At 61.1% G+C, this 87,132-nt stretch carries 72 protein-coding genes and 3 pseudogenes; 35 read left to right on the top strand and 40 right to left on the bottom strand.

The features are described 5' to 3' along the window. Window positions 1-450 precede the first annotated feature (450 nt). Entirely contained in the window at window positions 451-1,329 is an 879-nt protein-coding gene (locus tag ACP7EE_RS19425) for a LysR family transcriptional regulator (protein ID WP_426235981.1), read from the bottom strand. Between the two features lie 160 nt (window positions 1,330-1,489). Between ACP7EE_RS19425 and ampC the strand changes: the two genes are divergently transcribed. Next, complete coding sequence (gene ampC / locus ACP7EE_RS19420) at window positions 1,490-2,656, top strand: class C beta-lactamase (protein ID WP_426235979.1); 1,167 nt, start codon at window positions 1,490-1,492, stop codon at window positions 2,654-2,656. A 71-nt stretch (window positions 2,657-2,727) separates the two neighbouring features. Here the strand turns inward: ampC and ACP7EE_RS19415 are convergent, their stop codons facing one another. Beyond that, window positions 2,728-3,294 carry a DUF4174 domain-containing protein gene (locus tag ACP7EE_RS19415; RefSeq protein WP_426203768.1) on the bottom strand — a complete coding sequence of 189 codons (567 nt, stop codon included), beginning with the start codon at window positions 3,292-3,294 and terminating at the stop codon, window positions 2,728-2,730. Between the two features lie 176 nt (window positions 3,295-3,470). Here ACP7EE_RS19415 and ACP7EE_RS19410 point away from each other — a divergent pair, with 176 nt between their 5' ends. Beyond that, on the top strand, window positions 3,471-3,947 hold the full coding sequence (locus tag ACP7EE_RS19410; RefSeq protein ID WP_426235976.1) for a GNAT family N-acetyltransferase: 477 nt from the start codon (window positions 3,471-3,473) through the stop codon (window positions 3,945-3,947). Here ACP7EE_RS19410 and ACP7EE_RS19405 read toward each other — a convergent pair. The 3 genes from ACP7EE_RS19405 to ACP7EE_RS19395 all read right to left on the bottom strand — a co-directional run bounded on the left by ACP7EE_RS19405 (window position 3,929) and on the right by ACP7EE_RS19395 (window position 6,858). Continuing rightward, window positions 3,929-4,714, bottom strand: coding sequence for a sulfite exporter TauE/SafE family protein (locus ACP7EE_RS19405; protein WP_420650171.1), 786 nt, complete (start codon window positions 4,712-4,714; stop codon window positions 3,929-3,931). The genes ACP7EE_RS19410 and ACP7EE_RS19405 overlap by 19 nt on opposite strands. 99 nt (window positions 4,715-4,813) lie before the next feature. Beyond that, window positions 4,814-6,028: an MFS transporter gene (locus ACP7EE_RS19400; RefSeq protein ID WP_426235974.1), complete on the bottom strand. Its 1,215-nt coding sequence runs from the start codon at window positions 6,026-6,028 to the stop codon at window positions 4,814-4,816. 80 nt (window positions 6,029-6,108) lie between these two features. Beyond that, window positions 6,109-6,858, bottom strand: a complete 750-nt coding sequence (locus ACP7EE_RS19395; protein WP_426235972.1) for a hypothetical protein — start codon at window positions 6,856-6,858, stop codon at window positions 6,109-6,111. A 246-nt stretch (window positions 6,859-7,104) separates the two neighbouring features. Between ACP7EE_RS19395 and ACP7EE_RS19390 the strand changes: the two genes are divergently transcribed. The 3 genes from ACP7EE_RS19390 to ACP7EE_RS19380 all read left to right on the top strand — a co-directional run bounded on the left by ACP7EE_RS19390 (window position 7,105) and on the right by ACP7EE_RS19380 (window position 9,757). Then, the gene (locus ACP7EE_RS19390; RefSeq protein ID WP_426235970.1) at window positions 7,105-8,253 is read left to right on the top strand and encodes an aldose epimerase family protein; all 1,149 of its coding nucleotides are present in this window, start codon (window positions 7,105-7,107) and stop codon (window positions 8,251-8,253) included. 182 nt (window positions 8,254-8,435) lie between these two features. After that, entirely contained in the window at window positions 8,436-9,257 is an 822-nt protein-coding gene (locus ACP7EE_RS19385) for an aldo/keto reductase (protein WP_426235968.1), read from the top strand. Between the two features lie 29 nt (window positions 9,258-9,286). Beyond that, window positions 9,287-9,757, top strand: a complete 471-nt coding sequence (locus ACP7EE_RS19380; protein WP_426235966.1) for a DUF1810 domain-containing protein — start codon at window positions 9,287-9,289, stop codon at window positions 9,755-9,757. On the opposite strand, the gene ACP7EE_RS19375 is transcribed toward ACP7EE_RS19380, so the two are convergent. Further along, window positions 9,722-12,082 carry a DNA polymerase II gene (locus ACP7EE_RS19375; protein ID WP_426235964.1) on the bottom strand — a complete coding sequence of 787 codons (2,361 nt, stop codon included), beginning with the start codon at window positions 12,080-12,082 and terminating at the stop codon, window positions 9,722-9,724. The genes ACP7EE_RS19380 and ACP7EE_RS19375 overlap by 36 nt on opposite strands. A gap of 343 nt (window positions 12,083-12,425) precedes the next feature. On the opposite strand from ACP7EE_RS19375, the gene ACP7EE_RS19370 reads away from it, so the two are divergent. Continuing rightward, window positions 12,426-12,866 (top strand): CBS domain-containing protein, encoded by a 441-nt coding sequence (locus ACP7EE_RS19370; protein WP_420650178.1) that lies wholly within the window; start codon window positions 12,426-12,428, stop codon window positions 12,864-12,866. Here the strand turns inward: ACP7EE_RS19370 and ACP7EE_RS19365 are convergent, their stop codons facing one another. Then, window positions 12,867-13,490: a glutathione S-transferase gene (locus ACP7EE_RS19365; protein WP_426235962.1), complete on the bottom strand. Its 624-nt coding sequence runs from the start codon at window positions 13,488-13,490 to the stop codon at window positions 12,867-12,869. 203 nt (window positions 13,491-13,693) lie between these two features. On the opposite strand from ACP7EE_RS19365, the gene ACP7EE_RS19360 reads away from it, so the two are divergent. From ACP7EE_RS19360 to ACP7EE_RS19345, 4 genes are all read left to right on the top strand, one after another. Further along, complete coding sequence (locus tag ACP7EE_RS19360; protein ID WP_420650180.1) at window positions 13,694-14,215, top strand: DUF3455 domain-containing protein; 522 nt, start codon at window positions 13,694-13,696, stop codon at window positions 14,213-14,215. A gap of 97 nt (window positions 14,216-14,312) precedes the next feature. Then, on the top strand, window positions 14,313-14,846 hold the full coding sequence (locus ACP7EE_RS19355; RefSeq protein WP_426235960.1) for a sigma-70 family RNA polymerase sigma factor: 534 nt from the start codon (window positions 14,313-14,315) through the stop codon (window positions 14,844-14,846). Then, window positions 14,843-15,544 (top strand): anti-sigma factor, encoded by a 702-nt coding sequence (locus ACP7EE_RS19350; protein WP_426235958.1) that lies wholly within the window; start codon window positions 14,843-14,845, stop codon window positions 15,542-15,544. The genes ACP7EE_RS19355 and ACP7EE_RS19350 overlap by 4 nt, the downstream gene beginning before the upstream one ends. 113 nt (window positions 15,545-15,657) lie before the next feature. Continuing rightward, window positions 15,658-16,017, top strand: coding sequence for a hypothetical protein (locus tag ACP7EE_RS19345; protein ID WP_426235956.1), 360 nt, complete (start codon window positions 15,658-15,660; stop codon window positions 16,015-16,017). A 75-nt stretch (window positions 16,018-16,092) separates the two neighbouring features. Here the strand turns inward: ACP7EE_RS19345 and ACP7EE_RS19340 are convergent, their stop codons facing one another. After that, complete coding sequence (locus ACP7EE_RS19340; protein ID WP_426235954.1) at window positions 16,093-17,181, bottom strand: DUF1615 domain-containing protein; 1,089 nt, start codon at window positions 17,179-17,181, stop codon at window positions 16,093-16,095. A 580-nt stretch (window positions 17,182-17,761) separates the two neighbouring features. Between ACP7EE_RS19340 and ACP7EE_RS19335 the strand changes: the two genes are divergently transcribed. Genes ACP7EE_RS19335 through ACP7EE_RS19300 form a run of 8 tightly spaced genes read left to right on the top strand, consistent with a single transcriptional unit; the run spans window position 17,762 to window position 25,995 of the window. Further along, window positions 17,762-18,943, top strand: coding sequence for a Gfo/Idh/MocA family protein (locus tag ACP7EE_RS19335; RefSeq protein ID WP_426235952.1), 1,182 nt, complete (start codon window positions 17,762-17,764; stop codon window positions 18,941-18,943). A gap of 42 nt (window positions 18,944-18,985) precedes the next feature. After that, complete coding sequence (locus ACP7EE_RS19330) at window positions 18,986-20,209, top strand: sedoheptulose 7-phosphate cyclase (protein WP_426235950.1); 1,224 nt, start codon at window positions 18,986-18,988, stop codon at window positions 20,207-20,209. Window positions 20,210-20,219: 10 nt separating this feature from the next. Next, window positions 20,220-21,317, top strand: a complete 1,098-nt coding sequence (locus tag ACP7EE_RS19325; RefSeq protein ID WP_426235948.1) for an ROK family protein — start codon at window positions 20,220-20,222, stop codon at window positions 21,315-21,317. After that, window positions 21,310-22,509 carry an alcohol dehydrogenase catalytic domain-containing protein gene (locus ACP7EE_RS19320; protein ID WP_426235946.1) on the top strand — a complete coding sequence of 400 codons (1,200 nt, stop codon included), beginning with the start codon at window positions 21,310-21,312 and terminating at the stop codon, window positions 22,507-22,509. The genes ACP7EE_RS19325 and ACP7EE_RS19320 overlap by 8 nt, the downstream gene beginning before the upstream one ends. Then, window positions 22,497-23,273, top strand: coding sequence for an SDR family NAD(P)-dependent oxidoreductase (locus ACP7EE_RS19315; protein WP_426235944.1), 777 nt, complete (start codon window positions 22,497-22,499; stop codon window positions 23,271-23,273). The genes ACP7EE_RS19320 and ACP7EE_RS19315 overlap by 13 nt, the downstream gene beginning before the upstream one ends. After that, window positions 23,270-24,088 carry a sugar phosphate isomerase/epimerase family protein gene (locus ACP7EE_RS19310; protein WP_426235942.1) on the top strand — a complete coding sequence of 273 codons (819 nt, stop codon included), beginning with the start codon at window positions 23,270-23,272 and terminating at the stop codon, window positions 24,086-24,088. Before ACP7EE_RS19315 ends, ACP7EE_RS19310 begins: the two co-directional genes overlap by 4 nt. Window positions 24,089-24,121: 33 nt before the next feature. Further along, a complete protein-coding gene (locus ACP7EE_RS19305; RefSeq protein WP_426235940.1) occupies window positions 24,122-24,835 on the top strand; it encodes an HAD family hydrolase in 714 nt (237 codons plus the stop codon). A 44-nt stretch (window positions 24,836-24,879) separates the two neighbouring features. Next, window positions 24,880-25,995: an acyltransferase family protein gene (locus tag ACP7EE_RS19300; RefSeq protein ID WP_426235938.1), complete on the top strand. Its 1,116-nt coding sequence runs from the start codon at window positions 24,880-24,882 to the stop codon at window positions 25,993-25,995. Here ACP7EE_RS19300 and ACP7EE_RS19295 read toward each other — a convergent pair. Genes ACP7EE_RS19295 through ACP7EE_RS19280 form a run of 4 tightly spaced genes read right to left on the bottom strand, consistent with a single transcriptional unit; the run spans window position 25,986 to window position 29,315 of the window. Continuing rightward, window positions 25,986-26,396, bottom strand: a complete 411-nt coding sequence (locus tag ACP7EE_RS19295; RefSeq protein WP_426235936.1) for a MerR family transcriptional regulator — start codon at window positions 26,394-26,396, stop codon at window positions 25,986-25,988. The two genes, ACP7EE_RS19300 and ACP7EE_RS19295, sit on opposite strands and share 10 nt — an antisense overlap. After that, window positions 26,396-27,157, bottom strand: a complete 762-nt coding sequence (locus tag ACP7EE_RS19290; RefSeq protein WP_426235934.1) for an NUDIX hydrolase — start codon at window positions 27,155-27,157, stop codon at window positions 26,396-26,398. Before ACP7EE_RS19290 ends, ACP7EE_RS19295 begins: the two co-directional genes overlap by 1 nt. A 23-nt stretch (window positions 27,158-27,180) precedes the next feature. Further along, the gene (locus ACP7EE_RS19285) at window positions 27,181-28,389 is read right to left on the bottom strand and encodes an MFS transporter (RefSeq protein ID WP_426235932.1); all 1,209 of its coding nucleotides are present in this window, start codon (window positions 28,387-28,389) and stop codon (window positions 27,181-27,183) included. An 8-nt stretch (window positions 28,390-28,397) separates the two neighbouring features. Beyond that, a complete protein-coding gene (locus ACP7EE_RS19280) occupies window positions 28,398-29,315 on the bottom strand; it encodes an NAD-dependent epimerase/dehydratase family protein (protein ID WP_426203790.1) in 918 nt (305 codons plus the stop codon). A 200-nt stretch (window positions 29,316-29,515) separates the two neighbouring features. On the opposite strand from ACP7EE_RS19280, the gene ACP7EE_RS19275 reads away from it, so the two are divergent. Further along, window positions 29,516-30,391 carry a LysR substrate-binding domain-containing protein gene (locus ACP7EE_RS19275; protein ID WP_426203791.1) on the top strand — a complete coding sequence of 292 codons (876 nt, stop codon included), beginning with the start codon at window positions 29,516-29,518 and terminating at the stop codon, window positions 30,389-30,391. Window positions 30,392-30,479: 88 nt separating this feature from the next. After that, entirely contained in the window at window positions 30,480-32,015 is a 1,536-nt protein-coding gene (locus tag ACP7EE_RS19270; RefSeq protein ID WP_426235930.1) for an FAD-dependent monooxygenase, read from the top strand. Window positions 32,016-32,157: 142 nt separating this feature from the next. Here the strand turns inward: ACP7EE_RS19270 and hemB are convergent, their stop codons facing one another. Both hemB and ACP7EE_RS19260 read right to left on the bottom strand, forming a co-directional pair. After that, on the bottom strand, window positions 32,158-33,132 hold the full coding sequence (gene hemB / locus ACP7EE_RS19265; RefSeq protein ID WP_426235928.1) for a porphobilinogen synthase: 975 nt from the start codon (window positions 33,130-33,132) through the stop codon (window positions 32,158-32,160). A 145-nt stretch (window positions 33,133-33,277) separates the two neighbouring features. Beyond that, window positions 33,278-33,976 carry a glutathione binding-like protein gene (locus tag ACP7EE_RS19260; protein ID WP_426235926.1) on the bottom strand — a complete coding sequence of 233 codons (699 nt, stop codon included), beginning with the start codon at window positions 33,974-33,976 and terminating at the stop codon, window positions 33,278-33,280. A 323-nt stretch (window positions 33,977-34,299) separates the two neighbouring features. Here ACP7EE_RS19260 and ACP7EE_RS19255 point away from each other — a divergent pair, with 323 nt between their 5' ends. After that, the gene (locus tag ACP7EE_RS19255; protein ID WP_420650188.1) at window positions 34,300-34,974 is read left to right on the top strand and encodes a histidine phosphatase family protein; all 675 of its coding nucleotides are present in this window, start codon (window positions 34,300-34,302) and stop codon (window positions 34,972-34,974) included. Between the two features lie 133 nt (window positions 34,975-35,107). Here the strand turns inward: ACP7EE_RS19255 and mnmH are convergent, their stop codons facing one another. From mnmH to ACP7EE_RS19240, 3 genes are all read right to left on the bottom strand, one after another. Beyond that, entirely contained in the window at window positions 35,108-36,211 is a 1,104-nt protein-coding gene (mnmH, locus tag ACP7EE_RS19250; RefSeq protein ID WP_426235924.1) for a tRNA 2-selenouridine(34) synthase MnmH, read from the bottom strand. After that, complete coding sequence (gene selD / locus ACP7EE_RS19245; RefSeq protein WP_426235922.1) at window positions 36,211-37,245, bottom strand: selenide, water dikinase SelD; 1,035 nt, start codon at window positions 37,243-37,245, stop codon at window positions 36,211-36,213. The genes mnmH and selD overlap by 1 nt, the downstream gene beginning before the upstream one ends. Before the next feature lie 149 nt (window positions 37,246-37,394). Further along, window positions 37,395-47,918: an autotransporter-associated beta strand repeat-containing protein gene (locus tag ACP7EE_RS19240; protein WP_426235920.1), complete on the bottom strand. Its 10,524-nt coding sequence runs from the start codon at window positions 47,916-47,918 to the stop codon at window positions 37,395-37,397. A gap of 451 nt (window positions 47,919-48,369) precedes the next feature. Between ACP7EE_RS19240 and ACP7EE_RS19235 the strand changes: the two genes are divergently transcribed. From ACP7EE_RS19235 to ACP7EE_RS19225, 3 genes are all read left to right on the top strand, one after another. Further along, a complete protein-coding gene (locus ACP7EE_RS19235; RefSeq protein WP_426235918.1) occupies window positions 48,370-49,329 on the top strand; it encodes a nucleoside-specific channel-forming protein Tsx in 960 nt (319 codons plus the stop codon). A 174-nt stretch (window positions 49,330-49,503) separates the two neighbouring features. Then, window positions 49,504-49,731 carry a DUF6555 family protein gene (locus ACP7EE_RS19230; RefSeq protein ID WP_420651437.1) on the top strand — a complete coding sequence of 76 codons (228 nt, stop codon included), beginning with the start codon at window positions 49,504-49,506 and terminating at the stop codon, window positions 49,729-49,731. A 38-nt stretch (window positions 49,732-49,769) separates the two neighbouring features. After that, a complete protein-coding gene (locus tag ACP7EE_RS19225; RefSeq protein WP_426235916.1) occupies window positions 49,770-50,036 on the top strand; it encodes a hypothetical protein in 267 nt (88 codons plus the stop codon). A gap of 12 nt (window positions 50,037-50,048) precedes the next feature. On the opposite strand, the gene ACP7EE_RS19220 is transcribed toward ACP7EE_RS19225, so the two are convergent. The 3 genes from ACP7EE_RS19220 to ACP7EE_RS19210 all read right to left on the bottom strand — a co-directional run bounded on the left by ACP7EE_RS19220 (window position 50,049) and on the right by ACP7EE_RS19210 (window position 52,053). Continuing rightward, entirely contained in the window at window positions 50,049-50,210 is a 162-nt protein-coding gene (locus ACP7EE_RS19220) for a metallothionein (RefSeq protein WP_420650195.1), read from the bottom strand. Between the two features lie 899 nt (window positions 50,211-51,109). Further along, window positions 51,110-51,565 (bottom strand): DMT family transporter, encoded by a 456-nt coding sequence (locus ACP7EE_RS19215; protein WP_426235914.1) that lies wholly within the window; start codon window positions 51,563-51,565, stop codon window positions 51,110-51,112. Between the two features lie 2 nt (window positions 51,566-51,567). Beyond that, entirely contained in the window at window positions 51,568-52,053 is a 486-nt protein-coding gene (locus ACP7EE_RS19210) for a DMT family transporter (RefSeq protein ID WP_426235912.1), read from the bottom strand. Window positions 52,054-52,165: 112 nt separating this feature from the next. Here ACP7EE_RS19210 and ACP7EE_RS19205 point away from each other — a divergent pair, with 112 nt between their 5' ends. Further along, complete coding sequence (locus ACP7EE_RS19205) at window positions 52,166-53,101, top strand: LysR family transcriptional regulator (protein ID WP_426235910.1); 936 nt, start codon at window positions 52,166-52,168, stop codon at window positions 53,099-53,101. Between the two features lie 38 nt (window positions 53,102-53,139). On the opposite strand, the pseudogene ACP7EE_RS19200 reads toward ACP7EE_RS19205, so the two are convergent. The 3 genes and pseudogenes from ACP7EE_RS19200 to ACP7EE_RS19190 all read right to left on the bottom strand — a co-directional run. After that, window positions 53,140-53,733 (bottom strand): annotated as a pseudogene (locus tag ACP7EE_RS19200) (methyl-accepting chemotaxis protein); the annotation flags it as partial. Between the two features lie 312 nt (window positions 53,734-54,045). Further along, a pseudogene (locus ACP7EE_RS19195) lies at window positions 54,046-54,822 on the bottom strand (cache domain-containing protein); the annotation flags it as partial. 92 nt (window positions 54,823-54,914) lie between these two features. Beyond that, the gene (locus ACP7EE_RS19190) at window positions 54,915-56,231 is read right to left on the bottom strand and encodes a Na+/H+ antiporter family protein (RefSeq protein WP_426203809.1); all 1,317 of its coding nucleotides are present in this window, start codon (window positions 56,229-56,231) and stop codon (window positions 54,915-54,917) included. Window positions 56,232-56,691: 460 nt separating this feature from the next. Here ACP7EE_RS19190 and ACP7EE_RS19185 point away from each other — a divergent pair. After that, a pseudogene (locus ACP7EE_RS19185) lies at window positions 56,692-57,981 on the top strand (HAMP domain-containing protein); the annotation flags it as partial. A 102-nt stretch (window positions 57,982-58,083) separates the two neighbouring features. Next, window positions 58,084-58,839, top strand: coding sequence for a methyl-accepting chemotaxis protein (locus ACP7EE_RS19180; protein WP_420650224.1), 756 nt, complete (start codon window positions 58,084-58,086; stop codon window positions 58,837-58,839). A 197-nt stretch (window positions 58,840-59,036) separates the two neighbouring features. Here the strand turns inward: ACP7EE_RS19180 and ACP7EE_RS19175 are convergent, their stop codons facing one another. The 4 genes from ACP7EE_RS19175 to ACP7EE_RS19160 are packed head-to-tail and all read right to left on the bottom strand — an operon-like array spanning window position 59,037 to window position 61,656. Beyond that, window positions 59,037-60,350, bottom strand: a complete 1,314-nt coding sequence (locus tag ACP7EE_RS19175) for a sensor histidine kinase (protein WP_426203810.1) — start codon at window positions 60,348-60,350, stop codon at window positions 59,037-59,039. After that, window positions 60,347-61,015 carry a response regulator transcription factor gene (locus tag ACP7EE_RS19170; RefSeq protein WP_420650201.1) on the bottom strand — a complete coding sequence of 223 codons (669 nt, stop codon included), beginning with the start codon at window positions 61,013-61,015 and terminating at the stop codon, window positions 60,347-60,349. Before ACP7EE_RS19170 ends, ACP7EE_RS19175 begins: the two co-directional genes overlap by 4 nt. 3 nt (window positions 61,016-61,018) lie before the next feature. Beyond that, window positions 61,019-61,345 carry a PepSY domain-containing protein gene (locus tag ACP7EE_RS19165; protein ID WP_426235908.1) on the bottom strand — a complete coding sequence of 109 codons (327 nt, stop codon included), beginning with the start codon at window positions 61,343-61,345 and terminating at the stop codon, window positions 61,019-61,021. Then, a complete protein-coding gene (locus ACP7EE_RS19160; RefSeq protein ID WP_426203812.1) occupies window positions 61,345-61,656 on the bottom strand; it encodes a PepSY domain-containing protein in 312 nt (103 codons plus the stop codon). The genes ACP7EE_RS19165 and ACP7EE_RS19160 overlap by 1 nt, the downstream gene beginning before the upstream one ends. A gap of 156 nt (window positions 61,657-61,812) precedes the next feature. Between ACP7EE_RS19160 and ACP7EE_RS19155 the strand changes: the two genes are divergently transcribed. The 5 genes from ACP7EE_RS19155 (at window position 61,813) to ACP7EE_RS19135 (ending at window position 67,476) form a co-directional block, all read left to right on the top strand. Further along, complete coding sequence (locus tag ACP7EE_RS19155) at window positions 61,813-62,892, top strand: patatin-like phospholipase family protein (RefSeq protein WP_426235906.1); 1,080 nt, start codon at window positions 61,813-61,815, stop codon at window positions 62,890-62,892. Between the two features lie 95 nt (window positions 62,893-62,987). Beyond that, window positions 62,988-63,344, top strand: coding sequence for a 6-carboxytetrahydropterin synthase QueD (gene queD, locus ACP7EE_RS19150; RefSeq protein WP_420650205.1), 357 nt, complete (start codon window positions 62,988-62,990; stop codon window positions 63,342-63,344). Window positions 63,345-63,520: 176 nt separating this feature from the next. Further along, window positions 63,521-64,792, top strand: a complete 1,272-nt coding sequence (gene codB / locus ACP7EE_RS19145) for a cytosine permease (RefSeq protein ID WP_426235903.1) — start codon at window positions 63,521-63,523, stop codon at window positions 64,790-64,792. Between the two features lie 13 nt (window positions 64,793-64,805). Further along, complete coding sequence (gene codA, locus ACP7EE_RS19140; RefSeq protein WP_426235901.1) at window positions 64,806-66,053, top strand: cytosine deaminase; 1,248 nt, start codon at window positions 64,806-64,808, stop codon at window positions 66,051-66,053. 271 nt (window positions 66,054-66,324) lie between these two features. Then, entirely contained in the window at window positions 66,325-67,476 is a 1,152-nt protein-coding gene (locus tag ACP7EE_RS19135; protein ID WP_426235899.1) for an MFS transporter, read from the top strand. A 118-nt stretch (window positions 67,477-67,594) separates the two neighbouring features. On the opposite strand, the gene ACP7EE_RS19130 is transcribed toward ACP7EE_RS19135, so the two are convergent. From ACP7EE_RS19130 to ACP7EE_RS19105, 6 genes are all read right to left on the bottom strand, one after another. After that, window positions 67,595-70,018, bottom strand: a complete 2,424-nt coding sequence (locus tag ACP7EE_RS19130) for a TonB-dependent siderophore receptor (protein ID WP_426235897.1) — start codon at window positions 70,016-70,018, stop codon at window positions 67,595-67,597. A 98-nt stretch (window positions 70,019-70,116) separates the two neighbouring features. Further along, window positions 70,117-71,091, bottom strand: a complete 975-nt coding sequence (locus ACP7EE_RS19125) for a FecR family protein (protein ID WP_426235895.1) — start codon at window positions 71,089-71,091, stop codon at window positions 70,117-70,119. A gap of 40 nt (window positions 71,092-71,131) precedes the next feature. Further along, window positions 71,132-71,623, bottom strand: coding sequence for a sigma-70 family RNA polymerase sigma factor (locus ACP7EE_RS19120; RefSeq protein ID WP_426235893.1), 492 nt, complete (start codon window positions 71,621-71,623; stop codon window positions 71,132-71,134). A gap of 109 nt (window positions 71,624-71,732) precedes the next feature. Next, window positions 71,733-76,202: a hemagglutinin repeat-containing protein gene (locus ACP7EE_RS19115; RefSeq protein WP_426235891.1), complete on the bottom strand. Its 4,470-nt coding sequence runs from the start codon at window positions 76,200-76,202 to the stop codon at window positions 71,733-71,735. Window positions 76,203-76,310: 108 nt separating this feature from the next. Continuing rightward, entirely contained in the window at window positions 76,311-78,038 is a 1,728-nt protein-coding gene (locus ACP7EE_RS19110; protein WP_426235889.1) for a ShlB/FhaC/HecB family hemolysin secretion/activation protein, read from the bottom strand. 105 nt (window positions 78,039-78,143) lie between these two features. Continuing rightward, window positions 78,144-79,277: an MFS transporter gene (locus tag ACP7EE_RS19105; RefSeq protein WP_426235887.1), complete on the bottom strand. Its 1,134-nt coding sequence runs from the start codon at window positions 79,275-79,277 to the stop codon at window positions 78,144-78,146. Between the two features lie 99 nt (window positions 79,278-79,376). Between ACP7EE_RS19105 and ACP7EE_RS19100 the strand changes: the two genes are divergently transcribed. Then, a complete protein-coding gene (locus ACP7EE_RS19100; RefSeq protein ID WP_426235885.1) occupies window positions 79,377-80,150 on the top strand; it encodes an AraC family transcriptional regulator in 774 nt (257 codons plus the stop codon). Between the two features lie 94 nt (window positions 80,151-80,244). Here the strand turns inward: ACP7EE_RS19100 and ACP7EE_RS19095 are convergent, their stop codons facing one another. Continuing rightward, on the bottom strand, window positions 80,245-80,685 hold the full coding sequence (locus tag ACP7EE_RS19095; RefSeq protein WP_420650213.1) for a carboxymuconolactone decarboxylase family protein: 441 nt from the start codon (window positions 80,683-80,685) through the stop codon (window positions 80,245-80,247). Between the two features lie 190 nt (window positions 80,686-80,875). On the opposite strand from ACP7EE_RS19095, the gene ACP7EE_RS19090 reads away from it, so the two are divergent. Further along, window positions 80,876-81,166 (top strand): hypothetical protein, encoded by a 291-nt coding sequence (locus ACP7EE_RS19090; protein WP_426203834.1) that lies wholly within the window; start codon window positions 80,876-80,878, stop codon window positions 81,164-81,166. Window positions 81,167-81,221: 55 nt separating this feature from the next. On the opposite strand, the gene ACP7EE_RS19085 is transcribed toward ACP7EE_RS19090, so the two are convergent. The 5 genes from ACP7EE_RS19085 to ACP7EE_RS19065 form a co-directional block, all read right to left on the bottom strand. Beyond that, window positions 81,222-82,793, bottom strand: coding sequence for a sensor domain-containing diguanylate cyclase (locus ACP7EE_RS19085; RefSeq protein ID WP_426235882.1), 1,572 nt, complete (start codon window positions 82,791-82,793; stop codon window positions 81,222-81,224). A gap of 214 nt (window positions 82,794-83,007) precedes the next feature. Continuing rightward, window positions 83,008-83,529: a hypothetical protein gene (locus ACP7EE_RS19080; RefSeq protein WP_426235880.1), complete on the bottom strand. Its 522-nt coding sequence runs from the start codon at window positions 83,527-83,529 to the stop codon at window positions 83,008-83,010. Then, window positions 83,529-84,257, bottom strand: a complete 729-nt coding sequence (locus ACP7EE_RS19075) for an alpha/beta hydrolase (RefSeq protein WP_426203839.1) — start codon at window positions 84,255-84,257, stop codon at window positions 83,529-83,531. The genes ACP7EE_RS19080 and ACP7EE_RS19075 overlap by 1 nt, the downstream gene beginning before the upstream one ends. Before the next feature lie 3 nt (window positions 84,258-84,260). Next, on the bottom strand, window positions 84,261-84,758 hold the full coding sequence (locus tag ACP7EE_RS19070; RefSeq protein WP_426203841.1) for a PAAR domain-containing protein: 498 nt from the start codon (window positions 84,756-84,758) through the stop codon (window positions 84,261-84,263). Window positions 84,759-84,889: 131 nt separating this feature from the next. Then, entirely contained in the window at window positions 84,890-85,555 is a 666-nt protein-coding gene (locus ACP7EE_RS19065) for a ribonuclease T2 (RefSeq protein WP_426203843.1), read from the bottom strand. A gap of 162 nt (window positions 85,556-85,717) precedes the next feature. Between ACP7EE_RS19065 and ACP7EE_RS19060 the strand changes: the two genes are divergently transcribed. After that, the gene (locus tag ACP7EE_RS19060; protein ID WP_426203845.1) at window positions 85,718-86,200 is read left to right on the top strand and encodes a hypothetical protein; all 483 of its coding nucleotides are present in this window, start codon (window positions 85,718-85,720) and stop codon (window positions 86,198-86,200) included. Between the two features lie 6 nt (window positions 86,201-86,206). Here ACP7EE_RS19060 and ACP7EE_RS19055 read toward each other — a convergent pair whose 3' ends face one another. Continuing rightward, window positions 86,207-87,061, bottom strand: a complete 855-nt coding sequence (locus ACP7EE_RS19055; RefSeq protein WP_426235878.1) for a LysR family transcriptional regulator — start codon at window positions 87,059-87,061, stop codon at window positions 86,207-86,209. Window positions 87,062-87,132: the final 71 nt, after the last annotated feature.

Below are 87,132 nucleotides of genomic sequence, written 5' to 3'. Positions count from 1 at the left end.
AGCCGCCCCACTCAACAGGATGAGCGTTAGCTCGGCTGCGGCTTTTGATCTCAAGCGCCCGTCGGCAGGCTGAGTGGAGGGATTGATCCGGGGTGGGAGCGCAGCGACCGTTTGGCGCAGCCAAACACATCGAGAGGAGGTGCAGCGCAGCAAACCGGAGGCGATGCCCCCGGAACAATCCCGGAGCGAAGGAACCCGAGCCCCAGCGAGGGCCGAACGTCAGGGAAAAGCCTTTTGGGTTACCTTTTTGGCGTTTGAAAAAGGTGACCCGCCGTCAGGGCGGAACCCCAAGAAGCCGTTACCGCAGCAACGGATATGTACACCGCAAAAAAATCATCGCCTGCCCCGACGCCATCGCTGGCAAGCCAGCTCCCACAGGTTTTGAGTACATCCGCAACAGCATCAGCGCCTCAGAGATAGCCATCGCCAGCAGGCTGGCTCCCACAGGGTTCAGTGTTGATCCGAGGCTTGCAGCAACCAGTTTTTGAACGCCATCATCGCGGCCGATTCCGGCCGCGATTGCAACCGCGTCAACCAGTAACTGCCCGTGGTGATCTCGATCGCAAACGGCTGGCGAATCAAATCTGCCGCCAGTTGCCGGGCAAACATCAGCGGTGGCGCCAACGCAACGCCACTGCCCTGCAACGCCGCTTCCATCATCGCCAACGACGAGTCGAAGACGATGCTCTGCGGCGGCGCGGCATGGGTCGCCAGTCCTGCGGCGTGAAACCATTCCGGCCATTCATCGGTGCGATATGAACGCAACAAGCGCTGCTGAAGAAGATCTCCCGGCGTGTGCAATTGCCGAGCGATTTCCGGAACGCACAACACCGACAACGGCGCATCGAGCAAGCGGGTCGCCTCAATGCCGTGCCACGCCCCGGCGCCAAAACGAATCGCGTAATCCAGGCCCTCAGCCGCCACATCCACCCGGTTGTTGTTAGTCGACAGCCGTAAATCTATGAGCGGATGTTTCGCCTGAAAGTCCGCCAGCCTCGGCAGCAGCCAGCCAACCGCGAACGTCCCCACTGCGCCGACCGTCAACGTGTCGCGATATTGCCCGCCCGCCAGACGCTCGAGCATCTGCGCGATATGATCGAACGAAGTGGTGAGCACCGGCAGCAGGGTTTCGCCTTCACTGGTCAGCATCAGCCCACGGGGCAGGCGTTTGAACAGGGTGACATTGAGCTGCGCTTCGAGGCTTTTCACCTGATGGCTGACGGCTGCCTGCGTCACGCACAATTCCACGGCGGCGCGGGTGAAGCTTAAATGTCGGGCAGATGCTTCGAAGGCGCGCAACGCATTGAGGGGTAATTGTGGTCGGATCATGCCCAGTCCCAAATTTTTCTAATGGCTCGTGCGAGATTTCATCGTTTGCCGGCAGGCGCCGAACTGCCTAGATTGGCGGCGCTGCTCGGCAGGCCAGTGGCGAAATTGCCCGCAGTCTAGCGGGATAAGACAATCAGCACTCATGGAGAGTGGTTCATTTATGTTTCCAATTAATCTGACCAGAGTCACGTCCTACAGCGCATTTGGACTATTCCTCGGCGCCAGTGCGTGCATGGCCGCGCCGTTATCCGACGTTCAACTGCAAGCGCTGGTCAAGGATGCGGTCACACCAGTCATGCAACAACAGAACATTCCCGGCGTCGCCGTGGCGATCACCGTCGATGGCCAACCGCATTACTTTAACTACGGCGTCGCTGACCAAAGCACCGGTCAGACCGTCAGCGAAAACACCCTGTTTGAAATCGGCTCGGTGAGCAAAACCTACACCGCCACCCTCGGCGGCTACGCTCAGGCCAACGGCAATCTGGATTTTTCCGCGAAGGCGAGCAAGGTCTGGCCCGAACTGCGCGGCAGTGCGTTCGACACCATCAGCGTGCTGCAACTGGGCACCTACAGCGCTGGCGGACTGCCGCTGCAATTCCCGGATGCTGCAGATTCTTCCGACAAGATGCTCGGCTATTTCCAACAGTGGAAACCGACTTATCCGGCCGGCAGCCATCGCCAATATTCCAACCCGAGTATTGGATTGTTCGGCTATCTGGCAGCCAAAAGCCTCGGCCAGCCGTTCGATCAGGCCATGACCGAAACCCTGCTGCCGAAACTCGGGCTCAAGCACACCTTCCTTTCGGTGCCCGCGTCTGAAGAGAAGCTGTACGCCCAAGGCTATGACAAGAACAACCAAGCGGTGCGCGTCAGCCCCGGCGCACTGGATGCCGAAGCCTATGGCGTGAAGACCAGCGCCGCAGATCTGCTCAAATTTGTCGACGCCAACCTGAGCTCCGCGCCACTCGAAGCCCCCCTGCAAAAAGCCATCGCCCTCACCCACACCGGCTACTACAGCGTCGGCGACATGACCCAGGGCCTGGGCTGGGAACGCTACACCTACCCGATCAGCCTCGAGCGCCTGCTGGCCGGCAACTCGACGCCGATGGCGATGGAAGCGCACAACGTCAAATGGCTGAACCCGCCACAACCTGAACCGGCGAATGTGTTGCTGAACAAGACGGGCTCGACCGGTGGCTTCGGTGCTTATGTTGCGTTCGTGCCGGCGAAGAAGGTCGGCATCGTGATTCTCGCGAACAAGAATTACCCGAATGCCGAACGGGTGAAGATTGCGCATGGGATTTTGGCTGAGCTGACCAAGTAATCGGGCAATAAAAAATGGCGAACGCTTTAAACCGTTCGCCATTTTTTTCAACTCAGCCCCGCAGCCGCCAATCAATCATCCGGCATTTCCGGTGGCTTGCTCGGTTTGGCCGGCTTCACCGGTTTGCTGCCCTTCGCACCTTTGGCCGGCGCCGGTTCAGTCGCTGCCGGCGGCGTCACAACCGCTGCCGCAGCTTCTTTTTCAGCCATCGGCATGGCATCGATCGTGTCGAAGATTTTCTTCAGATCCACCGACTTGGCTTCATCGCCCGAAGCTGCCAGTTTGGTCTCGCCGTCCTTGCCCACCAGGAAGATTTTCGGATAAGCCCCGGCGCCGAGTTTCAGCGAACGCAGCAGCGCCATGGTGTCTTGCTGGCCCAGGTCCTTGCCGTCGAGCTGACCGGACATGCTCAGGATGGTGTAGACCTTGAGCTTGCGGTCGGCGATGCCTTGTTTGTTGGCCGGGTCCTCCAGCGACTTTTTCAGGCCGACCCAGACCGGGTCCACCGTGCTGTTGGCGATCACGATCAATGGGCGATAGTTGCCTTTGTCGACGTCCAGCGGTGAATCGTTGTCGCCAGCGAACGAGGGGCCGGCAATCGCCAGCAAGAGTGTCAGGGTCAGTGACCTGATGAGCATGCGCATCTCCTTTTGATATCCACGCTCTAATGATTGCGCATCGCGGCGATTGTTCCGGGGGTTGCCCGGCAAATGTGCGTCGCCTTGCCCAAAGCTTAGGTCAGGGCCGTCATTGCGCAACCGGGGTTGCGCGGATTAGGGTGGGCGTTCAGCCCACGAAATGGAGTTCACGCAGCATGCACATCGACTACTTGTGCGATCACCCGGAACATATCGAAGAACTGGCCGAGCTCAACTTCAAGGAGTGGGGCGAGTACAGCCCTGAAGACACGCTAGAGGCGCGAACCGAGCGCATGCGCGCGGTTTGCGGCAAAGGTGCGATTCCCAGCGTGGTCGTTGCATTGGAGGACGGCAAGTTGCTGGGCGGCGCACTGTTGATCGACAGCGACATGGAAACCCGCCCCGAGCTGACGCCGTGGATGGCCGGGGTTTACGTAAAGGCCGAGCAGCGTGGTCGCGGCATCGCCTCGCAACTGGTCAAGCGCATTGTCGCCGAAGCTGCCGCACTCGGCGTGCCGCAGTTGTACCTGTACACCGACGCGGCGCAGTCGCTGTATGCGCGACTGGGTTGGGAGGTGGTCGAAGAAGTGGACTACGAAGGATTGCCGGTGACGGTGATGAAAATGGCGCTCACTCAGAACGCCAATTTATAACCAATCAACACCAGCATCGTCGCCAGGCACGGACGCAGCACCTCATCGGAGATACGGCCGGTCAGGTGACTGCCGAGCCAGATCCCCGGCAGCGAGCCGATCAGCAGGAAGCCCAGCACGCCCCAATCCATGTTGCCCATGCTCGCATGGCCCAGACCGGCGACCAGGGTCAGCGGTACGGCGTGGGCGATTTCGGTGCCGACCAAGCGGCGGGTGGGCAGCAGCGGATAGAGGATGAACAGTGCGACAGTGCCGAGGGCGCCGGCGCCAATGGAGGTCAGGGCAACCATGGTGCCGAGGATAAGACCGGTGAGCACGGTCATGGCATTCAGGCGCGGACCGCTGGGGTTGTAGTTGCCGCCGGCACGTTTGTGGGCGAAATCCAGCAGGCGTTTCTTGAAGAAAATCGCCAGCGCCGTGGCGAACAGCACGAAGCCCAGCGCTTGCTTGATGATCGCGTTCATCGCATCTGGTGCGGTGTGCAGCGTGCTGAGGAACCACAACGTCATCGCCACCGCCGGCACGCTGCCGAGGGTCAGCCATCCGGTGATGGCCCAGTCGATGTTGTTGTTTTTGCGGTGCACCAGCACGCCACTGGATTTGGTGATGGCGGCGTACAGCAGGTCAGTGCCCACCGCCGTGGCCGGGTTGATGCCGAACCAGAGCAGGATCGGCGTCATCAACGAACCGCCGCCGACACCGGTCATGCCGACAATAAAACCCACCACCAGCCCGGCGATCACCAGGCCGAAATTTGCCAATTCCATTAAGACGTCCAGAAAAACGACAGGAAAAACTGGCCCGCAGCATAGCGATTTTTCTTATAACCTCCTATATCGATCCGATCTATCGTTATGCCTTTGCGCTCAATGCAGACGACGTCCCGGCTTGAAACTGTGATTGCTGTTGAGCCACACCGTCGCCAGCGCAATCAACGACAAGATCAGCAGCGCCCACGGAAACGACATCGCCCCGGCCCGATCCAGCAGCAACCCGCCGAACAATCCGCCGCCAGCAATCGCCACGTTCCATGAGGTGGTGAGCATTGCCTGCACCACGTCGACATGCTCACCCGCCGAGTCCGCCGCCGCGGTCAGCAACAACGTCGCCGAGCCGCCGAACGACAAGCCCCAGACCGCCATGCACACATAGATCAGCCATGGCGAGGTCGTGGTTAGCGCCAGCACCAGCGCGGTCACAGCGAACACCGCGAGGCTGATCAGCGTCAGCCAGCGCAACCAGCGATCCACCAGCATGCCGATGATCCAGATCCCCACCAGCGAACACAGACCGAACACCAGCAATACCAGATCGACGCGCTCAGCCAGCCCGGCCTGCATCAGGAACGGTGAGATATAGGTGTAGAGAATGTTGTGGCCGAGCATCCACGTCAGCACCACAAACAACACCGGGCGCACGCCGGGCATGCGCAACGCGTGCAGCAGCGGCAGGCGGTCGCTGCTGGCCTGGCCGGGGCGATCCGGCACCGCGACGACAATCCACGCGGCGAGCACCAGCGCCAGCGCGGACATGATGCCGAATGAGGCGCGCCAGCCGATCAGATGACCCAGCCAGGTGCCGGCCGGCGTGCCCAGCGACAGCGCCACCGGCGTGCCGAGCATGGCAATCGCCAGCGCCCGGCCTTGCAGATGCACCGGCACAATCCCGCGCGCATACCCGGCCATGATCCCCCACGACAGCCCCGCCGCCATCCCGGCGAGAAACCGCGAGGCCAGAGTCAGTCCGTAATGGCCGGAAAACGTGGTGATGGTGTTGAACAACAGAAACCCGCCCACCGTCATCAGCAGTACACGCTTGCGTCCCCAGCCACGCGTGGCGACGGTCAGCGGAATCGCCGCGACAATCGAGCCCAGCGCATACAGCGTCACCAATTGCCCGGCCAGCACTTCGCTGACATTCAGCCCGGCGCTGATCTGCGGCAACAGCCCGGCCGGTAGGGTTTCGGTGAGGATGGCGATGAAGCCGGTCATGGCGAACGCCAGCAGCGCGGCGTAGGGCAATTTGTCTGTGCGGGTGGCACGCTCGAGGCTGGCGAAATCGGCGCTTGCGGGGTCGGTCATGACGGGTGCAGCTCCCTTTGAGTCAATATGACGGCGGATTGTATACAAATTCCGCCGCCCGCCACTCTACCCGACCTGGCTCACTGCACCGGTAAAAAATTCAGAAACAGCAGACTTTGTGCGTAATTCAGGCCAATTCTTCGATAGCGCTCGTCGAGCATTTGCGTCAACAAATCCAGCCGCGCGACGACTTTGCCGAATTCGGTGGCGAAACTCAGGTTGCTGCCCTCCTCCGAGATTTCATTGGAGAACAGCAGCGGCTGGCCTTCCTTGTTCTGCCGCTGAGCCAGAATCCACGTGGCTTTCTCAATGTTGCGCGCGGCGTTGTTGACGAAGGTCGGGTCGATGGCATCGGTCATGTAGAACTCGGTGCGATTGCCGTGGGCAGTCACCAGCATGCTGCCGATCGCGTAGATGAACGCGCCAACACGGTCGCCGAGGAACTCCGGGCTCATGGCGTAGCTCAGCGCCGCCAGATCTTTTTTGCCACCCAATTGCGGCAAGGGTTGCTGCTGCTCGATGGCCAGGCGCACCTGTTTGACCGCTGTGTTGACGTTGAGGAACCCCGACTTGCGCAGCTCGTCTGGATTGCGCAAGTACAGTTTGCCCATCAGCCGATAGAGGCTGTCGAGATTATCGCGCATGGCCAGGGTGGCCATGCGGTCGACGCTGGTCTGCAGGAATTCCTGCGGCCGGCCCTCGCGCATCTGGTTGAAAAAATTATTGCCTTGCTGGTGGCTGCAGCCACTGAGCAACAACGTCGACAGACACGCCAGCAACAGGCACGGGCGGTAAATGAAAGCAGCGATCTGGCGGAAAACTCTCGGCATGTATGTTTGACGGACACGTTCCTGTGCGACGGGAGTCACCGCAACCTTGGCCATGGATAGAGCCAAAGATTGCGAAAAAGTGCAGTGTCGGGCGCGCACAGCCGACCTTCGGCGCATCGCCCACTGCAAATTAGTCCGACTTTATCTTTGCAATAAACCTTTAATCCGCTATAAATTTTCACTCAAGCATCAATTAGCATGACTATTTGTCGATTCTGAAAACAACAACAAAAAGGAAAGTCAACCATGCTTCAATCCCGACTCCTGCTCTCCGGCCTCGGACTGTCTCTGATGATCGCCACCCTCTCCGCGCAAGCCGCTGGCCTGACCAGCGAACACAAAGCCTTCGGCAAGACCAATGACGGCACGCCTGTCGAGCAATACATTCTGCGCAACAGCCACGGCATGCAGGCCACGGTCATCACCTACGGCGGCACCCTGCAATCGCTGCTGGTGCCGGACAAGAACGGCAAGCTCGACGACATCGTGCTCGGCTTCGACGATGTGCAGGGGTACCAGAAAGGCACCGCGTACTTCGGCGCGACCATCGGCCGCTTCGGCAATCGTCTGGCGGACGGTGCGTTCGAACTCGACGGCAAGCGCTATCAAGTGCCGCAGAACGACAAGAGCAACGCCTTGCACGGCGGCACGCAGGGTTTCGACAAGAAGGTCTGGAAAGCGCAGGAAACCAAGGACGCAGACTCGGTCGGCGTGACCCTGAGTTATCTGTCGACGGACGGTGAAATGGGTTTCCCCGGCAACTTCACTACAGAGGTCACCTATCGCCTCACCGACAACAACGAGCTGCGCATCGACTACAAGGCCAGCACCGACAAACCGACCGTGCTCAACCTGACCAACCACAGCTACTTCAACCTGGCCGGCGCCGGTAATGGCGACATCCTCAAGCAAGTCGCAACCCTGCACGCCAGCCATTACACCCCGGTCACCGCCAAACTGATTCCGACCGGCGAACTGGCCCCCGTGGCCGGCACGCCGATGGATTTCACCAAACCGACTGCCATCGGCCAGCACATCAAGGCTGATCATCCGCAGCTGAAATTTGCCGAAGAGAAACACGGTGGCTTCGATTTCAACTGGGCACTGGACGCCAAGGGTGATGCGAGCAAACTGGCGGCTGAAGTCAGCGATCCACATTCCGGACGGCATTTGCAGTTGTTCACCAGCGAGCCGGGTGTGCAGTTCTACACCAGCAACTTCCTCGACGGCACGGTCAAGGGCAAGGGCGGCAAGGTGTATCCGCACTGGGGCGCGTTCACTCTGGAGACGCAGCACTATCCGGATTCGCCGAACCAGAAAAACTTCCCGAGCACGCGCCTGGATCCTGGGCAGACCTATACCCAGAGCGTGCTGCTGAAATTCACCGCGAAATAACAAAATTAAGATCAAGAGATCGCAGCCTTCGGCAGCTCCTACAGGGGATCGCATTCCTTTGTAGGAGCTGCCGAAGGCTCGGGCCGCGATCGGACGATCTTTTGCTTTTATAAGACTCACGGAACCCACGGGCTATTTTGCTGCCCACTGAAGGTATCGACGATTTCGCAGAGGAGGATTGGATGCGTACCCTTGAACTGGCAGGCGTGCAGGTCCCGGTAATTGGTCAGGGCACTTGGCGCATGGGCGAAGACCGCTCGGCGCACAAGCGTGAAGTGGCGGCGTTGCGCAGCGGCATCGAACTGGGCATGAGCCTGATCGACACGGCGGAAATGTACGCCGAGGGCGGCGCCGAAACTGTAGTCGGCGAAGCCATCGCCGGACTGCGCGATCAAGTGTTTCTGGTGAGCAAGGTCTATCCGCACAACGCCAGTCGCACAGCTATCCCTCAGGCCTGCGAGCGCAGTTTGCGCCGGCTCGGCACCGACTACATCGACCTGTATTTATTGCATTGGCGCGGCCAGTATCCGCTGGAGGAAACCGTCGAGGCCTTTGAACGGCTGCGCGAGGACGGCAAGATCGGCCGCTGGGGCGTGTCGAATTTCGATGTCGACGACCTCGAAGAGCTCTCCAACCCGGCCTGCGCGACCAATCAGGTGCTGTACAACCTCGAAGAGCGCGGCGTCGAATTCGACCTGCTGCCGTGGTGCCAGCAGCAGCGCATGCCGCTGATGGCTTACTGTCCGATCGGCCAGGGCGGCGCGCTGCTCGCCGACCCGGTGCTAAAACAGATTGCCGCTCGTCACAACGTGACCCCGGCACAGGTGTCTCTGGCGTGGATTGTGCGTCAGGATGGGGTTATTGCGATTCCCAAAGCGGTGCGCCCGGAACACGTGCAACTCAATGCACAAGCGGCGCAATTGCAGCTGGATGCCGGGGATCTCGCGGCGCTGGAGCAGGCGTTCCCCGCGCCACAACGCAAGCAGCGGCTGGCCATGGTCTGAGCCACCGTCCGCTGTAGAGGGCTTTTCCCATGAGAAGCACTGATCCGCACGACGGCTTTAACCTGCAACGGTTCGTCCAGGCTCAGGAACCGGTGTTCGAACGCGTGCAACGCGAACTCGAAGAAGGCCACAAACGCAGCCACTGGATGTGGTTTATCTTCCCGCAGTTCGCCGGACTGGGCGGCAGCGAAATGTCGCGCCATTTCGCCATTCAATCGGCCGAGGAAACCCAGGCCTACCTGGCGCACGAACTGCTTGGCGCCCGTTTGCGCACATGCACGCGAATGGTGCTCAACGTACGCCAGCGCTCGATTGCCGAGATTTTCGGGCATCCGGATGACTTGAAATTTCACTCTTCGATGACCCTGTTCGGCCAGTTCACAGCGGCGGACAGCCCGTTCAACCAAGCGCTGGACCGGTTTTTCCACGGCATTCCGGACGACTGGACGCTGCAACTGCTGGACTCAAAACAGGCCCAGTTGCCCACCGATCAGGGTTGAAAAATCGTCGTCGACAAACGGCAGAATCGCATCCGCCACCGGTTGTAATTGCCGGGTGATGTAGTGGTCGTAGTCGATCGCCGCGCGGCGCACCTCCAGCGGCTCCGGCCCGGCCAGCGTGATCACGTAGCTGATCCAGCCGCCATTCTGATACTGGCGTGGCCGGCCCTGCTGCGCGTTGTATTCATCGGCCAGGCGCGCGGCGCGCACATGCGGTGGCACGTTGCGTTCGTAGTCATCGAGGGTGCGGCGCAGGCGCTTGCGATAAATCAAGCGTTCGTCGAACTCGCCGGCCAAGGTCTTGCGCACATAGTCGCGCACATACTCTTGATACGGCTTGCGCTGGAAAATCCGCTCGTACAACTCCTGTTGAAATTGCCGCGCCAACAGCGACCAGTCGGTACGTACGGTTTCCAGGCCTTTGTAGACCATTTCATCGCTGCCGTCGGCGCGGGTCACTAGACCGGCGTAGCGTTTTTTACTGCCCTCCTCGGCGCCACGAATGGTCGGCATCAGAAAGCGTTTGTAGTGAATTTCGAACTGCAATTCGAGCGCACTTTCCAGCCCGTACTGTTCGCGCACATGCGCGCGCCACCAGTCGTTGACGTGCTCGACCAGCGCCCGCCCGATCTGCGCCGCCTCCTCCTGATCGTGCGAGCGGCGTAGCCAGACGAAGGTCGAGTCAGTGTCGCCATAGATCACCGCGTGGCCCTGCGCTTCGATCAATTGCCGGGTACGCAGCATGATCTCGTGGCCGCGCAGGGTGATCGATGACGCCAGCCGCGTATCGAAAAACCGACAACCGCTGGAACCAAGCACGCCATAGAAAGCGTTCATGATGATCTTCAACGCTTGCGACAGCGGGGCGTTGTGCTCGCGTTTGGCGGTCTCGCGACCTTCGGCCACCCGCGCCACGATCGACGGCAGACAATGCCGGGTGCGCGAGAAGCGTGCGCCACGAAAACCCGGCACTGAGTCGGCGTCGTCCGGGTGCTGCAAACCTTCGATCAGCCCCACCGGATCGATCAGAAAGGTGCGGATGATCGACGGATACAGACTCTTGTAGTCGAGTACCAATACCGATTCGTACAGCCCCGGTTGCGAGTCCATGACGAACCCACCGGGGCTGGCTTGCGGCGGATTGGTGCCAAGGTTTGGCGCGACGAAACCTTTACGGTGCATCAGCGGCATATACAGATGGGTGAACGCCGCGACCGACCCGCCGCTGCGATCCGCCGGGAGCCCGGTGACGCTGGCGCGTTCGAGCAAGAACGTCAGCAGTTCGGTCTTGGCGAAAATCCGCGTGACCAGCTCGCAGTCCTTGAGGTTGTACTTGGCCAGCGCCGGTTTGTCCTCGGCAAACATGCGGTTGATTTCGTCCATGCGCTGGTAAGGATTGTTGATCGCTTTGCCCTCGCCGAGCAGGGTCTGGGCGACGTTCTCCAGGCTGAACGAGGGGAAGCTCCAGGTCGCCGAGCGCAGGGATTCGATGCCGTCGATGATCAGCCGCCCCGCTGCCGAGGCAAAGTAATGGTTGCGGCTGCCGTGTTCGCGCCACTGCATTTCTTCACCGCCACGGCCGAGCTTGAGCGGCACACCGAGGCGCCGCGCATGTTCGTGGAGAATCCGCAGGTCGAACTGAATGACGTTCCAGCCGATGATCGCGTCGGGGTCGTGACGGGCGAACCAGTCGTTGAGTTTCTTCAGGATCAGCGTGCGTGAGTCGCAGTATTCGAGGTCGAAGTCGACAATGCTGGCATCGCCATTCGGCGCACCAAGCATGTACACCTGACGCTCGCCGCAGCCTTCCAGCGCGATGGAATACAGGTCGCCCTGCTCGGTGGTCTCGATATCCAGCGACACCAGACGCAGTTTCGGCCGGTAGTCCGGGGCGGGTTTGAGCTGGGCGTCGAGCAGCACACCGTCGGCATCCGGGGTGCCGCTGAACCAGACGGGCGCGGTGATGAAGCGCTCCATCAGATAGCGCTCGGGCGGGCGCACGTCGGCTTCGAACACGTCAATGCTGTGACGGTTGAGCGCGGTCTCCAGACGCATCAACTGACCGTGCTGCTGGCAATACAGGCCAAGCACCGGGCGGTGCTCGAAATCCAGCAAGGCCAGCGGACGCAGTTCGACGTTTTTTTCATCTGCCAAAACGCGCTCAGCCTGCTCGCGCTGGACAGCGGGTATAAACGCCACCGACGGCTGATGTGGCAAACGCAAACGGCGCGGCCCGGCGTCGGTCGCCAGCCAGAACTCGACTTCAGTGCCAGCCGGTGTATCGCGCCAATGCCGGGTCAGGACGAAGCCCTGCTGTAAATCCACCACTGCGACCTCAGGAATTGAATCAGACCGGCATTCTACGCGGCATCGTCCGCTACAGGCCTCACTGATTGCCCCATCACCTGTGGCGAGGGAGCTTGCTCCCGCTCGGCTGCGAAGCAGTCGCAAAACCAGCCAATGCGGTGTGTCAGGCTTAACTGATTGTCTGAGTTTGGGCCTGCTTCGCAGTCCAGCGGGAGCAAGCTCCCTCGCCACAAAGGTTGAGTTGACTGGAATTATTTCGTGGAATGACGTTTTTTGCGTGCTATCTGCCGTTTTGCGCCCTTGCTCTACGGGCCAGCGTCTACGATGCTTGGATAACAACGACAACACCTGAGTAATCACCATGAAAACCGTCGCCCAACTGCTCAAGCTCAAAGATCAGAAAAATCAGGAAGTGCACCAGATCAAACCCGATCACATGGTGCTCGAAGCCTTGATGAAAATGGCCGAGAAGAATGTCGGCGCCTTGCTGGTGGTGGAAGACGACCAGGTCGTGGGGATCATCAGCGAGCGCGACTACGCGCGCAAACTGGTGCTGCATGGCCGCTCATCGGTTGGCACGCCGGTGCGCGACATCATGGTGGCCAACGTGATCACCGTGGACACGCACCAGACCGTCGACACCTGTCTGGGGATCATGTCCGACAAGCGTCTGCGCCACTTGCCTGTGGTGGAGAACGGTAAGCTGATCGGCCTGCTGTCGATTGGTGACCTGGTAAAAGAGGCCATCGCGGAACAGGCCGAGTTGATCAAACAGCTGGAGCAGTACATTCGCGGCGATTGATCACTCGGGCCAATGCCGCGCAAAGACCGGCGCCAGCACCGGGTGGCGGTCGATGCGCTGCAACCACGTAGAAAATCCCGGGCGGCTCTGGCGCAGGTGTTCGCGGGTGCCGGCCCAGCGCGTGACCACCGCCGCCAACACATCCAGCGCGCCCGGCGTCTCGTCGTCGAGGTACAGCTCGGCGGAGAATTGGTCGGCGAACACTTCCCAACTCCAGTGCAAACGCTCGCGGGCGCCCGTCATCAGATTCTGCCGCGTGGCTTCATCCGGCATCACCAGCCAGCGCTCGGGATAATCGATGACGCCGATTGCGCTGTAGCAATTGCTGACGATGAACACCAGCCCGCGAATCGCCTGATCACGTTCGGCAGGCTCGCTCGGTAACAGACCGGAATCTGGAAAGGTCAGCCCAAGGTGAATCAGGATCGCCGCGCTTTCGGTCAGTGCATTGCCATCGGGCAGTTGCAAGGTCGGGATCTGCTTGAGCGGATTGAGCCTGGCCAATGCTTCGGCCGCCTCGCCGCTGGCCTCGACGTCGATGAAGCGGTAAGCGATCTGGCACAGTTCCAGCGCGGCCTCGATAGCCGCCGCGCCTGAATTGCGATGTCCGTAGAGCTGATACATAACCCCTCCTCAATCCCGACAGGCATCTTTAGTAGCCCTATTTATAGCTGGTGTATCGGATTTGGCACGCTATGCGCGTTCCTGCGCAGGCTCGCGCCAGATTTTATTTTTCGGGCAGTGCATCCAAACGCGTCCGTCACGGGTAGTCCTTGTAACAGCCCGATTCGGCTGTCAGCGGTTTACCCCCATTCGGAGAAACACTGATGAACACCACCCAACTGATTTGCCTCGCCGGTCTGTTCGCCGCCACTTCAACTGCATTCGCGCAAACCGCTCTGCCGGAGAGCATCAAAGTGCCGGACGGGCACAAGGTCGCGATGGAAACCACCGGGGTCGGCGAGATCACTTACGAATGCCGTGACAAGGCCAACGCTGCCGGGCAGACCGAGTGGGTGTTTGTCGGTCCGAAAGCCGTGCTCAATGATCGCAGCGGCAAACAGGTCGGCACCTACTTCGGCCCACCAGCCACCTGGCAGGCCAAGGACGGTTCGAAAGTCACCGGCACGCAATTGGCGGTAGCGCCGTCGAGTCCGGGCAACCTGCCCTATCAACTGGTCAAGGCCAACCCGGCTGAAGGCAAAGGCGCGATGAGCGGCGTCAGCTACATCCAGCGTGTGGCGCTCAAGGGCGGCGTCGCGCCGGGCAGCGAATGCACGGCGGCGAACAAGGGCAAGCAGGAAGTGGTGAAGTATCAGGCTGACTACATTTTCTGGGCGGCGAACTGAGTTTCGCGCAGCGAGAATGAGCTGTGGGAGCAGATCTGCTCCCACAGTTGCACTGGGATGTCTGGATGTTTTGCCGATGTTTGCTAGATTGCAGGACATGTCTTTACCCGAATCCGCCTTTGACTACGAAGCCCGTTTGGCCGCCTGCGCGCGTGGCGAGCGTCAGGCCCTGCGCGATTTGTATGTGCAGGAGAGCCCGCGCCTGCTTGGCGTGGCCCGGCGCCTGGTGCGCGACACGGCGCTGGCCGAGGACGTTGTGCATGACGCATTTATCAAGATCTGGGCTGGTGCGGCGGGGTTTGATCCGGCAAGAGGTTCAGCACGCGGCTGGATGTTTACCGTGACCCGGCATCTGGCGCTGAATGTGTTGCGCAATCACAGTCGCGAAACGCCGCTGCTCGACGATGATGAAGCCATGGACATCGACGATGCATTCGACGCGCAAGCCCATTCGGCGCGCATCCACCACTGCCTGGAACAACTCGATCCGCAACGCCGGCGCTGCATCCTGCACGCCTACGTCGACGGCTACAGCCACGGGCAGATCGCCCAACGCCTCGACACGCCGCTGGGCACCGTCAAAGCCTGGATCAAACGCAGCCTGAATGCGTTGCGGGAGTGCATGGGATGACCATCGAATCGGCGCAGGATCGTGATGAACTGGCCAGCGAGTATGTGCTCGGCACGCTGCCCACCGAGCAACGCGCAGAGGTGCAAAAACGCCTGCCCAATGAGCCCGAGTTGCGTGCGGCGGTGGATGCCTGGGAGCGGCGTCTGCTGGAGCTGACTGATCTGGCGCCGGCGCAGCAACCGTCGGCGCAGTTGTGGCAGCGGATTGAACGCAGTGTCGAACGGCTCACGCACAAGGCGCCGCTGGCCGAGAACACTTCGTGGTGGAATCTACTGCCGCTGTGGCGCGGTTTGAGTGCTGCCGGGCTGGCGGCGACCTTGCTGCTTGGTGCAGTCCTGCTGACGCAGACCCCGCCGAAACCGAGTTTTCTGGTGGTGCTGGTGGCGCCACAGGACAAGGCGCCGGGCTGGGTGATTCAGGCGAGCAATTCGCGTGAGATTCAGTTGATTCCGCTGGGGGTGGTCGAAGTGCCGGCGGATAAAGCACTGGAATTCTGGACCAAGGCTGATGGCTGGCAAGGGCCGGTGTCGCTCGGGCTGGTGAAACCGGGGCAAGCGCTGTCGGTGCCGCTGGACAAGTTGCCGCCGCTGCAACCGAACCAGTTGTTCGAGCTGACGCTGGAAGGCGCCAACGGTTCGCCGATCGGCAAACCGACCGGGCCGATTCAGGCCATCGGGCGGGCGGTTAAGGTGTTGTGAGCAATCATCATCGGCGTCGATGTTCACCATCACGTCAATGAAGTTCTCATAAAAAATCCCGGGCGTAACATCTGCTCCATACCAACCAATAAACACCCCCGGAGCAAACAATCATGAAACGCCAAATCCTTCTCAGCATCGCTTTCTCGGTTTTCGCACTGAACGCTTTTGCCGCCCCGACTCACAGCATGATCGCCGCCGATGGCTCGGATCGCCTGCACGGCCAAACCGTTGCTGCCGACGGCTCGGATCGCCTGCAAGGCAACACCGTTGCCGCTGATGGCTCGGATCGTCTGCAAGGCAACACCGTCGCTGCTGATGGCTCGGACCGTCTGCAAGGCAACACCATCGCCGCCGACGGCTCGGATCGTCTGCAAGGCAACACCGTTGCCGCTGATGGCTCGGATCGTCTGCAAGGCAACACCGTTGCCGAAGGTGGTTCGGATCGTCTGATCGAACGTCGCGCGGTCTGAATGAATGGCTGTACCGCAGCAACCCAGAAAAAACCCGGCTCATCCCAGCCGGTTTTTTTTATGCGTTTTTTTCAGTCAGCCCTTGGCCATGCAGCGCCGATAGCGCTCGTCCACGCGTTTGGCAAACCACGCGGTGGTCAGTTTGCGGGTGATTTTCGGGCTTTGCAGCACGATCCCCGGCAGCACTGCTCGCGGCAGCGTCTTGCCTTCGGCCTTCTCGGCTAACTCGAACACCCGCTGATAGAGTCTGGTTTCTTCGAATTCCAGCGTCTTGCCCTTCTCCAGTTGATCGCGAATCACCGGATTGCGCATGCCCAATGACTTGCCGAGGGTGCGCACCGCCAGTTCGGTGGTGCCGGGCATGATCGCGTCATAGCGAATCAAGTCGCCATCCAGCGCCAGTGGAATGCCCGACGCGCGGCTGACGGCATTCTGAAACGCCGCATTGCGGCTGGCGTACCAACCGGCGTTGAAGTCGGCGAAGCGATACAGCGGCTCACGATAGCTCACCGGATAACCGAGCAAATGCGCGATGCCGAAATACATGCCACCGCGTCGGCTGAACACTTCGCGGCGAATCGTGCCATCCACCGGGTACGGATAATCCTTGGCGTGCTGCTCGGCGAATTCGATGCTGACCTGCATCGGCCCGCCGGTGTGCACCGGGTTGAAACCGCTGAATAGCGTGCGGCCCATCGGTACCGAGCCAATGAAGTCATCGAAAATCGCGCTGAGTTCTTTTTCGCTGCGCGCCGCGCTCAGGCGTTCGCTGTAGCTCTTGCCGTTGGGTGAGCGCACTTGCAGCGCGCCGCTGACCAGCAGGCTGGGGATGTGCACTTTAGCGGCGCGGCGGTCGATTTCGTCACGGGCAATCTTGCCCAGACCGGGCACCTGCGGATCGACCTGAAACGTCGATTCCTGCTCGGCCACGGCCAGTACCGAACACAGATTCTGCGTAGTCGGGCTGATGTCCTGCGCGGCGAACGCGGCGTAGATGTCGGTGGCCCAGCCCTGACGGTCGACGGTTTTCGCCGGCAGCAGCTTGACGATCTGCGCCTTAACCTCGGCGGGCGGGCGTGGCGCCGGTTCGTCACTGCGCTGACCGGCGCAACCGGCCAATACCAGCAATGCGGCGAGGCTGATGAGTAATCGAGGGGTGTGCATGAAGCGTCTTCCAGTCCGTTAAGCCGGGGTCACCATACGATCAATCGCCTGGCGCAGGCTAGGACTGCAATGACTCAACCCCGTTCCCCTGACATCCACAGCCCCCCTGTGGCGAAGGAGCTTGCTCCCGCTCGGCGGCGCAGCCGTCGTAAATTCAAGGTTTCGCAGAAAGACATGACCCTGCGCTTGGGCGTGGAAACCTGGTGAACAAAAAGTATTGGGAAGCAGCACAGGGTGGCTATCTAACCCAAGGCGAGCCACGGGTTGCCAAGCTCGCGGGGACCATCGACGTCTAAGCATCACGGCAAATGAACAGGCCCGGAAGCGCAGTCTGAACATTCCGGCCGTGTGATACCCACCCCGACCCACAACCACCTTCAGCCGATGGAAAACGTTACCAATCGCCAGCACTACGCGGGCAGGGCATTTTTTTCGTAAAAAACCTAAAAAACCTGTTGACCTTCACACCACTGTCAAGGGTGGTATGGCGCCGCCTGAGAACAAAGGAATGGGGGCAGCGCAGGAGCGTCTCCCCCTTTTTCAGGCATCCAGACAAGAAGTCCAATGGGAGCCAGAAACAATGCAAGCAGCAAAGCCTTTTCGTGTAGGGATGATCGGCGCCGGTTACATGGCCAAGCTGCACAGCCTGTCGATGAACAATCTGGCAGGCTACACCGAAGACCCGGCTGATCGTTTCGACCTGGCGCGAATCGTCGACACCGATGCCCGCGCGGCAGAACGTGAGGCCGCGCGCTGGGGGTGGCAAGACCACGGCACCGACTGGAAGAGTGTGACCCGTGATCCCTCGATTGATGTGGTCGACGTGGCCACCCCGAACGATTCTCACCATGAAATCTGTCTCGACGCGTTCGCTCACGGCAAACATGTCATTTGCGAAAAGCCGCTGTCAGTCAACAGCCATTTTGCCGCCGAAATGGCACGGGCGGCACACGCCTCCGGCCGGGTGCACATGGTCAACTTCACCTACCGTGCCTGGCCAGCGATTGCTCAGGCACGCGCCCTGATCAAAAGCGGCGCGCTGGGCAAGATTCGCCACTTCGAAGGGCATTTCTTCCAGGATCACAACAACGATCCGACCATTCCCCTGCACTGGCGCTTCAAAAAAGGCCCGGCCGGCGCCGGTGCCCTGGGTGATGTCGGCGCACACATCATCGACCTCGCGCGGTTCCTCGTCGGCGAAGTCGACAGCGTGGTTGCCACCACCCAGCGCTTCATCGAAAAACGCCCGCTGCCCAACGATCGTACTCAACAGGGTCAGGTTGAGGTAGATGATCTGGCGGCGGCGATGGTGCGTTTCGACAATGGCGCGACGGGCACGATCAAGGCCAGTTGGGCGTTGCCCGGCTTCAAGAACGACGTGTTCTTTGTCGTGGTTGGCGACAAGGGTGCCGTGCGTTTCAGTTGGGAGCGCAGCAACGAACTGCAATTTTTCGACGGCGCCGATCCTCAGGCCATTTCCGGCTATCGGACCATTCCGCTGGGACGCGCTCATCCGGGTGCCGAACTGTTCTGGTTCCCGGCGCTGGGCGGCGATCTGGGCGTCGGGGTAACGGCGCAGGGCATGGGCTACGGCGACGCGTTCACCCTGAGTTTCCGACACTTCATTAATGCACTGAAGACCGGCGAGTCGCCGGCACCGAATTTCGTCGACGGCCTGCGCTGCTGCGAAATCATCGATGCGATTCTGGCTTCGGCCGAAGAAGAACGCTGGGTAAAGGTTCACCGCACGATTATCGATTGATCACACCCTGCCCTCATTTCGACCCTATTCGAGTAAAGAGTTATGGATAACTTGAACACCCAAGCCACGCCACAGCGTCGTCTGCACATTGCCAGTCCGCTGCCCAAATGCTCCGACCTGACCTGGCGCATGCACGCGCGACAAGAGGTCAACTACAGCGTGTCGTTGAACACCGGTCTGCTCAAGCACACCAACGCGACCCTCGCATACGGCTGCGGCGCCAACGGCGTGCAAACGGTGCGCCGGCTGGTGGTCATCGATGCGCGGGTCAACGAATTGTATGGCGAGGAATTTCGCGCCTACTTCGAGGCCTGGAAAATTCAGGTGGTGTGGAAGGTGATGTCCGGTGATGAAGCCTTCAAGACCATGGATCACGCCATCGAAGTGGCGCAGGCCATGGCTGCGGCCAATCTGTTGCGGCGCAACGAAGTGGTGATCGGCATCGGCGGCGGCGTGCTGCTGGACGTCGTCGGATTTGCATCAAGCCTGTATCGCCGGGGCATCCCGTACATTCGCATTCCGACCACGCTGATGGGCCAGATCGACGCCGGGATCGGCATCAAGACCGGGGTCAATCACGACGATTACAAAAACCGCCTCGGCACTTACTACGCGCCGTCTTCCGCGTTCATTGATCCGTACTTCCTGCAAACCATGGATCAGCGCCACATCTCCAACGGCGTGGCGGAAATCATCAAGATGGCGCTGATCAAGGACCGTGACCTGTTCGAACTGCTGGAAGACATGTCGTCGAACCTGACGCCCAAAGCCTTCGCCTCGAATGACCCGCGGATCAAGGAAATCATGTCTCGCGCGATTGCCGGCATGCTCGCCGAACTCGAGCCCAACCTGTGGGAGGCGGAACTGGCACGCTGCGTGGATTACGGACACACCTTCAGTCCGTCGCTGGAGCTGCTGGCGGAACCGGCCTTGTTGCACGGTGAGGCGGTTGCCGTGGACATGGCGTTGTGCGTCGCCCTGGCGGCGGGTCGCGGCTTGCTCTCGGCAGCGGACGCAGAACGTGCCATCGACCTGATCGAAATCGCGGGACTGCCGGTGTCGCATCCGGTGTTCAACCTGCAATTGCTCGAGAAGGCACTGGCCGACACCATCAAGCACCGCGACGGTCTGCAGCGTATTCCGCTGTCCGACGGCATCGGTCAAACCGCCTTCGTCAACGACGTCAGCCGGGCCGATCTGGAGCAAGCCTTGCTCTGGATCGAACAACGCGGCGAGCGCCGCGCTGACCAAAGCTGCGTGGCCTGAGGACTTGCCCATGGTAACGGACACTCTGGAAAGAACGTCCCGACCCTTGGCGCAAAACGATGACGCGCACAGCGTCATCGTCTTCGACATCGGCGGCACGCATTTTCGCAGCGCACACTTCCACCCCGAACGCGGCCTGAGCCATCTGCACAGCCAGCCGGCGAGCAGCTTTCTGACGCATCCGCTGCTCAGTGCGCGTGCACTCAAGGACGCCCTGCTCGACTATCTGGTGAATGCCGCGCGAGAGTCCGGTTTGCGTCAGGCGTCGATCTCGATGGGCGCCGCGATGAACGCCCGCACCGGGCTGGTATATGGCTCCGGCCCATTATGGGGCGCCGACACCACACCGTTCGACTTGCGCAGCGAGTTGAGCACCCGCGCACCGGAAATCAGCTGGCATAGCGTGAACGATGTCACGGCGGTGCTGATCCACTACGCCAGCCTGCAGCGTCAGAGCGGGCTGCGCAAAGTGCTGCTGATCACCATCAGTTCGGGAATCGCCAGCCGCACGATCGACCTGCGCAATAACCGCATTGCGCTGGACGACGTCGGCCTGCAAGGCGAAATCGGCCACTTGCCGGTAACCTTGCCGGACACCCCGGGCGGCCCCCTCCCGCTTTCGTGTGACTGTGGCGGGAAGAACCACCTGGCGGCGTTCTCCTCGGGTCGCGGGATGAAAAACCTGCACGACGCGCTGGTCAAAAACCAGCCTTCGCGCTGGGCGTCCTCGGCCATGGCGCGGCTGATCGAGGTCGGCTGCGGCCATGAAGAAGCGCTGCAAATGGCCCTTGAGCGGCAAGACGAGTACGCCGAACACTTGCTGCATCTGGCCACCCGGCCAATTGCCGATGTGGTGCGCATGGCCTTGACGCTGGACCCGGAAATCGATCGCGTGGTGTTTGTAGGCGGGGTCAGCGTCAATCTCGAAACGCACTACCTGCGCTTGCTGGCCCGGCACTTTCAGGAGGCTGGCTTGTACCTCACCAGCCAGCGCCTGCCGCGCTATCTGATGGATCGCATCGTGGTCGCGCGCCCCGAACAGGCCGATGGTCTGGCCGGAGCCGGGCTGTTCGCGTTACAGGCCAGGGAGCATTACGTGCATGAATGACTTTGAAAATCTCACCGCCAGCCATCTGGCGATTGTCCGGGACGGACAACGGGTCAACCTTCAGCGCGTGCCGACGCCTTCTCTCGCAGCCGGCGAAATTCGTGTCGCGCCGTTGATCGCCGGTCTATGCGGCACCGACCTGCAGATCCTGCGGCGCGAGCGCGACGATCCGGCGCCGGTGATCGGCCACGAAGGCGTGGCGCGCATCCTTGAAGTCGGAGCGGGTGTTCCCGACTACCTGCGCGCAGGCATGAACGTCATCCTCAACCCGACGCATCCGGGCAATCCGCAGATGCTACTGGGGCATCAACTGGATGGGATGTTCCAGCAATCCGTGAAGATTCCCGCGGCCATCGTCGAAAGTGGGCTTGTAGTGCCGCTACCGGTGGATCTGCCGGCGCGTCTGGCGGCGCTGATCGAACCGCTGGCGTGCGTGATCCACGCCTTTGAGCTGATGTGCAAACGCAAGCCTGCCGGACCGCTGATCATTTATGGCGACGGCATCATCGGCCATCTCGCGGCCCTGCTGGCCAAGCGTTATCTGGGTGTCTGGACGCGGGTGACGATGGTGCATCACAGCAGTGCCGGCCTGCACTGGAGCGAGCGCAACCGGCTGCACTTCGACCGTCACGTGCTGTTCGACGACCTCGGCGCCGGCCTCGAACTGCCGATGCAGGATCGCCCGGTGGCGGCGCTGATCGCCACGCCACGCAGCGCCACCCTGGCCTGCCTCGAGCATGCCGTCAGCCAGGTTTCGCGTCACGGCGTGATCGATCTGATCGGTGGTTTGCCCGGCGAGTCGCGGCTGTCATCGCTACCCGGACTTGCCGATATCGCCCAGGTTCGCAGCCATAACTGCGGCGGCCTGCCGCTGGCAGGGGCGTTCACCGATGTGCTCACCCACACCGGCAAACCACTGGTGCTGTACGGCCATCGCGGCGTCGCCAGCGCCACCCTGCAAGACGCGGCACGATTGCTGGCGCAGAACCCCGGAACATTTTCGCCGCTGGTCACACACCTGCTGAGCCTGCCCGAGGCCGCCGAACTGATGCAGCGTATGGCGTGGTGTGGCGAGCGCGAAATCGACGGCGAACGCTTCCTGAAAATCGCCATCGCCGTCACACCTTGCTCGAGCCTGCTCAAGGCCGATACCTCCTTTCAACAATCTGGAAACCTGCCATGCACGGCCTGACGTCAGTTGCACCCCGCTCCAACACGATTTTTGTGATGGGCGGCTCCACCGGTATTGGCCGCGGGATTGCCCAGGCACTGCTTGCCGAAGGCCTGCAGGTGGTGGTGTTCAGCCGCTCCAATCCAGACAGCCAGCCTGGCCTCGAAAACGTGATCTGGCGACCGATCGATTTCACCGACCCGGTGCAAAGCCGTCAGCGCCTGGAAGCCGCTGTGCAAGAGTTCGGCGCCAGCCTCGATGCGGTGTTCTACAGCGCCGTCTACTACGGCCCGAAACGCGCGCCGCTGCTGCAAGTCACAGAGCAGGAATGGCGCGATCAGTTGAACGTCAACCTGCATGGCTTGTGGTTGACGCTCAATGTCACCCTGCCCGCTTTGCGTCTGCGTGCCCCGGCGCTGTTTGTCGGGGTGTCGTCGGAAGTTGTCTACAACGCCGGGCCGAACCGTTCCGGGTACGCCGCGAGCAAAGCGGCAGCGGCCAGCCTGCTTAACTCTCTGGCGCAGGAAGAAGGCGCCGACGGTGTGCGAGTAGTGCAGGTTCTGCCGGAGAAGATGGTCGATACCGCCGGGATCCGTCAGCGGCGTCCCGCGAGCTTCGACTACTCCGACTATATGACCCCGGACACCTTCGCTCGCGTCGCTCGCAGTCTCTACCACAGCCGTGGCGCGGGGTTTCATGGCGACAGCCTGGTGGTCGGTAACAACGGTGATGCGTGGCGCGTGGACGAAGCGCCTCCGGTGTCGCAGAGCCGGCACCCGGCATGATGTTCGCCGATCAGCCGAACGCCGCCGCACCGCGCATTGCCCTGGCCGATTGGCGCCTGCCGTTCACCGGGTCCCAGGCGCTGGCATTCACCGCGTGGTGCGGTTTGCGCGAAATCCAGCTCGACTTCGGTGGGCCGGGGCGCGCACCGACACTGGATAACCCGTCGATGCTGCGGGCGATCCGCGATGCCGGAGTGAGGCATGCAGTCAGCGTCCGTGCGCTGGCGTGCAATCGCATGAACGATTTGGGTTTGCACCACCCGGCACACTCGACGACGGGCGAAGAGGTGCGCACGCTGGTGTGCAAGACCCTTGATGCAGCGGCGTATCTGAATGCGCCAATGGTGTTCTTCCCGAGCTTTCGCCAAAGCCTGATTCGCGACCGCGAAACCCTCGACGCCAGCGCGCGCCTGCTCGAATGGGCCTGCACGCAAGGCGCCCAGCGCGGACTGCTGGTGGCCAGTGAAAATGATCTGGACGTCGCCAGTGCGCGGCAACTGGTGACGCAAGTCGAGCGGAGCAATTTCCGGCTGATTCTCGACAGCTGGAATCCGCTCAAGGCTGGCGTACAACCGCTCGCGCTGATTGAACAATTGCACCCGTTCCTCGCCAACCAGGTACACCTCAAGGATGGGCGTCACGATCTGGAGGCCAGTGTGCCGCTGGGGCTGGGCGATGGCGCGGTGGCCGACACCGTTGCCGCGCTCCAGCGCTTGCACACGGTTGACACCTACGTGCTGGAAAACGATTACCGCGGCGGCGACCCCGCACACCTGCAACACGATCTGGGCTGGCTACTCAATGCCCTGCACTGATATTCCCCTTCATCAAAACGAGTGTTGACACCAATGCAATTACAAACAGGTTCACTGATCTCAACCCAGGCCCTGCTGTTCGACATGGACGGCACACTGGTCGATTCGACTGCGGTGGTCGAGCGCACCTGGGGACGCTTCGCTGACCGTCACGGCCTCGATCTGGACACCGTGCTGCATGCCGCCCACGGTCGGCGTACAGCAGAAACCGTGGCCATGTTCGCCCCCGCCGGCGTCGATATCGACGCTGAAACAGCGCGCATTGTCGCCGAGGAAATCGCCGACACCGACGGCATCGTCGAGGTGCCGGGCGCGCGGCGATTTCTCGAAAGTCTGCCGGCCTCACGCTGGGCGGTGGTGACCTCGGCCAGCCGCGAGCTGGCCGTGCGTCGAATGCAGGCGGCGGGGGTGCCGATTCCGCCAATCCTCATCACCGCCGAAGACGTGGCTTCCGGCAAGCCGGCGCCTGATGGATACTTGGCGGCTGCGCGGGTATTGGGTGTCGAACCGGCGCACTGCCTGAGTTTCGAGGACGCACGCGCCGGTCTGCTATCGGCGCATGCGGCGGGAACGCGAGTCATCGCCCTGGCCACCACCCTCAAGGCCGAGGACTTGTATGACGAAGAGTGGATCGCCGATTTCCGCGCGCTCGAACTGATAGATTCGCGCCTCGGCGCCGAGGATGCCGTGCTGCATTTTTCGGTGAGGCCGAGCACCTCAAAGGCATCACGGATGACACCCGCCTGACAGCCTAAACAGTCGTATAACGGATGATGGACAGGTGAAAGGACATGCTTAAACAGGAAGTACGTGCGTTAACCGGCTTGCGCGGGATCGCGGCGGTGATGGTCATGCTTTATCACTTCAATACCGGACAGTTACTGGAGGGACGCGCTGGCAACCTTCTGGGCAACGGTTACCTGATGGTGGATCTGTTTCTGGTGCTGTCGGGATTCGTCCTGGCGCTCAATTACGGCTACCTGTTCGAACGCTCGCTCAACGCCCGGGACATTCTGCGTTTCGTCTACCGGCGTCTCTCACGCATCTACCCGTTGTACGCGGTCATGACTTTCACGGCAGCGCTGCTGGTGGCCAACTCGCTGATGGACCGCTGGCCGGGCCCACCGGTCGCGGTCAGTGCACTGATCAACCTGACAATGTTCCAGACCCTGTTCAACGTGCCGACCCTTGATACCCCCGGCTGGTCGGTGAGTGCCGAGTGGATCGCCAGTCTGTGCTTTCCGTTTATCGTGCTCGCACTGTTGCGACGCTCGTGGCCGGCGAACCTGCTGGCCATGCTCGGCGCCTGGGCCCTGTTGTCGTTGATCGCGATTTCCCCGGAACTGTTCGATGAACCCAAGCGTTCGGGGTTTCTCGATATCTGGCACTACGGTACTCCCTATCCGGTGATGCGCTGCCTCGCGGATTTCGTCATGGGGATCATGACCTACCGTGCACTGGATTTTGCCTGGATCCGCCGCTGGCTGGGCCATCCGGTGGTGGCGGGCGTGATCTGCACAGGGACCCTACTGATGATGACCTTGAAGGGCGCAGACGTACTGATTGTGGCGTGCTTCCCGCTGCTGATTCTGGCGTTGCAGTCCGGCCAGCATGCGGCGGCACGCCTGGTCGGCGCGCCACCGTTTTATCGTCTGGGGGTGATTTCGTACAGCATCTATCTGGTGCACAACCAGCTCAATTACTTCATGCATGGCCTGGCCGACAGATTGCTTCAGCACGGCCTCAGTGCTTCGATGGCGACCGCGCTGTCGATTGCCGTATTCGCGGCAATCGCCATTCTGATCGCGCGCATCACCTTCCTGCTGATTGAGCGCCCGGCCATGCGTGGCCTGCGCAATCTGCAGCGTACGCGGGCGCTGCCAGTCGCCGGCAGACCTCAGGCGTAGGCGAGACTGCCGGACTCCCACATGGAGTTCGGCAGAATCTCAGGAACATCCATCTGCCCGGTCTCCTCCAGGTATTGCTCGAGAATCGACAGCGCACGCGACTGATCTTCGATGGTGCGCTGCAGCTTGAAACGCTGATCCTTGAGCGTCGCGACAATCAGCGGACAGGGATCGAAGCGCACTGGCTGACTGATGATGCACGGCATCAGCACGCGAATGACATTGAGCGTCAGCCCAGCCTCTTGCAGTGCCTTGATGTTCTTCAGGACCGAAATGTCGTTCTGGCAGTAATCGCGATAGCCGGACGCCAGACGCATCGGCCGGATCAGCCCTTGCTCCTCGTAGTAGCGCAACATGCGCGGGCTGACACCGGATTTTTTCGACAATTCGTTGATCTTCATTACGCCATCCTTGCTTGCTGTTGACTGAGAACCGACGGGTTTGCCGTGGCGTGCGCGTTGATCGCCGCCGGCTGGCAGACGCTGAGCAGAATCGGCACCAGCGACAAGCCGTCCGTCATGCAGCCCTCGGCGATCAACTGAAAAATCTCCTCGATTGAAAACCAGCGCACCTGCAGCACCTCATGAGTGTCGAAGTGCTCACTCAGGCGCTGTACATCCTGCGCCTGAAAGATCTCGAAGCGTTGGTCGCTGCAACCGTAAGTGGGATGAAAGGCAATCAGCGGCTGCCAATCGCGGGCGGCATATCCGGTTTCTTCAAGCAGCTCGCGCTGAGCGGCCTGGAGGGTGTTTTCACCGGCATCGACACCACCCGAAGGCAAGCCCCAGACGCACTGGCCGGTCAGCATGCGGTACTGCTGAATCAGCAGAATCCGCCCCTCCTGCCGGGCCAGAATGCCCACGGCCGGACGTTCATGATGAACGCCGAAATAGTCGATGGCCTGGCCATCGGGTAACTGTACGGCGTGCCTGATCACGGAAAACCAGGGGTTTGCATGCACCACCGCTTGCCCTGTTATCCGCCACTGTGCCGACGGGTTGTATTTCGATTCATCATCCATTGATGAGTTTCCCTGCGTTTTGCGTGCGAAAGCGTGCCACCGGGCACTGCGCAGCGGCGCTACATTACTGCCATGCGACGACCCAGGCAATATGCCAGCAATGCCCATCCTTGAGCCTTTGACCTGCGCCAGGAACCGCAAGTGATTCCTGGCGCTCCAGCGACTCAGGCAGTGGCTGACGAATAGCTCAACAAACGGCGGTCGCGGCTCAGGAACATCCCCAGCACCATCACCAGCGTGACCACGGAAATGCCCGCCGCCACCAGGGTGATCGAGTTCAGCGGCATGCCGGCATCGATCACTCGGCCACCGACCCACGCACCGATCGCATTACCCAGGTTGAACGCACCGACGTTCAAGGTCGACGCGTAGTTGGCAGACTCGCCCGCCACGCGGATGATCATCGCTTGCAGGAGCATACCGACCGAAAACGACAGACACCCCCACACCGCCATGTTGATCACGGCCGGATAAACCGAGTGACTGGTCCAGTAGAAGCTGACCAGCGCCACAATCAGCGCCAGCAGGGTCAGCACCAGCGAGCGGGTGAGGCTCCAGTCGGCCAGACGGCCACCGAGCAAGCCGCCGATGGTGATGCCAACACCGCAGACCAGCAGCGCGACACTGGCAAACTTCGGTTCGACATGGGTAACGTCTTGCAGGATCGGCACGATATAGGTGAAGAACGCGAACATGCTGGCCGACGCCATCACGCTGGTCATCAGGCCGAGCCAGATGATCGGGCGTTTCATCCCTTGCAGATTGGCGCGCGTCTGTTGCTTGTTGGCACCCGCCCGTGAAGGCACCAGATACCAGACCATCACCAGCGAAATCAGACCGAGCGCGACCACACCCAAAAACGTGGTACGCCAGCCGTAGACCTGACCGACCAGCGAGCCCACCGGCACACCGAGCACGTTAGCCAGCGTCATGCCAGTGAACATCAGCGTCATCGCCCGACCTTCCTTGCCCGGCGGGGCGATACGCGATGCGAGCACCGCTGCCATGCCGATGAACGAGGCGTGGCTGAACGCGGTAAATACCCGCGCCACAATCAACGAGGTGAAGTCCGGCGCGATCATGCAGGCGACGTTGCCGATGGTGAAGATCGCCATCAGGATCAACAGCGCACGTTTTTCTTCCATCTTGCCGACCAGCATCGCCAGCAGCGGGCCACCTACCACGACACCCATGGCGTACCCCGATACCAGATAGCCGGCGGAGGGAATCGACACCCCGAGATCTGCCGACACCTGCGGCAGCAGGCCCATGATGATGAATTCGGCGGTACCGATGGCAAAAGCAGCGATGGCCAGGGCGAACAGCGGCCAGCTCATCACGCGTTCATCCTTATTGCGCAGATTTACATTCATTGCGACGCTCATTGCGAAAACCCCAGGCTATTGCTTTCACTGATCCACTTAAGGACGTCCGAGTGTTGTGGCTCCCAGCCAAAATCCCGGGCTTTCTGGCCGCAGACGCGAATGTTCGAGCCCAGACCGTATTCGGCTTCTTCCGGGTCATGAGCGCAGCATTTACTGAGGATGTATTCCATCGACACCGACTGCGTACGACCGCCGAAACCGAGCTTTTCGCTGATGGCTTGCGCCAGGTCCTTCATTGACACTTCACCGTTTTCAGCGAACAGATACGCACCGCTTTCAGCCTTATCAAGCATCAGCAGCGACAAGCTGACCAAGTCATCGATGTGCACGAATGCTGTGCGGTTCTCACCGCTGCCGACGTAGGTGCCAACCCCGTGTTCGATTGCCAGACGCGTCAACAGCGGAATCTGAATCGAATCCTTGTGCAGCCCGCGTCCTTCACCGAACACCATGGTCGGGCACACCACCAGTGTGCGCAGGCCCTGCTGACCGGCCATGCGAATTGCGTTATCGATAGCCACCCGGCCGACCTTTTCCAGACGTGGACGCGGTTGCGATTGCTCCGTCCATTGCTGGTCTGAACCCGCGCCCTCGGCACGGTCACCGATGACGCTGGTGCCGCTGTAATGAATCAGGGTCTTGCTGGTGCCGCGCAGACTCTGCAACAGCGTGGAAACCACGTAGGCGTTGTCGGAATTGGCCGCGTTGACGATCAAATCCGCCGCCAGCGCCTGTTTCTTGATGATTTCGGTGTCATACAACGTTCCCAGTACCGGGATGATGCCCAGCCGTCCCACCGCGCTGGCCTGATGCGCCGAACGCACCAGGCCAGTCACCTCATATCCACGGTCGATCAACGCCATGGCCATCGACCCACCGATGTAGCCGGTAACGCCCGTCACAAATGCTTTCAAAATGGCGACTCCTGTCGTCCTGAACCGGAAAAAATCGGGCTCGTCCCTGAGCGGTACAGCCTCCCTGATGCGCTGTCTTGTCGTCGGGTAACCGACCAACATTGCAGGCGCTGTGAAGGTTAGTGGCATAGGCATTGCGGAAAAAGTAGGTTACCGTTCCGGTCTGTGCGGCCACCGATGTCCGCAATCAAGGAAGTGTCATGCTCGAATCCGTTGCCGCGTTTTCCGTGTTTGTACAAGTCGCCGAGTTGCGCAGCTTTGTCGCCGCAGGCAGAGCCATGGGTGTATCGGCCTCAGCCATCGGTAAGCGCATTTCGCGGCTGGAAGAAAGTCTCGGAGTGCAGCTGTTTCAGCGCAGCACCCGGAGCATCGCGCTGACGCCGGAAGGTGAAAAACTGCTGGAGCGCAGCCGGAGGATTCTCGACGAAATCGAGGAAATCCAGACCGAGTTGAGCAGAGCCGCCGACCTGCCCCGAGGCCGGCTGAAGATCAGTCTGGCGCCGATCAGTGACGTGTTTCTCGATCATCTGGCGCGCTTCAACGAGCGCTATCCCGAAATCGAACTGGAACTGGACTACGCCGAGCGCAACGTTGACATCATTCAGGAGGGTTTCGACGCGGCCATCCGCGTCGGCGAGGTGGCTGACAGCAACTTGCGCGCGCACCCGATGGGCCATTTTCGCCGCTTGATCGTCGCCTCCCCTGCCTATCTCGAGCGGCACGGCATGCCCGACCGCCCGGAGCAATTGCTTGAGCACAAACTGCTGCACTATCGCTCGCCCAACTCCGGCAAGGTCGAGCCGTGGCCACTCGATGATTGTGGCGAGCTGTACTTGCCCACCGCGATTGTCTGCAACGACATCAATACCCGCATCGACTTTGCCCTCAAGGGGCTGGGCATCGCCTGCCTGCCGGACATCTCGATCCGCAAACCGCTGGCGGACGGCCGGCTGACCCCCATGTTGCTGGCGCACTCAACCAATGCCACACCGATTCATGCGCTCTGGCCCCATGCGCATCAGTACACATCGCGGCAGAAAGCCTTCATCGACTTCATCAAGTCCGCCGACTTTTGAGCAATGCTGCACTGGCGTCAGTGGCTGCGATGGACTTCACTTAAAGCTCCTCCTTTGCACCCTGCCCTGCGCTCGGGAAGTGGCCATCATGAACCGCAGCGACGTACTGATCATCGGCGCAGGCCCGACCGGACTGGTGCTGGCCCTGTGGCTGAGCAAACTGGCGATCCGCGTGCGCATCATCGATAAAACCTCCAGGCCCGGCACCACTTCGCGGGCGTTGGCAGTGCAGGCGCGCACACTGGAGTTGTACCGGCAACTGGATCTGACCGAGACCATCGTGCGCAACGGCCACCGCGTTGCTGCGGCGAATTTCTGGGTTAAAGGCAAAGCCGTGGCGCGGTTGCCGCTGGATCGCATCGGCGAAGGTCTGACGCCTTATGCCTTTCTGAAAATCTTCCCGCAGGACCAGCACGAGCAACTGCTGATCGAACGCCTCGAAGACTACGGCGTGACGGTCGAGCGCAACACTACGCTTGAGAGTTTCGAGGAACACGGCGACGGCCTTACCGCGCATTTGCGCCTGGCCGATGGCGAGCAGGAAATCTGTCAGGCGTGCTATCTCGCCGGTTGCGATGGCGCCCGTTCGATCGTGCGCAAAACGCTGGACACCGGTTTCCCCGGCGGCACTTATCAGCAGATTTTCTACGTCGCCGATGTGCAGGCCAGCGGCCCGGCGCTGAATGGCGAGCTGCATCTGGACCTGGACGAAGCGGACTTTCTCGCGGTGTTCCCGCTGGCCGGTGAAGGCCGCGCCCGCTTGATCGGCACCGTGCGCGATGAACGCGCCGCACGCGCCGAAACCCTCGAATTCTCGGATGTCAGCAGCCGTGCCATCGAGCATTTGAAAGTGCACATCGACGACGTCAACTGGTTCTCGACTTACCGCGTGCATCACCGGGTGGCCGAGCACTTTCGCAGCGGCCGCGCGTTCCTGCTCGGCGACGCGGCGCATGTGCACAGCCCCGCCGGTGGCCAAGGCATGAACACCGGCATCGGCGATGCGATCAATCTGGCGTGGAAACTTGCGGCAGTGCTCAGCGGCGCTGCCACGCCGACGCTGCTCGACAGCTACGAACCGGAACGCATCGCCTTCGCCCGGCGACTGGTGTCGACCACCGACAAAGTGTTCAGCTTCGTCACCGCCGAGGGGCGTATGGCGGATTTGCTGCGCACGCGATTGGCGCCGTTTCTGATTCCGAAAATGGCCGCGTTCGAGAGCAGCCGCGAGTTTCTGTTTCGCACCATTTCCCAAATCACCGTCAACTATCGCGGGATGACCCTGGGCGAAGGCTCGGCCGGCCACGTGCACGGTGGCGACCGTCTGCCGTGGGCGCATGATGGTGAGGGGGATAATTACGAACCGCTGCGCCAGCCGTGCTGGCAGGTGCATGTGTACGGCGACACCAGCGACGAAATGATCGCCTGGTGCAACGAACATCACCTACCGCTGCATGTGTTCGACTGGCGCCCGGCGTTCGAAGCGGCAGGACTGGGGCGCAACGGTTTTTACCTGCTGCGCCCGGATACCTATGTGGCGATCGCCGATAACAGCGCCGATCCGAAAGTGATCGAGCGCTATTTTCGCGATCACGGAATCCGGCCCTTCTTCACTTGCCCATAACTCAAAAACAACACGAAACCTGTGGGAGCTGGCTTGCCAGCGATAGCGGTGGTTCAGTCAACGGTGATATCGACTGTCCCGACCCCATCGCTGGCAAGTCGAATCGTCGCACCGCAGCTCCCACAGGGTTTCGAGGTGTTGATCAGATCCCGGCGAGGGCCAGATCCATCGCGAAGTAGGTGAAGATCAAATCCGCACCCGCACGTTTGATCGCGCCAAGGCTTTCACGCACCACGCGATCTTCATCAATCGCTCCGGCCTGCGCGCCGAACTTGATCATCGCGTACTCGCCGCTGACCTGATACGCCGCCAGCGGCAGGTTCGACGCTTCGCGGATGTCGCGGATGATGTCGAGGTAGGCGCCGGCCGGTTTGACCATCAGCGCATCCGCGCCTTCCTGCTCGTCGAGCAAGGATTCACGCAGCGCTTCGCGGCGGTTCATCGGGTTCATCTGATAGCTTTTGCGATCGCCTTTCAGCGCACTGCCACCGGCCTCACGGAACGGCCCGTACAACGCCGAAGCGAATTTGGTCGAATAGGCCATGATCGGAATCTGGGTGAAACCGGCCTCATCCAGCGCACGGCGAATCGCCCGCACCTGGCCGTCCATCGCGGCCGACGGTGCGATCACATCGGCGCCGGCACGCGCCGCTGCAACGGCCTGTTTGCCAAGGTTGATCAAGGTCAGGTCGTTGTCGACTTCATGGTTGTGCATCACGCCGCAATGGCCGTGGTCGGTGTACTCGCAGAAGCAGGTGTCGGACATCACGATCATCTCCGGCACGGCATCCTTGATGGTGCGCGACATGCGCGACACCAGACCGTTTTCACGCCAGGTGTCACTGCCGCTGGCGTCCAGATGATGTGACACGCCAAAGGTCATCACCGACTTGATCCCGGCGCGTGCATAGCGCTCGATCTCGCCCGCCAGTTTGCGTTCGGGAATACGCTGCACGCCGGGCATGCTATTGATCGGCACGAAATCGTCAATCTCTTCTTCAACGAAAATCGGCAGCACCAGATCGTTGAGCGAAAACTCGGTTTCCTGGAACAGGCTGCGCAGGCTCGCATTGCGGCGCAGACGGCGTGGACGTGCTTCGGGGAACTGACTGGACATGGATCTTCCTGAAAAACGGCGGATGAGACGAAAGTCGTAGGGGGCGCAGCTTATGCCTTGCGGGCGCGCAGGTACAAACCTGGATCAATCAATAGTGCATTACTGCCAACGCAATAATCCTCCGCGCCCACGTTTATTGCGCGGGTTATGACGGTATCGTCAATCCACGCATCACCGCCGGGCGCGCGACAAAGCGCTCGAGCACCCGGGTCACGTTAGGGAAATTGTTGATGCCGACCAGATCACCCGCTTCATAAAAACCGATCAGATTACGCACCCACGGAAAGGTCGCGATGTCGGCAATGGTGTAGCGCTCGCCCATGATCCAGTCACGGCCTTGCAGACGGGTTTCGAGTACGCCGAGCAGGCGTTTGCTTTCCTCGACGTAGCGATCACGCGGACGTTTGTCTTCGTAATCCTTGCCGGCGAACTTATTGAAGAAACCCAACTGACCGAACATCGGGCCGATGCCGCCCATCTGGAACATCAGCCACTGAATGGTTTCGTAGCGGGACGCGCCTTCCTGCGCCAGTAACTGGCCGCTTTTGTCGGCGAGATAGATCAAAATCGCGCCGGATTCGAACAACGGCAGCGGCTGATCATCCGGCCCGTGCGGATCGAGGATCGCCGGGATTTTGTTGTTCGGGTTCAGCGACAGAAACTCCGGCGACATCTGATCCTGAGTGTCGAAGCCCACGCGGTGCGCCTCGTAGGGCAGGCCGATTTCTTCGAGCATGATCGAGACTTTGACGCCGTTGGGGGTCGGCAATGAGTACAGCTGAATCCAGTCTGGGTACTGCGCCGGCCACTTCTGGGTGATCGGGAACGCGGACAGATCGGTCATGGGAAGCATCCAGTCACAAATTGAGTGCTGATCATAATGTAGGAGCTGCCGCAGGCTGCGATCTTTTGATCTTGACGCCTCGCGGCTGCTTAAAAGATCGCAGCCTGCGGCAGCGCCTACACGAACCGTAACATCCTGTCGCTATCCTGCGTTCAAGCCATCCCCGGATGCCGCTAGAGTGCCGCGCACGACCCGGATCGAACCAAATGGGCCGCAGGGCACTCAAAGGATGCGCTTCACGACAAGGAACACACCCGGTGCTGGGAGCCCGTGGTGTCAAGGTTTGTCAGCCTTAACCGAAACTGCTGAAGAACTTCTATTCAATGACGAACTTGATGAAAGTCGCCAAACGCTTCAAACATCGCGCCTACGTGGCCCTGCCCTCCCTGTTGGTGGCCAGTGCGCTGTGTTTGTCGCTCGAGTCCAGCGAAAGCCGCGCGCAAACGGCTGACGGCACGCAAACCCTGGTATTCCTGCGTCATGCGGAGAAACCCGAAGGTGGTCTGGGCCAGCTCAACTGCCAAGGTCTGAACCGTGCGATCGATCTGTCGACGCTGTTGCCGGAAAAATTCGGCAAGGCCGACTATGTGTTCGCCGCCAATCCAACGCGCAATGTCGAGGAAGGCGAGCTGGACAATTCCTACAGCTATATTCGCCCCCTGATGACCATCAGCCCCGCCGCGATCAAACTCGGGCTGCCGGTGAACATCGAGTTTTCCGCCAACGACACCAGCGACCTCGCTCGTGAATTGACCGACGACAAGTACCACAACGCAACCATCTACACGGCCTGGTCGCACGGCTATCTGCCGGAACTGATCAACAAGGTCGCGGGCAACGCGGTGGGCGGCAAGCAGAAGATCACCGAGGACTGGGAGTCGGGCGACTACGATTCGCTGTATGTACTGACATTGACCTGGCACAACGGCAAGGCCAGTTTGCAGAGTCACAGCTACAAGCAGGGACTGGATAACGGCCAGACAACTTGCCCGACCTGATCTTTGTATTGCCTGTTATGGCCTCATCGCTGGCAAGCCAGCTCCCACAGGGATTGTCGACACACTGTAATCCACTGTGGGAGCTGCGGTGCGACGATTCGACTTGCCAGCGATGAGGCCAGCAAAACCACCATCAATCTCTCCGACTCACCCGCTCCCGCAAATATTCAATAACCGCCCCCCGCTCCCCCGCAAACTCGATCCGCCCGCCTTTCTTCTCCCGCTGAAACGCATACATCGGATCGTAATACTCGCGCAGCAACCCCTCGATCCAGCTGCGATGCAGATCCACCGCCCCGCTACGCCCCTGCTCCGCCAGCGCATCTTCCATCAGAATCAACAACCGCCGATGGCGCTCGCCGCCCAGGCGTTTCTGCACATTGTTCAGGCTCGCCAACAGCCGTTCCGAGAACAGCACAAAGCCTTCTTCGCCATGCACCGCGCTGAACTCGGCAGCCAGATCGACCACGTAATCGCGCAGGATCCGCTCTACCCGATCCGCAAAACTGTCTTCCAGCCAAACCATCGGGTATTGCTGCATGCCCTGATACAGCGGCAACGGCAACGCACAACTGCCGACCACCCGGCTCTCGTCTTCCAGCACAAACTGCTCGATGCCGCTGGCACGTTTCTTCAGGAAGTCGATCGCCAGACGATTTTCGAAGTCGATGTTAGATGGCTGACCCGTGGCGCGTTTGCCGAAACTGGAGCCTCGGTGATTGGCATGTCCTTCCAGATCCACAGCGTTGCGCAATTGCACCAGCGCCTCGGTTTTGCCGGTGCCGGTCATGCCACCGAGCAACACGAAATCACACTGAGCGACCGCGTCTTGAAGGGTATCGATCAGGAAAGTACGCATGGCTTTGTAGCCACCGCCAACGCGGGGGTAGCTGATGCCGGCCTCGTCGCGCAGCCATTGCTGGGTGATCTGCGAGCGCAAGCCGCCGCGAAAGCAATACAGCAAACCATCCGGATGCGCCCGGGCAAAATCTGCCCAGGCCTGGATGCGTTCAGCCTTGACCGCGCCGGACACCAGTTGATGGCCCAACTCAATGGCTGCTTGCTGGCCGTGCTGTTTGTAGCAAGTGCCGATCCGCTGGCGTTCGCTGTCGTTCATCAGCGGCAGATTGACCACGCCGGGGAACGCGCCTTTGTGAAACTCGATCGGCGCACGTGCGTCCATCAACGGCCGGTTGTTGAGGAAGATGTCGCGGTAATCGGTGCAGTCGACGGACATTAAATCACCTCGACCGCATTGCTCTGTCGCTCAACCAGTTCGCCGATTGGCTCAAGTTTCAAACCGAGTTCGGCGGCGACCGCGAGGAATTCGGCATCGCCCTCGGGAGTCACGGCAATCAACAGGCCGCCACTGGTTTGCGGGTCGCACAGCACGCGTTTGTGCAGCTCCTGCACGCGGCCGACCTTGCTCGAATAGCTGTCGAAGTTGCGCAAGGTGCCACCGGGCACGCAACCCTGATCGAGGTAGTACTCGATGCTGGCCAGACGCGGCACGCGCTCATAAGTAATGCGCGCGGTGAGCTTGCTGCCATCGGCCATTTCCACCAGATGCCCGAGCAAGCCGAAACCGGTGACGTCGGTCATCGCCGTGACGCCGGCAAGCTTGCCGAAGCGGCTGCCGGGTTTGTTCAGCGTACACATCCAGTCGCGGGCTACGCCGACGTCGGACGGACGCAACTTGCCCTTCTTCTCCGCGGTGGTGAGGATGCCGATGCCCAGCGGCTTGGTCAGGTACAGCAGGCAACCGGCGGTGGCGGTGTCGTTGCGTTTCATGTGGCGCTTTTCCACCAGTCCGGTCACGGCCAGGCCGAAAATCGGCTCCGGCGCATCGATCGAGTGCCCGCCGGCCAAGGTAATTCCCGCTTCATCACACACCGCGCGCCCGCCGCGAATCACTTCGCGCGCCACTTCCGGCGCCAGCACATTCACTGGCCAACCGAGTATGGCAATCGCCATCAACGGATCACCGCCCATGGCGTAGATATCGCTGATCGCATTGGTCGCGGCGATCCGGCCGAAATCGTATGGATCGTCGACAATCGGCATGAAAAAGTCGGTGGTCGAAACCACTCCGCGCTCGGCATCGATCTCATACACCGCCGCGTCATCACGAGAGGCATTGCCCACCCACAGTTTCGGATCAAGATTCTGCGCCCCGCTGCCAGCCAGAATCACCTCCAGCACCTGCGGCGAAATCTTGCAGCCGCAACCGGCGCCGTGGCTGTACTGGGTCAGACGAATCGGTTCGCTCATGGGGGGCAGTCTCTGAAGGGGAATGCGGCGGATTTTAGCAGAGGCCTTGGGAAGAAATGTTTCGAGGAATTCTGATCAAAAAAAACCGCCCTTACGGGCGGTCAAGGTCCTTCGCTCCTGTATTCCGTTCCTGTTCTCCGCTCCTGTTCTCAAAAGCCGAGGCTAAAGCTGATGGTCATCGCATGGTCGTTGCTTTCGTCCGACAGTTGGCCCGAGTAGCCGATGCCGAGTTTGCCGGTCGGGCTGACCTGGAAGTCCACGCCCGCCTCGACCACTGCGCTGTCCTTGGCGATTGGCACACCTTGGGTGCTGAACGCGGCGCCGCCGTCGATGAAGCTCAGGTCGGCGTCGGGTTTGGTGTCGCCGAACGCATGCCGCCAGCCGAGCGACGCGCGCGGGGTGAATTGCCCGCCGTTGGCCAGGGTGATGACTTTGCCGGCGCGCACACCGAGGGTCGAAAAGGTGATGTCCTGATCGGCTTCGGCTTTCAGGCGCCCTACGCCGCCCTTCTCCTTGGCTTTGTCGCTGTCGTAGTTGACGTAGGCGAGACCGGCGAACGGTTCCAGCGCGATGCCGGCGGCTTCGATGGTGTAACCGACTTCGCCGAATACCTGGGCGCTACGCGCATCGTAATTGGCCTCCAGTCGATCGTTGTAGGCGCCGACGCTGACGTCGCGTTTGGTCTCGATGTCGTGCCAGCTGTAAGCCGCGCCGAGGCGCACCGCCAGTGCATCGAACTGCGAGTTGAGGTACGCCGCCAAGTGGTAGCTTTCGACCGTGGCATCCGAACGACGCTCGTGTGCATCGAGATCGCTGCGGGTGTAGCCAGCGGCCATGCCCACGCGCCATTGATCGTCGAGCTGCTTGTCGGTGCCGAGCATGAAGCCGCTCAGGTTGTGATCGAGTTGCGCGCTGTTGCTGTCGCCGTCCGACTCGCCCCATGCACCAAGTGCGCGCGCCCAGCCGACCATTTCGCCGTGGCAGCCGTTGCTGCTCAGCTGATTTTCGCTTGGCGCCAAGGCACGGCGTGGATCATCCGCGGCGCTGCACGACGGTTGACGCATACGATCATTCACCGCGTCGCGCACGTAGCGCGAATCCTCAAGCATCGCACTGGCAGTACTCGCATGAATCTCCCCGGACAGGCTGTCGAAGGCATTGCGTGCACCGGCCACGCTCAGGTTGATGATTTCATTCTGCAACCCTGCACCCGCCGCGCCGTTACGCGACAACGCCGACGCGGTATTGCTCTGGTTGCCGGTGGCAGCGACGTCGGCAAATGAGTTGCCGTTGCGACTGACCACCAGGTTCACCGCATTGGCGTCATACGCCAGCGCCGAGTCGAGGAACGCGTACTGCGGCAGATCCGCCGCGCTGAACGTTCCGACCACACCGCCGCCGGCAGTGATCAGCGAGTAGACAGTGTTGCCGGTGAATGGCGCGAGGCTGTTGACTTGCAGACCGCCGCCCAGGGTTGCCGTGCCGCCGACTGCCAATGGCGTGGCGGTTGGTGAGCTGACGGTCAGCGCCAGTACACCGTCGGAGGCATTGGTCAGGTTACCGGCGACACTCAAGGTGCCGGCCTCGGCACCCGAGGTGACCATGCCGTGGTTGACCAGCGAGCCGACGCTGCCGTTACCGCTCAACCCGGCGCCGTTGGCCACAGTGACTTGCCCGCCCAACGAAGCGCGTGCAGAACGACTGCCGACTTGCAGCACGCCTTGATCGACGGCGACGGTGCCGCTGAACGGCTGATCGCCAGTCAACAGCAAGGTGCCGGTACCGCGTTTGAGCATCGCCCCCAGACCGCGGAGCGAACCGTTGAATTGACCATTGAAGTTCTGCACGAACAACAGCGAAGCATTGTTGAGAATGTTGCCTTGCAGACTGCTGGTATTACCGACCAGCGTACCGCCACTGACCGTGGTGCCACCGCTGTAGGTGTTAGCACCGCTCAGGACCAGGGTGCCGGAGTCGAGTTTTTCGATTCCGCCAGTGCCCACGAGCGGCGCGGAAATTTCCGCAGTGCCGCCAGCATTCACCCGCACTGGCGCCAGACTGCCGTCCGGGCCGTTGACCGGGGTCAGCGTACCGCCAGCACCCGGTACCAGGCTGTAACCACTGGCGAGGAATTGCAGGCCGGTGAAGCTCTGGTTGCCGACCACCGTGACGGTGCCGCCCTGCCCGCCGAACACTGCGAACTGACCGTTCGAACCCAGCGCCTGGGTGCCGGTCGGATCGGTCCAGTTGGTACCCGGCCCCCACACGCCGCTGCCGCCACCGATGCTGCCGTCCGGATTGGTTTTGCCACCGTTCCAGAACTGCACTTCACCCGGAGCATTTTGCACCAGCAAGTTGACCTGGTTGGCAATCGCAGTTTGCAACGACAGGTTGGCCGCCGAGACCGGTAGGCTGCCGTAGACCAGGCCGTTGTCAGTCAGGCTGCCGCCGTAGCTGAACAGTTGATAGACCCCGGTGCCGAAGCCGCCGGCGTTGCTGATGTTCAGCGTGCCGTCGAGGGTCAGGTTGCCGGCGACATTGAACAGCGTGGTCGAACTTGCGGCAGAGCCGAGGCTGAAGTCCAGATTGGTGCCCGAAGACAACGCCAGCGAACCGACCGACAACGGCGTGGCCGCGCCGCCACCGAGCAGGGTCGCGCCATCGGCCAGTTGCACCGCGCCGCCGAGTTGACCGCTGCCGCCGAGTTTCGCCCCGCTGGCCACATTGACGTTGGCACTATTGAGCACGCCATTGACGTTGAGCGTACCGGCCTGCACGTCGGTGGTGCCGGTGAAGCTGTTGTTGCCGGTCAGCAGTAACGCGCCAGTGCCGGTTTTGTTCAAGGTGCCGGCGCCGGTGAGGTTGCCGGTGTAGCTGCCGTCAGTGTTTTGCGCGAAGGTCAGCGCCGCGTTGTTGACGATTGCGCCTTGCAGGCTGCTGGTATCGCCCTGCGTACTGCCGCCGTTCAGCGTGGTGCCGCCGCTGTAGGTGTTGGCGCCGCTGAGCAGCAGATCGCCCGTACCGTTTTTCAGCAGGCTGCCGTTGCCGCTGATCGCGCCGATCAGTGTGGTGTTCTGGTTACCGGCGAGGGTCAGTTGTGCACCCAGGTTGATCGCATTCGACAGTTGCAGTGCCGAGGCGCTGTCGAGGGTGCCGTTGCCGAGCACGCTGAGTGCGCCGCTGCTGATTGCGCTGTTATTGCCCAGCGTCAGCGTGCCGCCGCTGAGCTGGGTGCCGCCGCTATAAGTGTTGCTGCCGCTGAGGGTCAGATTGGCGGCGCCGGTCTTGATCAGACTGCCAGTGCCACTGACTACACCGCCGAGGGTCAAGGCGTTGGAGCCGGTGACGCTCAAGCCACCATTGAGAACCACAGCGTTGGCCAGGCTGACGGCGGCGTTGCTGTCCAGCGCAGTGCCATCGGCGGCGGTCAATACGCCAGTGCCAAGCGCCGCATTGTTGCCGACCACGATCTTGCCGCCATTCAGCGCGGTGCCGCCGCTGTAGCCGTTGGCGGCGTTCAGCACCAACGTGCCGGTGTCATATTTGCCCAGAGTGCCGGTGCCGTTAAGCGCGACGCCAATGGTCGCGGTGGCGTTCGGATCGACCCGCACCGAGGCGTTGCCCATCGAACCATTGACCAGATTCAACGAACCGGCCGTGCCGTTCTGCAAGCTGTAGCCATCGGTGACGAATTGCATGCCGGTGATGGTTTGCGCGCCGTTGACGGTGACCGTGCCCGACGTGCCCTGGAATACCGCGAAGTTATTGGTCCAGGCCTGATTGGTCGTGCCGTTGACGTCGGTCCAGTTGGTGGTGCCAGCGCCCCATGTACCGCTGCCGCCCTCCACCGAGCCGTTGGCCACCAGTTGATTGCCGTCCCAGAATTGCACGGTAACCCCCGGTGCAGTTACCAGCAGATTGATCTGATTAGCCAGTGCGGTTTGCAGTGTCAGATCGCCCGGGGTGACGCTGCCCGGTACCGTGCCGATCAGCATGCCGTTGTCGGTCAGGCCGCCGGTGTAGTTGAGCAGGCGATACACGCCGCTGCCGAAACCGCCGATATCACTGACGTTCAGAGTGCCGTCGAGGGTCAGGTTACCGCCGACATTCACCAGTGCGTTGCCACCACCCGAGACCGGTGTGCCGAGGCCGACGTCGAAATTCGAGTTGCCGTTGAACACCAGCGAGCCCACCGACAAAGTGCTGCCAGTGGCACCCGCCAGATGACCGCCATCGGCCACGTTGACCGCGCCGCTCAAGGTGCCGCTGCCGCCGAGGGTGCCGCCGCTGTTGACCAGCACGTTGGCGCTGGCCAGCGAACCGTTGACCTGCAAGGTGCCAGCGTTGACGTTGGTGTCGCCGGTCAAATCACTGATGCCGCTCAGGGTCAGAATGCCGCTGCCAAGTTTGCTCAACCCGCCGTCACCGCTGAGAATGCCGGCGAAAGTGCTGCTGGCGTTGCCGCCGCCGAGGCTCAGCGTATTGCCGGTACCGATCAGCGCGGTGCCGCTGCCGGTCAGGCTGGCGAGGCTGCCGGATGCGCCGAGGTTGAGCGCCGCACCGCTGGCGAGGCTGACGGTGGCGTTGTTGCCCAGCGCTGTACCGCTCAGGGTGGTAAGGCTGCCGGACAACACATCGAAGGTGCCGCCGAAGGTGTTGTTGCCGCTCAACGTCAGGTCGGCCAGACCGTTTTTAGTCAAGGTCCCTGCCCCGGCAATCACGCCGCCGAGGGTCAGGTTGTTGTTGCCGGCCAGTGTCAGATTGGCATTGACGTTGAGGTTGTTGGCGAGCACCAGCGGCGAGCTGTTGTCGAGGGTCGAGGCACCGGCCACGGTCACTGCGCCGGAACCCAGCGCGGCGCCGCTGCCGAGGGTCAGCGTACCGGCGTTGAGCGTAGTGCCACCGGTGAAGGTGTTGACGCCGTTGAGCGTCAGGTTCGACGCGCCGTTCTTGATCAACCCGCCCGCCCCACTGACGATACCGGCGAGGGTCAGGTCGCTGCTGCCGGTGTTGCTCAGGTTGGCGTTGAGCACCACGTTATTGCCCAGGCTCAGCCCACTGCTGCTGTCCAGCGATGAAGCGCCGGCCACGGTGAGGTTGCCCAGACCCAGTGCGGAGTTGCTGCCGACGGTCAGGGTGCCGGCATTCAGCGTGGTGCCGCCGAGGAAGTTGTTGTTGCCGCTCAGGGTCAGGCTGGCTGCGCCGTTCTTGGTCAGGCTGCCGGCGCCATTGATCGTGCCGGCAAGCGTCAGATTCGCCGTGCCGCCAATGCCGAGATTGCCCGCCAGATTGACTGCGTTGTTCACCGCCACTGCGGTGTTCGCATCGAGCGTGGTACCGCCCGCCGCGTTCAGAGTGCCGGAACCGAGCGCCGAGTTCGACGCCAGAATCAATCCGCCGGCATTCAACGCCACCGGCCCGAGGAAGGCGTTATTGCCGCCGAGGGTCAGGTTGGCTGCGCCGGTTTTGATCAAGCCACCCGTGCCGCCGATCACCCCGTTGAGGGTCAGCGCATTGCTGCCGACCACGGTCAGGTTGCCGTTTAGCGTTGCTGCGTTAGCGAGGGTCACCGCGCTGTTGCTGTCCAGTTGCGTACCGGCATTGGCAATCAGCGTGCCGCTGCCGAGCGCGGTGTTGCTGCCAACGACAATCTTGCCGCCATCCAGTTGCGTGCCGCCGCTGTAGCTGTTGGCGCCGTTGAGTACCAGGGTGCCGGTGTCGAGTTTATTGAGAATGCCGCCGCCGTCGATATTGACGCCGATGGTCGCGGTTACGCCCGGATCGACCCGCACCGCCGTAGTCCCGCCAGTGCCGTTGACAGCGGTAAGTTGCCCCGCCGTACCGTTGACCAGGTTGTAGCCATCGGTGAGAAATTGCAGGCCGGTGAACAGCTGCGTGCCGTTGACCGTCACGGTGCCCGCCGTGCCCTGGAACACCGCGAAGTCGCCGGCCCATGGCTGATTGACCAGACCGTTGGCGTCGGTCCAGTTGGTGCCGACCGCATTCCAGGTGCCGCTGCCGCCATCGACGACGCCGTTGGCAATGGTCTGGCTGCCGTCCCAGTAACGAATGTTGACGTTCGGCGCCGAGACTTGAATGTTGATCTGATTGGCCACGCCGGTCTGCACGATCAAATCGCCAAGGCCGTAGCCGACCGGCACGCTGGCGACATCCAGCCCCAGATTGGTCAGTGCACCGGTGTAGTTGAACAGGCGGTACACACCGACGCCGAAACCGCCGGCATCGGTGACGTTGAGATTACCGTTGAGCGTGAGGTTGCCGCCGACGTTCATCAGCGAGGTGGTCGACGGTGTGCCCAGCGCCACATCGACATTGCTGCCGGCCGCGAGGGTCAGCGCACCGGCCGACAGTTGATTGCCCGACGACAACGCCAGATGCCCGCCGCTGTTGACGTTGACGGCCCCGAGCGCCGAGCCGGTCCCGGTCAGCGTACCGCCGGTATTGACGTTGACCTGCGCGCTGGCCAGTGAACCGCTGAGATCCAGCGTACCGCCGTTGATTGCAGTGTTGCCGGTGATGCCGTTAATTCCGGTCAGGTTCAGGGTGCCGGTGCCGACCTTGATCAGGCCGCCGCTACCACTGAGGTCGCCGTCGAAAGTGCTGGTGCTGTTGACGCCGCCGACGGTCAGGGAATTGCTGCCGGTGAGTTGCACACTGCCGCTGCCGGTCAGTGCGCCGAGGCTGGCGTCGCTGCCCAGATTAAGCCCGGCACCCGCGCTGATGTTCACACCCGAGGTGCTACCCAGCGCATTGGTGTTAAGAGTGGTGACGCTGCCAGAGACGATGTTCAGCGCGCCAGTGAAGGTGTTGGTGCCGGCCAGAGTCAGGTCTGACAGACCGTTTTTGGTCAGGTTGCCGGCGCCGTCGATGATGCCGTTGAGGCTCAGGTCGTTGTTGCCCGCGACCGTCAGCCCGGCGTTCAAGGTAAGCGCGTTGCCGATGCCGAACGCAGCGTTGTTATCCAGTGTCGCCGCGCCGCCGACGATCAGCGCGCCACTGCCCAAGCCGTTGGCATTGCCCAGGGTCAGCGTACCGGCGTTGAGCGTGGTGCCGCCGCTGACGGTGTTGTTGCCGTTAAGCGTCAGGTTGGCCGCGCCATTCTTGATCAACTGGCCAGTGCCGCTGGTAACGCCACCGAGCGTCAGGTTTTGCGTACCGCCAACCGTCAGCGCGGCATTCAGCGCTACGCCGTTGTTCAGCGAAACCAGTGGTGAATTGCTGTCCAGCGTCGCGGCGCCGGCGACGGTCAACGCCCCACTGCCCAGCGCCGAACTGTTGCCGACAGTCAGAGTGCCGGCGTTGAGGGTGGTGCCGCCGAGGTAGTTGTTGGCGGCGTTGAGAATCAGATTCGCCGCACCGTCTTTCACCAGACTGCCAGCGCCGCTGACCAGACCGGTCAGAGTCAGATTGGCGCTGCCGCCGATATTCAGTGCACCGGCCAAGGCTACCGCGTTGTTCAGGCTTACCGCGGTGTTGGCGTCCAGCGTGGTGTTGGCTGCTGCGTTCAACGTCCCGGCACCCAGTGCGGTGTTGCTGCCCACGGTCAGTTTGCCGGTGTTCAGTGCAGTGTTACCGAAATAGGTGTTGGCGCCGTTGAGGGTCAGGTCGGCGGCGCCGTTTTTGGTCAGTCCACCGATCCCGGCGACCACGCCACCGAGGGTCAGCGTATTGGTTCCGCCGACGGTCAGGGTGCCGCCGAGGTTGAGGTTATTGGCCAGGGTTGCAGCGGTATTGGCGTCCAGTGTGGTGCCGTTGGCTGCGTTCAGCGCGCCAGTGCCCAGCGCGGTGTTGGAGCCGACGATCAGCGAACCGGCGTTCAGCGTGGTGGTGCCGGTGTTGGTGTTATTGCCATTGAGCGTCAGGCTCGACGCGCCGGTCTTGATCAGACCGTTGCCACCACTGATCACGCCGCCGAGGGTCAGCGCGTTGGCGCCGCCGGCGGTGAGGTTGGCGTTAAGGGTGATCGCATTGTTCAGTGTCAGCGCCGAACTGTTGTTGAGGGTGCTCGCCCCGGCAACAGTCAGTGCGCCAGTGCCGAGCGCCGCGCCGTTGCCGACCGTCAGGCTGCCGGCGTTCAGCGTGGTGCCGCCGCTGAAGGTGTTGGCGCCGTTGAGGGTCAGGTTGGCTGCGCCATTTTTGAGCAATTGGCTGGTGCCACTGAGCACACCGCCGAGGGTCAGGCCATTGCTGCCGCCAATGCTCAGCGCATTGTTGAGGATGACGTCGTTGTTCAGCGTCACCGCCGCGCTGCTGTCGAGCGTCGCGGCGCCGCCAACGGTGATGTTGCCACTGCCCAGCGCAGCGTTGGCGCCCGCGGTGATGGTACCCGCGTTCAGCGCGACCGCCCCGAGGAACGTGTTGGCGCCGCTGAGGATCAGGTTGGCCGCGCCATTTTTGGTCAAGCCGCCACTGCCACTGACAATGCCGCCAAGGGTCAGGTTGGCGCTGCCGCCGATGTTCAGGTTGCCGCCGAGACTGACGGCGTTGGTCAGCGCAACTGCGGTGCTGGCGTCCAGCATTGTGCCCGCGGCGGTGGTCAATGCGCCGGTGCCCAGCGCGGTGTTGGAGCCAACGATCAGCGTGCCCGTATTCAGCGCCGTACCGCCGGAGAAAGTGTTATTGCCGCTGAGGGACAGGTTCGCGGTGCCATTTTTGATCAGGTTGCCCGCACCGCTGATCACCCCGCCCAAACCTAGCGCCTGCGTACCGCCGATGGTCAGATCCGCCGCTAACGCTAAGGCGTTGGCCAAGGTGACTGCTGCAGTCGCATCCAGCGTGGTGCCGGCCGCCGCGTTCAAGGCGCCTGTGCCGAGCGCGGTGTTGCTGCCGACGAACAAGGTGCCGCCATTGAGGGCGGTGGTGCCGCTGTTGGTGTTGCTGCCGGACAGGGTCAGGTCGGCGCTGCCGGATTTTGTAATCGCGCCAGTGCCGGACAGTATGCCGCCCAGGATCAGAGCATTGCTGCCGAGCACGTTGAGGGTGCCGGTCATCCCGATGTTATTGGCGAGCGTCACGTTTGTGGTGCTGTCGAGACTGGTACCCGCGGCTGTAGTCAGCGCGCCGCTACCCAGCGAGTTGTTGTTGGTCACCAGCAAGCTGCCGGCGCTCAGGGTGGTGGTGCCGGTGTAACCGCTGTTGGCGCCGCTGAGGGTCAGGCTGCCGCTGCCGGTCTTGGTGATGCCGCTGCTGCCCGTGATCAAGCCGCCAAGGGTCAGTGCACCGGCGCCGGTGGCGGTCATCGTGCCGCCAAGGCTGATCGCGTTGCTCAGATTGATGGTGCCCGGTGCCGACAGACTGGTGGCGCCGGTGAAGTTGAGCGTGCCGGTGCTCAGCGCGAGGTTGTTGCCCAATTGCACCGTACCGCCATTGAGCGAGGTATCGCCGGTGTAGGTATTGGCCGCGCTGAGGTTCAACTGGCCGGTGCCGGTCTTGGTCAGGCCGCCGCTGCCCGACAACACGCCACTGAAGGTTGTGGCGTTGGCGCCCTGCACTGTCAGACCGCTTGCGCCAAGACTGATCAGGTTGGCGAGGTTCAAACCGGCATTACTGGCCTGCAAAATCCCGCCATTGGACGTCAGCACACCACTGCCGAACGTGGCGTTGTTGTTGAATAGCGCAACACCGCCATTGAGCGTGGTCGCGCCGCTGACCAACGGCCCCTGCAAGGTCCAGGTGCCGCTGTTGAGAGTGAGATTGTTGAAGTTGACGTAGCTGGCACTCGACGCCGTACCCGCACCGGTCGTACCGCCGCCGACGCCCAGGGTATTTTGCAGAATCAGGCTGTTGGTGCCACCGGCACCGCCATCGATCGTTCCGGTGGGGGCGAAGGTCAGGTTGATACCGATCAGGCCGCCGAGGCCGACACTGACCTGTATGCCGTCGCCAACGTTGACCGAGGAACCGGTCACTGCCGTAAAAGTGTTGGTGCTCGCCGTGCCCATCGACACACTGCCGGTGATCGAGCCGGCGTTGGTAAAGGTATTGCCCGCCGCCGAGGTTTCGAAGGCGACCCGGCCATTGATTACGCCGGTGCTGCTGTTGGTCATGTTGACTTGCGAACCACCGTAGACACCGACCACCGGCGTATCGGCCAGGGTGATCCCGCCGATCGACAGCCCGGTGGAGGTGATGGTGCCGTTGTTGATGATGCTGGTGGTGCCGGCCGCCGCGTTGTTCACGGCAACACCCAGGCCGTCGAGGCTGGTCAGGTTGAGGCCGAGCAACATGCCGGTGCCGCGAATGATGCCACTGGCGTTGTTCAGCACGCTGACGGTACTCGTCGCGCCAGTGCCGATGAACGCCCCGCCGCTCAACACCGAGACCAGACCCAGCAGCGCCGGGTCAAGGGTGCCGGAGTTATTCAGCGTGATGTTGACACCAGTGAGGTTCATCACGCGGCCGCCGAGCGTGGCGTTCATCTGCGCGCCGGCGTTGACGTTGACCGTCAACCCGTTAGTGGCGCTGTTGAAGTTGTTCAGAAACAGCGGCAGGCTCGGCACGCCGGTACAGGTCACCGTCGAGCCGATCGTGGAGCACGTGGCCAGGGCCGGAGTGCTCATCCCGCCGAACAACAGTCCGGCGACGCTCAGGTGCACAGCAAGGGAAAGTGGGGAAAAGCGCGAGACGAGGGCAACACCAAACCTTGCTTCCACGGGCAACTCCTTTCGTGGCCAATTTCATCCTTGAAGGCGTGCGTCGGCAGGCACATCAACACGCGAATCAAGCGTATGACGGTCATCAGATAACCGTCTCATTCCAGACACACGCTAGTAGACGCCCCGCGATGGGGCAGGAAAAGATGGTGTTAATACTTTGGTGCTAGAGGTCTCTGCAACGCGGGTTTCGCCCAATGAATACACGCATCTCGACACACACTGAACCCTGTGGGAGCTGGCTCGCCAGCGATAGCGGACCGTCAGAAAAACATTTGCTGGCTGACACACCGCCATCGCTGGCAAGCCAGCTCCCACAGGGAGAAATGTCAGCAGTGAGAAAACTGGTACGGGTTGTGCAAACGTTTGCGCAGCGTCAATACCGCCACTTTCGCGACTAAAACCGTACAGGCCCGCAGTGTCGGGCCTTGATCCGTAAAAAGGACTTTGAATGCACCTGTCTTCTTGCCGCCGCCCGTGGGGCGCGCGCACTTTTGCTGTTTCCTTGCTACTGGCCGGCGTTACCGGAATTCTCAGTCTCAGCGTATTGGCGCAACCCGCCGCCAAGGATGAGTCGGCCCAAGGTGAAGCCCTCAGCCCGGAGGCCAGTCCGCCGAAAAAAGGTGAGTATCTGTCGGACTGGTTCAACCAGGACCTGATGATCATCGGCAGCAAGGACATCAGCTTCGGCCCGCAACCTTCCGACGACATCTACCTCGAATATGAATACTTCGGGCGCAAGGGGCCGTTCGAGTTGTACGGCTACGTCGACATCCCGAAGATCTTCGACATTGGCAACAGCCACGACAAAGGCGTGTGGGATCACGGCTCGCCACTGTTCATGGAACACGAACCGCGGATCTCCATCGACTACCTCGCCGGCCGTAGTCTGGCCATCGGCCCGTTCAAGGAATGGTACGTAGCCTTCGACTGGATCTACGACCACGGCAGCCGCAAAGAGAACCGCGCCAACACGTTGTACAGCGGCTTCGGCACCGACATCGACACCCACTCGCGGGTCAACCTGTCGGCCAACCTGTACGGGCGCTATCAATGGGAAAACTATGGCGCGAGCAATGAATATTCGTGGGACGGCTACCGCGCCCAGCTCAAATACATCGTGCCGATCAGCAGCTTCAGCAACGGCGCGTCACTGACCTACATCGGCTTCACCAACTTCGACTTTGGCTCGGACATGCACAAGGACAACCCGGCCCGTACCGCCAACGCGACGGTGGCGACCAACGTGTTTCTGTACTCGTTCACCCATTTGCGCTTCATGCTGGTGGGACGGTATTTCCACAACGGCGGCAACTGGGAAGATGGCAGCGAGCTGAATTTCGGCGAAGGCAACTTCCGCGCGCGCTCGAATGGCTGGGGGTATTACGCGGGGGTCGGCTATCAGTTCTGAGCAATAGCCGTAACCTTTGGCCAAGGGAACGGCAGCATTCATTGGGGTTGCTGCAAGCGCAATCCCGGCCAGCCCCCAACGCTGCTGCCAACAACCGCTACCGTCGGACAATCCGACTGAATTTTCCCGGCGCAGCGCGATCCTTCTATTACCACAGGGAGGAAGATGGGCTTTATGAACAACGCAAAACTCTACGTCATCGAATACACCCTTCACGGCACGCCCAAGTCCTTCATTATCCGCTCGGACAAGATGGACAACGCCGAGGCTTGGCACTGGGCGAGCTGCGATGCCGGGGTAGGCCGAATTCCGCGATTCGGCCGGGAAAAGGTGCAAAAGACCAGCAAGCCGATGGCAGAAAAATTCGGCGTGGAAAACGTTCTCTGGCGACCGGCGAGCTAAGCTTGCGCAACAGCGGGAACGACTTCGGGGGAACATACATGACGACCAGTGCGGCGCACCTGGAATACGGCCTGGACAGCGCGTCCGGCCGCATCAGCAAAAGCGTCGAATGCCAAGTCGACTTGGAAGCCGTCGAAAACGATCCCTACTGCTTTGCATTGTTGGTGTATGCACCGTTGCCGGAAGACCTGAATCAAGCGATCACGGTGGTTGTTTTTGTCGAAGGCAGGCGACTGCAGGGCAGCGTCCGGCGCATCGAATTGCTGGACGATGACCGTCTGAAACTGGAAGTGGAGCCTGATTAGGCTCCACTTTTTTTATTTAGCATGGGCGCATTTGCAACCTTCGGTGGAACACTCTTTGCCGTCCTCGTGATGATGCGCACAAGCCTCGCAACAGAAATGCTTGCCGTGGCGAACGATGGGATGCTCGCCGAGCTTGCAGTTGCACTTTGGGCAGTCACAGGTTTTGTCGGGCATGGGACAGACTCCTTGGGTGGTGGTTGTCTGGGGCTTGCACGGTTAGCCGTGTTTACCAGTGTAGGTGCTGAGCAGCGGTGGGAGCATATCCGTTGCTGCGGTGATGGCTTATTAGGGTTCCGCCCTTACGGCGGGTCACCTTTTCCAAACGCCGAAAAGGTAACCCAAAAGGCTTTACCCTGACGTACGGCACTTCGCTGAGGCTCAGTGTTCCCTCGCTACGGCGCCCATCAGGGGCATCGCCTCCGGTTTGCTGCGCTGCACCTCCTCTCGATGAATGCGGCTGCGCCGCACGGCGCTGCGCGCCTACCCCTGATGGGCGCCTACGCTCGGCCTGCCGATGGGGCTGGAGATCAAAAGCCACATCAAAAGCCGGATCAAGAGCCCCTCACCCTAACCCTCTCCCAGAGGGAGAGGGAACTGACCGAGTGGTTTGGCAGAGGTGCGCCGACGTGAAATACCGAGCCGAACTCAGGCTATGAAAAGCACACAAATCGGCCCCCTCTCCCTCGGGGAGAGGGTTGGGGTGAGGGGTGAGGGGCAGCCCCGCCGCAAAACCAAAGCCGACCACGCCGTGCTCCTCACCACTCAACACAATGAGCGTTAGCTCGAGAGCAGCTCTTGATCTCGAGCGCCCGTCGGCAGGCTGAGTGGAGGGATTGATCCGGGGGTGGGAGCGCAGCGACCGTTTGGCGCAGCCAAACACATCGAGAGGAGGTGCAGCGCAGCAAACCGGAGGCGATGCCCCCGGATCAATCCCGGAGCGAAGGAACCCGAGCCACAGCGAGGGCCGGACGTCAGGGTAAAGCCTTTTGGGTTACCTTTTCGGCGTCTGGAAAAGGTGACTCGCCGTCAGGACGAAACCCTAAGAAGCCCTCACCGCAGCAACGGATAAACACTCAATCCGAAGAACGCACAGAACTCCGATACATAAACACCAACGCCAACCCCAAACAAACCATAGCCAAAATCCGCGATCCAGACAGCTCAATCGCCGGATTCCCCAGCCAGCCAAAATTATCAATCAACATCCCCATCCCCAACTGCCCGACAATCACCGCCACAGTCGCCACCGCCGTCCCGACCCGAGGCACCGCGCCAACCATGACAATCATATAAACCACCCCAAACAACGCGCCACTCAACTGCCACTTTGGGACATCCAACAAACTCACCGCATGCGGCGGCTCAAAAAACACAATCAACAATCCAGTAACCAGCGCACCCACGGCAAATGTCAGCAAACTACTGCGCAAAACCCCAACGGTCTCACCCAGACGCCCATTGATCGCCGCCTGCACACTCAACACCGCACCGGCCAGAACCACCACCGCCAACAAAATAACCAGACTCATGATCAACCCCGCGCAATCAAAACAAGTGCCGCGACAATCAGCAGCAGCGCCAGCCAACGCTCACCGTTGACCTTTTTACGCACCGCGCCGAACCAGCCGAAGTGGTCGATCAACACGCTCTTGCCGACCTGCCCGGAGAGAATCGCGATCATGGTCATGGCGATCCCGATGTGCGGCGTCGCCAGCGTCAGCACCACCACGTAAATCGGCCCGAGCACACCCCCGATCAACTGCCAGCGTGGCAACGTGTTCAACGCAGGTCCTTGTTGCGGGCCACTGAACAACAGCAGCAAAAACAGAATTGCCGAACCTACCCCGAAGATGCTCAAGGTCGCCCACAGATGCCCGACCTGCGCACCCAACGGCCCGAGCAACCCCGCCTCAACCGATAACCCCATGCCCGCCAGAATCACCAACGGCAGCAACAACAAACGCAATCCCGGCTTGACCATCGGCGGCGCCACACTCACTTCATCCAACGTCTGCATAACCACAACCTGATCCAGTAATCGATGGCGCGGATTATCGGCTGGTGTCGCTGTGCAATAAATGGCAGCATCCGGACAACACTTTTGCGCAACCCGCACAGCAGGATGGCCAATGCACGGCTTAAACGAACTCGGATTCAAGGCGCTACGACTGTTTGTGGCGGTGCTGGATCACGGCAGTTTTTCCGAAGTCGCACGGCGTGAGGGCGTGGCGCCCTCCTCGATTTCGCGACAGATTCAGTTGATGGAGCAGGCGCTGAACCAGCAATTGCTCTACCGCCACACTCGCGCCGTCACGCCGACTGAGGCCGGGCGCATGCTCGGTCACCATGCGCGGCTGGTGCTGGTGCAACTGGAAGAAGCCGAGCAGGCGTTGCAGGAGCAGCAAAGCGAGCCGACTGGCCTGGTACGCATCAACGCACCCGTAGTGTTCGGCCAAAGGCATCTGACACCGTGGCTCGGCCAGTTGTGCGCGCGCTATCCAAAGCTGCAACTGGACATTCAGCAGACCGACCATTACGTCGATCCGTTGCAGGAAGGCACCGACCTGTTGTTTCGCATCGGCGCGCTGCACGACTCAAGCATGCAGGCGCGGATTCTGGCGCCGCATCGCTTTCAGGTAGCGGCGAGTCCTGCCTATCTCAAACGCCACGGTACGCCGCAACATCCGGATGATCTGGCGCAGCATCAATGCCTGGCCTACAAAGGCGCGACCGGCCAGCAGCGTTGGTTCTTTCGTCGTGACGGGCAGGAGTGGACGCCTTACTCGGTTCGAGGCCCGATCACCGGCAACCACGCGGACACCCTGACTCAGGCCGCTGTGCAGGGGCTGGGGCTGGTGATGTTTCCGTCGTGGCTGATTGGCGAGGCGGTGCGTGAGGGCACGCTGGTGCCGGTGTTGAGCGAGTATCAGGTGTCGAACAGTCTGGAGCCGCAGCAGATCGCCGTGCTGTGGCCGGGGAGTCGGCGGTTGTCGGTGAAGGTGCGTACGGTGATTGATTTCTTCGTCGAATGCTTCGGCGAAATCCCCTATTGGGACAAACCATAACCCCCCTTCGGCAGCTCCTACACGGGTTGTGAAAAACATCAGATACGGAACTGCCCCACCAGTTTGCCCAACCGCTGCCCCAAGTCCGCCAAACTCCGCGAAGTCTGCGCCCCCAGCTGCGTCTCATCCGCCACGCTGTCCACCGCCACCGCAATCTGATGCACGCTGCGGTTGATCTCTTCCGCCACCGCCGTCTGCTCTTCCGCAGCCGACGCAATCTGCGCGTTCATCGAGTTGATCGTGGCGATCAACTCGGCCATCGCATCCAGCGAAGCACCGGCCTGATTGGCCTGCGCCGAAGTGCCGTCACCCGCCTCGCTCGACCGGCGCATCGCTTCGACCGCCGACTGCGTGCCCGCCTGCAAGCGATCGATCATGCCCTGAATTTCCTGAGTGCTGATCTGCGTACGACTGGCCAGCGCGCGCACTTCATCCGCCACCACCGCAAAGCCGCGCCCGGCTTCACCGGCCCGCGCTGCTTCAATCGCTGCGTTGAGCGCCAAGAGGTTGGTCTGTTCGGCAATCGAGCGGATCACCCCGAGCACGCCGACAATCGACGATACGTCCTGTTGCAAGTTGTCGAGGGACACGCCGCTGCTGCGAATGTCATCGACCAACGCATGAATCTGCTTGATGCTGCCAGCCACCACGCGTTTGGCGGTCTGGCCTTCTTCGTCGGTCTGCTGCGCCGCGACCGCAGCGTTCTGCGCGCTCTTGGCGACTTCCATGGCGGCGGCGGACATCTCGTTGATGGCCGTGGCGACTTGATCGGTTTCGTGACGTTGACGCTCCATCGCCTGATCCGAACGCTGGGCCTGATCCGACACTTGCGTTACCAGCCCGGTCAGTTGCGAGGTCATCTCGGTGATCTGCCGCACCAGGCCGTGGATCTTGTCGACGAAACGGTTGAACGAGCCGGCCAGTTCGCCGAGTTCATCCTGGCTGGTGATGGTCAGACGTCGCGTCAGATCGCCCTCGCCCGCCGCGATGTCATCGAGGTTGGCTTTCATCAGGGTCAGTGGGCGCAGAATCGCGTTGGCCAGCAGCAGCCCCGCCACCGCGATCACCAGCAGCACGATCAGCGCCACGCCGACGATGCTCAGAATCACGCCTTGCATGCGCTCTTGAATCTGCGCTTCAACCAACGCCACTTGCGCCTCGATGCCGTCGAGGTTGACCGAGGTGCCGACTGCCATGTCCCACTTCGGCAGGTATTCGGTGTAGCCGAGTTTCGGCACCAGCACTTGCGCGTTGCCCGGCAGCGCCGAGCTGTATTGCAGATAGTGGGTGCCGTCCTTCGCCACTTTCACCAGATCGCGATTGACGTAGACGCCGTTTGGATCGCGGTTGTCCTTGAAGCTTTTGCCCACACCCTCGGGATCACTGGCCTTGAACAGACGCACGGTCTCGGAGTCGTAGCCGAAGAAGTAGCCGTCCTTGCCGTACTTGATGCTCGACAGCAATTTGACCACCTGAGCGCGCGCCGCGTCATCGCCCGGGGCGGCGGCGTCGTACAGCGGTTTGATGGTGGTCATGGCCACGGCAACGTAGCTGGCCAGCGTGGCCTTGGCATCAGCGAGCAGGCGCTCGCGGGTCTGGGTGACTTCGTTGCGCGCCTGTTCCTGCAGGATGAACAGCGTGGTCAGGCTGATCACCAGCGCAAAGAGCAGCACCGGCAGGACGGCAAGGGACAGGACTTTAGCCTTGAGGCTCAGACGCATGGTGGCTCACTCTTTTGGTTTTGTCGGCGTGATTAAAGGCTTTAACGGCAAACAAAACCAAAAGTTGAGCTGATGATCTCCCCTGTGTCGGATCAGAGGACCATCGCAGCAATCCAGCCAAACACCAGCAGCGGCAGGTTGTAGTGCAGGAAGGTCGGTACCACGGTGTCCCAGATATGGTGATGCTGGCCGTCGATGTTCAGGCCGGAGGTCGGGCCGAGCGTCGAGTCCGAGGCTGGCGAACCGGCGTCGCCCAAGGCGCCCGCCGTACCGACGATGCACACAATGGCAATCGGGCTGAAGCCGAGCTGCACGCACAACGGCACGAAAATCACCGCGAGGATCGGCACCGTGGAAAACGACGAGCCGATCCCCATGGTCACCAGCAGGCCCACCAGCAACATCATCAGCGCGCCGACGGCTTTGCTGTGGTCGATCCACGCCGCCGAGGTTTCCACCAGAGTCTGCACTTCACCGGTGGCCTTGATCACTTCGCCGAAACCCGAGGAGGCGATCATGATGAAGCCGATCATCGCCATCATCTTCATGCCTTCGGTGAACAAATCATCAGTCTCGCGCCACTTGACGATGCCCGACGCCGAGAAGATCAGAAACCCGGCCAGTGCGCCGATAATCATCGAATCCAGCAACAGCTGAATAATGAACGCCGCTGCAATTGCCACACCGGCAATCATCAGGCTCATCGGGTTGTATCGCACCGCGACTTGCTCGACCTGCTCGATCTTCGCCAGATCGTAGACGCGCTTCTTGCGATAGCTGATGAAGGCAATGCCCAGCCCCACCAACATGCCCAGCGCCGGAATGCCCATGGCATGCGTGACGTTGATGCCGCTGATGTCGACGCCGCTACGGGCGACGTTGGCCAGCAGGATTTCGTTGAGGAAGATGTTGCCGAAACCCACCGGCAGGAACATGTACGGGGTGATCAGGCCGAAAGTCATCACGCAGGCGATCAAGCGCCGGTCGAGTTGCAGCTTGGTCAGGACGTATAGAAGCGGTGGCACCAGCAACGGAATGAACGCGATATGGATCGGCAGGATGTTCTGCGAGGCAATCGCCACCGCCCACAACAGGCCGATCAACACCCACTTGACGTTGCCGCCACCGTTCGCGTGCTGCCGATCAACCATCGCCAGGGCCTTGTCGGCCAAGGCATGCGCCAGGCCGGACTTGGCAATCGCCACCGCGAAAGCGCCGAGCAACGCGTAGGACAACGCCACCGTCGCCCCGCCGCCCAAGCCACTGTTGAACGCCTTGAGCGTGGCTTCGATGCCCAGCCCACCGGTCAGGCCACCGACCAGCGCGCCGACGATCAAAGCGATCACCACATGCACCCGGGACAGGCTGAGGATCAGCATGACGCCGACCGCAGCAATCACTGCATTCATTTCATTACCTCAAAAAACACTGCGGTGAGCCGTCACCGCCAGACAGAATGAGTCCGCCCGGCACTGCCCGAGGGCTGCCAGCGGGTTGCAAAGAGGGTCTTATTAGAAGGGCGCGCACTGTGCCGCAGAGTGGCCGCAGTGTCAAAGCAACTGACCGGTTTGCGATGCAACAACCGACAAAGCTCCCGGCGAATGAACGCATTCCTGTGGCGAGGGGATTTAGCGAAACGTCGCACCGCCCCGTTGGGTGGCGCAGCCGCCCCATTGATCCTCCAGTCAAACCGCATTCGCAGGATTTGCGACTGCTGCGCAGCCGAACGGGGATGAATCCCCTCGCCACAGGATTCGTGTCGGTCAGCAAGTGCGGCAATTCGCCATATTGTGTTTCAGCCATAAAGAAAGCCGAAACGCGGCCGCTACAGTGCAAAGTCTCAGATATTTATCGAATAAGGACGTCTCCATGTCACTCAGACAACTTTCCATCCAATGGAAAATCACCCTGCTCGCCGGGCTGTGCCTGGCCGGCATCGTGACCCTGCTGGTGGGTCTTTCGCTGTATCGCATGGAGCACAGCTCCGCGCTGGTGAAGGCTTCGAGCATGGAGATGCTCACCGATTCGGCGCAGGCGCGCATCGAGTCCCAAGGCGAAGTTCAGGCGCTGGGGATTCGCCAGCAGTTCATGGACGCCTATCAGTACGGGCATGGTTTCTCGCGGCAGGTGCTGTTTCTGCGTGAACAGGCCGAGAAGCGTTTCCTCGACGCCTTCGATCTGCGCGAAGACATGACCCGTCAGGTCAAATCGGCGTTGCAAGCCAACCCGGATCTGCTCGGCCTGTCGCTGGTATTCGAAGCCAATGCGCTGGACGGCAAGGACGAACTGTTTGCCGGTCAGGCTGAACTGGGCAGCAACGACAAGGGCCGATTCGCCCTGTACTGGTCGCAACCGACCCCGGGTAAAGTCACCTCGATGGCGCTGCCGGAAAGCGACATGGCCGACACCAGCACCGGCCCCAGCGGTCAGGCCGCCAATGCCTGGTTCACCTGCCCGCGCACCACGCTCAAACCGTGCGTGATCGAACCGTACTTCTATGTGATCGACGGCCAGAAAGTGCTGATGACCAGCATCGTCTTCCCGCTGATGGTCAACGGCAAAGTCATCGCCTCGCTGTCGGTGGACATCAACCTCAACAGCTTGCAGGCGATCAGCCAGGGCGCGAGCAAAAAACTCTACGACGGTCAGACCGCCGTGAGCATCATCAGCCCGGCCGGCCTGCTCGCCGGTTACAGCCCGGACGCCGGCAAGCTCAGCCAGCGCCTCGATGCAGTCGACACTACCAGCGGCGCCGAACTGCTGCGCTTGCTCGCTTCACGCAACAGCGTCAGCAGCCTGCACGCCAATGACAAACTCAAAGTGCTGTCGCCGTTCCAGCCGATTCCCGGTGGTCCGTCGTGGGGCGTGCTGCTTGATGTGCCGGAGAAAGTACTGGTCGGCCCGGCCGAAGCGCTCAAGCAACAACTGGATGCGAGCAACTCTGCGGGCGCCATGGTCGAACTGGGCCTCGGCGCCCTCGCCGCATTGGTCGGTCTGTTGCTGGTGTGGCTGATGGCGCGCAGCGTGACCAAACCGATTCTCGGCGTGGCGCACATGCTCGAAGACATCGCCAGCGGCGAAGGCGACCTGACCCGACGTCTGGCCTATGACAAACAGGACGAACTCGGTCAGTTGGCCGGTTGGTTCAACCGCTTCCTCGACAAGCTGCAGCCGATCATTGCTGAAGTGAAACGCTCGGTGCAGGACGCGCGCAACACCGCCGATCAGTCCTCGGCCATCGCCACCCAGACCAGCGCCGGCATGGAGCAGCAATACCGCCAGGTCGATCAAGTGGCCACCGCATCGCACGAAATGAGCGCCACCGCGCAAGACGTCGCCCGCAGCGCCGCACAAGCCGCCGAAGCCGCCAAGGACGCCGACCGCGCGACCCGTCAGGGTCTGACCGTAATCGACCGCACCACCGCCAGCATCGACACCCTCGCCTCGGACATGAGCGCGGCGATGATTCAGGTGGAAGGCCTGGCCGCCAACAGCGAGAAGATCGGCACCGTGCTGGAAACCATCCGCGCCATCGCCGAGCAAACCAACTTGCTGGCGCTGAACGCGGCCATCGAAGCAGCGCGCGCCGGTGAAGCCGGACGTGGTTTTGCCGTGGTCGCCGATGAGGTGCGTAACCTCGCCCGCCGCACTCAGGAATCGGTGGAAGAAACCCGTCTGGTGATCGAGCAATTGCAGAGCGGCACTCAAGACGTAGTTGGCTCGATGAACAACAGCCATCGTCAGGCTCAGGGCAGCGTCGAACAGGTCGGCCAAGCGGTGACCGCGCTGCGGCAGATCGGTGATGCGGTGACGGTGATCAGCGACATGAACCTGCAAATCGCCAGCGCGGCGGAGGAACAGAGCGCGGTGGCTGAGGAGATCAACAGCAACGTGGCGACAATTCGTGATGTGACGGAATCGCTGTCGGAGCAGGCGAATGAATCGGCGCGGGTGAGCCAGTCGCTGAATAGCCTGGCGAATCAGCAGCAGAGTTTGATGGATCAGTTTCGCGTTTGATTTGGATTGCTGAAAGTCAAAAGCTTACCTCCTCACCCCAGCCCTCTCCCCCAAGGGGTAGACGGGAAAGGGAGCAGATCTTCATGCTTTTCAAAACCTGAGTTCGACTCGATATTTCAGGTCGATGTACCTCGAGCATCCAACTCGGTCAGTCCCCTCTCCCACCGGGAGAGGGTTAGGGAGGGGCTTCTGAAGGTTCACCGCCGAGGTAATTGAATCAAAACCCGCAACCCACCCCACTCACTCTCGCCCAACACCATCTCCCCGCCCCACGTATCCACAATATCGCGCACAATCCCCAACCCCAATCCATGCCCGAGCGTCTGCTCATCCAGTCGCGCCCCCCGGCTGAACACCTGAGCGCGCTGCGCCTCGGGAATCCCCGGCCCGTCATCCTCAACGCTCAGCGCAAATCCTTCAGCCGTCTCAACCACGCTCAGCCGCACCTCGGCATCCGCCCATTTGCAGGCGTTATCCAGCAGATTACCCAGCAACTCGAGCAAGTCCTCACGGTCCCACGGCAACTGCAGCCCCGCTGGCGCCACGTAGCTCAACGCCAGATGCTCGCCATGAATCATGTTCAAGGTCGCGAGCAACCCCGGCAGCTCCGCATCGCAATCAAACAACGCGCCCGGCAGCGCATCACCGGACAAACGCGCGCGATTAAGTTCGCGATTGAGTCGCTGCTGCACCTGCTCCAGTTGCTGCTGAAGGATTTTTCTCAGCTCGGGATGCGCATCGAGTTTTTCGTTCGACGCCAGGCTCAACAGCACCGCCAGCGGGGTTTTCAACGCGTGCCCGAGGTTGCCCAGCGCATTGCGTGAGCGCTTGAGGCTGTCTTCGGTATGCGCCAGCAGATGGTTGATTTGCGCCACCAATGGCTCGAGTTCTTCCGGCACTTGCTCATCGAGTTGCGAACGCTGGCCCTGTTGCAACTGGGCGATCTGCTCACGGGCCTTTTCCAGTGGGCGCAAAGCACGGCGCACGGTGATCCGTTGCAGGATCAGGATCAGCAGCAAACCGGCCAGCCCGAGGCCAAATCCGATCTGGCGCATGCGCTGGAAACTCTCGCGCACCGGTGTGTAGTCCTGGGCGACGCTGATCGAGATCGACTGACCCAGCCGCCGATAATCCGAGCGCAGCACCAGCAACTGCTGCCCCTCCGGCCCCAGTTGCAGATTGCTGTGCAGACCGGGGCGTTCGAGGACTGGCAATTCCTGATCCCACAGTGACCGCGAGCGCCAATGACTGTCGGCAAAATCGATGCGGAAGTAGTGCCCGGAAAACGGTCGCAGGTAGGCCGGTGACAGATGCCGTTCATCCAGCTGCAAACCTTGTGGGCCACGCACCATCGCCACCAGCAGGCTCTCGCTGTCGTTACGCAGGCCGGCTTCGAGGTAGCGCTGCAAACCCGCTTCGAACAACCACAGACTGACTTGCGCCAGCACCACGCCGACGATCACCAGCACGCTGATCAGGCCCAGGCTCAAACGGCGCTGGATCGATCTCACGACGCTTGACCGCCGAACAGATAACCTTGGCCGCGACGGGTTTCAATCACGCTTTTGCCGAGCTTGCGCCGCAGGTGATTGACGTGGACTTCGAGCACATTGGAATCACGCTCGGTTTCACCGTCGTAGAGGTGTTCGGCGAGGTGGCTTTTCGAGAGGATCTGTTCCGGGTGCAGCATGAAGTAGCGCAGCAGACGGAATTCGGCAGCGGTCAGTTGAATGTCAGCGCCATCGCGCACCACGCACTGGCGGCCCTCATCCAGATGCAGGCCAGCAGATTTGAGCGTCGGTTGATTGGCCTGGCCCTTGGAGCGACGCAGCAGCGATTGAATGCGCAGATGCAGCTCTTCCGGGTGAAACGGCTTGGTCAGGTAATCGTCGGCACCGGCCTTCAGGCCTTCGATGCGCTCGGCCCAGGAGTCGCGTGCGGTGAGGATCAACACTGGAATTGCCAGACCTGCCGCGCGCCACTGCGCCAGCACATCCAGCCCCGGTACGCCGGGCAAACCGAGGTCGAGGATGATCAGGTCGTAAGGCTCGCTGCTGCCCTGATAGACCGCGTCACGGCCATCCGCCAGCCAGTCGACCGCATAGCCCTGACGATTGAGGCCGGCGAGCAATTCATCGGCCAGCGGCACGTGGTCTTCAACCAGTAGCAAACGCATCGTTCAATCTTCCTTGTCTTTGAGCAACCGGCCGGTGGCGGCTTCCAGGTGCAGCTCGCGCGCGACACCTTCGACCGTCAGCAACTCGACTTCATAAATGTACACGTCGTGCTTCTCTTCCAGCTCGGCTTCCAGCAGTTTCGCGCCGGGGTACAAATCCAGCGCCTGCTTGAGCAACTGCTCGAGCGGCATGATCACGCCTTGCTGCCGCAGGCGCAGGGCTTCGTCCTGATCAAGGTCGCGGGCCATGGTCACCGGGCAGAACGCCAAAAGCACCAGAGCCAGACGGCCCACGGTGCGCGCGGGTGAACGAGGTAAAAACGCTTTCATTAGATGTCCTGATGATCCTTGCGCAACAACCCGTCGGTTGCGTCCAGTTCCAGCTCCCACTCCACGCCTTGCGGGTCGCGCAATTCGATCTGATAAAGGTAGATGCCATACCTTTTTTCCAGCTCGATTTCGATGACGGTCGAACCCGGATGCCGCGCCATAGCCGTGGCCTGCACGGCGTCAATCGGCACAATGGTACCAGCGTCGACCAGTTTGCGCGCTTCGTCGGAGCGCAGGTCGCGGGTCTGGGCGAAGGTTGAGGACAACCCGAACAGAACCAGTGCAACAAACAGGGCAGCCAGGGTTTTCATGGGATCTCCGTATTTTAAGTGCAGCTACGGGGCGCCACCCTAGCGGTGTGAACTTAACTGAAACTGAATTGCCATCATCGAATGCTGGCACCGCGCTCCTGCATGGCCCGGCATCATGTGCTTATAATCTTTCGCTTGCTAACGATCGAGACCGGTATGACTGCCATTCACATCAAGTTCCCCGCTCTTACCCTCAAGGCCGGCCCACGGGCGATGGCGCGGATTCGTGCCCAAGGCCTCAGCGCTGCGGACGTCGGCACCCTGCCCGGCGCCGCTGGCGGGCCAAAGGCATTGGGGATTCAGGGTCTGGATCTGGCGCTGTTCGGCGAATGGCTGCCAGCCGCGCCGCGTGAACGCTCGCTGATTGGTGCGTCAGTCGGTTCCTGGCGCTTCGCCAGCGCCTGTCTGCCGGACGCGGCTGAAGGCATCCGACGCCTCGGCCAGCTGTACACCGAGCAGAATTTCAACAAAGGCGTGAGCATGGCCGAGATCAGCCAGAGCTCGCAGCGCATGCTCGATGATCTGCTTGACGGCCGCGACTCGCAGCTGCTCGCCAACCCGGATTACCGCTTGAACATCATGGTGGTCAAAAGCCACGGTCGGCTGGCGGATGATCATCGCGGCCGGCTCGGACTGGCGCTGGGGTCGGTGATTGCCGACAACCTGCGCGGGCGGGCGCGCCTGTCGCGGCACTTTGAACGGCTGATCATCCACGACCCGCGCCTCGCGCCGCCGCTGCATGCGCTGAATGACTTTCCGTCACGCTTCGTCGCACTCAACGCCGGCAACCTGCGTCAGGCGCTATTGGCCTCGGGTTCGATCCCGATGGTCATGCAAGGCGTGCGCGATCTGCCGGGCGCTGGCGCCGGGACGTTCCGCGACGGCGGTTTGCTCGACTATCACCTCGATCTGCCCTACAGCGGCGACGGCATCGTGCTCTATCCGCATTTCACCGACCGGGTGATTCCCGGCTGGTTCGACAAGACCCTGCCGTGGCGCAAAGCCTCGGTTGAACGCTTGAAGGACGTGCTATTGCTCGCGCCCTCGAAGGAATATCTGGCGCGCCTGCCCTTCGGCAAACTGCCCGACCGTAACGACTTCAAGCGCTTCATGGGTGATGCACCGGCGCGGCAGAAATACTGGCGCGCGGCGATGGACGAGAGCCGTCGTCTGGGTGACGAGTTTCTCGAACTCAGCGCCAACGGTCGCCTCGCCGAGCGCTTGCTGACCCTTTAGTCAGTGTTTTACCGCATCGCCAAACACAAGCTGGTAAACTCGCCGCCTGCCCGAATCGCTGCGGCGAACGCCACCTGAACAGAGCCGAAATTACTGTGGAAATCTTCAAAGAGTTCACCTTCGAATCCGCCCACCGCCTGCCGCACGTACCCGACGGCCACAAGTGCGGGCGTCTGCACGGTCACTCGTTCAAAGTAGCGCTGCACCTGAGCGGCGATCTCGATCCGCACACCGGCTGGATCCGCGATTTCTCCGAGATCAAAGCGATTTTCAAGCCGCTGTACGAGCGGCTGGATCACAACTACCTGAACGACATTCCCGGCCTGGAAAACCCGACCAGCGAAGTGCTGGCGCAATTCATCTGGAAAGAGATGAAGCCATTGCTGCCGGAACTCAGCGCGATTCGCATCCATGAGACCTGCACCAGCGGTTGCATCTATCGCGGCGAGTAAATCGCACGATACAAACAAACCACCGAACCCGGTGGTTTTTTTATGCACAAGAAAACGCTCAGCAAGCCATCGCCGCCGCCCTGCTGCAATTCCTCTCCCCCCCCCAACAGTTTCGACTTGGCACGACCACTGCATCTTCTCCCGCGTCCTCCTCATTTCCAGCAAGGAACGCCCACATGACGCAGAACGATCCCGGCAACGATTACCCGCTCAGCGAAGTCCCGATGCATGCGCGCAAAGGCCTGGCCTCCACGGCGATGGTGTTACTGGGGTTCACGTTTTTCACCGCAACCATGTTTGCCGGTGGCAAGCTCGGGGTGGCGTTCAGTTTTGGCGAGATGCTCGCAGTAATCGTGGTCGGCAATTTGCTGCTCGGTTTGTATGCCGCAGGCTTGGGGTACATCGCTTTCAAAAGCGGACTGAATTCGGTGCTGATGGGGCGTTTCTGCTTCGGGGAAATCGGCAGCAAGCTCAGCGACCTGATCCTCGGTTTCACCCAGATCGGCTGGTACGCCTGGGGCACCGCGACCGCTGCGGTGGTCCTGGGGAAATACTTCGATCTGAACCAGGGCACGGTGCTCGGGCTGATGGTGCTGTTCGGTCTGCTGTTCTGCGCGACGGCGTATGTCGGTTATCGCGGGCTGGAGATTCTGTCGTACATCGCGGTGCCGGCGATGATGTTGCTGCTGATGCTGTCGATGTGGGTGGCCACGGTCAAGGTCGGCGGACTTGAAGGGTTGCTCAGCGTGGTGCCCAGTGGTTCGCTGGACTGGTCGACCGCCATCACGCTGGTGTTCGGCACCTTCGTCAGCGGTGCGACTCAAGCCACCAACTGGACACGATTCTCGCGTTCGGCGCGGGTCGCGGTGCTGGCGAGCCTGATCGGCTTCTTCATCGGCAACGGCCTGATGGTATTGATCGGCGCCTACGGTGCCATCGTTTATCAGCAACCGGACGTGGTTGAAGTGCTGCTGTTGCAGGGTTTCGCCATGGCAGCGATGGCGATGTTGCTGTTGAACATCTGGAGCACTCAGGACAACACCATCTACAACTTCGCCGTCGCCGGTTGCAATCTGCTGCGCACCGGTCGACGCAAAACCGTGACGCTGGCCGGCGCGGTGATCGGCACTGCGCTGGCGCTGCTGGGTATGTACGACATGCTGGTGCCGTACCTGATTTTACTCGGCACGGTGATTCCCCCGATTGGCGGAGTGATCATGGCGGATTTTTTCTATCGCTGGCGCGGGCACTATCCGCGGCTGGCCGACGCACGGCTGCCGGCCTTCAACTGGCCGGGGCTCGGGGCTTACGCGGTCGGCACGATGGCCGCATTCGGCTCGCCGTGGGTCGCGCCGCTGGTAGGCATCGCCGCTGCCGCGCTAACGTATGTCATCGTCACTGGCCTGCTCGGCGCCCGCCGCGCCAGTGTGCCTCTGCAAGATCTATAAAAGGATTCGCCTGATGCACATCATCAACGCCCGCCTGCGCAACCAGGAAGGTCTGCACGAATTGCACCTCGAAGACGGCCTGATCCGCAGCATCGCGCGTCAGACCGAAGCGCCGACTCTCGGCGCCGACGACCTCGATGCCGGCGGCAATCTGGTGGTGCCGCCCTTCGTCGAGCCGCACATTCACCTCGACGCCACGCTGACCGCCGGCGAGCCGCGCTGGAACATGAGTGGCACGCTGTTCGAAGGCATCGAATGCTGGGGCGAGCGCAAAGTCACCATCACCGAAGAAGACACCAAGACCCGCGCCAAGAAAACCATTCAGACCCTGGCGGCGCACGGCATTCAGCACGTGCGCACCCACGTCGACGTCACCGACCCGCAACTCACCGCGCTCAAGGCCATGCTCGAAGTGCGCGAAGAAAGTCGCCACCTGATCGACCTGCAAATCGTCGCGTTCCCGCAGGAAGGCATCGAGTCATTCCGCAACGGGCGTGAGCTGATGGAAGAATCGATCCGCATGGGCGCCGATGTGGTCGGCGGGATTCCGCACTTCGAATACACCCGCGATCAGGGCGTCAGTTCGGTGAAGTTTTTGATGGACCTGGCCGAGCGCACCGGTTGTCTGGTGGACGTGCATTGCGACGAAACCGACGACCCGCATTCACGCTTCCTCGAAGTGCTCGCCGAAGAAGCGCGCAGCCGCAACATGGGTTCACTCGTGACTGCCAGCCACACCACGGCGATGGGCTCCTACGACAACGCCTACTGCGCCAAACTGTTCCGCCTGCTCGGGCATTCGGGGATCAGTTTTGTCTCATGCCCGACCGAAAGCATCCACCTGCAAGGACGCTTCGACAACTTCCCCAAACGTCGCGGCGTGACCCGCGTCAATGAACTGCTCGAAGCCGGAATGAACGTGTGTTTCGGTCAGGATTCCATCGTCGATCCATGGTATCCGCTGGGCAACGGCAACATCCTGCGCGTGCTTGAGGCCGGGCTGCACATCTGCCACATGCTCGGCTATCGCAACCTGCAGAGTGCGCTGGATCTGGTGACCGACAACAGCGCCAAAGCGATGAACCTGGGCGAGCGTTATGGCCTGGAACAGGGGCGCCCGGCGAATCTGCTGATCCTCTCGGCGGACAGCGATTACGAGGTGATTCGCAGCCAAGGGTTGCCGCTGTATTCGATTCGTGGCGGCAAGGTGTTGATGAAGCGGCAGATGCCAGTGGTGGAATTCGCGGGCGATCTGAGCTGAGGTCAAGGCAAGGGCTGCTGGCCCCTTCGCTGGCAAGCCAGCTCCCACAGGTTACGGTGATCCCTGTGGGAGCCTGGCTTGCCAGCGATGACAATGCTGGATTCAACACCGTCCCGCCGAGTATTACGCTCAAGCAATCGCCGCCGTTTTTGCCCCAGCGCACAGGCTGTGCAACGATGTCCGCCGCACCCGGATGACCTGCCTGCCCGATCGAACCTCGACGCCTTCGCAGTGTCCTTCGGGGACGCGCCGTTTTTTGCCAAGGATCGTTATGACCAGCCTCAACACCCAAACCGCATTCATTCCAGGACGCTTGGAACAAACGTCCACGCGCATCGCTTTTTTCATCGCCGGGCTCGGCATTGCTGCCTGGGCGCCGCTGGTGCCCTACGCCAAGGCGCGCGCCGCGCTTGATGAAGGCACGCTGGGTTTGCTGTTGTTGTGTCTGGGCGTGGGCTCGATTCTGGCGATGCCGCTGGCGGGCATTCTCGCGACGCGTTTTGGCTGTCGGCGTGTGGCCACCGGTGGCACGTTGCTGATCTGCGCGGCATTGCCGTTGCTGGCGACGGTCTCATCGATTCCGGCAATGATCGCCACGCTGTTCATGTTCGGCGCCGGATTGGGCACGGTGGATTCGACGGTGAACCTGCAAGCGGTGATCGTCGAGCGCGCCAGTGGCAGGAACATGATGTCGGGCTTCCACGGGATGTTCAGTCTGGGCGGGATCGTCGGCGCGGCGGGCGTGAGTGCCCTGCTCGGCCTAGGCTTGTCGCCATTGGCGGCGATGCTGGTGGTAGTCGTCGTGTTGATCGCAGCCATGCTCAAAGCCGTGCCGAACATGTTGCCTTATGGCAGTGAAAGTTCAGGCCCGGCGTTCGCGGTGCCACACGGGATCGTGCTGTTCATCGGTGGCATGTGCTTCATCGTCTTTCTCACCGAAGGCGCGGCGCTGGACTGGAGCGCGGTGTTTCTCGCACAGGAACGCGGGATCGACACAGCGTACGCGGGCCTCGGCTACGCGGCGTTTGCGCTGACTATGACCTTGGGGCGTTTGACCGGTGACCGGATTGTCCGCGCGCTGGGCGCGACCCGGATCATTCTGTTTGGTGGTCTGCTGGCGGCGGCAGGTTTGTCTCTGGCAACCTTCGCGCCGAGCTGGGAAGCGGCGTTGTTCGGTTATGCGCTGGTCGGTGCCGGGTGTTCTAACATCGTGCCGGTGCTGTACACGGCGGTGGGCAAACAGACGGTGATGCCGGAAAGCATTGCGGTGCCGGCGATCACAACGCTGGGCTATGCAGGGATTCTGGCGGGACCGGCGGTGATCGGGTTTGTCGCGCATGCCAGCAGCTTGAGTTTTGCTTTTGGGTTGATGGCGTTGTTGCTGGTGGCGGTGGCCATTGGCGGCAAAGTCCTCAAGGTCTAGCACCGACCACTGTGGCGAGGGAGCTTGCTCCCGCTGGACTGCGCAGCAGGCCCTTTTTTGGAGCTGCTTCGCACCTCAGCGGGAGCAAGCTCCCTCGCCACAGGTCAGGTTTCAGCCTTTAGAACCCCACGCTGGCCTGCACAAAGAACGTACGCGGCGTCCCTACGTAGATCCCCGAGTTGTTATCGCTGGAACGGGTGAAGTACTGCTTGTCGAAGACGTTCTTCACCCCGGCGCCGAGCTTCAGGTTCGACAACTGCGCACCAAAGTCATAGCCGCCACGCACGTTCCAGGTCACGTAACCCGGAATGTCACCGTACTGCCCGTCCGCCGTACCTTCGGTGATGTAGTTGTTGTTGAAGCTGCCATCGGCGTTGATTCCGCTGCCCGGCGCGCGCTGTTTGGACTGGGCGAAACCGTCGATGTTGTAGGTCCAGCGATCGATGTCGTAGCGCAAACCGACCGTCGCCACCTGGCGCGAGTAGTACGGCAGATCGCGGCCCTTGAAGCCCGGAATCTCGCCTTCATAAGTCGCGCGGGTGTAGGTGAAGCCGGCGTTCGCCGTCAGACCATCAAGCCGCGGGTCAAGCGCTGCCATGTCGTAATGCACCGAGGCTTCGATGCCCTGGTGTTTGGTGGTGCCGAGGTTGGTCCAGCCCACGTCATTGCTGACGTATTGCAACTCGTCATCGAAGTCGATGTAGAACAGCGTCACTTCGCCGCCCCACACGTCATCGTTGTAGCGCGTACCGATTTCGTAGGTCTTGGCTTTTTCCGGGTTCAAGCCGCTGGCAGGTTCATCACCCGAACCGCCCTGACCGAGCTGGAAATATTGCAGGCTGCCGAACGAGGTTTCGTAGTTGGCGAACAGCTTCCACGCATCGGACAGGTGATACATCACGCTCAGCGCCGGCAACGGTTCGTTGCTTTCGATGCTGCGGTTTTTCTCCGGCACGCGTTTGCCAGCAGTGTCGAGCACGGCGCGATCATGCCAATCGGTGCTGATGTGCTCGAAGCGAATACCGGGCGTCACGGTCCAGTTGCCGACATCGATTTTGTTGTCGATGTACACCGAGTTGGCTTCGGTGCCGCCAGTGCGATCCTGGAACACGTGGCCATCGGAAGACTTGGTCACGACTGGCTCGTTATTCACCAGCGCCAGTCGGCTCGACTGCTCGTGCATCGCCTCTTTCAGGTAACGATAACCGACGCTGACTTCCTGAGTCGTCGGGCCGACATCGAACACGCGCGACACGCGCGGCTCGATCCCCAGCGTGTAGTAGGAACGCGGAAAGGAGCTGAGGGTTTTCTGGTCGCGGGCGGCGATGGTGCTGCCGCGAAAGCTGTCGGAATAGTAGGTCAGTACTTCGGCCTGAGTACGCTCGTCGATCTGGCGGATCCACTTGAACGAAACGTCTTTGCGTCGGCCGCTGAAGCCGTCGTAGTCGCGGTCGGACTGGAACGGTTTGTCGTCGTACTGCTTCTGCGTCAGGCCGCCGGGCATGTCGGCGCTGGCGTCGTAGTAGTGGAAGTTGAGGCTGAAATCGTCCTGATCGGTCGGCGCCCAGTGGGTCTTGAGGATCACATCATCGATGTCGTTACTCTGATTGCGCTCGCGGTAACCGTTGCCGTTGACGCCCGAATAGAGCAACGCCATGCCGATGCCGTTGTCGGCAGTGCCGCCGAGGAACGCAGTGTCGATATGCTTCCAGCCACCGTGCTGCGAAGTCTCCAGGGTAGTGCCGATTTCCCCGGTGGTTTTTTCCGGGATCGCGCGGGTCACGAAGTTGATCACGCCGCCGACGTTCTGCGGCCCGTAGCGCACCGAACCGGCGCCGCGCACCACGTCGATACTGTCGAGGTTGCCGGAAGAAATCGGCGCCATCGACAGTTGTGGCTGGCCGTACGGCGCGAACGCTGCCGGCACGCCGTCGATCAACACGGTGGAGCGCGGTGACAGACGCGAGGTCAGTCCGCGCACGCCAACGTTCAGCGAAATGTCACTGCCGCCAGTGCCGTTGGCTTCCTGCACCTGAACGCCCGGCACGCGACGCAGAACGTCGCCGACGTTCATTGCGCCCTGCTCGACCATCGCTTCGCGGCGGATCACCGTGCGTGCGCCGGGGTGGTTCTGCACCACCGCAGCGTCGGCATCACCGAGCCAGTCGCCAACCACTTTGATGTCGGTCACACCGAGTTCCAGCGGGCCGCTGGCGGCGGTGGTCGGTGCGGGCGACAGGGTGACCGAGCCTTCAGTGATCTGATAATCCAGACCACTGCCTTGCAGCAATTGGCGCAGCGCCTGCTCCGGGGAAAGATCGCCATCCACTGCCGGCGCCTGCTTTCCTGCGACCAGATCAGGGCTGAAAAACACTTGCAACGAAGTCTGCTGGCCCAGCTCGCTCAGGGCCTGACCCAGCGGCTGTGCGCGGATGTGAATGGCTTCGGCGGCGAACGCCAGCGGCACAGCGGCGTTGACCGCCAGCGCTAAGGCAAGCGGCAACCAAGGGGATTTTTTGTTGTTGGCGGTGGTGTTTTTCACGTCGAACAGAGTCCTGTGGATCGCAAGAGTGTGCGCCTGTTAATGCAAACCAGTTGCAGTTGAACAGGAAGACGATGAACTGGAAAAAAACCTGAATTTTATTTTGAAATTATTTCCTGGCTGCCATCCGCCAGGGTGCGAACAGCGACCGGCAGTATGTTCGGCAAGGCTTTGAGCAAGGCCTCGGTGTCATCGGATTTGAACACGCTGGTCAGACGCAGGTTGGCCACCGTCGGGTTGGCGACTTTCAGCGGTTTGTCGCGATAACGCGATACTTCTTCGGCGACCTCAGCGAGGCTGGCGTTGTTGAACACCAGTTTGCCGCTGCGCCACGCGGTGATTTGCGCCGGGTTGACCGCATAAGCCGAGGCGACCACGCCTTGCGCATCAACCCGCGTACCGAGGCCTGCGGTCAAGCTGACGAACCGGTCATCCGGCGCACCTCGCCCCTGCACCTTGACCGTGCCCTGCTCCACCGCAACCCGGGTTTGTGTCAGGTCGCGGCGTACATCGAAGCGGGTGCCGGTGACCGTAACCTTGCTGCTGCCGGCCTCGACCACAAACGGGCGCGCCGTATCGTGCTCGACGCTGAACATGGCTTCGCCCGCCGTCAGCTCGATGACGCGGCGATCCTTTTCATAACGCACTTTCAGATGGCTGCGGCTGTTGAGGTCGATCAGCGAACCGTCCGGCAGCGCCACGTGTTTGCGCTCGCCCGACGCTGTGGCGAATTCGGCGCTGTAGCCGTCCGGATGATTCAGACCGCTGAATAATCCGAATCCGAGGGCAACCGTCAGCACACTGGCGGCGACTGCATATCGCATCCATGGCCGAGGTTTCGCAGGGGTTTCGCACAGCGCTTTAAGGCGTGGCGCAGGCAGCAGATCAGCGGCCGACCACAAGCCTTGCAGCAACTGGAATTCATCACGGTGCTGCGCATGTTCGCTGAGCCACGCCTCGAAGCGCTGCTGCTCGTCGGCGCTGACGGCTGGCTCCTGCAAACGCACAAACCAGCGTGCCGCCTCATCGCGCACCGTTGTCGGCCCGCACGCGCAATCACGGGTATCCATCATGGAATGTCCTGTCGGGCTGGGGAGGAAAACTGACGGCGGCTCATGATTGCGCCCCGTCCAGGCGATCACGCAGGTGCCGCAGGGTGCGGATCATATACTTTTCCACCATGTTCTTGGACAGGCCGAGGCGCTCGGCGATTTCCGCTTGAGTCAGGCCTTCGATCTTCTGCCAGACGAAAATCCTGCGGCAATTGACTGGCAGTTCCGTGAGCGCTTTTTCGATCGAATCGGCCAGCTGGATCGCATGCATGTAATGCTCCGGGTCGCCGGACGACGACACCCCGTGATCGATGGCCTGCGACTCCATCGCACCGCGTCGATCCTCCCGCCGATAACCGTCCACCGCGATGTTGCGCGCGGTCTGGTGCAAATACGCCCGCGGTTGCTGCACCGCCGAAGAATCCGATTCGAGCACCCGCACAAAGGTGTCGTGCGCCAGATCCTCGGCCTGCTGACGATTACGCAGGCGACGGGTCCAGGTGCCGATCAACTCTTCGTAATGCTCGAAAAAGCCGGGTCTGCGGGAGCGCATGGGGTGATTGCGGCGTGCTGAGGAAGGGGCGTGAATAGTAATGCTTCGTATTAAGGCGAAGCAATGTATTCCTTGTGTGGGAGTGAGCAGGCTCACCCCCACAGGGGAATTAGCCCTTTTCGTCGATCCCGGCTTGCAGGCTTTGTGTGTCCAGATGACCGCTGAGGGTCACTGGGCCAACTTTCAGATTGCCGTTTTCAACCGAGACTTTTGGTGCTTTGTCGTCGGTCTTCTGCGGCAGATCCAATCCGGCCTTGACTGCATAATCGAGGTTGGTCAGGTCGCTGCTGCTGACCTTCGAACCACCCAGATCAACCTGCCCTTGCGTCGCCGAAATCCGCGCGCCGGTGAGTTGCGTGTTGCCACCGACATTCAGGTTTACGCCTTGGCTGCCGCTGATGCCGGACGCCTGAGTGACGCTGTTTTTGTGCGCGTACTCACCCTCCACTTTCAGCGTCGGTTTGTAGTCGGTGCCGGCCAGTTTGCCCTTGTCGTCGGCCGGGGTCTTTTTGGCAGTCAGGCCCAGATCGACATCGACCTTGGCGTGGTTACTGATGTCCTGACGGCTCTCGACCGTCAGGTCACCGGCAACCTTGCCGCTGACGCTTTGCGCATCGATCGGCGCGCCGCTGAGCTGCACATCCCCGCCGCTGTTCAACACCACAGTGTCAGCCTTGATTTGACTGTTCTGCTGTCTGGTGGCTTGCAGATAATCCACACCGACCTTGGCCCCGGCATTGAAGCCGTGATCGCTGCTGGCCTTTTCATCGGCCGCAGTTGGCGTGCTTTTGCTCAGGTTGCCGCCGGCATTCAGCGCGACGTTCCAGTTGTTGCGGCTGTCGGTGGACTGCGCCGACTCCTGAACGATGCCGCCCTTCTGCGCGTCGAGAGTGACGTTCGGCGCGCTGACCTGCGTGCCTTGCAGGTGAATTGAGTCACCGCTCAACGCAATGCCGCTCTGGCTGTTGAGCTGGCCGCCAGTCAGGGTCTGCGCGTGCTCGTTGACCTGACCGATGTTGAAGTTGCCGCTCAGATTACCGCCCTGATCGCGGCTCTTCTCGCTGCTGGTTTTGCTGCCGCCGGCCTTCAGACCGCCGCCGAGATTGCTGCCAGTCGCGTCATGCGTATCGACGGCGGCTTGCAGATCAAGTTTGCCAACGGCCTTGAGGTCGATGGCGCCAGCGCTATCAATCTTGGTGCCTTGCTGGATCTGATTGCCGCCGCTGCTCAGTTGCACCGGGCCGTTGCCCTGAATGCTCGCCACATGCGCCTGGCTGTCAGTGGTTTGTTTGCCGGTGTGATCGAGTTGGAATCCGGCGCCGAGATCAACGTTGGTGCCGTCGGTGCCGGGCAAGGTGCCAACCGTCAGCGAGGCGTTGCCTCGCAGGCTGGAACTGTCGCTGCTCTGACGATCGTTGGCTTGATTGAGCGCCAGATCGCCGCCAGTGTTGATGCTCACGCCGCCCTGCCCGCCATTGAAATGGCTGCCCTCGAAACGTGCGTCATCGCCGACTTTGATGTTGACGCCTTGCGTGCCGGCATATCCGCCGACCACGGCGGTGGAGTTGTCTTTACTCGACTGACTGCTGCCACCCGCGCCGGAACCTGCGACGTTCACGTCTTCGCCGGTCTTGGTGTAGACGCGCACGTCGACCTTGGCATCGACCGATTTGTCGCTGCTGCTGTGGGTGTTGCTCGCGGCATCGGCGACAAGTTTGTCGGCGCTGATGTTCACTTTGCCGTTGCTGGCATTGTATTGGGTGCCTTGCTCGTTGAGCGTCCCGGCGACCTTTACATCCACACTGCCGCCGTCAAAACGGCTGACCACGGCGTTGCTGTTTTGCTCGGTTGTACTGGCGCTGCCGTGACCGACCGCCACATCAATGCCGACGTTCGGTTGACCCATATTGGCGAGGGAATCCTTGTCCGGAATCTTGCCGCCGAGCACATCTTTGACTGCGCCTGCGATAGGCCGGGCGATATCTTTGTATTCGACATTGGCGCCAATGTCCGCCGACCAGTTGCTCTCGGTGTGGGTGCTGCTGTCCGTGTTGCTCGCGGCGCGGTTATCCACCTGATTCGCGGCGATGTTCAGCCCGCTGCCGGACTTGAGTTGCGCGCCTTCGGTGGTCAGCTTGTCGGCGTTGATCGTCAGGCTGCCACTGCTGTGCACGCTGCTGGTTTGCGCGGTGGTTTTGCTGGCGGAATCTTGCGAAGTGCTGTGGGCGAAATCGACGCCGCTGCCGGCACGGTCGAGGCCGCCGGTGTAGTAGAAACCGCCGCCAGTGCTGGTTTTGTCAGTCGCGGTTTGGTGGCTGTCCTGCTCGGCCAGCAGCGAGACGTTTTTGCCGCTCAGCTCGGTGTCGCCGGCCGTGGATTTGACCTCGGAGCCTTTGAGCGTGACGTCGCCACCGGCCTTCACTTGCACCGTGCCACCAGCCAGGCTGGAGCCTTGCTGTTTGACGTCATTGACGGTGACGGTTTGCTGCTTGTCTTCGTAGTGCACACCGGCACGGTACTGCTCCGGCGTCTGCTCTTTGGCGTAGGCATCGAAACCACGGGTGTGTGTGCTGTCGCTGCTGTCGTGGGTGTTTTGCGTCGAATGCACGTTCACATCGCCCGCTGCATCAGCCGTCAGCGCGCCGCCAGCCTTGACCGAGGAACCCGCGACTTCGATGTCCTTGGCGCTTTTGAGCTTGAGGTTGCTGTCCGACACCAGCTCGCTGCGCACGGTGGTGCTGTCCTTGCTGTTCTGTCGAGATTCGTCTTTGCTGATGCCAAAGAACTTGCTGTCCTTGTCATGGTTGTTGCTGTGCGAGGTGTCTTGCACGCCGTCGATCACCAGCGAACCCTTGTCGCTGATCACGCTGGCTTCAGTGCCGCCGCGCACCTGGCTGCCGCTGATGCGTACATCGTCAGCCTTGACGATCAGCTTGCCGGCGGCGTTGATTTTGCTGCCCTGATGCTGAGTCTGGCCCTTGTCGGCGTCGCCGGTCTTGCCGAAGAAACCGCCGCCGACCAAGTCGCCGGAATAGCGATTGTCGCTGCTGCGATTGGTGCGCGTGGCGGTGCTGATTTCCACCTGTTTGCCGGCCAGTTGCAAATCGCCCGCACTGGTCAGTTCAGCGCCTTCGGAGCGCAACAGCGCGGCAGTTTGCAGGGCAATGTTGCCCGCCTTCAACTGACTGGTGACGCTGCGCTGCTCCTCGCTGCTGGTGTCCCAATCGGCTTTCCACAGGTGTTTGCGGTGGTTGCCTTGATCGGTCTGGGTGTGGCTTTCGGTGGCAGCGCTCAGACGCAAATCGCCGGCGCTTTGCACGCTGAGATTTTTCGCGGCTTCAACCTTGGCGGCCTTCAGCTCGGTGTCTTTGCCGGAAGACAACTGCGCGTCGCGGCTGGCGATGATCTGACTGCCGTGCTGACGCGAATCGCTATCGGTTTGAGTGCGGTCGTAGGTTTCCCACGTGATGCCGATGGTGCTGTTGTTCCAGTTTTCGCGCGTCTCTTGCAGCTTGCGGCTTTCGACGGTGCTCAGGGTCAGGTTGCGCTTGGCATCGACTTTCACATCACGAGCGCTGACGTCAGTGGCAGCCAACGTCAGGTCCTTGCCGCTGTGTAAACCGACATCACCGTGGCTGCTGCGAATGCCGGCGCGAGTGACGTCGAGGCTGTCCGGAAGCGCTTGACCGCTGACGCTCAAATCACCCGCCGAACGAATCTGCACGCCGTCACGCCCAGCCACTTGCACCGCGCCAACTCGCACGCCTGCGCCTTCAGCAGTGCTGACGATGTTGATGCGCCCGGCCTGCATCGCGCCGAACAGGCTGGCATCAATGCGCTGGTCGGTGGTGTTGCCCGCCGGATCGACTGCTTTGACCTGACCGCTGGCGTAATCCACCTGATTGCGCCCCACCGTGAGGTTCAATTGATCACGCGCAGTGATTGCGCCCTGGCTGTCGATGCGAGGCGCGATCAGGTTGATCGCGCCTTCGCCATTGCGCAGGCCGCCACTTTGAATCTGCAACTGGCCCGTCGCATCGCGGGTGCTCAGCGCTTGCAGTTTGCCGTCGTTCAATTCAGGACGGCCGACCACCAGATTGGCGTTCGGGGTGTTGATGAAACTGCCGCCATTCACCGAAATGCCGTTCGGGTTGGCCAGCACGTAATCAGCGGCGCGACCGAAAATTTCCTGCGCGCCGTTGATGGCCGACGGGTTGCGGCTGATCACTTCGTTGAGGATCACGCTCGCTGCCTGGCCCTGCAATTGCGGGTTGGCCGCCAGTTGCCCGGCGAGCTGCGATTGCCCGGCCTGCAATGCATTGTTCAGCACCAGCCCCTGACGGTCGACGTTGTAGTCGAGGAACTGGTTGTGCGACAGGCCCGAGCCGTTGGGCGCAACGATGTTGACGATCGGGACGCCGCCCTGAGTCTGCAATTGCGCGGTGCCGCCGGGGCCGGGTGCGACCACCACACCGCCGGCCACAGCGCTCGGCAGGTGTGCAGCGATGAACAGGCTGGCAATCGCCCAGCGCAGTTTGCCCCGTGGGGAAAGATCAAACGCAAAAGTGTTCATTGGCATAAATAACTCTCCGTGTAGTGCGGCATCACGTTGCGCGTTGGGATCAAGGCCTCGGCTGTCGCGCTCAGATCCGAGGCTGGTTGTTCACTGACATTCATATCTGCGCCCTCAAATCTGCACACCGACCCGCATCAGCCAGGTTTCAGGCTCGCTGTGCAGGCCGGTTGGCGTGTTGAGGCTGCGTTGGTAATCGACATCGACTTGCAGGTTTTTCCAGCCCAGATTGAGACCGACACTGGCGCCGCTCAGGCGTTGGCCCTGCGCGCCGTGGTCAGCCTTGATCCAGCCGTGGTCGAGGCCAACCCGTGGGGTGATCTGCATCGGCAAGTCGCTGCGCAGCGGCAGGCGCAAGGTGTTGCGCCAGATCGCACCGCTGGCGCCGGAAGCACTGCTGACGCGGTAACCGCGCACGGCGGAATCGTCGGTGCCGAGCAGTTGTTCGATGGCTGGCAGCGGATCGGGGCTGTACTGCAAATTCAGTTGGCTCTGCCATTGCCAGGCTTGCGTGCCGAGCTGGCCGTTGCGCCATTGGCTGAGGCCGGCGCGGTATTTGCGAAACTGTGCTTTTGGCAGGTTGTTGACCTGGCGCTGGGCATCGTCGTCGGCGCCGAACCAGCGCAGGCCCTGGGCGTAATTGAGGTCGAGGTTCCACACCGCGCGGTCGAGCCAGAACAGATTGAGGCCGGCTTCAGCCACGGTGAGCGTCGGGCTTTGAATACCCAGGCGAACGTTTTCCAGATAGCTGTCGACGTCTTTGTGCGCCAGTTGCAGGTTGGCGCTGAGCTGATGACTCTGGTCGCGCCACAGCACGCGATCTGCACGCAGGCTGACTTGATCGGTGATGCCAGTGCTGTGGAGAGTCAGGCTGCTGAGCTTGAACGGTGCGCGATATTCGGCGTGGCTGGCAAAGGTGCTGAAGGTCCAGTAGCCGTAAGGAATCGCGTAATACAGGCTGGCGTTGCGGCTGTAGCGATCGCCCTGATTGAGTGTGTCGCTGGCGCTCAAACTCAACAGATCGTTGAGTTGCAACGGGCTGTCGAGGCTCAGGCTGAGGGTGTCGCGATCACGCCCGGTACTGGCACTGCCGAGGTTGTCGATGCCGGCTCCGAGCGTCCAGCGTGACTGGCCGGAGGTGCGCGAACGCAGGATGATTTTCGACGCGCCGGGTTGGCTGCCGGGGGCGATGTCAGCGGTCAGATCGACTGAGCGCAAGCGGTTCAGTTGATCGAGGCCCTGCTCCAGATCGCGCAGGTTCAACGGCTTGCCGAGCATGCCGGGGAACGCGCCGCCCAATGATACCGGCAGGCTCTGGTCAGCCAGTTCGATGGCTTCGATGTAGCCCTCGTCGACCAGAATATCCAGCGACTGCCCGGCGACTGGCGCGCTGCTCAGGTACGGGCGGCTGGCGATGTAGCCCTGCTCGACGTAGAGCGCGGTGATGGTCGCCAGCAGGTGATTGATCTGGCCAACGCCCATGCACGGCGCCAACAGCGGCTTGATCCGTGCGTTGAGTTTTTCGCTGTCGATCAGCGTAACGCCGCCGATGCGCGTACCGCTCAAGGGCCAGCAGCGTTCATCAGGTTTGACCGATTCGGCAAGCACCGGAGTGACCGGTGCCGGCCCGAAAGCGCCGCGCTCCAGTTGGCGCTTTCTCTGCTCGAGCTGAAGCTGTTGCAGATCGCGCTGTTGCTGTTGTTGCTGGCGCAGTACCTCCTGACCCGGAGCGACTGGTTCAGCGGCGAATACGCTGGGTGCACACACACTCAACAGCAAGGCCGACAACAGCGGACGAGGCAGACAATTACGACGAGGTACAGCGCAGAACGAATACGGCACTCAACATCCTTGCAATCAACTGGCGTAATGCCATGCCATCAATAGCCGTGATAGTCAGAGCCTTCCTACACAAATGCAAGACGCGTCCTACAACGCTTACATTTTTTAAACAAATGCTTTCCTGGCACCAAAAACAAGCAGCAACACAATGCCATTGCACACCATCAGGGTTTCCCCGAGTGCCTGGCTCCAGGCCGCGAGCATCAATCCGCCACCAATCAGCAGGTAGTAGAGCAAGCCCAACAACGCCCCTGCGGTGCCGCGCCGATCTGCGTAATTGGCCAGCGCCGAACCAAGAATATTCGGGATCGCCATGCCGAAAGCCAGCACCACCAGCACCATTGGCAGTACGAATACGCCGCTGTCTTGCAACCGCCATACACCGACGCCGCCGGTCAAACCGACGAGCGCGGCGAACCGTATCAATTGCAGTGCACTGAACCCTCGACGCAGCAGACGTTTGTTCAGCCATGCTCCAAACCCCGAGCCCAACGCCAGCACTACACCGCTGTAACCGAACGCGGACGCGCTCAGGCCAAGTCGCTCGAACATGAACGGGCCGAGGCTGTAATAGCTGAATAACGCGATGTTGAATGAGGCGACGCAAACAGCCGAGCGCCAGATCGACCAATCCCGCAGCATCCGTGCGAGCGTTTCGATCAGACCGGCAGACGTCTGTTGAGGTGGACGGGTTTCCGGCAAAGCGCCCCAACTCCAGAACCACAAGCCCAGTGCCAGCAACAACAAGGCGCCGAGCACGCCGCGATAACCGAAGCTCTGGACCAGCATCGATCCACTGAACAGGCCGAGCGCCGGACTGGCCGCCAGCGCCATGCCTACCAGCGAAAACACCTGCGACAGTTGCACCCCCTCAAAGCGGTCACGCAGCAACGTTTGCGTCACCACCGAGCCGACCGCCGCCCCGAATGCCCCCATCGCCTGAGCCATCAACAGCCCCGTGAAGCTGCTGACACTCAGTGCCCAGACCGACGCCAGTGCGTAAATCGCCAGCCCGGCAAGCATCGAAGGTCGACGTCCGATCAAGTCGCACACCCGGCCCCACGTCACCACACCCACGGCAAATGCCAGAAAATACACCGACGCAGTCTGCCCGGCCGCCTGCGGGCCGACACCAAAGGCTCGGCCGATTTCGCCGAGCGCCGGGCTGTACAGGGTCTGCGCGATCTGCGGAAACATCAGCAATGCAATTGCCAGCACCAAAAGACGGCGACTGTTCATTTGCGTGTCACTCCTCAAGTTGAACCGCGAGGAGTTTAAAGAGCCGCACTTGGCGTACTATCCAGACTTTGCCAACTTATCGTTTAAATCGGACAAATCATGGCGTGGCTTGATGCAACAGCAACATTTGATCCCGACCTGTTCGAAGCGCCGGTGATCGGCATTGCAGCCGCCCTCGGCGACCATGACTCCGGGCTGCATCAACATCAGCGCGGACAATTGCTCTACACCCGCGAAGGCTGCACGCGCATCACGCTGGCGGAGCAATTGTGTCTGCTGCCACCTTCGCGCGCGGCATGGATTCCCCCCGGCATCATTCATCGCGCAGTGATGCAGCGCAGCGTGGACTACCGCTCCATCTACCTGACCGCTGAGCTATGCCGCGACCTGCCACAACAGGTGTGCGTGATTGAAGTGAGTTCGTTGTTACGAGCGGTATTGGAACCGATGGCGATGGCCGACTTCGACACTGATTGGCAACGGGGCAAATTCGTCCACTTGCTGGCGTTGAGCCTGAACGAAATCCGCGACGCGACGCATCAACCGATGCTCTTGCCGCTGCCGAATGACAAGCGCCTGGCGTCCCTGTTGGCCACACCCGAGCGCCTGCCACCGGAACTGCAACAGCTTGAGCAACAAATCGGCGCGAGCAGCCGCACCATCGGCCGAATCTTCCAGCGCGAGACCGGCATGAGCTATCAGCAATGGCGCCAACAATGGCGACTGATGCGCGCGATGGAGCTACTGACCCTCGGACGCAGCCTCAGTTACTGCGGCTTTGAACTGGGGTTTGCCAGCGATAGCGCGTTCATCGCTTTCTTCAGAGCCTTGACCGGCACCACGCCTGGAAACTGGGTCAAGGCAAGCAGCTGACGGCCGACATGACACGCTCGGTTTGCGCTGGATCATGATGATGGATGCAAGCTTCGGACTCCGGCCGCGCCGAGTGCCGATGCCCATTGATCACTCAGGCCTGCGGGGTTTTGCGAAAGCCTACGGCCAGGCGGTTCCAGCTGTTGATGGTGCTGATCGCCACGCTCAGATCGACCATTTCTTTTGGCGAGAAATGCGCGGCGACGGCTTCGTAATCCTCATCTGGCGCGTGGGTCAGGCTCAATTGGGTCAGCGATTCGGTCCACAGTAATGCAGCGCGTTCACGCTCAGTGAAGAACGGCGCTTCACGCCAGGCCGTCACGGCGAACAGGCGACGCGGGGTTTCGCCACCCTTGATCGCATCGGCGGTGTGCATGTCGATGCAGAAGGCGCAGCCGTTGATCTGCGAGGCGCGCAGCTTGACCAGTTCGATCAGGGTCTTTTCCAGTGGCAGTTTGGATACGGCGGTCTCCAACGCGATCATCGCTTTCAGTGCATCTGGGGAGGCGGTGTAGAAATCGATACGAGGTTTCATGGTTGTGCTCCGGGGCAAGTGAATGTGTGGCTACGTTAGACCCGAGGCGGGTTCAGACAAATAGCCAATCTCCCGGAAGACGAGTAGGCCACTTGGGCACCGACATGGATGACCGCTCGTCACATGGCTGGCACCAAGCCTTTCACGCGTCAGACCAATATCAGGTAAATCCCCTTTTTGGAGACGTACCATGAAGACGCGCAAATTTACTTCGTTGTTATTGGCCGGCCTGCTGGCCACGGCTTCCGCCGCCACCTTCGCTGCCAACGACGGCGCTGATGCGACCGGCACCAAATCCGGCGCTACCAGCGGCTCGACCATGCCGCCGGACAACACGCCGGGCGCGCCTTCTGGCGGTAATTCCGGCAGCGGCGGCACCGGCACCAATGGCGGCGCCAGTGGCTCAGGTTCGGGTGCTGGTGGCGGCACCGGCTCGGCGGGCGGCGGGACGGGCGGTGCCGGCGGTGGCACTGGCGGCTGAACGAACAAGAGCCGGCCAAAGTGAGCAGCATGGTCGGTTTTGATTGCGCTCGTGATCAGCGATCCGAGCGCAGCAGCTCGCCAATTCCCCCATCCATCGACAGCACTGCGGCGCGATTGCGTCCGGCGTTTTTCGCCTGATACAACGCCGCATCGGCACGCTGGATGAACACTTCAATGCTGTCGTTACCGCGTGGGATAAACGAATAACAGCCCAGACTCACGGTGAGATATCCAGTGGGCGAACCACTGTGAGTGATGTGCTTGTCCATGACGCTGCGGCGGATCTGCCCGGCGATCGCCAGCGCCCCGTTGATGTCGGTGTCCGGCAGCAACACTGCGAATTCCTCGCCCCCATACCGCACCGCCAGATCGGACTTGCGCTGGCAGCAGCCCTTGACCACCTGCGCCACCTGAGTCAGGCAATGGTCACCAGCGACATGGCCATAGGCGTCGTTATAGCGCTTGAAAAAATCGATATCGAGCATGATCAGGCTCACCGGGCTCGACTGCCGCGCGCCACGGGCGAACTCGATATCCAGCGAACGCTCGAACAGACGCCGATTGGCCAGGCCGGTCAGGCTGTCGTGGGTCGCAATCAGTTCCAGCGCACGCTGGGCCTTGCGCAAGTTCTTCTCGATCCGCTCACCATCACGCACTTGATGAATGAACACCCAGCCAAACAGCCCCACCCCGAGCATCACCAACGCCACGATCACGCTGGATTGAAACGCCCGGGCATGCCAACTCTGCAAAATCGTGTCACGCGACGACGAGGCCGCAACCACCAATGGATACGCCGCTAATTGCCGATAGCCGTAAAGGCGCATGACGCGGTCGAACACCGATTCGATCATCGCCGTGCCCGCCGGGGCATTGGGCAACAGCTTCTGATAAATCTCGTTTTGCGCCATCGAGGTGCCAATCAGCGATTCAACGAACGGTCGACGCGCGAGCAAGGTGCCATCGGTCAACGCGAGGAACATCGTGCCGTTGTCGTCGAGGCTGAAGCTTTTGAAGAACTGGTCGAAGTACGACATCTTGATGCCGGCCATCAACACGCCTTGAAAGTTGCCCAGCCGGTCATTGACGCGTTTGGAAATCGGGATGATCCATTCACCGTTTTCGCGACTGCGAATCGCCGGGCCGATGTGCGCTACCGCAGAGACATTCTGCTGGTGAAACTTGAAGTATTCGCGATCCGCCACGCCGTTGCCGCGCGGCAAGTCAGGAAACGAGGTAATCACCCACTGCCCGTTACGGTCGAACAGAAACATGCCGTGCAACTGCTCGAGTTGCTGCACGCGCCGCGCCAGGGTTTTCTGCAAACGCGGCTTTTGCGTTGCGCCGTAGCCATCGTCTTCGATCCAGTCGACCAGACTGGTCAGCACCAGATCGGCAGCCAGAAAAGTGTCTTCAGCCTGTTGCGCCATCGCCCGGGTCAAGTTAGCCGATGCCATCTGCGCAATCGCCAGATCCTGGCGCCGCGACTGTTCCAGTTGCAGGTACAGCAAACCGAACAGACACAAACACACCGCAACGATAAACAGCGCCGCCGCTTTACGCAGCGGCAGCCGTTTCAACGTGCCACCGGGGGCCTGATGCGGATCGTGAATGGGGATAGGCAAAAGCATGTCCTGGGCAGGTACGACAGGGGCCAAAGCCCGAAACCCTTGGTTGTGGTGAGCGTAGTTCACCGGGGGGCGCGGGGCAAACAAGTACGACCGCGATTGGCCCGACGTTGTGGGTATCGGCGCGAGGGGGAAATGGATGACGGGTTTGGGGAAATATTTTTTCGACAGTTGCGGGAGGGATTTGCTCGCCCTCCCGTCAACAGTGAGCTCAGGGCTTATTGACTTCGCGCAGTAGATCAGCGACCGGGATATTCATGGTGTTTGAGTAGTAGGGATTGTAGCCGTAGGCGGTGACGACGACTTTGCAGGGGATTTGTTGTTTGCCGGAGAGGAGCTGGTTGATTTCTGCCGGTGACAGATTTCTTTCCGAACTACGGCTACTGGAGGTCTCGGTAACGAACGCGCTGGTGAAATACGTGAATCTCGCCTGATTACCTTCATTTCTTTCAGACTCTATCAAGCCGAATGCAGAAAATCGCAAAGATTTGCCAGGCGAGAAATCCTGGTCTTCTCCCAAAGCGCACTTGAGCTTGCCTGAGACCATGCCTTGTCTTTCTCCTCGATCAAATAGATCCAGCACATCAACATCCGACTGATACTTGATGGCATACAAACTGAGGCTGCCTTCTCTTTCAACAGATAGAAAACTCAAATTTGCTGGAGGCTTGGTGTGATCTTTCGCGCAGCCCGAGCAAATAATTAGAAGCACGCACAGGAGACCTTTCTGCATCACGGGAACTCCTTCATGATTGCCTCAAACAACAGGTCACTTGCCGATTTGTCACCGGCGATACGCGCCGTGAAAAGCCCGAATGCATTTGCATGATTCGCGTCGACATTGGCATTTATTGAAGGCCCACAAGAGATCAGCCATTTTTCACCAAATTCAGCTACCCCATCTGACTGATCTTTCTTGCTGGGTGTAGCCTTTACGTTGATCCAGTCGACAGCGACCGGGGCAGGACGCTCGCGATAGATGTCCGAGCCCAACCAGACCAACGCCCCTTCACCCACCGGATCAAGGGTGACCAACATCTGTACTCTATAACCCCATTCCGACATTATTTTTGTCAGATGAGCGCCATTCCAGCCGCCGAGGCTATGTCCAACTATGTAGACAGGACAGCTTTTGTACGGAATCAGGCTCAGAACATGCCGCTGAATGTCTTGTTTCCCCCTGACCTCGTTGTAGCCCAACCACTCAGACTTGTACTTGCCGTCTTTTATCAACTTTTGTGTGCGGACATCGAATTTATCCCGCGCTTCCAGGATATTTTCATATGGTCCTGAAAAATAATAACTCTCCTTATCCCCAGCGCCCCCGATAAACACAACAATCGCTTTAGTGCTCTCCACCGGAACAGCCTTATCACTGACATCCTTCTTATTCGTCAGCGCATGTTCCTTGTGCAGCTTGTAGTTGTTGCCTTTCTCACACGTCACCGTTTCAGCAGCCATGCCTCACTCCTCCAAAAACAGCTTGATGGTTTCAGGAAGATGCGAGCTGACTGTGTGCGTGAATCCAGAAGAGTCAGAAACGCCAGGCTCCATGCGCCCGTCCGCGCGCTGAATCATGTACGGATGGTTGGGCATCGGTTCGCCGGTCACGTCGTTGACCAGTTTCAATCGGTCGGTGAAGTGCACTGGCATGGACTGCAGGCCGCTGAAAGGCGCGACGACTACGGTGTCGCCAATGATGACCGTGCCGGAACCACCAATAATCACGTTGCCGTGGCCACCGGTACTGTCCAGTGTCGCGGCGTTCAAACCATTGATAAACACCGTCGAAGATACAGCGCCCGTGATCGGGCTGCCGCAGGCGGATTTGTCAGTTAATCGCGCCGCCGCCAAACCGTCGAAATTTACATCGGGCGAGCCGCTGGCAATCGGGTTGGTACCGTGTCCCGGCAGTGGGCAGGATGTTGGATCGGTGACTCGGGCTGCTGGTTTACCGCTCATGAAGGCTCCTTGCGTGAGAAGTGCTAGTCCATTTGCGCGCAAGCATGCGCGAAGTAGCCTAGCGCTTCAAATCCGAAAACAAGAAGGGCGTCCATCTGGACGCCCTTCTTGTTCAACTGTCTGTCATTCCATCAGCGCGATGGCGGAACCCGGATATCCCCTGCCCGGCATTGGGTTTTCACGCCTTTGCCGCATGTACCGAATTGCAGATCCTTGCCCATGCACACGCGCACTTCCGACAGCTCCGGGCCGTTACAAATGACCGCGATACCGTTCGCCGCGATGCCGGGGTTGCTCTTGCGAAACAGGTCGGCAATTTCCTGCGCCTCGAAGTAATACGAGGTGCTGAACGGTTGCAGTTCCTCGGGGACTTTCACTGCTGCAACGGCTTTATCAGATGCATCCAGATAGCCCATCGCGCCGAGGCCGCTGCATGTGCCGTGTTTGGCCCATTCATGATCAAGCAGCTTTTTCGTTGGAAATAACGTCAAACCTTTGGCCGTTTCCGCCGCCGAAAGGTTGGTTACCGGCGGGCAGGATTCCGGCCAGCCGCCTTTGGCGTATTGCGGCCACAAACCGTGCAGGACAAATCCGTAGCCTTTGCCGGAACATTGCGCGTCGTCCTTGTGGGTCAGACAGAACGTCGGCGACCACGACAGCGTCAGCAGGTAGTAATCGAACACCCCCGCCACTGACTCCGCTGGCGCTTGGCTGGTTTGCGACTGGCGCGCCGAACTCACGCCAATGCCGCCGACCGTCAGCGCAATCAGGGCCATAATTGTAAGAAGTTTTTTCATGTTCCCGCTCCTTGGGACGCCTGCGTCCGTGGTTTCCGTGACTGACCAACACTGGGTCAGAGGGTATTGAGTCACGCATGTGTTGCAAGCGCATGACGCAGGACAAAACCTGCATTACTTTGAAAGGACTACGATTAAGTCAAATCACCCTAGGGAACCGACATGAGTAAAGCAGACGAACTCGCCGCGAAACTCAAACAAACCCGGCACACCCATGCTGACGAAATCACCAGCGCCGAACTGGACATCGATTGCTGGCCAGCGCTGGTCTACGACCTGTACCACCGCATCGAAGCCTGGTTGCAACCGGTCACCGAAGTCGGACTGAAAATTCGACGCGTTCCTACCCATGTATGCGAAACGTCGCCGGACGGCGAGCCGCATAACTACGCCATCGACCAGCTACTGATCGAAGCCAACCACCACAGCCTGACGTTTGATCCCATCGAACGCTTCACCGCGGACGGCGCCGGTCGCGTACAGATCAAATTGCCGGGCGAAGATGCGTCGCTGCTGCGCACGGTCGATGAACATGGCGAGAGCCACTGGTGGTTGCAGACAATCGAGAGCGGGCAACAACTGGATGCGATTGCGTTGACGGAAAACAACCTGCTGCAAGTGGTGCAGGAAGGCCTGGGCTTGTAAGAGGCGTTACTGGCGCCGCGTCGAGCAGTATTCGACGATCACCCGCGAGAGCGCGGCGATCATTTGTGCATCGGCATGCTCGGCGCTAAACAGACGAAACTGCGCGTCCGGCAATGGCGGCAAGCCCAGCTCAGCACCAAGCGCCGTCAGGCCATGCCCAAGCTGACTGGCGGCCATGGGTGCTACGGCGAAACCGGCCAACGCGGCAGCACGCAGGCCAGCGGTGCTGGCGCACAGCATGGTGGTGCGCTGGGCAATGCCGGCCTGAGCCAGACGGGTCAGCGCCGCTTCGCGATACGGGCACGGCTCGGGGAACAGCGCCAGCGGCAACGGCGTCGGCAACGCGAGCATAGGTTGCGCCGACCACGCCCATACCAGCGGTTCTTGCCAGAGCAATAAACCCGGCTCGCTGGTTTCGCACACGGAACCGATCACCAATTCCAGATCGCCCTGCTTCATGTGCTTGAGCAACGTGCCGGGAATATTCACCTGCACGTCGATCTGCATGCCCGGATGCGCGGCCGCGCAGTCCTGCAACGCGCGCAACAGCCGCGCCTCGACGAAATCCTCTGACACACCGATGCGCACTCGCCCTTCAAACGGCGCGCGCGTGAGTTGCGCCCAGGCATCGCGGTTCAGCGCCAGAATCGTGCGCGCATAGGCGATCAAGCGCTCGCCATCGGCGGTCAATTGCTGGGATCGGGTGGTGCGTTTGAGCAGCGGTTTACCGACCTGCTCCTCGAGTCGGCGCAGATGGCCGCTGACCGCCGATTGGGTCAAATGCAGCTTTTGCGCGGCACGGCCGAAGCCGTCCTCATCGACAACGGTGACAAACGTCTTGAGCAACAGGGCGTCGAACATAGTGAGATATGTGATCAATGGCTGAATTATTTACGATTTATAGTTCGCGGCCAGCTATGTTGCAATGCCTC

Source organism: Pseudomonas sp. TWP3-2 (assembly GCF_049897765.1).
Lineage (GTDB): Bacteria > Pseudomonadota > Gammaproteobacteria > Pseudomonadales > Pseudomonadaceae > Aquipseudomonas.
Note: the sequence above shows the minus strand (reverse complement) of the source record. Positions and strands in the feature narration are given on the sequence as shown.

Excerpts from the sequence above, each read along its gene's own strand:
- ACP7EE_RS19370 (WP_420650178.1), top strand. The coding sequence starts at position 12,426 with ATGAAAACCGTCGCCCAACTGCTCAAGCTCAAAGATCAGAAAAATCAG.
- ACP7EE_RS19305 (WP_426235940.1), top strand. The coding sequence starts at position 24,122 with ATGCAATTACAAACAGGTTCACTGATCTCAACCCAGGCCCTGCTGTTC.
- ACP7EE_RS19080 (WP_426235880.1), bottom strand. The coding sequence starts at position 83,529 with ATGCAGAAAGGTCTCCTGTGCGTGCTTCTAATTATTTGCTCGGGCTGC.
- ACP7EE_RS19120 (WP_426235893.1), bottom strand. The coding sequence starts at position 71,623 with ATGCGCTCCCGCAGACCCGGCTTTTTCGAGCATTACGAAGAGTTGATC.
- ACP7EE_RS19060 (WP_426203845.1), top strand. The coding sequence starts at position 85,718 with ATGAGTAAAGCAGACGAACTCGCCGCGAAACTCAAACAAACCCGGCAC.
- ACP7EE_RS19180 (WP_420650224.1), top strand. The coding sequence starts at position 58,084 with ATGGAGCAGCAATACCGCCAGGTCGATCAAGTGGCCACCGCATCGCAC.
- ACP7EE_RS19170 (WP_420650201.1), bottom strand. The coding sequence starts at position 61,015 with ATGCGTTTGCTACTGGTTGAAGACCACGTGCCGCTGGCCGATGAATTG.
- ACP7EE_RS19105 (WP_426235887.1), bottom strand. The coding sequence starts at position 79,277 with ATGAACAGTCGCCGTCTTTTGGTGCTGGCAATTGCATTGCTGATGTTT.
- ACP7EE_RS19270 (WP_426235930.1), top strand. The coding sequence starts at position 30,480 with ATGAACCGCAGCGACGTACTGATCATCGGCGCAGGCCCGACCGGACTG.
- ACP7EE_RS19165 (WP_426235908.1), bottom strand. The coding sequence starts at position 61,345 with ATGAAAGCGTTTTTACCTCGTTCACCCGCGCGCACCGTGGGCCGTCTG.
- ACP7EE_RS19230 (WP_420651437.1), top strand. The coding sequence starts at position 49,504 with ATGAACAACGCAAAACTCTACGTCATCGAATACACCCTTCACGGCACG.
- ACP7EE_RS19065 (WP_426203843.1), bottom strand. The coding sequence starts at position 85,555 with ATGAAAAAACTTCTTACAATTATGGCCCTGATTGCGCTGACGGTCGGC.
- ACP7EE_RS19090 (WP_426203834.1), top strand. The coding sequence starts at position 80,876 with ATGAAGACGCGCAAATTTACTTCGTTGTTATTGGCCGGCCTGCTGGCC.
- ACP7EE_RS19315 (WP_426235944.1), top strand. The coding sequence starts at position 22,497 with ATGCACGGCCTGACGTCAGTTGCACCCCGCTCCAACACGATTTTTGTG.
- ACP7EE_RS19325 (WP_426235948.1), top strand. The coding sequence starts at position 20,220 with ATGGTAACGGACACTCTGGAAAGAACGTCCCGACCCTTGGCGCAAAAC.
- ACP7EE_RS19425 (WP_426235981.1), bottom strand. The coding sequence starts at position 1,329 with ATGATCCGACCACAATTACCCCTCAATGCGTTGCGCGCCTTCGAAGCA.
- ACP7EE_RS19295 (WP_426235936.1), bottom strand. The coding sequence starts at position 26,396 with ATGAAGATCAACGAATTGTCGAAAAAATCCGGTGTCAGCCCGCGCATG.
- ACP7EE_RS19385 (WP_426235968.1), top strand. The coding sequence starts at position 8,436 with ATGCGTACCCTTGAACTGGCAGGCGTGCAGGTCCCGGTAATTGGTCAG.
- ACP7EE_RS19365 (WP_426235962.1), bottom strand. The coding sequence starts at position 13,490 with ATGTATCAGCTCTACGGACATCGCAATTCAGGCGCGGCGGCTATCGAG.
- ACP7EE_RS19070 (WP_426203841.1), bottom strand. The coding sequence starts at position 84,758 with ATGAGCGGTAAACCAGCAGCCCGAGTCACCGATCCAACATCCTGCCCA.
- ACP7EE_RS19380 (WP_426235966.1), top strand. The coding sequence starts at position 9,287 with ATGAGAAGCACTGATCCGCACGACGGCTTTAACCTGCAACGGTTCGTC.
- ACP7EE_RS19100 (WP_426235885.1), top strand. The coding sequence starts at position 79,377 with ATGGCGTGGCTTGATGCAACAGCAACATTTGATCCCGACCTGTTCGAA.
- ACP7EE_RS19390 (WP_426235970.1), top strand. The coding sequence starts at position 7,105 with ATGCTTCAATCCCGACTCCTGCTCTCCGGCCTCGGACTGTCTCTGATG.
- ACP7EE_RS19125 (WP_426235895.1), bottom strand. The coding sequence starts at position 71,091 with ATGATGGATACCCGTGATTGCGCGTGCGGGCCGACAACGGTGCGCGAT.
- ACP7EE_RS19095 (WP_420650213.1), bottom strand. The coding sequence starts at position 80,685 with ATGAAACCTCGTATCGATTTCTACACCGCCTCCCCAGATGCACTGAAA.
- ACP7EE_RS19330 (WP_426235950.1), top strand. The coding sequence starts at position 18,986 with ATGGATAACTTGAACACCCAAGCCACGCCACAGCGTCGTCTGCACATT.
- ACP7EE_RS19355 (WP_426235960.1), top strand. The coding sequence starts at position 14,313 with ATGTCTTTACCCGAATCCGCCTTTGACTACGAAGCCCGTTTGGCCGCC.
- ACP7EE_RS19115 (WP_426235891.1), bottom strand. The coding sequence starts at position 76,202 with ATGCCAATGAACACTTTTGCGTTTGATCTTTCCCCACGGGGCAAACTG.
- hemB (WP_426235928.1), bottom strand. The coding sequence starts at position 33,132 with ATGTCCAGTCAGTTCCCCGAAGCACGTCCACGCCGTCTGCGCCGCAAT.
- ACP7EE_RS19155 (WP_426235906.1), top strand. The coding sequence starts at position 61,813 with ATGACTGCCATTCACATCAAGTTCCCCGCTCTTACCCTCAAGGCCGGC.
- ACP7EE_RS19300 (WP_426235938.1), top strand. The coding sequence starts at position 24,880 with ATGCTTAAACAGGAAGTACGTGCGTTAACCGGCTTGCGCGGGATCGCG.
- ACP7EE_RS19285 (WP_426235932.1), bottom strand. The coding sequence starts at position 28,389 with ATGAATGTAAATCTGCGCAATAAGGATGAACGCGTGATGAGCTGGCCG.
- ACP7EE_RS19400 (WP_426235974.1), bottom strand. The coding sequence starts at position 6,028 with ATGACCGACCCCGCAAGCGCCGATTTCGCCAGCCTCGAGCGTGCCACC.
- ACP7EE_RS19405 (WP_420650171.1), bottom strand. The coding sequence starts at position 4,714 with ATGGAATTGGCAAATTTCGGCCTGGTGATCGCCGGGCTGGTGGTGGGT.
- codA (WP_426235901.1), top strand. The coding sequence starts at position 64,806 with ATGCACATCATCAACGCCCGCCTGCGCAACCAGGAAGGTCTGCACGAA.
- ACP7EE_RS19225 (WP_426235916.1), top strand. The coding sequence starts at position 49,770 with ATGACGACCAGTGCGGCGCACCTGGAATACGGCCTGGACAGCGCGTCC.
- ACP7EE_RS19255 (WP_420650188.1), top strand. The coding sequence starts at position 34,300 with ATGACGAACTTGATGAAAGTCGCCAAACGCTTCAAACATCGCGCCTAC.
- ACP7EE_RS19395 (WP_426235972.1), bottom strand. The coding sequence starts at position 6,858 with ATGCCGAGAGTTTTCCGCCAGATCGCTGCTTTCATTTACCGCCCGTGC.
- ACP7EE_RS19210 (WP_426235912.1), bottom strand. The coding sequence starts at position 52,053 with ATGCAGACGTTGGATGAAGTGAGTGTGGCGCCGCCGATGGTCAAGCCG.
- ACP7EE_RS19235 (WP_426235918.1), top strand. The coding sequence starts at position 48,370 with ATGCACCTGTCTTCTTGCCGCCGCCCGTGGGGCGCGCGCACTTTTGCT.
- codB (WP_426235903.1), top strand. The coding sequence starts at position 63,521 with ATGACGCAGAACGATCCCGGCAACGATTACCCGCTCAGCGAAGTCCCG.
- ACP7EE_RS19275 (WP_426203791.1), top strand. The coding sequence starts at position 29,516 with ATGCTCGAATCCGTTGCCGCGTTTTCCGTGTTTGTACAAGTCGCCGAG.
- ACP7EE_RS19415 (WP_426203768.1), bottom strand. The coding sequence starts at position 3,294 with ATGCTCATCAGGTCACTGACCCTGACACTCTTGCTGGCGATTGCCGGC.
- ACP7EE_RS19160 (WP_426203812.1), bottom strand. The coding sequence starts at position 61,656 with ATGAAAACCCTGGCTGCCCTGTTTGTTGCACTGGTTCTGTTCGGGTTG.
- ACP7EE_RS19215 (WP_426235914.1), bottom strand. The coding sequence starts at position 51,565 with ATGAGTCTGGTTATTTTGTTGGCGGTGGTGGTTCTGGCCGGTGCGGTG.
- ACP7EE_RS19135 (WP_426235899.1), top strand. The coding sequence starts at position 66,325 with ATGACCAGCCTCAACACCCAAACCGCATTCATTCCAGGACGCTTGGAA.
- ACP7EE_RS19335 (WP_426235952.1), top strand. The coding sequence starts at position 17,762 with ATGCAAGCAGCAAAGCCTTTTCGTGTAGGGATGATCGGCGCCGGTTAC.
- ACP7EE_RS19350 (WP_426235958.1), top strand. The coding sequence starts at position 14,843 with ATGACCATCGAATCGGCGCAGGATCGTGATGAACTGGCCAGCGAGTAT.
- ampC (WP_426235979.1), top strand. The coding sequence starts at position 1,490 with ATGTTTCCAATTAATCTGACCAGAGTCACGTCCTACAGCGCATTTGGA.
- ACP7EE_RS19410 (WP_426235976.1), top strand. The coding sequence starts at position 3,471 with ATGCACATCGACTACTTGTGCGATCACCCGGAACATATCGAAGAACTG.
- ACP7EE_RS19360 (WP_420650180.1), top strand. The coding sequence starts at position 13,694 with ATGAACACCACCCAACTGATTTGCCTCGCCGGTCTGTTCGCCGCCACT.
- ACP7EE_RS19220 (WP_420650195.1), bottom strand. The coding sequence starts at position 50,210 with ATGCCCGACAAAACCTGTGACTGCCCAAAGTGCAACTGCAAGCTCGGC.
- ACP7EE_RS19075 (WP_426203839.1), bottom strand. The coding sequence starts at position 84,257 with ATGGCTGCTGAAACGGTGACGTGTGAGAAAGGCAACAACTACAAGCTG.
- selD (WP_426235922.1), bottom strand. The coding sequence starts at position 37,245 with ATGAGCGAACCGATTCGTCTGACCCAGTACAGCCACGGCGCCGGTTGC.
- ACP7EE_RS19340 (WP_426235954.1), bottom strand. The coding sequence starts at position 17,181 with ATGCACACCCCTCGATTACTCATCAGCCTCGCCGCATTGCTGGTATTG.
- ACP7EE_RS19345 (WP_426235956.1), top strand. The coding sequence starts at position 15,658 with ATGAAACGCCAAATCCTTCTCAGCATCGCTTTCTCGGTTTTCGCACTG.
- ACP7EE_RS19190 (WP_426203809.1), bottom strand. The coding sequence starts at position 56,231 with ATGAATGCAGTGATTGCTGCGGTCGGCGTCATGCTGATCCTCAGCCTG.
- ACP7EE_RS19320 (WP_426235946.1), top strand. The coding sequence starts at position 21,310 with ATGAATGACTTTGAAAATCTCACCGCCAGCCATCTGGCGATTGTCCGG.
- ACP7EE_RS19055 (WP_426235878.1), bottom strand. The coding sequence starts at position 87,061 with ATGTTCGACGCCCTGTTGCTCAAGACGTTTGTCACCGTTGTCGATGAG.
- ACP7EE_RS19310 (WP_426235942.1), top strand. The coding sequence starts at position 23,270 with ATGATGTTCGCCGATCAGCCGAACGCCGCCGCACCGCGCATTGCCCTG.
- ACP7EE_RS19205 (WP_426235910.1), top strand. The coding sequence starts at position 52,166 with ATGCACGGCTTAAACGAACTCGGATTCAAGGCGCTACGACTGTTTGTG.
- mnmH (WP_426235924.1), bottom strand. The coding sequence starts at position 36,211 with ATGTCCGTCGACTGCACCGATTACCGCGACATCTTCCTCAACAACCGG.
- ACP7EE_RS19260 (WP_426235926.1), bottom strand. The coding sequence starts at position 33,976 with ATGACCGATCTGTCCGCGTTCCCGATCACCCAGAAGTGGCCGGCGCAG.